Raw genomic sequence first — 107786 nt, forward strand, 5'->3', positions numbered from 1 at the left:
GCGAGTGCGTATGTTCTTGGGGCACCAAGCCGCAAGAAAACCTCCCGAAAAATCCTCCCACAGCATTTCCTCGGCAGCGCCGCGGTGGCGGGGCTGGTGCTGGGCTGCGCCTGGACCGTCTATGCCAACATTTTTGCGGCGAGCGTCTATCCGTCGGTCGGCAATGCGTCGCTTGACGCGCCGGTGGCGAAGCGGCCGGCCGCCGTTGCCGCGCGGCCCGCACCCGCGTTCAACGAGGTGTTCGCGTCCCTGACGCCGACGCCGGCGGCGCCCGCCAAGACCGAGGTTGCAAAGACCGAGGTCGCGACGTCGGAAGCCCCGACACCGTCACTTATGTTTAACGATCGGTTTGCGGCGGCCTCGCCTGGGGGCGTCGCGTCCAGCGTCGTGGCCGACGCCGCACCGCAGATCGACCCGATCAAGCAGGCCGCTGAACCCAAGGTCGCCGTAGCGGCGAGGGCGGTGGCGACGGCAGAGCTCGCCGAGACATCGAAGCCGTTGCCGGCGCCGAAGTCGGTCGAGACCGCCAGGAAGCAAGCCGCCGCCAATCTGAAGGTGGCGCTCAACGATCCTGCTGCGACGGTTGAACCCAAAGCGGCCGAGAAGGCGCCCGAGGCCAAGCAGGCGACGAAATCCGCAGGCGTCCGTGACATGGCCGCGCGCGCCAAGGCCGCGGTGCTGTCGATCGCATCGAGCGAGCGGCAGACCATGGTCGAGAAGCTGTGGGGCAAGCGCGAGTCGAGCGGCGGGCTGCTCTCCTTCGCTTCCGCCGATGCCAGTGTCACCGGCAGCATCCCCTCGACGCTGGACCAGAACCCGATGCTCGGCGGCTCGCCGCCCTATGACCGCCAGACCGCGGTCTACGACATCTCGGCCAAGACCGTGTATTTGCCGGACGGCACGCGCCTCGAGGCGCATTCCGGCCTCGGCTCCCGGCTCGACGATCCCAGGTCCTCGCATATGAAGATGGTCGGCGTGACGCCGCCGCACATTTACGAGCTCAAGCCGCGTGAGGCGCTGTTCCACGGCGTGCCGGCGCTGCGGCTCAATCCGATCGGCGGCGAGGGCAAGATCTTCAACCGCGACGGCCTGCTCGCGCACACCTTCATGCTTGGCCCGAACGGCGACTCCAACGGTTGCGTCTCGTTCAAGGACTATTACGCGTTCCTCGACGCCTACCGTAACAAGGGCATCCGCCGCCTCGCAGTCTTGGCGAGGGTTCAGTAAGCGCCGTCCTGCCGGGGGCGCTGCCCCCACGGCGTGATTGACGCGAGGCAGCCCCCGTACCTGTCCGAAGGTCGCAGTCCCGTCCCTTGAAAGGTCGCTGGCAGCGCTATATCCTGCGAAATATAAGGGTGCCAGGGCCAACAGCGCCGCGCTCCCGTGGGTCGCAGAACCCGGGGAGCAGGGGAGGGAAGCATGAGCCGGTCGCCAGGCGTCGTGCACGCGGACAAGGTTCTCGACGTGCTGGCCGGAGGCGGGGCGCCATCCGACCTGTCGGCGTCGTGGCGTCGGTCCGGCCATTTGCATGCGCTCGATCCGGCGAGCCGCCTGCCTTCGCATCGTCTCGGCCAGGCTGAAATCGCCGCTGCACAGCAGCGCCTCGGTGAATTCTTGAAGGTCGCCCAGAGCACGCTCGACCGGCTGTTCCTTGCGGTGGGTGGGGTCGGCTGTTCAGTGCTGCTCGCGGACCGCGACGGCGTCGTCGTCGACCGGCGCGGTGCGGGCGCCGATGATGCGACGTTCGACGCCTGGGGGCTTTGGACCGGTGCGGTCTGGAGCGAGAAGTACGAGGGGACCAATGGCATCGGCACCTGCATCGTGGAGAAGCGTCCGCTGTCGATCGACCGCGAGCAGCACTTCTTCACGCGCAATTCCGGACTGTTCTGCACCACCGCGCCGATCTTCGACGAGCATGGCGAGCTTGCCGCCGCGCTCGATGTTTCCTCTTGCCGGGCAGACCTGACCGACGGATTTTCCCGGCTGATCGCGACCACGGTGACGGACGCTGCGCGCGCGATCGAAGCCGAGAATTTTCGCCGTGCGTTTCCTGATGCGCGAATTCTGCTGACACCGCGCAGCGAGCGCGCCGTCAATTCGCTGCTCGCGGTCGATCGCGACGATCTCGTGATCGGTGCGACGCGCGCCGCGCGCCGCGCACTCGGCCTCAACGCGGCGTCGCTGGCGCGGCCATTGCCGGCGGCCGATCTGATCGGCGAGACGCGCGATGATGGCGGTCTGGCTGCCGCGGAACGTGCAGCGTTGCAGCGCGCGCTGGCGCGTGCCGGTGGCAACGTGTCGAAGGCCGCCAAGGACCTCGACATGTCCCGCGCCACATTGCACCGCAAGCTCAAGCAGCTCGGCCTGCACCGCTAGAGCATACCCGAGAGGCCTAGAACCAGCGTCCGAAGCGCTGGCGCGCCTGTGCCAATTTGCGGCGCACTCTGTCTCAGATTTGCGACAGTTCCCCTGCGGCCCTTGGGGCGGGCCCCTGTTCTGTCCGCCTGATTTGACCGAGCGTCCCGGCCAACGCCGTGTGCATCGGCGTGCCAACGGAGGAACACATGAACAAGGTTGACATGCAGTCCGTGCTCAAGGCGCCGTTCGCCAAGCGCTACGGCAATTTCATCGGCGGCGAATGGCGCGAGCCCCGTTCCGGAAAGTATTTTGAGAACATTTCGCCGGTGACCGGCCTTCCGGTCTGCGAGATCCCGCGCTCCGACGCGTCGGATATCGAGGCCGCGCTCGATGCCGCGCACGCGGCCAAAGAAGCATGGGGCAAGACCAGCGTCGCCGAGCGCTCGCTGATCCTCAACCGGATCGCCGACCGGATGGAGGCCAATCTCGAAAAGCTCGCGACCGCCGAGACCTGGGACAACGGCAAGCCGATCCGCGAGACGATGGCCGCCGACATGCCGCTGGCGATCGATCACTTCCGTTACTTCGCCAGCGCAATCCGTGGACAGGAAGGCTCGATCTCGGAGATCGACCACGACACGATCGCCTATCACTTCCACGAGCCGCTCGGCGTCGTCGGCCAGATCATTCCCTGGAATTTCCCGATCCTGATGGCGGTCTGGAAGCTTGCACCGGCGCTCGCCGCCGGCAACTGCGTCGTCCTCAAGCCGGCCGAGCAGACGCCGGCCTCGATCATGGTGTTGCTCGAGCTGATCGGCGACCTGCTGCCGAAGGGCGTGCTGAACGTCGTCAACGGTTTCGGCCTCGAGGCCGGCAAGCCGCTGGCCTCGTCGAACCGGATCGCCAAGATCGCCTTCACCGGCGAGACCACGACGGGCCGGCTGATCATGCAGTATGCCTCGCAGAACCTGATCCCGGTGACGCTCGAACTCGGCGGCAAATCGCCCAACATCTTCTTCAAGGACGTTCTGGAGGAAGACGACGATTTCTTCGACAAGGCCGTCGAAGGCTTCGTGATGTTCGCGCTCAACCAGGGCGAGGTCTGCACCTGTCCGAGCCGCGCGCTGATCCAGGAATCGATCTATGACCGCTTCATGGAACGCGCGCTGAAGCGTGTCGAAGCGATCACGCAAGGTAGCCCGCTCGACCCGACCACCATGATCGGCGCGCAGGCGTCCTCCGAGCAGCTCGAGAAGATCCTCTCCTACATCGACATCGGCAAGAAGGAAGGCGCCGAGGTGTTGACCGGCGGCGAGCGCAATAATCTCGGCGGCGGGCTGTCGGGCGGCTACTATGTCAAGCCGACCGTGTTCAAGGGCCACAACAAGATGCGCATCTTCCAGGAGGAGATCTTCGGACCCGTGGTGTCCGTGACTACCTTCAAGAACGACGAGGATGCGCTCTCGATCGCCAACGACACGCTCTACGGCCTCGGTGCCGGCATCTGGAGCCGCGACGTCAATCGCTGCTACCGGTTCGGCCGGGCCATCCAGGCCGGCCGGGTGTGGACCAATTGCTACCACGCCTATCCCGCGCATGCGGCGTTCGGCGGCTACAAGCAGTCCGGTGTCGGCCGCGAGAACCACAAGATGATGCTCGACCACTACCAGCAGACCAAGAACATGCTGGTGAGCTACAGCCCGAAGAAGCTCGGCTTCTTCTGATATCCCGGCTGCCCCCGCGCTCGGGGGACGAAGACGACAGGCTTCGGCGGGGTGTCCCGCCGGAGCCTGCATTATGGAGGACGAGATGGCTGACAAGGTGACCGCGACGCCTGCTGCGCTGGAGCTGATTGCCGAGATCATCGCCGATCATGGGCCGGTGCTGTTTCACCAGTCCGGCGGCTGCTGCGACGGTTCGTCGCCGATGTGCTATCCGCAAGGTGACTTCCTGATCGGCGATCATGACGTCAATCTCGGCGAGATCGGCGGGGCGCCGTTCTATATCAGCGGTTCGCAATACGACGTCTGGAAGCACACTGATCTGATCATCGACGTCGTTCCCGGCCGCGGCGGCATGTTCTCGCTCGACAATGGCCGCGAGCGCCGGTTCCTGACCCGGTCCGAGATCTGCGCGCTGCCGCCGCGCGCGCCGGACTAGGGCGGTCCGGCGTCGATCTGGAACTGGAGGCCATTGTCGCTATACTGCACTGATCCAGGGCGAGTCCCGACTCGGCAGCGGATCCGGTGCAAAGCGAACATGTCTCCGACACCCCCCATCGAAACTCCGCCGCCGATCACGACCGAAGCGTTCGTCGATGCTAGCGCGGCCGTTGCCCGTCTCGAGGAGATCTACGAGCGCAACACCGGATTCCTGCGCAGTCGCTTCGAGGCCTATGTCAACGGGGTGCCGTTCACGACGCGGGTGCGGGCGCATTACCCGTTCGTCCGCATCACGACTTCGTCGCATGCCCGGCTCGATTCCCGTCTTGCCTACGGTTTTGTCGCGGGCCCCGGCGTCCACGAGACCAGCATCACGCGGCCGGATATTTTCCGGACCTACCTCACCGAGCAGATCGGGCTCCTGATCAAGAACCATAACGTGGCGGTCGAGATCGGCGAGTCCAACGAGCCTATACCGATCCATTTCGCTTACCGGCGCGACATCAATATCGAGGCGGCGCTGACCATCGCCGACAGTTCGGCCTTTACAAGGTCGCTGCGCGACGTGTTCGACACGCCGGACCTTGCCGCGATGGACGATGCGATCGCCGACGGCACGTTTGAACTGACGCCGGGCACGCCCGAGCCGCTGGCGCTGTTTCGCGCAGCGCGCGTCGATTACTCGCTGCGCCGGCTCTATCACTACACCGGCACCGATCCGGAGCACTTCCAGAATTTCGTGATCTTCACCAACTACCAGTTCTATGTCGACGCCTTCGCGCAATCGAGCCTGCAGCGTCTCGCCGCGGGTGAGGAGGGCCTCGAAGCGTTCGTCGCGCCCGGCAATGTGATCACCCACAACGCGCTGGCAGGCGGCGGCACTGTCGGGACGGCATCGGAACGCGTGCCGCAGATGCCGGCGTTTCATCTCGTCGAGCCCGGCTATCGCGGCATCACCCTGATCAATATCGGGATCGGTCCGTCGAATGCGCGCAACATCACCGATCACGTCGCGGTGCTGCGGCCGCATGCCTGGCTGATGATCGGGCATTGCGCCGGCTTGCGCAACACGCAGCGGCTCGGCGATTACGTCCTGGCCCACGGCTATGTCCGCGAGGATCACGTGCTCGATCACGAGCTGCCGCTCTGGGTGCCGATCCCCGCGCTCGCCGAGATGCAGGTCGCGCTCGAGGAGGCGGTCGGCGAGGTGACCGGGCTCACCGGCTTCGAGCTCAAGCGCTTGATGCGCACCGGCACGGTCGCGAGCGTCGACAACCGCAATTGGGAGATCAGCGGGCCACAGGTGATCCGGCGGATGTCGCAATCGCGCTCCATCGCGCTCGACATGGAATCGGCGACGATCGCCGCCAACGGCTATCGCTTCCGCGTGCCCTACGGCACGTTGCTCTGCGTCTCCGACAAGCCGCTGCACGGCGAGATCAAGCTGGCGGGCATGGCGAGCGAGTTCTATCGCCAGCGCGTCGGCCAGCACCTTCAGATCGGACTGAAGGCGCTGGAGCGGCTCAAGCAGCAGGAATCCGAGCGCCTGCATTCGCGCAAGCTGCGCAGCTTCGCCGAGGTCGCGTTTCAGTGACGCCGTGCCGGGCGCGCGGCGATTACGCCGCGACACTCTTCCACAACTGCATCTCGGTGCCGATCGCGGCCTTGACCTGCGGCCGCGCCTGAATGCGTCCGAGATAGGCGGCCAGCGGCGGCCATTGCGCCACATCGACGCCGGCGGAGCGAAGCAACAGCAGAGCCCAGGCGAGATGCGCGTCCGCTACCGTGAAGCGGTCACCGACCAGAAACTCGCGGTCGGCGAGATGCGCTGATGGCACCGACAAGGTCTGTCCGATCCTGGCGCGCGGCTTGGCGAGCGATGCATCGTCCTTGTACCAGAAGGTCGGAAACAAAAATCCCTTGTGGATCTCGGTGCCGATGAAGCTGAGCCATTCCTGCAGGCGGTAGCGGTCCGGATGGCTGGGCGGCGGCGCGAGGCCGAGTTCGGGCTTCAGATCCGCGATGTACTGCAAGACCGCCGCGCTCTCCGTCAGCCGCTCGCCATTCTCGAGCACCAGCACCGGCACTGCGCCCTTCGGCGCGACGGCGCGGAAGTCGCCGTCATCCTCCAGCACTTTCTTGGTCCAGAGATGGACCATGTGGTAGCGCGCGTCGATGCCGGCCTCCATCAGCGCGATCCGGCTGGCGAGCGAGCAGGCCATCGGCCAAAAATAGAGCTCGAGCATGGTGGTGGTCTCAGGCGAGGGCGTTGCCGCGCGCGATGATCGCGAAGCGGTCGGACAGTTCGGCGAGCGCGACGTCGTGAATGAGTTTTGCGGCAATCGTGCCACCGATGCCGTCGGGCAGGTCGCGGGTGGCGCAGCTGTCGGCATCGATGGTGGTGCGGAAGCCGAGGTCGAGGGCGGCGCGGGCGGTCGAACTCACGCACATATGGGTCATGAAGCCGGCGAGCACGAGCTCCTTGCGACCGGTCGCGGCAAGCTGCGCGTTCAGCTCGGTGCCGGCGAAGGCGTTCGGCAATTGCTTCTCGATCACGATCTCGCCGGAACGCGGCTTGAGCGGCGCGACGATCGCGCCCCGCTCCGCGCTGCGATCGAACAGGCTTCCCGGCGCTCCCTTGTGCGCGATGTGGATGATCGCAGCGCCGCTTTCCCGCGCGCGGGCGAGCAATGCGGTGGCGCGCGCAATCGCAGGGTTGGCGTCGGGCAGGGCGAGGGGGCCGGCGAGATATTCGTTCTGGATATCGATCAGCACCAGGCAGCTGTCGCCGAGGCGGGGCGGGGTGAGGTCGATACCGGCAAGCTGCATCAAGGTTTTGGCGGCGGTCATGGTCCTGAGAACTCCGGAGGATGCGTCTTGTGAAAATATAGCCGCGGACCCGCCTGCCGTTATGCAGGAATATGCAGCCGGTGGCTGCGTTATTGCAGGCGAGCCTGAGGCGATGTAGCCTGACGCCATGAACTGGGACGACCTTCGCATCATCGCGGCCGTCAGGGACGAGGGCACCTATGCCGGCGCCAGCGCGCGGCTGCGCATTGACGAGACCACCGTCGGGCGCAGGCTGGCGCGGATCGAGCGCGCGCTGGGGCTGCGTTTGTTCGAGGCCGCCGACGGCGTCCGCAAGCCGACCCGGCAGTGCGACGTGGTGCTCGCGCACGTCCAGGCGATGGCCGCGCATGCCGAGGAAATCGGTCGGATCGGCGAGAGCCTGCCCGGGCCCGTCGGGCGGCTGCGCATCGCTTCCACCAACGCGATCGCGGAGGAAGTGCTGGCGCCGCGCACCAGCGAATTGCTGCGTGCCAATCCGGGCCTCACGCTGCAATTCCTGACCTCGAGCGACAACGTCAAGTTCTCGCGCTGGGAGGCCGATCTGGCGATCCGCCTGCGCAAGCCCGACAAGGGCGATTTTGCGATCTCGAAGCTCGCCGAAGTCAGGCTGTATTTCTTCGAGCCGGTCGCGACGTCAGCGGGAGAGGCGGTGGCGTGTGCCTATCCCGATGAGCTCGGCGGGATTCCGGAAATGCAGTTCCTGCGCGCGAAGCGGCTTCGTGCGCGCTGCGTGACCGACAATGTTCGGATCATCCGTAGACTGATCCAGTCGCATCAGGCGGTCGGCGTGCTGCCGGAGCATAGCTGCGTGGACCTGATGACGGATCGCCGTTTGCGCGCCACGCTGCTGCCGAGGCGGCGCGACGTCTGGCTTCTGGTGCAAAGCCATCTCAAGCGCGATGCGGCGACGCGCGTCACCATCGACTGGCTGCGCGCCTGCTTCCAGGATGTCGCGCGCAGCGAGTGAGGTGGCGACGGGGAGACGGATTTACCCTCCGTCATTCCGGGCTCGCGCCAGAGGCGCGCCCCGGAATGACGAGATCAAATCGCCGCTTTCAGATTGGCGAAGGCGTCCTGGACATATTTGGTGAGCTGGCGCTTGCCGCCTTGCTCGAGCCAGGTGTCGACGGCGATGCGCAGTGCGCCGCTCGCGGCCATCGCGACGAGGCGGAGGCGGTCGCGGCGGTCCTTGCCCGGCCACAATTCGCACAGCGTCTCGTAGACGACCTGCTCCCGATGCTGGTCGCTCCGATGCTTGCGGGAGCTCAGCACTTCGCTCTCGCGGATCAGGCGCGAAATCGCAACCGTCCGCGACGTCTGGAAGCGGGCGCACACATCCAGCAAGGCCTCGCGGACGATGTCGATCGGCGCGCCGGCCGCGGCATGGTCACGGATCGATGCCCTGAGCGCGTCATCATAGCCGGCGATGTGGGCGAGCAGGATGTCGTCCTTGCTCCTGAAATAGTAGAAGAAGGTCCTGCGCGAGATGCCGGCCGCCGCCGCGATCTCATCCAGCGTCGTCGCATCAAAGCCGTTGGCCAGAAACAGCTCCATGCCGACATCGGCGATGCGTTGCAGCGTCTCGCGGCGATTTCGCTCGCGCAGGCCTTCGGCTTTTGCAGGCGTCGGGGTTTTCGTCAATGTCTCGGGCATCGGCCGCTCTTCTCATGAATTGGTCGTCACGACAAAATCGCTTTGTGGCTTCAGGTTCGCGTGGCCATCGGCGTCAACGCGCGAAGCGGCGCGGTTGGATGCGCGTCATCCGGTCGCAGCCCGCGGTCGCGGCCATAAAACCGCCCAACACAATAATTACACCAAGTGTAATAATTACACCAAGTGTAAGTCAGTGGGGCCCCAATGACAACCTGCTCGCGCGTAGGCCGGATCAAGCTGATTCCGGCGGCAGATGGATTCGTGCGCAAGCGCGGGGCACTCTTTCGCGGCTGGGCGGCGGCGAACCTGCTCGGTCTTTTGGTCTCGGGCTGCGCGACGGCGACGCTGGATCAGGCCGGTTCACTCCGCTCCTACGACAATATGGAGCAATCGGACGGGATGTTGACCCGTTCGAAGCTGCGGGTGAGCAAGGACGAGGTGCTGGCAGCGAAGACGATCAGGATCGTGCCCACCGTGTTCTCCGACGGAACGTCGGTGCCCTTCACGGCCGTACAGCGCAGGCTCGTCACCAATGCCGCCGACCGCGCATTGTGTGCGGGCCTGAGCGAACGCTTCTACGTGGTTGCGTCGGAGCCGGCCGACCTGACCGTTCACGCCGTCATCACGCATGTGGTGCCGACCGATCCGACCGCGGTCGGCGTCTCCAAGGGGGTGTCGGTGGCGAAGACGATTCTGCTGCCCGGCGTGCCGGTGCCCGTTCCGCGCATTCCAGTGGGGCTCGGCAGCCTGTCGCTTGAAGCCGAGGCGCGCGATCCGGCCGGACAGCAGAAGGCGGCGATGGTTTGGGGCCGTGCGGCGAGTGCCTTCGACAACGGGCGGATGTCGGAGGAGGGGGATGCATACGGCCTTGCGGCATCGTTCGGCGGCGATTTCAGCCAGATGCTGGTCACCGGCGTGACGCCGTTCGGCGGCGTGCCATCGATGCCCTCGATGCAGAGGCTGGGCTTCCTGCTCGGCGGCGCGCCGAAATATCCGGCCTGCGAAGCGTTCGGACGCGCACCGGGTCTCGTCGGCATGGTCGGCGACAGCGCCGGCGTGCCGCCGGACTGGACCGACAAGGGACCGGTTGCGGCGAAGGTGGAGTGAGGCGGCCGGCACGCGTACGAATGTTCGCGTGCACACGGCTGTAACGGGGCACCGCCGTGGCACAATTCGCGTATCCTGCTCTGCGCGGACTTGCCGCAAAACAGAAGGTGCCAGCACAGACAGATTGCGATAACGTCTGTTTGCCGTGGTCCATTCGGCCAGCCGTCAACCCGTCGGTGGCGCCAATGCAGCAGATTGCGGAATGGCTCGAGAAGCTTGGGCTTGGGCAATACGCGCTGCGTTTTGCCGAGAACGGCATCGATGCTGGCGTTCTTCCCGAATTGACGGATGAAGACTTCGACAGGCTCGGAGTCCTGCTCGGCCATCGCCGCAAGATGCTGCGCGCCATCGCCGATTTCAATCAGGCCGAACTGATCGCCGCGCCGGTTTCATCGCACGATGCCGAGCGACGCCATCTCACCGTGATGTTTTGCGACCTGGTCGGTTCGACGGCGTTGTCGGCTCGTCTCGATCCCGAGGACATGTGGGAAGTGATCCGCGCCTATCGTGCGGCCTGTGCGCGGGTAATCGCGACATATGATGGCGTTGTTGCCAGATTTATCGGCGACGGGATCCTCGCATATTTCGGCTACCCGCGTGCGCATGAAGACGATGCGGAGCGCGCAGTGCGCGCCGGGCTCGACGTCATCGCCGCGATCGGCAAGCTCGAGACCCGAGCTGACGAGGGGGTCGCGGTGCGGATCGCAATTGCGAGCGGGCTCGTCGTGGTCGGCGACCTCGTCTCCGGCGGTGCTTCGGAGGAGCAGGCGCTCGTCGGCGATGCGCCGAACGTCGCCGCGCGGCTGCAGAGTCTGGCGGAGCCGGGCGTGGTCGTCGTTGCCTCCTCGACACGCCGGCTGCTCGGCAATCTGTTCACGCTTCGCAACCTCGGTCGTCGCGAGGTCAAGGGTATCTCCGAGCCGATCGCGGTGTGGGCTGTCGAGGGCGAGCCGGCTTCGGAAAGCCGCTTCGAGGCCGTGCGGACCGCGCGCTCGATCGGCTTCGTCGGCCGCAAGGCGGAGATCGAATTCGCGCTGTCACGTCAGCAACTGGCGTGGCAGGGCCAGGGCCAGGCGGTGCTGATATCGGGCGAAGCGGGGATCGGAAAATCGCGCATCGTTGCGATGCTCTCCGACTGCCTCGCGTCCGGGACGCACCGCCGTGTGCGGTATCAATGTTCGCCCTATCATACCAATAGCGCGCTGCATCCCTTCGTCGCCCAGCTCGAGCGTGCCGCCGGCATCCGCGTGGAAGACGTGCCGGAGCAGAAGCTGGACAAGCTCGAGGCCATGCTGGCGCTCGGGACGCAGCATGTGCCCAGCGTGACACCGCTGATCGCGGCGCTGCTGTCGATCCCGACCGGTGACCGCTATCCGCCGCTCGGCCTGAGCCCGGCGCAGCAGCGGCGGCAGACCTTCGCAGCGCTGCTCGACCAGCTCGAGGGCCTTGCCCGGCAGCAGCCGGTGCTTGTCGTCTGCGAAGACATGCATTGGGCCGATGCCACGTCGCTCGAGCTGCTCGACCTCGCGGTCGACCGGATCAGGGGACTGCCGATCCTCATGCTGATGACGTTCAGGCCCGAGTTCGAACCGCCGTGGGCGGGGCTTGCCAATGTCAGTCTGCTGCGGCTGGACCGGCTCGACCGGCAGGACACCCGCGCCCTGATCGAGCAGGTGACTGTCGGCCGGTTGCTGCCCGACGAGATGATGACACAAATCATCGAGCGGACGGACGGTGTCCCGCTGTTCGTCGAGGAGCTGACCAAGATGGTCATGGAGTCGGGGCTGCTCGCCAAGAATGCCGGACGCTACCGCCTCGACAATCCGCTGCCACCGCTGGCGATCCCGGCGACGCTGCAGGACTCGCTAATGGCCCGCCTCGACCGACTGGCGCCGGTCAAGGAGGTGGCGCAGATCGGCGCAGCGATCGGCCGTGAGTTCTCATACGCGCTGCTACGCAGCGTGGCCGGTCGCGATGATCTGACGCTTGCCGCGGCGCTCGCCCAGCTCGAGGAGGCGGAGTTGCTGTTGCGTCGGGGCACGCCGCCGGATGCGAGCTACAGCTTTAGGCACGCATTGGTCCAGGAAGCGGCTTACGAGAGCTTGCTCAAGAGCCGCCGGCAATTGCTCCACAAGCAGATCGGCGATGTGCTGCGCGCCAAATTTGCCGAGATCGCCGAGATCGAGCCGGAAGTCGTTGCGTATCATTTCACCGAGGCAGGGCTCGGCCAGATTGCGCTGGCGTGGTGGCGAAAGGCCGGTCAGCAGGCGTTGAAGCGCTCGGCCTATTGCGAGGCGATCGCACATCTCGGCAAGGCGGTCGCCATCGCCGATGAATTGCCCGACGAGCCGGGTCGGATGATCGGCCGGCTGCATCTGCAAATCGCCTACGGTCGCGCGCTGCGCGGCAGTCTTGGGCACAGCGCGCCCGAGACGGTGGCCGCCTGGACGCGCGCCCGGCGGTTCGCCTCTGACATTGACGATCCAATCGAACTGGCGCCGATCCAGTCGGGCCTCTTCAACGCCTGCCTAACCCACGGTGAGCTCGCGCCGATGCGGGAGTTGGCGGAGGCGATCATGGGCGCGGCGGAACGGCATCCGGAATCGCCGGTGGCGACGATCGTCGCGGGCTGGACCAGCGGGGTGACTTGCTGGTTTGCGGGCGACTATCTGAATGCAGGCATCCATCTCGAGAAGGCGTTCGCTGCCTATGCGAGCGAGCCGAATCCGGCAACGTTCAAGGCATCGACGCTCGATCTGCCGTTCGTCATCATGAGATTCCTGGCGCTCGTGCTTTGGCCTCGCGGCGAGATCGATCGAGCCCGGCAGCTCGCGGGCGCAGCGGTGAGCGTCTCCGGGGAACAGCGTGCGCTCGCGCGCGCCAATGCGCTGGTTCACAAGGCCGTCTTCGACGGGCTGTGCGGCAGCCGGTTGCGGCAGACCGAGACGATCCTTGCCCTCGGACTGGCGCAGGATCACACCATGCCGCTGTATGTCGCCGCCGGCACTTATCTCAATGGTTTGGCGAAGTGGCGTGCCGGCGACCTGGCGGCAGGTCTCGCGGAAATGCAGCGCGGCTGGACATTGCTTCACGAGAACGACTGCTACCTCTGTGATCCCTTCTGGGGACTGCAGATCGCGGTTGCGAATGCGGAGGCGGGGCATGTCGAGGCGGGGCTCGACATTATCAACGAGCTGATCGACGCAACGGAGCAGTCCGGGCAGCACTGGCTCGATGCCGAGCTGTACCGCGTGTTGGGCGAGCTGCGGTCGCGTCGCGACACGCCCGACGTTTCCGGCGCCGAGGATGCTTTCCACCGCGCTATCGAGATCGCGCGAAGGCAGCAGACGAAGACTTTCGAACTGCGCAGCGCGCTTGGAATCGCACGGCTGTATACCGGCAATGGCCGGACGGATGCGGTGCCGGAGGTGCTTGCGCCGGTGCGCGCATGCTTCGATGCCGGGCAGGATCTCGCCGAGATCCGCGATGCCGACGAACTGCTCCGCCAGCTGGATCGGCCGACGCGTCACTCCCGTGCGTCCTGACGGACGACGGTGGAGGCAAACAAAAACCCCGGCATTTCTGCCGGGGTTTTGCATTTCGTAAATTGCCTTGAGTGGCTGGACTTAGAAGTCCATGCCGCCCATGCCGCCGCCCGGAGGCATCGCGGGGCCGCCGGCGTTCTTCTTCGGCAGCTCGGCAACCATCGCTTCCGTGGTGATCAAGAGCGCGGCAACCGAGGCAGCGTTCTGGATCGCGGTACGGACGACCTTGGTCGGGTCGATGATGCCCTTCTTGACGAGGTCGGCATAGTCGCCGGTCTGGGAGTCGAAGCCGTAATTGTAGGCCTTGTTCTCCAGGATCTTGCCGACGATGACCGAACCGTCTTCACCGGCGTTGATCGCGATCTGGCGAGCGGGGGAGGAGAGCGCCTTGCGCACGATCTCGACGCCGGTCTTCTGGTCGTCGTTCTTGGTGCGCAGGCCCTTGAGCTGCTCGGAAGCACGGAGCAGGGCGACGCCGCCGCCCGGGACGATGCCTTCCTCGACAGCCGCGCGGGTCGCATGCATCGCGTCATCAACGCGATCCTTGCGCTCCTTCACCTCGACTTCGGTCGCGCCGCCGACGCGGATCACCGCGACGCCGCCTGCGAGCTTGGCAAGACGCTCCTGCAGCTTCTCACGGTCGTAGTCCGAGGTGGTCTCCTCGATCTGCGCCTTGATCTGGGCAACGCGGGCGTCGATGTCGGCCTTCTTGCCGGCGCCGTTGACGATCGTGGTGTTTTCCTTGTCGATCATCACCTTCTTGGCGCGACCGAGCATCTGCAGCGTGACGTTCTCGAGCTTGATGCCGAGGTCTTCCGAGATGGCCTGGCCGCCGGTCAGGATCGCGATGTCCTGCAGCATGGCCTTGCGGCGATCGCCGAAGCCCGGAGCCTTGACGGCCGCGACCTTCAGGCCGCCACGCAGGCGGTTGACGACGAGGGTGGCAAGCGCTTCGCCTTCGACGTCTTCAGCGACGATCACCAGCGGCTTGCCGGTCTGCACCACGGCCTCGAGCAGCGGCAGCAGCTCGTTCAGCGAGGAGAGCTTCTTCTCGTTGATGAGGATGTAGGCGTCGTCCATCTCAACGCGCATCTTGTCGGCGTTGGTGACGAAGTAGGGCGAGATGTAGCCGCGATCGAACTGCATGCCCTCGACGACGTCGAGTTCGGTCTCGAGCGACTTGGCTTCCTCGACCGTGATCACGCCCTCGTTGCCGACCTTCTTCATGGCGTCGGCGAGGAACTTGCCGATCTCGGCATCGCCGTTAGCCGAAATGGTGCCGACCTGGGCGATCTCCTCGTTCGAGGTGACCTTCTTCGAGTTCTTCTGGAGGTCCGCAACGACGGCTTCGACCGCGAGGTCGATACCGCGCTTCAGGTCCATCGGGTTCATGCCGGCGGCAACCGACTTGGCGCCTTCACGCACGATCGCCTGGGCGAGCACGGTGGCGGTGGTGGTGCCGTCGCCGGCCGCGTCAGCGGACTTGGAGGCGACTTCGCGCACCATCTGGGCGCCCATGTTTTCGAACTTGTCCTCGAGCTCGATCTCCTTGGCGACGGTGACGCCGTCCTTGGTGATGCGGGGAGCGCCGAACGACTTCTCGAGCACGACGTTGCGGCCCTTCGGGCCGAGGGTGACCTTCACCGCATTGGCGAGGATGTCGACGCCGCGCAGCATCTTGTCGCGCGCATCGACGGAGAATTTGACTTCTTTAGCTGCCATCTGAATTTTTCCTTGAGAGGTTTACCTGGGAGGGAAGAGGCGCTTAGGCCGCCTTCTTCTTGGAAGCGGGGACGTCGAGCACGCCCATGATGTCGCTTTCCTTCATGATCAGCAGGTCTTCACCGTCGATCTTGACCTCGGTGCCGGACCACTTGCCGAACAGGACGCGGTCGCCGACCTTGAGGTCGATCGGGATCAGCTTGCCAGCTTCGTCGCGGCCGCCCGGGCCGACGGCGGTCACTTCGCCCTGCGAGGGCTTTTCCTTGGCACTGTCCGGAATGATGATGCCGCCAGCAGACTTCTCTTCGGCGTCGATACGCTTGACCACGACGCGGTCGTGAAGCGGACGGAATTTCATGCAGTCCTCCTAAACGTTTGCGGATTCTGTAGATTTTTGGAGTTTTAGCAGTCCAGTCCGGCGAGTGCCAGACTGGTTGAGCAGGAGATAGGCCAAGCCTTGGCGGCGGGCAAGTGGCTCTAGCAGAAAAATTGGCACTCGCGAATGACGGCTGCCAGCTTCATTTCGGCATCCTTAATGCCGCCAGCGGGCCCTTTCGGCGCTATTAGCAGATGCGGTAAGCTGCTGCTAACGCAAGAAATTTCAACAACCTATTAAACATTTAGGCTTGAGATGGGGCAGTCGCGTGCGTCACATTTGTATCATGTGAGCGCATCCATTGCCGGTGGTCCGGCGGGGGTCGGCCGCCATGTGAATGCGCTCCGTCACAGGAGGTTGGCATGGTCTCGCGAGTTGGTGGGGTTGTTTCCGACGATTTCCGGAAGCAGTTGCTGGGGTATGGACTGACGACGGCGCAAATCCTGTATCGGATGCCGGACCATCCCTCGTTGCTGCAAACCTATGTCTGGCAGAACTACGACCTGTTTCCGAAATTTCCGGCGCTGCGCGATTTCCTCGCCTTCTGGGAGGAAAAGCTCGAGGGCCCGCTGTTCTCGGTGACGGTGGCGCATTCCAAGCTGGTCAAGCCGGCCGAACTGCGCGCCGTCGACGGAGTGTTCCGGCTGCATTGATCCGCAAAGCGGGCAAGGCAAGGGGGCAAGGCGCAGCATGCGCCTTTGCCCACCTCGTGCGGCGCGACTTGTGTTAGCCTTCATCAGTCACAAAAAGACGGAGGCGAACAATGGCCAAGAAGACGGCATCTAGATCCGCAGCCAAGACCGCGGTGAAGAAGAAATGGTCGGGGCTTGGCGCCGGCGCCAAGAAATCATCCGCGAAATCTTCCGCGCGCAAGACCATCAAGTCCAAGGGCCGCGTCACCGCGGCCAAGAAGAGCGCGCCGAAAGCGACAAGCAAGGCGGGGCCGAAGCAGCGCGTCGCCGTCAGCCATCACCGCGAAGAGGATTTCAAGGCCGACGGGCTGCGCACCTACGCCAAGTACCGCGACCTCGGCATATCAGCAGCCTCCCATGGCCTGGCGCAGGCGCATGTCATCCGGCTGCAGGGACCGTGCAATCCGGACGAAGTGTCGAAGCTGCACTTCCACGACGTCGAATTCCAGATGGTCTACGTGCTCAAGGGCTGGGTGAAGACGTACATGGAAGGCGAAGGCGAGACGCTGATGAAAGAGGGCAGCGCCTGGACCCAGCCGCCGCGCATCCGGCACATGATCCTGGACTACTCCGACGACGTCGAACTGCTGGAAGTGATCCTGCCGGCCGAGTTCAAGACGGTGGAGCTGAAGGCGTAGGACACTGTTGTCATTCCGGGGCGCGAAGCGAACCCGGAATCTCGAGATTCCGGGTCTGGTCCTTCGGACCATCCCGGAATGACGGGGGAAACGTTACGTCATCATCCCCACGATCGCGCCCATGAGGCAGGTCGTCAGCGTGCCCGAGACGACCGATTTCAGCCCGAGCGCATTGATCTCGTCGCGCCGCCCGGGCGCCATGATGCCGAGGCCGCCGATCATGATGCCAAGGCTCGCGAAGTTGGCAAAACCGCACATCGCGTAGAGCATGATCAGCCGCGAGCGTGGATCGAGCGCGTCGGGGCCGAGCTTCGACAGGTCGACATAGGCGATCAGCTCGTTCAGCACGGTCTTGGTGCCCATCAGGCTTCCCGCCGTGATCGCCTGCGGCCACGGCAGGCCCATCAGCCAGCACACCGGCGCCATCACGTAGCCGAGCAGCCGTTGCAGCGAAATCTTCGCGCCGCCGATCTCGGGCAGCAGGCCGATGATCGCGTTCGCGAGATACACCAGCGCCACCAGCACCAAGAGCATCGCGATGATGTTCATCAGCAGCTCGAGCCCGGCGGCGGTGCCCTTGACGATCGCGTCCATCGTCGAAGACACCTGAACATCGGGATCGTCGAGCGACCCGCCGGTGCGCTTGTCCGACGTTTCCGGCACCATGATCAGGCTGACCAGAATCGCGGCCGGCGCGCCAAGCACCGAGGCGATGACGAAATGCGCGGCGGAATCGGGGATCAGCGGCGCCAGCAGCGTCGCGTACAGCACCAGCACGGTGCCGGCGATCCCGGCCATGCCGCCGGTCATCACCAGAAACAATTCGCTGCGGGTGAGCTGCGCCAGATAGGGGCGGATGAAGAGCGGCGCCTCGACCATGCCGAGGAAGATGTTGGCCGCGGTCGAGAGCCCGACCGCGCCGCCGACGCCGAGCGTGCGCTCGAGGATCCAGGCCATGCCGCGCACCACCGGCGGCAGCACACGCCAATAGAACAACAGCGTGGTCAGCACGCTCATGACCAGCACGATCGGCAGCGCCTGGAAGGCGAGGATGAAATCCGAGCCCGGCGCCTTGGGATCGAACGGCGCCGGGCCGCCGCCGACATAACCGAACACGAAGGCGGTGCCGGCGCGCGTCGCAGCCGCGATGGTGCCGACGGCATCGTTGATCGCGCCGAAGGCCTGCGTCACCAGCGGCACCTTGATCAGCACCAGCGCGGTGACGACGGTGACGACAAGCCCGATTGCGGCCTGCCGCAGCGACACCTTCAAGCGATTCTCGCTCAACGCCCAGGCGATCACCAGCAACGCCACCACGCCGAACGCCGATTGCAATTGTAACATCACGCCCCCAAGAACCTTCGTGGATTATGGCAGGGGCCTCGCGCAGCGCAATGCTGTTGCGCGTTGATCCCGAATCCATTGACAAGTTGCAGGGGCTCAGCCACGCAATCATGCATGTCCTCCGTCACGCCGGCCGGCGCCCGCGATCTGCTCGGTCACAGACCGTTCCTGTTCTTCTTGTCGTCGCGCAGCCTGTCGCGCTTCTCCAGCCAGATCGGCGCGGTGGCGATCGGCTGGCAGATCTATGATCTGACCGGCAGCGCGTTCGACCTCGGCATGGTCGGTCTGGTCCAGTTCCTGCCGACGGCGCTGCTGGTGTTCGTCGCCGGTCACGCTGCCGACCGCTTCGAGCGCAAGCGCGTGGTGCAGGCCTGCCAGGTGGCGGAAGCGCTGACCGCATTGTTTCTCGCCGGAAGCACATTCGCCGGCACCATCTCCGAGATCCAGATCTTCGCTGCAACCTTCGTGCTCGGCATAGCCGGCGCGTTCGAGAGCCCGGCGACTGCCGCGCTGTTGCCGCTGATCGCGCCGCAAGGCGCGCTGCAGCGGGCGACCGCGATCTCGAGCGGCGCGGCGCAGGTCGCGACCATCACCGGACCTGCGCTGGGCGGCTTCGCCTACGCGCTGATGCCGAGCGCGCCCTACGGCATCATGATGGTGTTCTGGCTGTTCGGCGCGGTGCTGACCGGCGGCATCGGCCGGCTGCAGCGGGCGGCGGCGAAGAACGGCGAGGTGTCGGATGACCTGTATGCCGGCGTCACCTTCGTTCGCAGCAATCCGGCGATCCTCGGCACCATCTCGCTCGATCTGTTCGCGGTGTTGTTCGGCGGCGTCACCGCGCTGCTGCCGATCTACGCGCGCGACATCCTGCAAACCGGCCCGCTCGGCCTCGGCATCCTGCGTGCCGCGCCCGCGGTCGGTGCGCTCTTGATGACCATGGTGCTGGCGCGGCACACCATCAACCGCCGCGTCGGCATGCGGATGTTCCAGTCGGTGATCGTGTTCGGCGTGGCGACGGTGGTGTTCGCGCTGTCGCACTGGATGTGGCTGTCGGCGCTGGCGCTCGCGGTGCTCGGCGCTGCCGATACGATCAGCGTCGTGATCCGCTTCTCGCTGGTGCAGCTCGCTACCCCCGACGAGATGCGCGGTCGCGTCGGCGCGGTGAACTTCCTGTTCATCAACGCGTCGAACCAGCTCGGCCAGTTCGAGAGCGGCGTCACCGCGGCGCTGCTCGGCGCCGTGCCGTCGGCCGTGCTCGGCGGCGTTGCGACGATCGCCGTCGCGCTGCTCTGGATGAAGCTGTTCCCGACGCTACGGGATGTCGAGAAGCTGGAGTAGGTTTTTCCGCCCGTCATTGCGAGCGAAGCGAAGCAATCCATCTTGCCACATGCGGAGGCATGGATTGCTTCGCTTCGCTCGCAATGACGGCGCGCAATTTCGGAATAATGGAAAAATACGACTGAGTTGCCCGACGTGTCAAGTTGCCGTGCCGTACTCCGGCGGCCGCAGGCTACTTTGCATGGGGTTGTTTTCGATATTTTGGCAGTGCCCCTGGGACGGCATGGCCGGGACAAGCCCGGCCAGGCCGCCGAGAGATCAGCCCCGTCCCACGAACGGCATCTTGGTCGCCATGACCGTCATGAACAGCACGTTGGCGTCGAGCGGCAGGCCGGCCATGTAGGCGACGGCGTCGCCGACCGCCTTGGCGTCCATGCGCGGTTCGTGCTTGGTGGTGCCGTCCGGCTGCAGCACGCCGGGGCCGTTGACCATGCGGTCGGTCATCGGGGTCGCGGCGTTGCCGATATCGACCTGGCCGACTGCGATGTCATACATGCGGCCGTCGAGGTTGGAGGCTTTGGTCAGGCCGGTGATGGCGTGCTTGGTCGAGGTGTAGGCCGCCGAGAACGGCCGCGGTGCATGCGCCGAGATCGAGCCGTTGTTGATGATGCGGCCGCCGCGCGGCGTCTGGTCCTTCATGATGCGGAAGGCATGCTGGGTGCACAGGAACGGGGCGGTGAGGTTAGTATTGACCACGGCCTGCCACTGTTCGAGCGGCAGATCCTCGAAGTTCACCGGCGGCGCGCCCATGCCGGCATTGTTGAAGAGAACGTCGAGCCGGCCATAGGTCGCCTTCACCTTGTCGAACAGCGCGGCGATCGCAGCCGGATTGGCCATGTCGGCGGTGACGCACAGGCTCTTGCCGGCGGGGCCGAGCTTGCTGGTCTCTTCCAGCATCTCCAGGCGGCGCCCGACGAGCACCACGGTGTAACCCTTGTCCATCAAAGCGAGCGATGCTGCGCGGCCGACGCCGGTGCCGGCGCCGGTGACGAGCGCGATCTTGCTGGTTGCTTCGGTCATCCGAGTTTCCTCTTACTTGGTTTTTGCTTCGGTTTCGTTCTTGTAGGGTGGACGTGGAATGTTCTGGTGTGCCGCCCGCAGCGCCGCCGACCAGCGCGAGCGCAGATCGTGGAAATAGGGCTCGCCGGCCTCGATGCGGTGATTGAGATCGGCCTCGCAGGCATCAGTGCGCACCACCAGCACGTCGATCGGCAGGCCGACGCCGAGATTGGAGCGCATCGTCGAATCCATCGAGATCAGACCTGTCTTGAGCGCCTCGTAGAGCTCGACGTCGTAATGCATGGCGCGGTCGAGCACCGGCTTGCCGTATTTGTGCTCGCCGATCTGCAAATAGGGCGTGTCCGTGGTGCATTCGATGAAGTTGCCGGCGGTGTAGACCATGAACAGGCGCATCCGCGAGCCCTTGATCTGGCCGCCGAACAGGAACGAGACGTCGAAGGAGATATCTTCGGAACGCAGCGCATCGCCCTCGGTCGCATGCACCGACCGGATGGCGCGGCCGATCCGCTGCGCCGCCTGGAACATGGTCGGCGCATTCATCAGCGTCTCGAGCTCGCCGGTGTGCGGGTCTTCCATGCCCTCGGTCAGGGTCGACAGCACCGACTGGCTGATCGCGAGATTCCCCGCGCTGGCGATCGCCATGATGCGGTCGCCGGGCTTTTCGAAGATGTGCAGCTTGCGGAAGGTCGAGACGTTGTCGAGGCCGGCATTGGTGCGGGTATCGGCGATCATGACGAGGCCGTCGCGCACCAGAATTCCGCAGCAATAGGTCATTTACAGCCCTCAAACGGTCCGAGTTTCTCGGCGCCAAACGTGTAGCCAATTTCGAGGTCGCATCCAACCCCAATTCCCCGTGACGGGACATACGAGGGGGCCGGCGACGGTCCGTGTCAGGACCCGTCCTGAAATCGCGGTTCGTGCCCCGGCCTTGTTCTGCGTGGCACGCAGCCGGCAATGATCGGCGCCTCGTCTCATTGCGAGGCACCTGGCGTTGTGGTCGACTGCCTGCAATCGACAAGAACAACAAGAATTCCGGGAGGCGAGAATGTCGTTCAAGCTGGCCATGTTCATCATGGCATTGGGTACAGCCGTGATGGCTGCGAGCCCTGCATCGGCCCAGAAGAAGGGCGGCACCTTGCGGCTCTATCACAACGACAACCCGCCCTCGACCTCGCTGCTCGAGGAATCCACCATCGCCTCGGTGATGCCGTTCGCGGCGGTCTTCAACAATCTCGTGGTGTTCGACCCGGCCAAGGTGCATGAAAGCATCGACACCGTGATCCCTGACCTTGCCGAGAGCTGGTCGTGGGATTCCACCAACACCAAACTCACCTTCAAGCTGCATCACGGCGTGAAGTGGCATGACGGCCAGCCGTTCACGGCCAAGGACGTGCAGTGCACCTGGCGAATGCTGATCGGCAAGAGCGAGACACAGGACTTCAAGCGCAATCCGCGCAAGGTCTGGTATTCGAAGCTCAAGGACGTCAGCGTCAATGGCGACGATGAAGCGACCTTCGAGCTGACCGAGCCGCAGCCCGGCCTGCTGGCGCTGCTCGCCAGCGCGTTCTCGGTGGTCTATCCCTGCCACGTGCCGCAGCAGGTGATGCGCACCAAGCCGATCGGCACCGGGCCGTTCAAATTCGTCGAATTCCGGCGCGGCGATTCGATCCGCCTCGTCCGCAACCCGGATTACTTCAAGAAGGACCGGCCGTATCTCGACGAGATCACGGTGCGCTCGATCGACAGCCGCGCCACGCGCATGCTGGCGTTTGCGACCGGCGACTATGACATCACCTTTCCATCCGACGTCAGCATTCCCCTGATGAAGGACGTCAAGGCGCGCGCGCCGAACGCGATCTGCGAGATGACCTCGACCAATCTGCAGATCAATCTCTTGGTCAACCGCGTCAATCCGCCATTCGACAATCCGGAGATCCGCAAGGCGATGTCGCTGGCGCTGGATCGCCAGGCCTTCAACAGCATCCTGTTCGAAGGCACCGGACGGCTCGGCGGCGCGATGCAGGCCAAGCCGGAGGGCGAGTGGGGCATGCCGCCGGAGATCCTGTCGACGCTGATGGGCTACGGCGCAGATACCGGGAAGAACCTCGCGGATGCGCAGGCGATCATGCAGAAGCTCGGCTACAGCGACGCCAAGCCGCTGTCGATCAAGATCCAGACCCGCAATCTGCCGACCTATCGCGATCCGGCGGTGATCCTCGCCGACCAGCTCAAGAAGATCTACATCGTCGCCGAGCTCGATATCCTCGACACACCGCGCTGGTACTCGCGGCTGCAACGCAAGGATTACACGATCGGCCTCAATGTCACCGGCGTCAGCGTCGACGATCCCGACGGCAATCTAGTCGAGAACTATTCGTGCAACTCGGAGCGCAACTATACCCAGTATTGCAATGCCGAGGTCGATAGATTGCTGGCTGCGCAGTCGCGCGAGGTCGACAAGGACAAGCGCCGCAATATCGTGTTCGACATCGAGCGCCTGTTGGTCGACGACGCGGCGCGGCCGGTGATCCTGCACTCATCGGCCGGCAATTGCTGGCAGCCTTACGTGAAGAACTTTCGTCCGCACGACAACAGCCAGTACAACAATCTGCGCTTCGAGGATGTCTGGCTGGACAAGTGACCGCGATATAGCGGTCATTCCGGGGCGCGCTTAGCGCGAACCTCAGATGCGCAATTGCGCATCGGGGAATCTCGATCAACAATCTCGGGATTCCGGGTTCGATGCTTTGCATCACCTCGGAATGACAGGATGAGGGTAGGCAAAGCAAAGCGTGTCGAACCTACGTATCCGCCGCCCCGACCAGAAACGCCTCGTCCACCGGCACGCCGAGCGCGGTGACCAGCCGGTTGGTTTCGGCGGCCATGCCGACGATCGCCAGCATCTCTTGATATTCGGCCTCGGTCATGCCCTTGGCGCGGGCGCTCGCGGTGTGCGAATGGATGCAGTAGCTGCAGCCATGCGCCACCGAGACCGCAACGTAGAGCATCTCCTTGACCTTCGGATCGAGCGCGCCCGGCGCCATCACCTCCTTGATGCTCTCCCAGGTCCGCCGCAGCGTCTTCGGATCATGCGCGAGCGCGCGCCAGAAATTGTTGATGAAGTCCGAGTTCCGCGTCTTACGGATGTCGTCGAAGACGGCGCGGGCCTCAGTCGAGAGTTCGTCGTCGGAGAGCAGTTTTACGGTTGCCATGGTTTCTCTCGCTGATCCGGTTTGCAGCAGCGATCATATCACGGCCGAACCGTTGTCGACTTGACCGCTCTCACCATCGTCATTCCGGGGCTCGCGAAGCGAGAGCCCGGAATCCATCGCGCCACCGTTGCGCGGACGAACGGATTCCGGGTTCGCGCCAAAAGGTGCGCCCCGGAATGACGGGGAGAGAGTGGGGTCCTACGACTGCGACTGGCTCTGCCACTGCCCGGGGCGGCCGGCAAGGTCGACCTTGACCGCGACCGACAGGGTCTCATTGCCGCCGCCATAGCGGGTGCCGCGGACCGGGGCAGCGCCGAGATAGTCGAGGCCGATCGCGACGCGGGCATGGGCGTCGGTGGTGCAGATGCCGTTGGCGGCGTCGAAGCCGATCCAGCCGAGATCGGGCACGAAGGCCTCGGCCCAGGCGTGGCCGGCCTGCTGGTTGACCATGCCGTCGGAGCGCAGGAAGTGGCCGGAGACGAACCGCGCTGGAACGCCGCCGGCGCGGGCGCAGGCGATCAGGATGTGCGCGTAGTCCTGGCAGACGCCGCGCTTCAGCGCGAACGCCTCGGAGGCCGAGGTGGCACTGTTGGTCGGGTCCTCGTCGAAGGTCATGTGCTCGTAGATCTGCACCATCAGCGCGTGCAGGAAACCGAGCACGTCGCTAGCTGCTTCCGCGCGCAGCTCGCGCACGAAACTCGTCATCGCCGGGTTGAGGTCAGTCAGCGCCGTGGGGCGCAGGAACAGGCTCGGCGGAAACCGCTCGTCGCTGCCTTTCAGCACGCCGCCGGTGTCCTGGGTTTCGACCAGGCCCTCGCAATGGATCGTCAGGTCGGTGATCGAACCATGCGTCAGCACATGGGTGACGTTGCCGAACGCGTCCTCATGGATGTCGAGCCGGGAATCGGTCGAGACGTCAATCTGCCAGTCGGCCACATACTGGCCGTCATGGCTGCCCGGCGTCATCCGCAGAATCTGGATCACGCCCGAGGCCGCCGGCTCGTAGCGATAAGTGGTCGTGTGGGCTATCCGCAGGCGCATGGCTCAACCGGAGTTCAGTCGGTCTTCTGGGCAGGAACGTCATGCCCGGGCACCCACGTCTTTCTCCCTAATCGGCCGCGAAAGCAAGACATGGGTGACCGGGATCGGCCCGGTCATGACGACATTTTGAGCACTTTATCCGCCGCGGAGGTCAGATCAAATATTGCTTGGTGACGATCTCACCCAGCCGCGAATTGTCCGCGAGGAATTCCTGGATGAATTCGTGCACACCGTGCTGGAAGATATCGTCCATATGGCTGTGCTCGAGCCGGTTCCTGATGCCGCGGGCGTGGCGCTGGGCGGCGCCCTGGCGGCCGTAGGCGACGCCGATCTGGTCTAGATTGCGCACCAGGTTGCTGTAGCAGCTGGCGAGCGACCGCGGCAGCGTGTCGTTGAGGATCAGGAGGTCGGCGATCAGCCAGGGTTTCAGGGTTTCCCGGTACACCCAGTGATAGGCGGTCGTCGCCGACACCGAGCGCAGGATCGAGGTCCACTGGTAGTAATCCAGCGGGCCGCCGACATGCTCCTCCTCGGGCAGCAGCATGTGATACTTCACATCGAGAATGCGGGCGGTGTTGTCGGCGCGCTCGAGATGCACGCCGAGCCGCGAGAACCAGTAGGCGTCGTTGCGCAGCATGGTGCGGTAGGCCGAGCCGTCGAAGCGCAGCGAGGTCTCCTGCACGAAGCGCAGGAATTTTGCCAGCTCCTCGCGGTTGGCGGGACCCTTGTTCCAGACCGCCTGCAATTCGATCCACGACGAATTGATGGTGTCCCACATCTCCGACGTCAGCGCGGTGCGCACCGAACGCGAATTGAGCCGCGCAGATTCGATGCAGTTCTTGATCGAGGAGGGATTTTCCGACGAGAAGGACAGATACTCGACGACGTTTCGCTCGTTGGCTTCTTCGTAATGGTCGTAGAAGGCCGCGCCGACGCCGGCGGTGAGCAGCGCGGAGTCCCACTCATTGGTCTTGCCGATATAGGCCGCGGGCAGCGCGGTGACGCGCAGCGTGGCGTCGATCGTGCGCGCGAGATACTCGGCGCGTTCGACATAACGAGCCAGCCAGAACAGGTTTTCAGCGGTGCGCGACAGCATGCTTTCAACTACTCGCTCAGTATCCAGGTGTCTTTGGTGCCGCCGCCCTGGCTCGAATTGACCACGAGCGAGCCTTCTTTCAGCGCCACCCGCGTCAGCCCGCCGGGCACGATGGTGGTGTGGCTGGAGCCGGTCAGCACGAACGGGCGGAGGTCGACATGGCGCGGCGCCAGGCCCTTGTCCGTGCAGGTCGGGCAGGTCGACAGCGCCAGCGTCGGCTGCGCGATGAAGCCCTCCGGCTCGCGCTTGAGCTTGTCGCGGAACGCCTCGATGGTCGCCTTGGTGGCGGCGGGACCGATCAGCATGCCGTAGCCGCCCGAACCGTGCACCTCCTTGACGACGAGGTCGGCGAGGTTGTCGAGCACGTAGGACAGATCCTGCGCCTCGCGGCAGCGCCAGGTCTGCACGTTCTTCAGGATCGGCTCCTCGCTGAGGTAGAACTTCACGATGTCGGGCATGTAGGAATAGATCGCCTTGTCGTCGGCGATGCCGGTGCCGACCGCATTGGCGAGCGTGATGTTGCCGGCCGCATAGGCCGACATCAGCCCGGGGACGCCGAGCGCGGAATCCGGACGGAAGGTGAGGGGATCGAGGAAGTCGTCATCGACGCGGCGGTAGATCACGTCGACTCGCTTCAGCCCCTCGGTGGTGCGCATGAACACCTCGTCGTTCTTGACGATGAGGTCGCGCCCCTCGACCAGCTCGATGCCGAGCTTGTCGGCGAGGAAGGAGTGCTCGTAGTACGCCGAGTTGTAGACGCCGGGCGTCATCAGCGCGACCGTTGGCTCGGCCGAGGCGCTGTGCGGCGCCACCGAGCGCAGCGCCGACAGCAGCTCGTCCGGATAGCGTTCCACCGGCGCGACGCGGTGACGCGAAAACAGGTCCGGAAACAGCCGCATCATGATCTCGCGGTTTTCCAGCATGTAGGAGACGCCGGACGGCGTCCGCGCATTGTCCTCCAGCACGATGAAGTTGTCCGGATCGGTGCGGATGATGTCGATGCCGGCGATGTGGACGTAGATGTCGTGCGGCACGTCCTGGCCGTTCATCTCCGGCCGGAACACCGGGTTCTGGAAGATCAGGTCTTCGGGGATGATGTTGGCGCGCAGAATGTCGCGGCCGTGGTAGATGTCCTTGAGGAACATGTTGAGCGCGAGCACGCGCTGCTTGAGGCCCTTCTCCAGCAGCGTCCATTCGGTCGCGGACATGATGCGCGGGATGACGTCGAACGGGATCAGCCGTTCCTGGGCCTCGGAATCGCCGTAGACCGCGAAGGTGATGCCGATCCGGCGGAACAGCAGCTCCGCTTCCTGGCGCCGATATTCGAGCGCATCCGGCGGCGTCTCCTTGAGCCAGCGGGACAGCTCCTGGTAGGCCGGGCGAAGATCCTCGCCGAGGCCGTTCATCTCATCGAACGCGACTGCCATATATCCCGACTGCCCTCCCAAGCCATGTGACACAGTGCATGACTTGATGGGATGGTAGCAAGGGGCGGGCCAGCGCGATATGCATTGGCTCGTGGCATTTGCTAGGGGGAGGCGGAAGGCCTGCCCGAAAAACCGGCTGAGGTCTGCTTAATTCGGCGGCAAAACCCCGTGACATCAAGGCATTGGATCGGCAATGTCAGGGGATCAAGTTAAGGGAATGAGACCATGAGCGAGATCGTCACGGCGGGGATATTGGTGATCGGCGACGAGATCCTGTCCGGCCGGACCAAGGACAAGAACATCGGCTTCATCGCCGAATACCTGACCAATATCGGCATCGACCTGAAGGAGGTCCGCGTCGTCGCCGACGACGAGGCTGACATCGTGTCCGCCCTTGATGCGCTGCGGCATAGGTACAATTACGTGTTCACCACCGGCGGCATCGGGCCGACCCATGACGACATCACCGCCGACAGCGTGGCGAAGGCGTTCGGGGTCGAGATCCACCATCATCCTGACGTGGTGGCGCGGTTCAGGGAGCGTTGGACCGAGCAGGACCTCAACGAGGCGCGGCTGCGGATGGCCCGTGTGCCCGATGGCGCCGAGCTGATCCAGAGCGCGACCATCCTGGCGCCGGGCTTCAAGCTCGGCAACGTCATCGTGATGGCCGGCATCCCCACCATCATGCAGGCGATGATGGACATCGTGGCGCCGACCCTGAAATCCGGCGTGCGGATGCTGTCGGACTCGGTCCGCGCCGACGCAAGGGAAGGCGACATCGGCGGCCCGCTGCGGGCGATCGCGGAAGCCAATCCCGACACCATCATCGGCAGCTATCCGTTCCAGGACGAGAACCAGAAGCCGAACACCAATCTGGTGGTCCGCTCGCGCGATCCGGAGAAGCTCGCCGCGGCGATGGCCGCGGTGAAGGAGATGCTGAAGCAGGTGCAGGCCGCGCAGAAGAAGCCGGCGGGTTGAGGCGACATGGTTGAACGAGATTCTGAACCGAGTGCACAGGATCGGGCCGGCAGGCCGTTCCCGGTTTCGTGGGATCAATTCCACCGGGACTGTCGGGCGCTGACGTGGCGGCTCAACGAAGTCGGCCCGTTTCATGCTGTCATCGCGATCACCCGCGGCGGACTGGTGCCGGCGGCGATCGTGGCGCGCGAGCTCGGCTTGCGGGTGATCGATACCGTCTGCGTCGCCAGCTACGACCACGACAAGCAGGGCGACTTGAAGGTGCTCAAGGGCATTTCGGAGCAGACCGCCAAGCTCGGCGGCGGCACCGGCAAGGGGCTCTTGATCGTCGACGACCTCGTCGATACCGGCAAGACCGGCAGGCTGGTGCGCGAACTGCTTCCGGACGCGCATTTCGCAACCGTCTATGCCAAGCCGAAGGGCCGCCCGCTGGTCGACACCTACATTACCGAGGTGTCGCAGGACACCTGGATCTTCTTTCCCTGGGACACCGCGCTGTCGTTCCAGCCGCCGATCAGGGATGGGGCGGCGTGACGTCGCCGTCATTCCGGGTTCGATGCTTTGCATCGCCCCGGAATGACAGCGGTGAGTGATCGGAATCGACATGCCCCTGCAAAACCGCGTCACCCCCACCGGCGACATTGTCGCGACCGACCATCGCGGCACCTTCACCGGCAATCGCGGCATCATCCACGATCCGGCGACGCGGACGCTGTTGAACAAGCGCTGGTCGAGCCCGGCCTGGCTTACCTGCGTCTGCGAGTTCAGGGGACGGCGACGCAAGGTGATGACCCGGCAGAGCTGGACCGAGCTGTTCTTCCTCGATGAAGCGACCGCATTCGCGGCCGGGCACCGGCCCTGCTTCTACTGCCGCCGCGACGACGCCAAGCGGTTTCGCAGCCGCTGGGAGGAAGGTAACGGCACCAGCGATCTCAGCGCCAAGGCGATGGATGCGGTGCTGCATGCCGAGCGGCTCGACCGCGGCAAGAAGCGGCTGCATCCGTTGCCGATGCCGATTGACGAATTGCCAAGCGGGACGATGGTGCGGGCGAACGGGGAAAGCTATCTCGTCGCCGGTGGCAAGACCTTGCGCTGGTCGTTCGCCGGTTACGAGCGGGCCGACGTGGCCGCTCCCGCCATCCTGCTGACGCCGCCGTCGACCGTCCGTGCGTTTCAGGCCGGCTACCGGCCGGTGCTGCATCCGAGCGCGGCGGCTGTTTTGGTCTGAGCCGTCGGCGCTGCCTTACGCCAGCCGCTGCCGCGCCAGCTTGGCGCCGGCGCCGAGCGCGATCAGCTTGGCTTCGGCGATATCCCGGCGCATCGGCGCCATGCCGCAATTGGTGGTCGCGATGATGTTGCCTTTCGGCACGTGTTTCGCCACCGCCTCGATCACCTTGACGACATCCTCCGCAGTCTCGACCTCGTCGTTGGCGACGTCGATGACGCCGGCCTGCACGATCTTGCCGGAAAGCGCCGCGAGCAGTTCGATCGGCACCTTCGAGTTGCGGCACTCGATCGCGACCTGCTGGATCGTGCTCTTGTCGATGACCGGGAAGGTCTCTTCATATTGCCGCCACTCGCCGCCGAGCGTCTGCTTCCAGTCGGTGTTGGCCTTGATGCCGTAGCCGTAACAGATGTGCACAGCGGTGGCGCAGGTCAGGCCCTCGGCGGCGCGCTCCAGCGCCTTGATGCCCCAGTCGCGCACCTCATCCATGTAGACGTTGAAGGCCGGCTCGTCGAACTGGATCATGTCGACGCCGTCGGCCTGCAACGCCTTGGCCTCCTGGTTCAACAGCTCCGCGAAGGCGAAGGCCATCTTCACGCGGTCGCCATAATATTGGTCGGCGATGGTGTCGATGATCGTCATCGGACCGGGCAGGGTGAACTTCAGCCGGTTCCTGGTGTGGGCGCGCGCCGCACGCGCTTCGCCTTCATGGACGCGGCCCTTGAGTTGCAGCGGCGCGACCACCTGCGGCACCATGGCCTTATAGCGGTCCTTGCGGATGCCCATCTCGACCTTGTGGGCGAAATCGATGCCCTCGATCCGCTCCAGGAAACCATGCACGAAGTGCTGGCGCGCCTGCTCACCCTCGGTGACGATGTCGACGCCGGCATCCTCCTGCAGCTTGACCGCAAGCACCGTGGCATCGCGCTTGGCGCGGGCGAGTTCGGCGCCTTCCGATTTCCAGGGCGCCCACAGTATGTTCGGCTCGGCGAGCCATTCCGGCTTCGGCAGGGAGCCTGCGATCGTGGTTGGAAACAGCATGGGTGCCTCCCGCTGGGTTCTGATTGAGCGCCTGTGTGCCATGTCCTAGAGTGGACGTACAGAACAACAAAAGTCTTTGTGACGGGGAATAAGGACGCCGATGATCGACCTGCACTACGCGCCGACGCCGAACGGCTGGAAGATCTCGATCATGCTGGAGGAGCTGGGGCTGCCCTATCAGGTGATCCCGGTGAACATCCGCGCCGGCGAGCAGTTTCGGCCGGAATTCCTGGCGGTCAGCCCGAACAACCGGATTCCCGCGATCGTCGACCGTGCGCCTGCAGACGGCGGTGGACCGTTCTCGGTGTTCGAGACCGGCGCGATCCTGATCTATCTCGCCGACAAGACCGGCCGTTTCCTGTCCAAGGAGTTGCGTGCGCGGTCGAACGTCATCCAATGGGTGATGTGGCAGATGGGCGGCCTTGGGCCGATGCTCGGCCAGCACGGCCATTTCGCGCTCTATGCGGCCGAGAAGATTCCCTATGCGATCGAGCGCTACCGCGACGAGACGGCGCGGCTCTATGGCGTGCTCGACCGTCAGCTCGGCAACACCGGCGCCTATGTCGCCGGCGATGACTATTCGATCGCCGACATCGCCTGCTTCCCCTGGACCATGACCCACAAGGCGCAGGGTTTCACCCTCGACGACTACCCGAACATCAAGCGCTGGTACGCGACCGTGCGCGCCCGCCCGCAGGTGCAGGCGGGCCTTGCGATCGGAAAATTCGTCAAGGAGCCGTTCGACGAGGAATCACGCAAGAACATGTTCGGCCAGCGTGCGAAGGAGCTGGTTGAGAAGAAATAATGGCAGTTATTCCGTGGCGTGACACAGGCGCGGGCCCTGCGCCTTGCGGCGCATGCCGGAATGACGACAATGAATGTGGAAAAGACAAAGGGAAACGCCATGATCGAATTCTTCTTCGACTGTTCCAGCCCGTGGACCTATCTCGCCTGGCACAACATCCAGCCGCTGGCGAAGGAGTTCGACGCGCCGATCAGCTGGCGGCCGATCCTGGTCGGCGGCATCTTCAACACCGTCAATCCGTCGGTCTACGCGCAGCGCGAGACGCCGGTGCCGCTGAAGGCGCACTACATGAAAAAGGATCTCGGCGACTGGGCGCGCTCGGCTGGGCTAGCGATCAAGATGCCGCCGACCGTGTTCCCGGTGAACAGCGTCAAGGCGATGCGCGGCTGCATCCTTCTCGGCAACGAGAAGATGGTACCGTTCGCGCGTGCGGTGTTCGAGGCCTATTGGGGTGACGACAAGGACATCTCGCAGGATGCCGTGCTGACCGAAATCTGCACCAAGCTCGGGATCGATCCGGCGCAATTCCTGGCCGGTATCGGCGACCAGGCGATCAAGGATCAGCTCAAGGCCAACACCGAGGAGGTGATGGCGCGCGGCGGCTTCGGCTCGCCCACGATCTATCTCGACAAGACCGACATGTATTTCGGCAACGACCGCCTGCCGCTGATCCGCGAGGCCTTGGCACGCCTCAAGGCGCGAGCCGCCTGATGCCGAAAGCCGTCGTTTGCCGCGAACTCGGCCCGCCCGAGCGCCTTCACCTCGAGAATTTTGCCTCGGTGCCTTTGCAGCCGGGGCAGGTGCGCGTCGCGATCCGTGCCGCCGGGATCAACTTCCCTGACATCCTGATGGCGGCGGGCGAGTACCAGCTCAAGCCGCCGCTGCCGTTCACGCCGGGCTCGGAGGCCGCCGGTGATGTCGTCGAGGTCAACGAGGCAGCCGGCGTCGCCGTTGGCGACAAGGTGATCGTCAAGATGCGCTTCGGCGCCTATTGCGACGAGACCGTCGCGACGCCGTCGCAGCTCGTGCCGGTGCCGTCGACCTTCGACTATGCCGAAGGCGCGACCTTCCTTGCCGCACACGGCACCGCATATCACGCGCTGATCGATCGCGGGCAGATCAAGCCGGGCGAAGTGCTGCTGGTGCATGGCGCCGGCGGCGGCGTCGGGCTCGCCGCGGTCGAGATCGGCAAGCTGCTCGGCGCCACCGTGATCGCGGCGGCCTCGAGCGAGGAGAAGCTTGCGATTGCCAAAGAACGCGGCGCGGATCATCTCGTGCTCTACGCGCGCGAGCCGTTTCGCGACGCCGTGAAGCGCCTCACCGATGGCCGCGGAGCCGATGTCGTGTTCGATCCCGTCGGCGGCGAGGTGTTCGAGAGCTCGATGCGCTGCATCAACTGGGGCGCGCGGATTCTCGTGGTCGGCTTCACCGGCGGCATCGGTCTTGCCCGCACCAATCTGTTGATGATCAAGGGCGCGAGCGTGCTCGGCGTTCGCGCCGGCGAGGCGGTGCGGAAGGATCCTGCGCTCGGTGAAGTCAGGTTCAAGGCGCTGAGCGAATGGGCCGAGACGGGTAAGGTGCGGCCAAATATCTCACACCGGCTGCCGCTGGAGGATTATGCGAAGGCGATGCGGCTCCTGATCGAACGCAAGGCGATCGGGCGTGTGGCGTTGATGATGCGGTAGTTCGTCATTGCGAGCGAAGCAATCCATACGTGCCGTGCCGTGGTGTGGATTGCTTCGTCGCGTCGCTCCTCGCAATGACGGCTAGTGCGGCGTGAACTTGCCTTGCCGCAAAAACACAATCGTCTGCACGATCGCATCCCGGTTGCGCACCAGCCAGGGATGCGAGGTGCGGATCACGATGTGATCGGCCATGCCGTCGAGCCGGGTGTTGGTGACCGACACCCGGCCGTCATGCGGGCGCGGCAGTCCCATGGACGTGATCGGATAGACCGAGCGGTTGCCGGCGATGATGCCGGCCTCATAATCGATCGCCGGCAGCAATGCGCTGGTCGCGGCATCGCGGCGGGTGACCAGCTGTTGGCCGGCCGGACCGAAGAAGGCGCGATATGCGGCTAGGTGTTTCAGACGGTCGGCGATCTCGCTGCCGCCATTCGGCGTGCCCAACATCACGACGCGACCGAGCCGCGCCGGGCGATGTCGTGCGAGGTAGACGCGGGCCAGCAGGCCGCCCATCGAATGGCAGACGAAATGCACGGAGCCGTCGAGGCTCTGCGCGAAGCGATCGAGCGAAGGGTTGATGTATTCGGCCAGCGCATCGAGCCCTTTGCGCCGGCTGTCATAGTCGAGATTGAGCGTGGCAAAACCGGCATCCCTGAACGCCAGCTCCATCCTGCGAAACGAGCGCGCCGTCCTGCCGATGCCGTGCAGCAGGACGACGCCGTCAGGTGTAGACGACGCTTGACGCCGTTCGGTCACTTATAGTCGCGCTCTTGCCACCACGGGAAATAGTCGGGCATGTCCGACGACACCTTGTTCTTGAACTGCGCGGGGCGCTTTTCCAGGAACGACACCACGCCTTCCTTGACGTCCTCGGAGCGGCCGCGGGCGTAGATGCCGCGGCTGTCGACCTTGTGCGCCTCCATCGGATCGTCGGCGCCCATCATGCGCCACATCATCTGGCGGATCAGCGCCACCGACACCGGCGCGGTCTTGGCCGCGAACTCCTTGGCGAGCGCACGCGCGGTCGGCAGCAAGTCATCGGGCGGCACCACCTTGCTGACGAGCCGGCCGGCGAGCGCTTCCTGCGCCGGGAAGACGCGGCCCGAATAGCACCACTCCAGCGCCTGCGAGATGCCGACGATGCGCGGCAGGAACCAGCTCGAGGCGGCCTCCGGCACGATGCCGCGCTGGGAGAACACGAAACCAAAGCGCGCGGCCTCCGACGCAATGCGGATATCCATCGCAAGCTGCATGGTGACGCCGATACCGACCGCCGGGCCGTTCACCGCGGCGATCACAGGCTTGAGGCACTTGAAGATTCGCAGCGTCACCTGGCCGCCACCGTCGCGCACCTGCGGATCGCTGTAGTCGACGCTGCCGTCGGCATTGCGCTTGACCGGACCGCGCCGCGCATCGCGGTCGAACGTGTTGGCGCCGGAGGACAGATCCGCGCCGGCGCAGAAGCCGCGGCCTTCACCGGTCACGATGATGGCCCTGACGTCGTCGTCCTTGTCGGCTTTGTCGAACGCGTCGATCAGCTCCTGCTGCATCGTGGCGTTGAAGGCGTTGAGCTTGTCGGGCCGGTTCAGCGTGATGGTCAGGATCTGCTCGGCGACCTCGTACTTGATCGTCTCGTACGCCATGGGGATGATTTCCTCTCGGTTTTCTTGAATGAACGGCGCTGGCGCGCGTCTCCATTCAGTTAACCCGGCAATCATCGCTTGTGAAGAAGAGGGATGCGCGGCGTGGTTCCGCGCATCCTGATTTGCGTTGAGGCGCTACTTCTTCGGCGGCGTCGGCCACGGCTTCTGCGGGCCGCGCAGGCCCTCGAATGCCTTGCCCATGCCGAGCACGCCGATGTCGTCGAAGCGGCGGCCGATGATCTGGACGCCGATCGGAAAGCCCTTCTTGTCGTAGCCGCCATTGATCGACAGCGCCGGGTTCTCCGACATATTCCACGGCACGGTAAAGCAGATGTGCTCGAACGGCTTTGCCGGGTCGTTGAGCGGTGCTGCGAACTCCGCCGGGAAGTTCACGACCGGCGACACCGGCGAGATCACGTAATCGACCTCGCAGAACAACTTTGCCGCGGCCGTGCGGATCGCCATCGTCTGGTTGAAGCCGCGCACCACGTCGACGCCGGAGAGCTTTGCGCCGGCCTCGGCCCAGTTGAGGATGTAGGGCAGGGTCTTGCCGCGGTCGGCCTGCGACAATTTCGACAGTTCGTCCCAAGTCCGTGCACGCCAGAAATTGTCGAGCCCCTCGAGCATCTCGGGCGTCAGGATGCCGTCGATCTCGGTGATGACGGCGCCGGCGGATTCGAACGCCTTCGCCGCCTTGACGACGACCTCGCGAACGTCCTTCTCGACCTTCTGGCCGGATCCGGCGTCGAGCATCAGCCCGATGCGCAGTTTGCGCGGCGACTTCTCCAGCGCCCTCCAGTTCACCTCGAGCGCCGGCAGGCTCATGCCGTCGCGGCGATCAGGGCGCGACACTACGCTCATCATCAGCGCGGCGTCGTCGACGGTGCGAGTCATCGGACCCGCGACGCGGCCGACATAGGGCGGGTCGATCGGCACGCGGCCGAGGCTCGGCTTCAGGGCGACGAGGCCGCACCAGGAGGCCGGCAACCGCACCGAGCCGCCGATGTCGGTGCCGAGATGCAGCGGGCCGTAGCCGGCAGCACCGGCCGCGCCTGCGCCTGCGCTCGAGCCGCCGGGGTTCTTGCTGACATCCCAGGGATTGCGGGTGAGGGGATGGAACGACGACAGTCCCGACGACAGCATGCCGTAGTCCGGCATCGTGGTCTTGGAGAAGATCACGCAGCCGGCTTCGCGCAGCCGCGCGGCGGGCGGTGCATCCTTCTCGGCCGGTGCGAGCTTGACGCTCGCCGCACCCAGCGGCACCGGCTGTCCCTTGGTCGCGACGTTGTCCTTGATGGTGACGGGTACGCCGTCGAGCGTGCCGACCGGCTCGCTCTGCTGCCAACGCTCGGTCGCAGCCTTGGCGACCTTTCGCGCGCCGTCGGGGTCGTACAGATACAGCGCCTTGATGTGCGGCTCCCAGGTCGAGACCTGGGAGATGATTTCCTCGAGCACTTCGGAGGGCGAGAACTGCTTGGCACGGTAGCCGGCGAGCAGGTCGACGGCCGAGAGGTCGTGCAGCGACGTGATGGCGTCCGCTTTCGGCTTATGCATGCGCACCTGCCGGCATACGTTTCTCGATGATGCGGGCGAACATGCTGGCGCCGATCGGCAGGATCTTGTCGTCGAGAACGTAACCGGGATTGTGCACGGGCACTGAACCGTCGTGGCCGACCCAGAAATACGCACCGGGAATGGCCTGCATCATGTCGGCGAAGTCTTCGCTGCCCATCTTGGGCGTCGAGCGGGTGATCACCTTGGCCGGATCGACCACGGTGCGCGCGACTTCCTCGACGACGCGGGACTGCTCTTCCTGATTCACCAATACGCTGAAGCCGTCGCGGATCTCGACCGAGATTTCGGCGCCATAGGCCACAGCAAAGCCGGCGGCGATCTCGCGCATGCGCTTGCGGATCAGCTCACGGATCTCGTCGGAGAAGCAGCGCACCGTGCCGCACATCCAGGCCTCGCCGGGAATGACGTTGTAGGCCGACCCGGAATGGATCTGCGTGATCGACAGCACCGCAGCCTGCAGCGGATCGACGTTGCGGCTGACGATCGACTGCAACGCCTGTCCGAGCGTCATTGCGATCACCACCGCGTCCTTGGAGCGCTCCGGCATCGCGCCATGCGCGCCGTAGCCCTGGATCCTGATGTCGAAGAAGTCGGCTGCGGCCATTGCCGGGCCCGGCAGGATCGCGATCTCGCCATGGTTGAGGTCGGGCGCGTTGTGCAGGCCGTAGACCTCGTCGCAGGGGAACTGCTTGAACAGGCCGTCCTTGATCATGGCGCGCGCGCCGCCGAGGCCTTCCTCGGCCGGCTGGAAGATAAAATGCACGGTGCCGTCGAAATTGCGGGTCTCGGCGAGATAGCGCGCCGTGCCGAGCAGCATTGTGGTGTGGCCGTCATGGCCGCAGCCGTGGAAGCGGCCGGGGATGGTCGAGCGCCACTTCAGATTGGTGTTCTCTTCCATCGGCAGCGCGTCCATGTCGGCGCGCAGGCCGATCTTCTTGCTGCTGTTGCCCTTGCCCTTGAGCACGCCGACCACGCCGGTGCCGCCGAGGCCGCGATGCACCTCGATGCCCCAGCTCGTGAGCTTGTCGGCGACGATGCCGGAGGTGCGGACCTCCTCGAATCCGATCTCGGGATGCGCATGCAGATCCCGTCTGATGGCGGTGAGTTCGTCGGCAAAACTGTCGATGCGCTCAATGGTCGGCATGGCTCTCTATCCGTTTGTGCGTGATGGGGAGGAGGGGGTGAAAGTGGGGCCGTTAGGCTTGATACGAATGCCCGGTCGCAAATGTTTCCACGGCAGCGTGGCGGTATCGGCCGGCATGGCGCCGGGCGCGGCGCAGATCAGCAGTTTCTCGGCGATCGGCTCGAAATCGGCGCGGAAATGCACCGAACTCTTGTTGACCAGGATCTTCTGCGCGGTCGGCTCGATGCCGACATAGCGGTACATCGACTGGTCGGCAAGCTGCGCCTTGTAGGAGCCGACGACCACGCGGACGTCGCCGACCCGTAGGCAGGCCGAGGGCCCCATATCCATGTCGCGGCCGCCGAAATAAGGGCCGGGTGCAACGAACTTGCCGTCCGAGAGCTGCTCGACCACGAAAGTCTCCCGGTACGGCGCGTCACCGGGAATGCCGGACTTCCCGCCGAGCTCGAGCGTGACGCGGTCGTGATGCGATCGGAACGGTTCGCGCCACGATCTCGTTGGTTTGAGCGTGTTCTTTCGGGAAGACCGGCGTCTACCTTCCAGGCCATGCCTTAGCGCGCGACGTTAAGCGTGTCGTCGCGCCAAGCGCAAGCCGGGGAGCACCTCCGGATTTGCATGCCCTATGGGCGTATTGAAAGGCCCAAAGGTACGTCGCGAGATTAAGTCTAAAGACCTAGGCCGTTGCCACGAGGCCTTCCGAAACCGGGCGGAAATTCGCAAAATCCCAGCCGCGCCCGGGTGCTGCTTCGAGCAGCGCACGGGTATAGGCCTGTTGTGGATTGGTCAGCACCTCGGCCGCCGGTCCCTGTTCCACGACGCGGCCATGTTGCATCACGGCGACGTCGTCGCAGATCTGTGCGGCGACGCGCAGATCATGCGTGATGAACAACAGTGCGATGCCGAGCCGCCGCTGGATTTCGTCGAGCAGGTTGAGAACCTGCGCCTGCACCGAGACGTCGAGCGCGGACACCGCCTCATCCGCCACCAGCACGTCGGGATCGAGCGCCAGCGCGCGCGCGATCGCGATGCGCTGGCGCTGTCCGCCGGAGAACTGGTGCGGATAGCGCGAGATCGCGTCGGGCGGCAAATGGACGAGCTCGAGCAGCTCGCGGGCCCGCGCCAGCGCATCCTTGCGCGGCATGCCGTAGTTGATCGGGCCTTCCGCGATGCTCTCGCCGACGGTGACGCGCGGATTGAGCGAGCGATAGGGGTCCTGGAAGATGATCTGGATCTTCTGGCGATGCGGCTGCAACAGCCGGCGCGACAGGTCGGAGATCTCGCGGCCGGCGAGCCGCACTCCGCCCGAGGTCGGATCGATCAGGCGGACGATGCAGCGCGCGACCGTCGACTTGCCGGAACCGCTTTCGCCGACGATACCGAGCGTGCGGCCCTTGCGCAAAGTGAGCGTGACGTTGCTGGCGGCCGCGACCTCGCGGGCTTTGCCATACAGCGACCGCTCCCGGTAGATCTTGCTGAGCTCGTTGGCTTCCAGCACCACGGGCTCGGTGGTGTCCGGACGCGGCGCGCGCGGCACGAGGCTCGGCACCGCGGAGAGCAGGTTGCGGGTGTACTCCATCGTCGGCTTGCGCAGCACATCTTGCAGCGCGCCGGTCTCGACCAGCCGGCCATGCCGCATCACCGCGACGCGGTCGGCGATCTCGGCCACCACGCCCATGTCGTGGGTGATGAACAGGACAGCCGTGCCGTGATCGCGTTGCAGGTCGCGGATCAAGGTGAGGATCTGCTTCTGGGTGGTGACGTCGAGCGCGGTGGTCGGCTCGTCCGCGATCAAAAGCTTCGGCTCCAGCACCAGCGCCATTGCGATCATGATGCGCTGGCGCTGTCCACCGGAGAGGCGGTGCGGATAGGAGGAGAAGATGCGCTCGACATCGGGCAGCCGCACATGCTCCATCATCGCCAGGATCTTCTGACGTCGCGCGCGGGAGTCGAGATCGGTATGGGCGCGCAGCACTTCGTCGATCTGGCGGCCGACCGGCACCACCGGATTGAGCGCGGTCATCGGCTCCTGGAAGATCATCGCCATCCGCGTCGCGCGCAATTGCCGCAGCCGGCGATCGCTCGCGGTGAGCAGTTCCTCGCCGACCAGTTTGACGCTGCCGCCTGACGGCACCAGTGTGCCCTTCTGCAGCAGGCCCATCGTGGTCAAAGAGGTCACCGACTTGCCCGAGCCGCTTTCGCCGACAAGGCAAAGCGTCTCGCCTTCGCGCACCTGCAACGAGAGGTCGTCGATGATGCGGTGCGCGTCCGTCTTGCGGCCGAGACCGACGACGAGGTTGTTGATGTCGAGGACGACGTTGGTCATGTCAGGGTCTCGTGTTGCGAGGGGGCACGATGGGTCCGTCACCGTCGTTCCGGGATGGTGCGCAAGCACCAGACCACAGATGCGCATTGCGCATCGGGGAATCTCGAGATCCCGGGTTCGGTGCTTCGCACCGCCCCGGGATGACGGCTTCAATTGGCATCGAAGCCATCACTTGCCCTCACGCTGTTTCATGCGGGGATCGAGCGCGTCGCGCGCGGCGTCGCCGATCAGGTTGACGCTGAGAATGGCGATCGAGAGCAGCAGGCCCGGCCAGAAGATCAGCGACGGCTTGACCTGGAAATAGGCACGGCCCTCGGCCATGATGTTGCCCCAGGTCGGCGTTTCCGGCGAGATGCCGGCGCCGAGGAACGACAGGATCGCCTCGGTCAGGATCGCGGATGCGCAGACGTAAGTGCCTTGCACGATCAGCGGCGCGATCGTGTTCGGCATCAAATGCCGCCACATGATCTTCGGCAGGCTCGAGCCGAGCGAGATCGCGGCCTCGACATAGGGCTCCTCGCGCGCGGTCAGCACCACCGAGCGCACCAGCCGCGCCACGCGCGGGATCTCGGGGATGGTGATCGCGATCATCACGGTCCAGATGCTGGCGCCCGACAGCGACACCACGGCGATTGCGAGCAGGATCGCGGGGATCGCCATCAAGCCGTCCATCACGCGCATCATCACTGCATCGACCCAGCGGAAGAAGCCGGCGACGAGGCCGATCAAGAGCCCGATGGCGATCGAGCAGACGGCGGCGCCGAGCCCGATCAGCAGCGAGATCCGTGCGCCGTAGATGACGCGCGACAACAGGTCGCGTCCGTAGGCGTCGGTGCCGAGCAGGTATTGCGCGCTTGACGGCTTCAGCCGTTGCGACGGCGTCAGCAAGAGTGGATCATGAGGCGCAAGGAGCGGCGCGAAGATCGCCATCAGGATGATCAGGACGAGGCAGATCGTCGCGACCGCGATGATCGGCGTCGACGCCAGGAAGCCGAACTTGACGCGGAACGGCCGGGTGACGGGGATAGAGGATTCGGGAAGGGTTTCGATCGCCATTGCTCAGTACCGGATGCGAGGATCGAGCAGGGTGTAGGCGAGGTCGATCAAGAGATTGACCGCGACATAGATACCCGATGTCAAAAGGATCATGGCCTGGATCACCGGATAGTCGCGCGCCAGCACCGCATCGACGGTGAGGCGGCCGATGCCGGGCAGGTTGAACACGCTCTCGGTGACGACGACGCCCGAGATCAGCAGCGCGAAGCCGGAGCCGATCACGGTGATGACCGGAACCGCGGCGTTGCGCAGCGCATGGCGCATCAGTACGCCGCTCTCGCCGATGCCCTTGGCGCGCGCCGTGCGCACGTAGTCCTCGCCCAACACGTCGAGCATCGAGGCCCGCGTCATGCGCGCGATCAACGCGACATAGATGAAGGAGAGGGTGCAGGTCGGCAGAATGATGCGTTCGAAGAACGGACCGAAGCCGGCCGAGATGCTCTTGAAGCCCTGCACCGGCACCCAGCGCAGATCGATCGCAAACACCTGGATCAGCACATAGCCGATCACGAACACCGGCACCGAGAAGCCGAGCACCGACAGCCCCATCACGAAGCGGTCGATCCAGGTGCCGTGTTTCCACGCCGCGATCACGCCGAGCGGCACCGCCACCAGGATCGAGAGGACGATGGTGGCGAGCGCGACCGAGATCGAGGGCTCGAGGCGCGGACCGATCATTTCGAGGATCGGCTTGTTCGAGATCAGGGAGACGCCGAGGTCGCCGTGCAGCAGCTTGGCGACCCAGGTATAAAACTGGATGTAGATCGGCTCGTTGAGACCAAGCGAGGTGCGGATGCGGTCGAGCTGTTCCGGTGTCGCATTGTCGCCGGCAAGAATTGCGGCCGGGTCACCCGGCGTCAGCCGCAGCAACAGAAACACGAACAGTGCCACCACGCCCATCACGGGAATGGCGGCGAGGATTCGGCGGAGGAGATAGCCGATCATCGCTGCTATCTCCTGCCGTCAGACGGTGCGAGGCGAAGGCTGGGCCGCATCATACTCATGGTGTCCCCGTGATGTGTCTCATGCGCTTCTGCGTCTTGTCTCAAGGCTAGCGCGAACGTGATGAATTTGCAGGCAAATACTGTGCCAATGGCGACGTCATATCAAGGCGCGGTTCAGGCCGTCGGAGCCTCCTTTGGTCTGAAGCTGCTATTTCGAATTGCACATGTCGCCATGTGCCACCGACCTGAAACGGGAAGTCTATTCACGCTTTCGCCACGCCGCACCAATTGGCGACGAACAGTGCAATGCTCTGCGTTGTCTTGCGAAGGCTGTCGAGCTCGACACGTTCGTTGAACGCATGCGGGCCGATACCGTACGGACCATAGCAAAGGGCAGGGATGCCGTAGTCGACGCAATAGTAGCGGGTGTCGTTGACGGCGGTAGACAGGCGCTCCTGCATTGGCGCCTGGAAGATGGAATGATGGGCTGCCGACAAAGCTGCTTCCGCTTCGCTGCCAGGCTCGCACACCGCCGCGTCCGCCTGAAAACCGCTCCACACGAGCTCGGCCGGATTATCGCACAGGAAGTCGTCGGCCTTGTGCGCTTCGGTCAGGCATTCCTCGATGCCACGCATCGCCTGCTGCGGTGTCTCGCCCGGCAAGAGACCAAGCCGGCAATCCAGCTCGCACCAGGCCGCGGTCGAACTCGCCCAATCGCCGCCCTTGATGATCCCGACGTTGAACTTGATCGGATTCTTGACGCTGCGGAACCAGCTGTTGTCGAGCGCCCGGGCATTGAGCGCCTTGGTGTAATCCTGGAACGCGCGCACCAGGTGCATCGCAGCCAGGATGGCGCTCGTGCCGGTCTCGGAATAGGCGACATGCACTGGCGTGCCGCGGACGCGCAGTCGAAACCAGACGGCGCCGACCTGGGCGCGCGTCAGTGTGTGTCCGGTCGGTTCGGGAATCAGGCAGGCGTCGGCGCGATAGCCACGCATCAAGGTCGACAGCGCGCCGTTGCCGGTGCTCTCTTCCTCGGTCACGGTTTGCAGATGGACGCGTCCGCCCGGGGCATAGCCGGCGTCTCTGATAGCATCGAGCGCGAAGATCATTGCCGAGACACCGGCCTTCATGTCTTGCGCGCCGCGCCCGAACATCCAGCCGTCGTGCAAGGCGCCCGAGAACGGCGGTTGTTCCCAAAGATCGGCGGGCCCCTCCGGCACCACGTCGATATGACCTTGCAGGATCAGGCTGCGTCCGCTGCCTTTGCTATCGAGCGTCGCAACGACCTGCTGCGATCCGGCAAGGTCGATGCCGTCCATCGGTGCAGCCTTCGGATGACTCATCAGGTTGACGTCGGCAAGGCTGAACGTATCGACGTCGTAGCGGCGCTTTGCGAATTGCTCCGCCAGCCAAGCCTGTTGCGGCGCTTCCTGTCCGCGCAAGCTGCGGAACTGCACCATGCGCGACAGGAACGCGACCTGATCGTTGAAGTTTCGATCGACGGCCGCGCACAGCTCCGCGGCAATCTGATCCGGCTTGGTCAGCGTCTCACGCGTGTCCGCCACCCCAATGCGCATTGTCCCCTCCCGCGCTGAAGCGCTTTTCCCCATTGTGACGCTAGTCGTTGTCATGCGGTGTTTCTCTGCGAATTCCGACTTGGCCACACACAAATACGCTCATATTCTTCCTCGCCGGCCGGATAATTAGAGGAAAGCTGCGCGGGTGGTCTCGGTCGCATCGACCGGCGACGGCACCATCGAGGGCGTGTCGAGGTCGCGCCAGTCATCGATCGCCCCTGCGACCACCTGCGCCGTCGCAGCCGACAGCGTCCAGCCGAGATGACCGTGGCCAGTGTTGTAGAACACGCCCGGAATCCGTCCGGCGCGAACCACCGGCATCATGTTCGGCATCATCGGGCGCAGGCCGGCCCATGGCACGACTTTCGACGTGTCGACACCGGGGAAATGCTGCCGTACCCAATCCACCAGCGGCTGGATGCGGTCGGCGCGAATGTCGAGGTTGAAGCCGTTGAATTCGGCCGTGCCGGCGACGCGGAAGCGGTCGGCGCCGAGCCGGCTGGTGACGATCTTCGCGGCTTCATCGAGCAGGCTGACGGTAGGCGCGGCGTCCCGGCTTTGCGGCGCATCGAGCTGCACGGTGATCGAATAGCCCTTCACCGGATAGACGTTGACGCGGTCGTTGAGCAGGCCGGCAAAGTGGCGGCTCGCGACACCAGCGCAAATCACGATGCCGTCCGCCTGCAACTCGTGTCGTGTTGCGACGTCAGCATCGTGCGAAGCGGCTTCGTTCCAGCCGATGCGGAAACCGTTATCGCCGTGCGCGATCGCATCGACATCGGCCTCATGGACGAAGCTCGCACCGCGGCGGATGCAGGCGTCGGCGAGGCCGCGGGTGAACTTGTGGATATCGCCGGTGGCGTCCGACGGCGTGAAGAAGCCGCCATAGCAGGTGGTCTGCAGCGCGGGTTCGATGCTGCGGATTTCGTCCGCCGTCACTGGCCGGCGGTCGAGTCCGCCTTGCTGCAGCAGCGTGTTGACGCGCAGGCCTGCCTCGAATCCGGCCTTGTCGTGATAGACGTGCAGGATGCCGCGGCGTTCGAGATCGAAGGCGATGTTCTCGCGCTGGGCGATCGAGAACAGATGCTTGCGCGCTTCGATTGCGAGCCGCGTGGTCTCGATGGTGTTGGTGCGATAGCGGCCGATGTGGCCGACGAACTCGCCGATCCAGGAATATTTGTGCCAGCTCGGCTTCGGATTCATCAAGAGCGGCGCGTCGCTTCGAAGCATCCAGCGCAGCCCCTTGAGAATGGTCGCGGCGCTGTTCCACACCTCCGCGTTGCTGGCGGAAAGCTGTCCGCCGTTGGCGAATGAGGTTTCCATCGCGGCGTAGCGATGCCTGTCGAGGACAGTCACCCGGTAGCCGCGTTCGAGCAGGGCATAGGCCGTCGTCACGCCGGTGATGCCGGCGCCAATGATTGCGATGTGAGGCATGGTGGTCTTCAGGCTCCCGTGGGTTAGAGTCGCCGAACCACCGGTGAAACCGGCTGTTTCGACGCCCCATCTGTCACGGTACCTGAGAGCTTGATCCGCATCGGGCCTCGGCCCAATAGCAGACTATCCCCTTCGGTGGACGTCATGGCCGTTTCCATTTGGCCATGCCGTCTCTCTCCAGATCGTCCTGACGATACAGTCCTTTTGCCTGAGAGTTTCCGGGGCGGTTGCTCCGTCGGCGCCGAAGCACAACACGAATGTTGTCGCCTCGATCTCTCCCGCATCGTCGTGTTGGACGGCCGGACCGTAGGCGAAGCCAAAAAATTGGACAAGGCTAAATTTCGGTCCGGCAGTGCCAACGTGTTGTGCAGTGCAAATCGAGTTAATCGAGCGTCGCCAGCAGTGCCGCCATCAGGCGGCCGCGCTCGGCGAGGCTCTCGACTTCGATATGTTCGTTCAAAGTGTGGGCGTCGGCGCCGCGAACGCCGAGGCCGTCGAGGGTCGGGATGCCCATCGCGCCGGTGAAGTTGCCGTCAGAGCCGCCGCCGGCGCTGCCATGCGGCAAATCAAGACCCATATCGGCGGCGAGACGCTTTGCCTTTTCATAGAGCGCCATGGTGCCGGCATCCGGCTCCCACACCGGGCGCGTGACGCCGCGCGTGACCTTGAATGTCACGTCATTTGCCGTACCCGACAGCGCCAGCATGCGCTCGACGCCGCGGTCGAGATCGGCCTGGCGCTTGGCCATGCTGAGCGCTTCGCCGGTGCAGGTCGTTGCGACGCAATTGACCCATTGGCCGCCATGCACGATGCCGACCGAGAAGGTGCAGTCTTCGGTGGTCATGCCGTCGATGGCGATGATTTGCCGGGCCATTTCGCGGATCGCGGAACGGCCGGAGGACAACGTCGCGCCGGCATGGCTTGGCTTGCCGACAGCTTCCAGGTTGAAGCGCGCGATGGCGTAGCGGCCGGTGACGACGCCGTTGTTCGGCCGGCCGGGCTCCGGGACCAGCACGTATTTGTTGCGTGCGGCTTCCGCCTCGATGATGTCGCGCGTCGACGGCGTGCCGACCTCCTCATCGGGCGTGAACAGCACCGTGATCGGCAGCGGCGTCGTAAAGGACGCGCGCGCCAATTGCCGGATCGCCTCGATCGACAGATAGTTGCCGCCCTTCATGTCGAAGATGCCGGGCCCGAAGCACTTGTTGCCTTCGCGCCGCCACGCCAGCTTCTCGATGGTGCCGACCGGGTGCACGGTGTCCAGATGGCCGGCGATCAGGATGCCGGGCTGACCTTGTTTCGGATGGGGAAAACGGGCGCGGACGCAGCCGGCAAAGCCCTGGCGTCCTGCGATGCGTTCGATCGTCGCACCCATCACCGCCATTTCGCGCGCGGCGAGGTCGAGCATGCGCTCGACCGCGGCCGCGTCCCATGTCGGGCTCTCGCATTCCACCCAGCTGCGCAGGCCGTGCAACATCGCTTCGGAATCAAAAGGAAGATTGGCGGGGTTCATGTCTTTTCTCTCTTGTTGTTTGTTCGCGCCGATACGCGTTCGCGTGCCGTACGAAAAGCTCGGAAGACGCGTTTGTAAAGTCAAATGCGCTGCACCCGCCGCTCATTCGTTCGTATACGTTTGATCCTGCCGGAAACCGATTGACGCGCATTGCGCTTGATGCAAGTCTCGATTTCACAAGCCATACAGCATGTTAGTTCGCCTAAATAACGAACCGCATGCATAACGAATAAGCCGGCTTTGACCAGTTACACGTCAGGAGAAATTGCATGTTGCCTATCTCGCGTTGGAAGCACCGCACGCTAGCGGCTGCGTTGACCGCGCTCGCGTTGTCGTTCGCGCCGCAGGAATTGTCGTTTGCACCGCAGGCCATGGCCGCGGGCAAGACCATCACCGCGGTGATGCATTCGGATCTGCGCGTCATCGATCCGATCCTGACCACGGCGTACATCACGCGAGACCATGGCTACATGGTTTTCGACACGCTGGTGGCGACCGACTCCAACTTCAAGATCCAGCCGCAGATGGCCGACTGGAAGGTATCCGACGACAAGCTCACTTACACGTTCACGCTGCGCGACGGCCTGAAGTGGCACGATGGCACGCCGGTGACTGCCGAAGACTGCGTCGCCTCGCTGAAGCGCTGGGCCAAGGTCGACGGCATGGGCCAGAAGCTGATGGACTTCACGGCGAGCCTGGAGGCCACCGACGCGAAGACGATCACGCTGAAGCTGAAGGAGCCCTACGGCCTGGTGCTGGATTCGATCGGCAAGCCGTCGTCGCGCGTTGCCTTCATGATGCCGAAGCGGCTGGCCGAAACGCCGCCGGACAAGCCGATCCCGGAGCAGATCGGTTCGGGCCCGTTCAAGTTCGTTCAGGCTGAATTCCAGCCTGGCGTGAAGGCGGTCTATGTCAAGAACACGGACTACGTGCCGCGCAAGGAGCCGGCGAGCTGGACCGCGGGCGGCAAGGTCGTGAAGGTTGACCGCGTCGAGTGGGTCACGATGGCCGACGCGCAGACGGCGATGAATGCGCTGCAATCCGGCGACATCGATTTCCTGGAGAACCCGTCGTTCGACACGTTGTCGATCCTGGAAGGCGACAAGGACCTGAAGGTCGAGACGCTGAACAAGTTCGGCTTCCAGACGCTCGGCCGCATGAACTTCCTCTATCCGCCGTTCGACAACATCAAGGTTCGCCAGGCGGCGCTGATGGCGATCAACCAGAAGCAGGTGCTCGACGCGCTGGTCGGCAATCCCAAGTATTACAAGACCTGCGTCTCCTTCTTCATCTGCGATACGCCGTTCGCGTCCGAGGTCGGCGGTGAGACGTTGTTGAAGGGCGGCGACATGGCGGCGGCCAAGAAGGCGCTTGCCGAGTCGGGCTATGATGGCACGCCCGTCGTCATCATGGCGCCCGGCGACGTCACCACGCTCAAGGCGCAGCCGGTTGTTGTGGCCCAGCAACTGCGCGACGCCGGCTTCAAGGTCGACCTGCAGGCCACCGACTGGCAGACCGTGGTGACCCGCCGCGCCAGCCAGAAAGCGCCGAAGGATGGCGGCTGGAACATGTTCTTCACCAACTGGGTCAGTGCCGACGTCTCCAACCCGATCTCCAACCTCTCGATCGGCGGCCAGGGCAAGAATGGCGGATGGTTCGGCTGGGCCGACGATCCGAAGATCGAACAGCTGAAGGACGCCTTCGTTCGCGCGCCGTCGCTCGACGAGCAGAAGAAGATCGCGGCCGATATCCAGAAGGAAGCCTACGAGCAGGTCATCTACATTCCGCTCGGTCAGTATCAGGGTCCGAGCGCCTGGCGGAAGTCGCTGTCCGGTGTGCTCGATGGTCCGGCGACGCCGATCTTCTGGAATGTCGACAAGTCCGAGTAAGCTTGCAGCTTGACGCAATACGAGTGGCCGGGACTTGTCCCGGCCATTTTTCGTTTCGCGCCGTCTGCGCGACGGCGTTCGTTAATTGCCGTGGCCCGATTTCGCGTTGCTCGTGCTCGACAGGCTCGAGAGCTGGGTCTGTCCGACGCCGGCGCCGTTCATCCAGACCATTGCGCCCGCGGCGAACGCCAACAATCCGCACGCCACGATCGCGCTGCGAATCCATCGCCGGTAGATCGCACGATCGTTGGGCGTCGCATCGAGGAATCTCTGTGCGTTGAGCCCGTTGCTGCAGTGAGCCGCGTCGTCGCTGTGCTCGAGGATGGAAGCACCGTGATCGGGCGCGGTATTGCCGACAATCTGATTGCGACCGGCAATCCGATTGCGATCCGCAATCGTCATCGCCTATCTCCAACTCATTGATTTCGAAATGTGACGGCCGCGAAATGTGCGGCCAGAATTTCCAATGAGACGACACTACACCATGTGGCGTTCGCGGCATGTGAACTCGGCCACATCCGCAAAACACGATGAGGTGATGCCAGCATCGTGACGCCTCGGCTGCCTGCTCCGCCCATGGGCGGGCGCCTGGCATACCAATTCGGTTGGCGGCGGCTTTAAGGTTCCTGTCAGTATTGGATCGTAACCTGACCGCCAGTCTGTGTACCTACCGCGACGGGCCCATGGCCGACGACGATAGCAGGCCCGCACCGGCCAGCGCGCAACAGCCAATGCCGACCGAGCAGCGCCGTGCCGGCGCACGCCGCCGCGTCCTCAAGTCGGGAGCGATCGAGTTCGGCAATGAAGTGATCGCCTGCACGGTCCGGAATCTCTCGCCTCAGGGCGCCTGCATCGAAGTGAACTCGCCGCTGTGGTTTCCCGACCGCTTCACTCTCGCCGCCGACGGCCAGCGGTGGCCATGCCGCATCGTATGGAAGAAGCAGAAGCGGCTGGGACTGGCGTTCGAGTAGGGCTCGATGCCCGGCGCGCCGCGCCGCGCCGATTTGCACGAACAGTTGTCGTCTATTTCACAAACTACCCAAGGTTAGCGGAGTATTGTCCGCCGGGCCGATACCCAGCCTCGGGGAAATTGCGATGACAATCAATGTCAAGGCTTACGCGAACGCCGATGATATCCTGATCGCCTGGCAGCCGGACACCTGGTCCAACGACTGGGTCGGTTTCCAGCTCGAGCGGCGCAACAATATCACGCAACAGACGACCGTGCTGTCGAACCGCATTCCGCCGAAGCCCGGCGAGAAGCCGGTGGCGGACGCCGGCATCTCCTCGACGCAATCGCCGTTCCGGCGCTGCATCTGGACCGATCACAGCGTCGTCGACACCGACAATGTCTCGTATCGCGTGACAGCGATGAAGAGCGCCGCGAACGGGACGTTCACGCCCGATGCCGCCTCGGTGTCGGCCTGGACAACGCCGGCGGTCGCTTCCGGCGATGCGGGCGGCGGCCTGTCGGCCTATTTCAACCGCGGCACCCTGATGTCCCAGATCGTCAGCCGCTTCGTGAAGGGTGATGCGTCCGACGACTCGCTGCGCAATTTCGTCAAGGGCCTGTCCGACCCGGCCAACCAGGCGCGGCGCTACCTTTCGGGCGATGCCCTGCACGAGATCCTGGCCTTCCTGCACGATGCCGATCTCCGCGGCAGCCAGATCCACGCCGCGATCTACGAGATGAATGACGAGGAGCTGGTCGGCGCGCTGAAGCCGTTCGGCAGCCGCGGCAACGTCCTGCTCGGCAACGGCAGCGCGACCAAGCCGAACATCGCCGGCGAGCTCAGCGGCGCCGGCCTGACGGTCAAGCATCGTGATCTGTCGAATGCGGGCAGGTCGTCGCCGAGCGTCCACAACAAGTTCGTGGTCGAGAGCGACGCGCACGGCAACGCCATCCGCGTGCTGACCGGCAGCACCAACTGGACCACCACCGGGCTGTGCACGCAGCTCAACAACGTGCTGATCATCGAGAATGCGGTGATCGCCAAGCGCTATCTCGATCAGTGGGGCAAGCTGGTCGCTGCGGGCAACGCCATGCCGCCCGCGCTGAAGACGTCGAATTCCACTCCGACCAGTGACAGCAACATTTCGGTCTATTTCGCCGCGACCAACGGCGAGGCGGAATTCAAGCCGGTGCTGGACCTGATCAAGAACGCCAAGGACGGCGCGCTCTTCCTGATGTTCATGCCGGGGCAATCGCCGCTGCTGGATGCCCTGCTGGACCGCGCACAGCAGAACGACGTCTATGTTCGTGGCGTGGTGTCGACCATGATGCCCAGCAAGAACGGCGACATCGTTTCGGTCGGCGGAGAAGTCGTCAAATCGGGCGCGCCGCAGCAATCCTTTCATGACGACGTCCAGCTGCCGCATGGCGTGAGCGCCACCAACGAACCTTCATGGGCAGACGTCGAATTCAGCGTCCAGCAGATCCGCAACGCGGGGATGATCGCCATCGTTCACTCCAAGACCATCGTGGTCGATCCGTTCTCGGACAATTGCGCCGTCATCACCGGATCGCACAATTTCTCGGTCGCGGCCTCCGAGAAGAATGACGAGAACCTCGTGATCATCCGCGGCAACAAACAGCTTGCCCAAGCCTATGCGCTGCACATCAACGGCGTTTACGACCACTATTCCTGGCGCGGCTATCTCGGCAGCGGCGGCAATCCGGATCAGATCTATTCGCTCGACGGCTGGAAGCCGGGCGGCGGCAAGGAGCAGGAGCTGGATTTCTGGATGGAGGAGCCGGTGCCGCCGCGCCCGACGCGTGGCGCGGGCAGCGTCGGCGCGGCGCAACAGCCCGCCGTGGCTGCTAGGGCTTCGACGAAGACAGCTGCCAGGAAAGCCCCGAAGAAATCGGCCAAGAAAGCTGCCAAGAAGTCAGCCAAGACATCAGCCAAAAAATCAGTCAGGACTTCGGCGAAGAAGGCGAAGGCCAGCAAGCCAGCAAAGGCCGCGAAGGCAAAGAAAACCAAGGCCAGGACGACGAAGAAGGCCAAGGCAAAGAAGGCGAAGGCCAAGAAGTAGGAGCGGTGCGCAACGGGCTGGTGCGGGCGGTGGGACTCGAACCCACATGACGTTGCCGTCGAGGGATTTTAAGTCCCTTGCGTCTACCAATTCCGCCACGTCCGCATTGCGCCAGGCGCGCCGATTACTAGCGCGTTTGCCGGCGGAGTGGAATTGTCATTATCCGCTGCTAACAGGTGCGCATTCAAAGGCTTAGGGCGCGGCCTGCAATTCCATTTGCTTCGGCGGCCGAGCATTGGGATAAGCAGCGCGCCGCCGCGATTGAGCCTCAATCCGGACACCGGCGGCTGCTTTAGGCAATCTCAACACTGTCGGATTAAGAAAGCTGAATGTCTGTTCGTCTTCCCCGCCGCCCAAATCTGTCGCGCGCGGCAGCCATCGTTGCGCTGCTCGCCTCGGCTGCGGGCGTTTCCGGCTGTGCGCAGATCGGCGACAGCGTGCCGGGTGCATTCGCCGATCCCGCCAAATACGATCTGTATGATTGCAAGCAGCTCGAGACCGAGCGCAAGAATCTCGCGTCTCGCGCGACGGATCAGGAAAAGTTGATGGCCAAAGCGGAGACCGGCGTCGGCGGTACCGTGGTCTCCGAGATGGTCTATCGCAACGAGCTGATCTCGATCCACGCCCAGCAGAGGCTCGTGGATCAGGCCTGGCGCGCCAACAAGTGCCATGAGAGCCCGCCGGATACGCCTGCGGCAGCCGCACCCGCGGCGCCTGCGCCGGGGGCGAAGGGCCCGCGCGCGCCGAGGGGCCTCGTTCACTAAGTCAACGCTTGCAGAACAACCGGTTGCTGTGCGCGCGCAGGCGCGCTCGGCTAGAGCTTCGGTTCTGATTGAATCAGAACCGAAGCTCCAGATTCTTGTTTTGACGCGTTTTCTTCACGCGAACCGGTGTCCACTTCGCTCGAAAACGCTCTAGGCGCGCCAGTCGTAGATCCAGTCCTGCCGCGCCAGCATGCGCTGCGGACCGATGGCGCGGATCGCGAGATCGCGCGCGATCGCCAAGGGTCCGCTCAAATGATAGATGCGGCCCTGCTGCCGCGCCATACGCTGCACCTTCAGCACGCGGCCGCGCCGCATCTCGGCGTAGCGCTTCAACGCGGCGGGAATGCCTGCGGTGTTTTCGCCGGTGCAGTCGGCCAGGGCCTTGGCGAGCACGGCCGCATCCTCGATCGCCATGCCGGCGCCTTGCGCGGCAAACGGCAGCATCGCATGCGCGGCGTCGCCGAGCAGTGTCACCGCGCCTTCGCTCCAGCGGCCGATGTCGGGCAGGGTGAACAGCGCCCATTTGCGCCAGCCGTCGACCGCGCCGATCAGCATCCGCGCCGTGGCGGGCCAGCGTGCGGTGGCGAACGCGCCCTTGATCTCGTTGATGTCGCCCGGCGCGCTCCAGCCCGGCCGGTTCCAGGTGCCTGACACGATCGCGACCACGTTGACCTGGCGCCCGGCCGAGATCGGATAGGCCACGAGATGCGCGTCCGGCCCCATCCACAACTGCACGCGCGGTGCGGTGTATTCACGCGGCAGGGCGGTCGCGTCCAGCGTGCCGCGCCAGGCGATCAGGCCGGAGAATTGCGGTTGTACATCCGGAAACAAATGTCCACGGACCGACGACCAGATGCCGTCTGCGCCGATCAGCGCAACCGCCAATTCCTCCTGCCGTGCGTTGCCGCGGCGCTGCACCACCGTCAGGCCCTTGGCATGCTTGGTCACGTCCTCGAACTGGCAGCCGAGCCGCAGGTCGATATCGGGATGCTCATTGACGGCGGCCTGCAACGCGGCCTGCAGATCGGCGCGGTGGATCACCCAATAGGGGGCGCCGGCGCGGAACTCGGCGGCGTGGCCGAGCGGCATCCGTGCGATCTCGCCACCGGCCCGCGCGCTCAGGATGTTGACGGATTCCGGCGTGACTGCGCGGCGCGCAAGCGGTTCCTTGAGCCCAAGCTCGACCAGGATGCGGCTCGCATTGGGAGAGAGCTGGATTCCGGCACCGGCTTCCTCGAGCCGCTCGGCCTTCTCCAGCACGACGACACGAAAGCCTTGTGCCGCCAGGGTCAGCGACGCCGTCAGTCCCCCGATCCCTGCGCCGGCAACGATGACGGTTCGCGTCAGCGCCACGGGGCGGTCAGGCGACCTTGTCTTTCAGCACGCATTCCGGCGGCCGTGCTTCGCCGGCGGCGAGGTCGGATGCGAAGCGATACAGCGTCGAGCAGTACGGGCAGATGATCTCGCTGTCGTTGCCGAGGTCGAGGAACACGTGCGGATGGTCGAACGGAGGGTTGGCGCCCACGCACATGAACTCCTGCGACCCGATCTCGATCACCGAGACACCGGCATCGTTATGGAAGTGCGGGACGACGTGGTCGGACATATTCTCACCTTGGTAGCAACGATGGGCAGACGCAATCAACTGCATGCGGCATCGCGAAATGCCGCGCACCATACTGGCGGGAACAGTTGATTCCTAGAGCCCCGATGGCTCATTTGCTCATGCAAATTCGACACAATCTTGTCGTCCCAGAGAAGCCCTTCTTTGGTCGGAGCCGTTGTGTCGCAAAAACGGCACACTATTTCCAAGGCCAACTGAACAAGACGAATTAAACTTGAGGTTTCCAGCGGAATGAACGGAGTGCGCCTCAGTCTGGCGGTGGCCGGCCTGGCAGCAAGCGCTGCCGTGGGCGCGGCCATTTGGCCGCACGCCCGGGACGCCGGCACAGTGCTGTCAGCGCGGAACGATCCGGCTGCGCTCGCCGACCTCAGGCTCAATTCCGTCCTGCGCAACAACCCGGCGTTGGTATCGGACAATATCGAGGCGGCACTCGCTTCGGGAGATGCCGATCTTGCGACCAGCTTCGTCGCGCTCGCAAGCGAGCAGAACATCGCGCTCAGTGATGAACTCACAAAGCGTGTCGACGACGCGCGCGCCGAGCAGTCCTCCGCCACGCATTTCGCCAAGGGATTTGCCACCGGCCTCGTGACCGGCAATGCCGACGATGTCGCAAGCCTCTCCGGCACGGTCGCAGGCGACCTGTTCGTGTTCGGTGACGTCAGGGACGTCGTGCGCGAGGGCAAGCATCTCGTGATGGGCGAGGATACCGACCAACTGGTGCTCGGCCTTGCGGCCGCCGGGCTCGCCGTGACCGCGGCCACCTATGTGTCGATCGGCGGCGCCGCGCCGCTGCGCGCCGGACTGACGCTGGTCAAGGATACGCGCAAGGCCGGACGGCTGAGCGAGGGGATGATCGAATGGGCCGGGCGCTCGACCCGCGAGGTGGTCGATCAGCCGGCGCTCCGTGAGGCGGTCGCGTCCGGCTCGGTGCTGCGGCCGGCGGAAACTGCAACCGCGATCCGCGCGGCATTCCGCGCCGAGAAGGCCGGCGCGCTGGTGCGCGTCGCCAAGGACGTCGGGCGTATCGGCGAGGCGGCCGGGGTTCGTGCTGCGCGCGACACGCTGAAGGTCGCGGAGAATCCGCAGGAGATCGCGCGCGCGGCCCGCATCGCGGAGACGAAGGGCGGCCAGACCCGCGCAATCATCAAGCTGCTCGGCCGCGGCGCGCTGCTGCTGGCGGCCGGTACATTCAATCTCACGATGTGGCTGTTCGGCGCGCTGCTCGCGCTGTTCGGCTTCCTGTCGTCGATCAAGGCCACCACCGAGCGAGCCACGGCATGGTGGCTCAGACGCAGCAAGGCGCTGCGCCTGAAGCGGCAGATGGCTGCCCAGGCTACCTTGGCGAGTATGCCCGCCCAAGGCTAAGCTTGCGGTCGCCGGTCGATCGCAAATCCCAAGTCTCAAATCCCAAGTCTCAAGAAAAAACGGAATCGAAGATGCCGAGTTTCCACCACGGCGATGTTGAGATTGCCTATATCGACGAAGGCGCGGGCGAACCGATCGTGCTGGTGCACGGCTTTGCCTCGAGCAAGAACGTCAACTGGATCTATCCAACCTGGGTCTCGGAGCTCGTCAAGGCCGGCCGGCGCGTGATCGCGCTCGACAATCGCGGCCACGGCGAATCCGCCAAGCTCTACGACGCCGCGCAGTACGAGATCGCGATCATGGCAAGCGACGTGATCGCGCTGATGGATCATCTCGGAATCGCACGCGCCGACATCATGGGCTATTCGCTGGGCTCGCGGATGACGGCGATCCTGGCGCGCGAGAATTCCAATCGGGTGCGTTCGGCGATCCTCGGTGGCATCGGCATCGGGCTGATCGAGGGCGGCGGTCCCGGCGAGGCGGTCGCGCTGGCGCTGGAGGCGCCGTCGCTCGACGATGTCACCGATCCGGTCGGTCGCACGTTTCGCGCCTTCGCCGATCAGACCCGTTCCGACCGCCGCGCGCTCGCCGCCTGCCTGCGCGGCTCACGCCGCCTGATGACGCGCGAGGAGGCCGCCGGGATCGGCGTGCCGGTTCTGATCGCAGTCGGCAGCAAGGACGAGATCGCGGGCTCGGCGTCAGCGCTCGGCCGGATCATTCCGGGGTCGCAGGTGCTCGACATTCCGAACCGCGACCACATGCGGGCGGTCGGTGACAAGGTCTACAAGACCGGCGTCATCGACTTCCTGTCGCATCGAAAATAGCTCGTCGGAATCGCTCTCGGCATCGTCCTTGGCGAAGGCGCGCGCCGCCGCGATCAGCACCACGAAGGTCGCAACCCACACCATGCGCGCGCCGTAGCGGTCGTGCGGACCCGAGATCACGCCGCAGACGACGGCATTGCCGAGCAGAGCGAACGTCACCGTGCCCGCCAGCAGTGTCAGATCGTCGAGCCGCCGCTGCCACAGTCCGCGGCCGAACAGGATCACGACCAGCAGCATCGAGCCGAACGCGACCGGCATGTGGATGCGGTTGATCGTGGTGAAGTCGAGGGCCCATTGTTGTTGCCGCGCGGCGCGCATCGGCGCGACCTGCTTGGGAATATAGCGCCCGATGATGCCGTAGGTGTGCGGGATCCAGCCCGAGGAGCCTTCGCCGGTCGCGACATCCAACAGCTGGTCGGCGGTCGCTTTCAGCGCCGCCTTGGCCTGCCATGTCGGATATTCGGCCAGCGAGCGCGCCACGATGTGGCCCATCTCGTCGTTCAGTCCCTGAAAGCGGCCGAGGGTGTTGAACATGCTGTGACCCCACAGGAAGTCGTCGGCGGTCGGCGGCAGCTCGTCGCGATAGGGGCAGAGCTTCAGGTTCTCCTTGGCGCAATGATCGCGCAGATATTGCGCGACGATGCCATCCTGCAGCATGCGGCCGAAGGCGACGCCATAGCCGCCGGGTGTCCAGGCAAGCTGTCCCGACAGCGCAAAGTTCGCCGCCAGCAGCATCACGGCGCCGGTGACGATGGTCAGGCTGCCCTGCACGAGCCCCGCGACCGGGACGCGGCGGCCGAGCCATGGACGCAGCATCCAGCCGATGCAGCACAGGCCGAGCAGCACCGCGAGCGTCGCGCTATGCGTGGCAGCGGAAAACGCGACAAATCCAAACAGCACCGCCTTCTCCAGGGTCGAGATCCTGTCGCCGTGCAGGATGAGGACGTAGAGCGCGAGCACCGCAAGGCCGGCGAAGATGTCGGTCAGCAGCATGCTGGCGAGCCAGGGCAGGGCGGTGGTTGCGATCAGCGCAAGGCTGATCGCAATCAGCCGGACCGGCCGGGCGAGCTCGAGCATGCGCAGGGTCAGCTGCAGGATCCACAGCGTCGCCAGGGTCTGGATCCCGAGGTTGAGCCAGAAGCCCGATGTCTCACCGACGTGCAGGTAGATGCCGAACACCGTGGACCGGCTTGGCACCAGATAGCCCTCGTACCAGCGCGCCAGATAGCCGCCGGTATCCCATTGGAGCAGCGGATAGCCGTTCCAGAAGGCAGGCGCGAGCAGCAGGAGGGGAATGGCAATGGTGGCGATCCAGACCGACCGTGCATCGGTCAGGCGCCCTCGTAACGTCTGGGTATTGATGGTATTTCCCCCCCCCCTTTTTATTGGGGCCGACCATGCCCAAAACCACACTCGGTACGAAATCCGCCAATAGTTGCAGAAGCACGGCTTGATTTCGGCAAAATCCCGACCAACTCCCCTAGACGTCGGCCCGGGGCCGTTCGGCTGGGGTTTACCGTACCGAGCCTTCCCGGGACGCGCTGGGGTCACCGTGCTATAACGCACATCAGAACAACCGAATTGCGAGAGCAGCTATGGCAGTTCATCAGGTCAATCCGCAGGGGAGCAAGCTGGCGGCGCTCGATCCGATCTGGGATCGAATCCGCGGCGAGGCGGAAGACATCCTGCGGCGCGAGCCGGAGCTCGCATCCTTCATCTATGCGACCGTGCTGCATCATGAGCGCCTGGAAGATTCCGTGGTCCATCGCATTGCCGAGCGGCTCGATCACGCCGCGCTGTCGGGCGACCTGATCCGCCAGACCTTTGGCGAGGCATTGCGCGATGAGCCCGATATCGGCAACGCCTTCCGCGCCGATCTCGTCGCCGTCTATGACCGCGATCCCGCGACCTCGCGCTTCATCGATCCCTTGCTCTACTTCAAGGGCTTCCACGCGCTGCAGACCCATCGTCTCGCGCACTGGCTCTATCAGAAGGGTCGCAAGGATTTTGCCTTCTACCTGCAGAGCCGCTCGTCGGCGGTGTTCCAGACCGACATCAATCCGGCGGCCAGGATCGGCCGCGGCATCTTCCTCGACCATGCCACCGGTTTCGTCTGCGGCGAGACCGCCGTCATCGACGACGATGTCTCGATCCTGCATGGCGTCACGCTCGGCGGCACCGGCAAGGAGAACGAGGATCGCCATCCGAAGATCCGCCACGGCGTGCTGATCGGCGCCGGCGCCAAGATCCTCGGCAATATCGAGATCGGTCATTGCGCGCGCATCGCGGCGGGCTCCGTCGTGGTCAAGCCCGTGCCGCACAACGTCACGGTTGCGGGCGTGCCGGCGAAAATCGTCGGCGAGGCCGGCTGTGCCGAGCCGTCGCGCACCATGGACCAGATGCTCAACGCGATCGGGCTTTGATTTCATTCGCTTTCTGATCGGTACCGCGCTTTAGCCTGTGCGCAACATCACGTCGCCAAAGCCTGAAAAGGCTCTGGCGATCTTTGCCGTCTCGTCCTAAAACTCCCCCGAAAATCATCGACCCGATTGGAGACGGCTGTGGACGTACAGGAAGTCAGGAAGCTCGACGCGTATCTCAAACGCGTGTTCAGCAATCCCAAGATCCGCGTGGTGCCGCGGCCCAAGAAGGACGACTCGGCCGAGGTCTATATCGGCGAGGAGTTCATCGGCGTGCTGTTCGTCGACGACGAGGACGATGATCGCTCGTTCCAGTTCCAGATGGCCATCCTGGAAGAAGATCTGGGCGACCAGGGCTGAACAGCCTAAGGCCGTCATTGCGAGGAGCCCGCGGAGCGCGCGTCGCTCCGGCGCAATGACGGCGTTACCCCTTCGCGCTATGCATCTGCGCGGAGAGGCGGTTCATCGCGGTGGCGATGTCGCGCCATTGCGCCAGCCAGCTGCGCGGAAAGCGGAAGGTCAGGTCGGCGCCCTCGATGCGCTGCTCACTCAGGCACATGCCGGGCGTCGACGTGTCGCGCGTGCAGCGCGCGATCAGCTGCGGCTCGGTCGCGGTGAACAGGTCCTCGCCGCCGTAGGGCGTGCCGTCGCGGAACGCGCGTGCCGTCAGGCCGTCATCGGAATTCGCCCGCTCGTCGAGATAGCGCGGATAGATCGTGCGCAGCCGCATGTCCGGCGCGAGTGAATCGTGGTGTGCCGCAATCGACACGAAGATCCTGTCGATCGGCTGCACCTTGTCCTCGACGGTCTCGGCGCTGTAGTGCTTCGGCGCGGCAGGCGCCTCCAGCGACGGATAGAGGAAGCTCAGATCGACGCGCTCCTGCGGCCCGGAATGGCGCTGGATCTTCATGCGCACCGCCATGGTCGGCACGTTGAACAGCGTGCCGCCGACGCTCACCGGCAGCCGCGACGGATCGCTGGGCGGCACGGTCGTATAGGTCGGCCACAACAGATAGGCGACGAGGGCAATCGCACCGGCCGCGATGACCGCCGAGGCGATGATCGGAACGAGATGCGCGCGCGGATTGCGGCGGGTGTCGCGGGCGAGATGCTGGGCAGTCGAGAGTAGCGTCATGAGCGAGGCAAACAGCAGACCGGGAGTGGCCGAATCACCTTCCGAATATGCCACGTGACGCGGAATTTCCGTACGAATCCAATGGAATCCCGCAGCGATTGGTCATGCGCAAACGCCGCGCCTGGTGTCCTCGGTTAACCTTTCCTTAAGGATGATGTGGCGGCCCACCGCCAATTCTGCGAAGCAGGTGTGAGTGGCCTGTTGCGTAGCGGAAGTCCCGATGTCGCCCGATACCTTGAATTCCCTGTTCTCGCTCTTCATTGGCTTCGCGCTCGCCGGCGCATTGGCCAGCGGTTATCAGGCGATGGCGGAGCGTCCGGCCGGCTTCGGCCTGCTGCAGGAGGGCGTGGCGCCAAGGACCTTCGCCGCGGTCCCGTTTCTCGTCTTCGCCGCACCGTTCATCATCATGCGCAACACGCTGCGCGGTGCGCGCATCGAGCGCCGCCGCTTCGAGTTCGTGATGATGGCAACCGTCATCTCCGGCTTCTGGAGCCTGATGTCGGGCACCTTCTTTGTGATGACGCTGCGCGCTGCCGGCGTGATCGGGTGATCCGATCTTGATCCGCGCCGGATCCTGATCCGTGTCCGGATCATGAGCGTGCTTGCTTGAAACCACGTCGTCCGCTGTGCCAAGGTCACCTTAATCCAAGGAGACCTTCATGGCGATCTACGAACTCGACGGGCAGGGGCCCGATCTTCCCGCCGACGGCAGCTACTTCATCGCGGACAACGCCGTTGTGATCGGCAAGGTGCGCCTCAAATCCGCGGCGAGCGTCTGGTTCGGCGCCGTGCTGCGCGGCGACAATGAGTGGATCGAGATCGGCGAAGGCTCCAACGTCCAGGACAATTCGACCCTGCATGTCGATCCCGGCTTTCCCCTGACCATCGGCAACAACGTCACGATCGGCCACAACGCGATCGTGCACGGCTGCACGCTGGAAGACGGCGTGCTGATCGGGATGGGATCGATCGTGATGAACGGCGCGCGCATCCGGCGCGGCAGCGTCGTCGGCGCCGGCTCCGTCATCACCGAGGGCAAGGAGTTTCCGGAAAACTCCTTGATCATCGGCGCGCCCGCGCGCGTGGTGCGCACGCTGGACGCCGCGCAAGCGGAGGCATTGTCGCGGCCGGCGAAGTCCTATGCGATCAGGGGCCCGCAGTACAAAGCCGGGCTGAAGAAGATCGGCTAAAGCATGATCCGGAAAAGTGCGAAGCGGTTTTCCCTGCGACAAACGCGAAGCGTTTGCGCGGAGATCATGCTTAGACAAGAACGCTAGTTTTCAGCGCTTCCGGCCCTGCTTGCGTGCGCCCTTCGGTGTTGCGGCGCTTGGCTTGGCTGCTTGCTGCAGTCCTGCTGTCTCCTGAAGTCTTGCGCTCCTGCGCAGCGCATCCTTCAGGTCGATCGGAATACCGTGCTTCTTGAGGAGGTCGGCGAAGGCCTCGTCCGCGAGCTCCTGTAGCGTCGCCATCCGGTCGCGCCCAAGCTGCTTCAGCTTGTCGGCAGTATCGTCGTCAAACTCGATCAGCTTGCGCAAATTGCATTGCTCCCAAACTGTATTGCCCCAACGCCTGTGGGAACCGGCGTTTTGCGGACCCGTTGATGTCCGCAAGGGAGAATTGCCATGCGCAAATTATCCGTCACCGCCGCGTTCGCGACAATCGCCATTCTGCTGGCGCCCACCGTTACCGTCGCCCAAGGTACTGGAAGCGGCACCGGGATCGGCAGCCCCTCGTCAGCCAGCCCGACATCGCCGCAAGTCGCGTCACCGCCGCCCGGCACCAACAGCGCCGGCACGGCGCAATCTGCCGGCCGGCTGAACACCAGTGAGGGCGTCACCACCGGCGCGGCGTCGAGCGAAAGCTTCGACAAGGCGATCGCCGACGAGAACAGGACGGTCGACCGCCGGGTCAACGGCATCTGCCGCGGCTGCTAACATTTGGCGGCCGCGCCTTTGATGAACGCGGGTCGCGCAGATGTGAGCGTGACATGAGCGCGCGGCTGAAGCCGCGGTCCTACATTGAGTTAGCATGCGCGGGACGCGGCGGAGGAGGCTTGCAAAGAAAAGCCTTGGACAGAGGAGTGACGGGTGATGTTGCGTAAAACGATGATTGCCTTGCTGGCGACGGCCACGGTCGGCCTGTTCACGGTCGATGCCGCGTCGGCGGCGGGCGGTTTCCACGGTGGCGGCGGCTTTCACGGCGGTGGTGGCTTCCACGGTGGTGGTGGCTTTGGCGGCTTCCACGGTGGTGGCGGCGCTTTCCGCGCCATGGGCGCGGGCGGTGGCTTCCGGTCGGCTGCGATCGGCGGCGGTTGGCACGGTGGAGGCTGGCACGGCGGAGGCTGGCATCGGCGCGGCTGGGGCTATCCGTTCGCGGCGGCCGCGATCGGCTTCGGCCTGGGCTACGGCGCCTACGATTACTATGACGGCTACTACGGCAACCCGTACTACGCCGGTTACGGCTACGATGACGGGTATGGCTACGGCTATGGATATGGTGACGGCGGCTGCTACGTCGTGCGCCGTCGCATGCTGACGCCCTATGGCTGGCAGGTCCGGCCCGTGCAGGTTTGCAACTAAGACATCTGCTGACGCATGGCCGCTCCATTGGATCGCCATGCCGATGATGTTGGAATGATCGGCGCGGCCTCGGTGTTTTGATGCCGGGGCCGTCGCGCATTGGTATGCGGCTTGCACTGCATCGCAGCAGTCTGTGCGTGAACGCGTCGCGAAAACAAACGGTCCGGCTGCGATTGGAGCCGGGCCTCAGAGGATATCAGAGATGCTGACCATTCCTGATCTGACGTTGCTGTTCATGGTCGTTGTTTCGGGCCTCGCCATCGCATTCGTCTACATGCTCCACGAGCTCGAGCCGAGGCTTGCACGGCTGCGGCAGCGGGGCGAGCGCGTCTTGCGTGACCGCATCAGGTAGACGGCAACGCGGATCGCTGCGGCTTCAGCCGTAGAGACATTGCGCGTGCGGAGCTGTCGCTCAGCACGGCGCGTTTTCGGGGTGCGCAATTCAGAGACGGGGAATTCACGGCCCCAAAAGAACAAGGCCGTCGACGTAGTATACCGTCAACGACCTTGCCAGCCCCGGATATTGAAATCGGCTCACGCCATCCGGTGTTTAAGGATGACTCGGATTCGAAGTCGGATATGTGAACCAGTTCACAAAGTCCGGATTAATTCACGGTAACGGGCACTCTTGCGAGGCTGCTGTCGGCAGGCCTGGAGCTGGAAGTTCCACCTTAGGTCCTGATGTTGCTCGGGATTTGGCGCTTTTTGATGGCCGGGCCGGTGACAGGGCGCTCGGCCGTCATCAATCCTCAACCGCGCGATCTGTGGCGCTTCCGGTTGGCGCTCCGGGTGGCCTTCGACCGCTTGCGCGGCTCGGGCTCGGCGGCCGGCTCGTTGGCCTGCGCGCTCGCCAGCGACTGGCGCAGGCCCTCGACCTGTACGGTCAGTGCGGCGACCTGGTCGGACAGCTTCTTGGCGTCGGCCTGCTGCGCGGCAAACTGCTTGCGCATGCTTAGCAGCTGGTCCTGCACTTCCTGCAACTGGTCGATGGATTCCTGCTGGGTCACCTCCATGCCCTTGGTCTTTTCCACCAGGGCCTCGGAGACCTGCGCGGTCCGCGCCTGCAACTGACGGGCGGCGACCATCCGGTCAGTTTCCGGCACGTTGCCGCTGAAGCTGCGCCACAGCGCGATCGAGCCGATCCCGAACAGCACGAGCACCAGTGCCACGGCGCCGATCGCGATCGGCTGCACGCCGATCAGGCTGCTGGCTTGTGCATTCCGGGGGGCAAGTTCGACCATGCGACCAGAACCGGACATCAATTGAAAGGTTCCGAATAGCACAACCTCGGCGCGGGCAAAACCCCCGGGGATTCAAGCAGGTGGCGAGGGGAGTGCAAAACTCGCCGCAAATTCCGGAGGCTTCTGCCTCAAAACGGGACTGTCCGGCGCGCGTCCGTGGTTCAGCCCGTCGGCGCGATCAGGCCGACCCTCATGTCCTTCGCCAGATAGACGCAAGCGCCGTCGGCCAGCACGCGGCCGTCGGCGATGCCCAGCACCAGCCGGCCGCGCCTGACCTGACGCATGTCGATCTCGTAGCGCACGAGCCTGACGTCCGGCGTGATGTGGCCCCTGAACTTGACCTCGCCGGACCCGAGCGCGCGGCCTTTGCCCGGCGAGCCCGACCAGCCGAGCCAGAAGCCGATGATCTGCCACATCGCGTCGAGCCCGAGGCAGCCGGGCATCACGGGGTCGCCGGCAAAGTGGCAGGCGAAGAACCAATGGTCCGGCGCAACGTCCAGTTCGGCGGCGACCCGGCCCTTGCCGAAGGCGCCGCCGTCGATGCCGATGTCGGTGATGCGATCCATCATCAGCATCGGTGGTGCCGGCAGCTGCGCATTGCCGGGGCCGAAATAGCCGCCCGCGCTCGAGCGAAGCAGATCTCCTCTCGTGTAGGACGATTGCGGTGTGTGAAAATCATGCGGGTTGAACAAGATGGCCACCGACCTTGGGGTTATGGTTGAACGTTAGGAGCGGCTGCGCCGCGTGGCTTTTGGCTTCACCGGCGGGGACTTGGCAGGCAGGCGCAGCGCCGCGGCCATGAACGCCCAGACGTCGCCGGTCAGCCTTGCCGGATCCGGCCGCCGGTCGGCCGTGAGCGCGCCGATCAGTGCCTGGCGGATGCCGCCGATCATCAGCGCGATGGCGAGGTGAGGGTCGAGGTTGCCGGGTACGATCCCGTCGCGCTGAGCGGCCTCGATCATTCGTGCCCCGGCTGCCAGCTGGCGGCTGGTGAAGGCGGTCTCGACATCAAGCACTTCGGGCGCCCGGCTCAGCGGTCCGATCACCAGCGGCGCAAACGGGTGCTCATAGTGAAACGCGACATAGGCGCCGATCCGCGCCTTCTCCCGGTCCGCCCAGTTGCTGGCGGACAGCTTGGCGCCGCCGAATGCGGCCTCATCGAGATGTTCATAGAAGTCTTCGACCACGGCGGCGATCAGGCCGGCCTTCGATCCGAAGTGGTGATAGGCGAGCCCGACCGAGACTTGGGCCCGTCTCGCGACGGCCTGCATCTCGATATGCCCTTGGCCTTCGATCAGCTCCTCTTGGGCTGCCGAGAGCAGTCTCTCCCGTGTCCCCTGGCTCGTTGCGCTCATCGTCGGTTCATTGTTTGAATTGAATTCAATTCAAGCCGGCGGATGCTAGGATGTCAAGCCTGGGCGCCGAATGGCCGAGCGTGCCGGTGCGGGGCTAGCGAATGGCGTTTGCGATCAAGACCGGGATCTCCGAACCGCGGGCGAATGCGTTCATCTTCACTGCGCAGAAGACCATGTACGGCGGCAAGCTGATCGCGGCCGGCGACATCGTGTTCGTGTTCGCGAGCGAGAACGAGGGCGGCAACGGCCTGATCGCCCGCGCGGTGGTGACCTCAGCCGAACCGGTGCCGCGCAAGCCTGACATCGCCAGGCAGACGCCGCGGGTCAGTATCGCGGTCAGGCGCGTTGCGTTGGCGAAGCGGCCGCTGGGACGCGACGAGCTCAAGCGCTTCAAGGATTGGGACGACGGCCGGCCAGAGACCGAGCTCAACTTCAAGTTCTATCGCCAGGCCACCAATAAGATCGTCGGCATCATGGACGAGACGGCGGCGTTCCTCGATCGGTTCTTCTGATCGGCCACAGCCGTGTCCCCGCAAAAAGTTGCGGCCAGCCTTTGGGGGAAGGCTGGCCGCGCGCGAACCGGTCTGGGACGGGGAGGGGTGGGGATGTGACCGGGTCGCGAACTCGATTCCTTGTTGCCGCTCAGCGCGAGCTTGCGGTTGAAACTGCCGGGCGGTTGTCACCGAGCGAGACCCACACATTGGGATCGCTCTGCGATTGCCGCTTGACGAAGCGGTAGCCGGTCTCCGTCCAGGCGACGATGCTCTCGTTCTGGTTATCGAGCACGAACTCGCCCTTGTCGGTCTTCACCGTCAGCACCGCGTGGCCTTCGCCCTTCTTGTCGCGCACCACCGTGATCAGCAGCGCCTCGCGCGGCCAGCCGGCATCCATCAGCATCTTACGCTTCAGGAGCACGTAGTCCTCGCAGTCGCCGTAACCGTCAGTCGGCAACGACCATTTCTCGATCACGCCCCAATGATCCATGTCGGTCATCGGCTTGATGGATTCGTTGACCCACTTGTTGACCCGCACGAGGTCGCGCCAAGCGGTCTGCGACAACACGATGTCGCGTGGTTGCGTCTTGCCGCCGCGGCACTCGGCGGGATTGTCGGTGCAGAATTCGACCCAGCCGATCGGCGAGCGCGCAACGTCACCCAGGCTGGCGTAGACCACGTCGCCGGCCTTGGCCGACACGCACGTCGCAAACAGAATGGCGGCAACCGCCAAACCTTTCCCCTGTCCCCTGAACCCAAACATCGTGGCCCCCGTTCTTCTTGTTGGGACCACGTTTCGCACAAAGCTTTTGCGCCGCCGCTAAGTGCGTGAAGTAGATTTGACGCGAATACTGGTAAAAGCTGCGGCGAATTCGATCTTTACTTGAATCGAATTCTCGTAAAATTTGAAACAACTGCAATTGATTCAAATTTTATCTATTAACGCGGCAAGCGCTGCGCCTGCACGGTTTGTTGCCTCAAACGCTCCGGCCGTTAACCGCCGATTTCACGGCGCCAAACGCCGCGAAGGCGGCCACCGGTGCACCGGAGGCCGCCTTCGCGGGCTGAGAACGGGGTCTTGAGCGGTTTTCCGCTTTACCTGGCGGTAACGCTCTCTTCGAGCGTTTCCGCAGACTGCTCGTGGACGAACTCGAGCGCGAAGCCTTCCTCGAGATTTCGCACCACGCGGGCCTGCACCCGGCCGAGCATCACCAGCGACTTCAGCGGCGGGCGGTTCTCGGCGGCAATGGCGGCACCGGACAAGGAAAGGTCGATGATGCGGCAGGTCATCCGCGTGCCGTCTTCCTGGGTGAGCAGGGCGATCGGGTTGCGCGGCACGATACGGTCGTGGCGGCGATCCTCGGGCAGATTGAGGATGTCGCGGTTGGCGAGCCAGGTGAGCTGGGCGGCGAGCTTGTCGCGCTTGCGCGCGGTCGCGCCGATCGTCATCGCAAAGCCGTTGTCGATGATGCGGGTGATGCGGCCCTCGACCCGGCCGATATGGTCGAGATAGGCGATCACGCGGTCGCCGACATTGCCGATGCCGGGTGCCAGCAAGGCGAGGCCGCCCGGGGACATGTTGATAATCTGACAGGGAAACTCGCGCCGGTCGGGCAGCATGTAGCGGCCGAGCAGGTGCACCTTGACGCGCTGGAAGCGCCGCCGCTCCTCGGCAACGGGGACGACGGTAGTTTTCTTCTGTGCAAACGACATCACAACAAACCCGACCACCGTCCATCCGGAGCCCCGACGACCCTAAGGCTGATAGGGTTAACGGGGCGTTACGGTTGTGAAAGGGAACCCGGACACGGTGCGAGAGCGATGAGCGAAGCTCACGTGCGCCGTACCTGGGGACGATAGGCTCATTCAGATGCCGCGTCAGGTTCTCCGAACCATCGCGCTGCGGCTTGAGCAGCCTCCTCCCGATCCGGTTCGATGTCTGTGGCCCAACCCACAAACCCGTCGGGACGCACCAGCACCGCGCACAAACCCAGCCGATCCCCGGCATCGCTTGCGACATAGTTGAACCGCCCGCGCCAGCGATCGGCCAGCGCGCGCAGGGGAGAGCTCGGCGCGAAGTCGAGCAGCAGGCCGCGCCCGTCTCTGAGCAGTTCGCCGAGCCGCATCCCGCAGGCGAGCTCGAAGTCGGGTGCGCTGCGACCCACCAGCGGATGGCCGCCGCCAAGATCGTAGCGCAGCGAAACGCCCCAGACGCGCTCGGCAAAATACGTCGCGCCGTCCTCCGTCGCGATCAGGTCGCGAATGATGGCTTCGAGCGCGCGTGAGCTTCGGCTCGGCCGCATCAGCGCGACCTGGGCGCGCGACCAGTCCAGGATCTGCGCACCCACCGGATGCCGTTCACTGCAATAGCTGTCGAGCAGATTCGTCGGCGCGTCGCCGCGGATCGTGGCCGCGAGCTTCCAGCCGAGATTCATCGCATCGCCAAGCCCGAGGTTGAGCCCCTGGCCGCCGAGCGGGGAATGGATGTGCGCGGCGTCGCCGGCGAGCAGCACGCGTCCGTTCCGGTAAGCCGTCGCCTGACAGGCGCGATCCGTCCAGGTGGTAGCAAGCTGGAGGGCTGTCAGTGTGACGTCTGTACCGGAGACGCGGCGCAACACCGTCTGCACATGCTCGCGCGTGACCTCTTGGGTGCGGTGGAAGGCGCCGCCGTCGAAGTCGACCATCGCGATGGTGCCGGGACGCGCATACGTGTACATGCCCGTCGGCGTGTAGTGGCGGCCGGGGCGGAGCTCGTTCGGATCAGCGATCTCGACCTCGACCGAATAGCCGGTGAACTCGGGATCGGTGCCGACAAACTCAAAGCCGCCCGCCTTGCGCACAATGCTGCGGCCGCCGTCGCAACCGACCAGCCAGCGTCCATGAACCGTCTCGCCGCCGGCGCGAACGGTGACGCCGTCATTCGACTGATCGAACGCCTCGACGCCCGCGCCGCGCCTGATCTCGACGCCGCTCGCGATCGCGCGCGCGGCGAGTGCGGCTTCGAGCGCCTCCATGTCGACCGCCATGCTGGTGCCGGCCGGACCCGGCAGGCGATACGACCATTTCGACGTGTCGATATCGTCGTGATAAAACTGGATGCCGGCGAAATGGCCGGCCGGGCGGCGCGGCTGCTGCATCCAATGCGTGCCGTTCGACGCGTCATCCTTCGTACGCTGCAGCGCCGCGATGTCGTCCAGCATCCCGCGACGATAGAGGGCCTCGATGGTGGGCGCCGAGAGGCCGCGCATCCCGAACGGCAGCCGTTTCAACGGCGAGCGCGGGTCCGCGGCCTGCTCGAGCACCAGGACTGAGAGCTTTGCGAGCCGCAACTCGCAGGCAAGCAGCAGGCCGACCGGGCCGGCGCCGGCGATCACGACATCATGGGGGAGGGGGTGGTGCATGAACTGCTCCTTTGTCGATGTTCGACCGGAGCGGTTCGTCGGGTTGAGAACCACACGGACGAACAATGGACGCTTCGACAGCGTCCGGTGTTCGTCGTGGGGATCTCGTGCACGAGGCAGTAGACCAGAGCTTTCGCTTCGTTTGCGAAAGGACTTGGGCTTACCAAACCGAGTCTGCCTTTTCCGACACCGGCGATATAGCCGCGTCGCGGCAGATCCGCAATGGCGATCTGTGCGTGCGGGTTATGGGAACAACGCACGGCCGCCGTGTGCGGCCGCATCGGCATTATCGGGACCGTCGACGCGGCGCGAGCCGGGGCGCGGTGCAAGATTGTCCGGCGTCTTGATGTTGCTGGCGAGGCCTGCGGCCTCGAAGGCCTTGATCAGCCACCAGCCGAGATCGATCTGACCCGGCAACAGCCCAAGCTTGGCGGAGCCCGGATAGGCGTGGTGATTGTTGTGCCAGCTCTCGCCCATGCTAATCAGCCCGGCGATGCCGACATTGTAGCCCTGGGCGGCAACGCCTTCGATGACCCAGGTCTGTCCGCCCTTGCGATGCGAGTAATGACCGATCAGCCAGTGGCCGGTGACGCAGACGGCGACCCGGACGCAGATGCCCCAGACCAGCCAGCTCCACGAGCCGATGGCAAAAAACAGGATCGCCCAGGGCAATTGTTGCCACATCCAGGTGCGCTCGACGAAGGCATAGAAGCGGTCATCGGCAAGCCGCGGTTCGAGCCGGAAGACCGGCGGGTGCTTCAGCACGAGTGTGCAGTGCAATTGCCACCAGGCATCGCGCCAGAAGCCGGCGGCGTGGCGGGAGTAGGCGTGGCACGCCGCCTGGCGTTGCGCCCAATCGCGGAAATCGTGCAGCCGCACCATGCCGTAGGGGCCGGCCATCCCGACCAGCGCGCCGAGATAGATGCAGAGTCGTTCGAGCCACAGCGGGCAGTCGAAACTCGCATGGATCAGGCGGCGATGCATGCCGACCGAATGGCCGAAGCACAGCGTGATCGCGCTGGTCACGATGAACAGCGCGAATGCGCTCCACGAGAACAGTAGCGGTCCGAACACGATCGCGACCGCGGTCATGCCGCCGACCCACAACGACTTCGCCGGCGCCCATTGCACGCGCCCGTCCAGCGGGTCGGTGCTGTCGTCCGCGAAGATGCGTTCGGACCCGGGTTGCAGCTTCATTCCGTAACCTGAAATTGTACCACAGGTTTGGATGGAGTGGCCATTGCTGTCAATCCGCCACGCGCCTCCGTCATGTCGCAGTCCGCATTGGCGTCCCCGGCCGCCTCACCTAGCCTGTCGTGGCTTGGATGCTCATTCACGAGGTCGCGGTGATCGATCCCGACCTGTTCAAAGCCTACCCGAATTATCGGGCGATCGAGAACCATCACACCTCGCCCGAAGAGGCCGGCAAGATCTTCGCCCAGGCCAAGCCGAAGCTTGCGGTCTACTCGCACATCGTGTTCGCGAGCCAGCCGCCGACGCAGGATGTGCCGGAGGACGCGCTGCTGAAGCGGACGCGCACGACCTATCAGGGACCGCTGGTGATCGGGCACGACCTGATGTCGTTCGTGATCTCGGACAAGGTCGAGGACTTTGCGCCCGACGGGACCGCGATGAAGTGACGATCCGTGCGAGGCCGCGCGGCGGGTTACTTGGCTTCGGCGTCCATGGCCGGCTCGGCCGGCGCCGCCGGTGGTTCAATAGTCACGGCCTTCAGCACCTTTCGTTTCGCCGCGCGGATCTCGAGTTGCAACGGCGGCTGATAGGACCCGGCCGGCGGCTCGAACGTGAAGGCATGGTGTCCGTCGCCCTTGTTGAGCTTGAGCAGATCGTTGCGAAACTGATCGGCAACGATTTCGCCGACAAGGTTACCGTTGAAGTAGATATCAATCGGTACCCTCTTGTCGGGGTGCTGGTTGTACAGGGCCCAGCCGGCAATCCGCTTTTCGTTGAAGACGTCGACATGGCCGGTGATCTCGCCATACAGGCTCTCGATGCCGGCCTCGATCACCTCGAGGTCGCTCTCGTAGATCGATCGCGTCACATCGAAACTGAAATTCGCCGTATCGACACACTGCTTGAGCAGGTTCTGTCGATGCGCCTTCATTCGTTGCAGCGTGTCCAGCTCGCCCAACTTGACGTACATGCCGACGATACCTTCGATACCAGGATTCATGCTGTCGTTCCCCGCAATGCTACAAGCCTATTGGCCCTCAGTTGCGTTCACAATCAACGGTTCTTTGTTTACGGAAAAATACTCCGGTCAAGACTTGAAGCGCGTCGTCCCGCCAGGGCCTGTCATGAAGGCCTTCATGACAGGCGTTCATGACATCCCGATCGTCGTGGCCTAAAGTCGGTGCGGCCGAACCCGGCCCAATGACAAGGACAGGGAGAGCGAACCGATGGAGCAGATCCGCGTCTGCACGCATGACGGACCTGGAGCCAAGCCCGTAATCCGGACGGTGCCATGGCCGGATGTCGGCAAAAAGGCGGCCTTGATCAAGGTCGGCGCCTGCGGTGTTTGCGGAACCGATCTGCACATCCTGAAGGGACACTGGCCGAAGCCACTGCCATGGCCGTTCACGCTCGGCCACGAGCTCGGCGGCGTGATAGTCGAATGCGGCCCGGAGTTCACCGAAGACTTCATGAGCAAGCCGCTGCGGGTGGGATCGAAGGTGATGATCCCGCCCCTGATGCCGTGCGGCCGCTGCTATTACTGCATCCATTATCCCGCGAGCGCCAACAAGTGCCTGACGCCGGTGTATTACGGCCGCTATCTCGGCTTCGACAAGGCGCCGCACATGTGGGGCGGCTGGGCCGAATATGTCTATGTCGATCTCGACATGCTGCCCGGCACCAAGATCTACAAATTGCCTGACGACATGTCGCTGCGGCTCGGCGCGCTCTCGGAGCCGCTGACCTCCTGCATCCGCGCCTTCAACCGCGCCACCCGTGCCGGCGGCTTCAGCTGGGGTGACACGGTGGTGATCCAGGGCTCCGGGCCGATCGGCATCCTCGCGGTCGCGGCCGCGCAGGAGATGGGAGCAGGGCGCGTGATCTGCGTCGGCGCGCCGGAGACGCCGCGGCTGGCGCTGGCGCGCAAGTTCGGCGCCGAGGCGACCGTCGATATCGAGCAGCTCAAGACGCCGGAGGAGCGCATCAAGGCGGTGCGCGACATCGTGGGCGGCTTCGGCGCCGATCTCGTGATGGACTGCTCGGGCCACCCGACCGCCGGCCCCGAGGGCATCGAGATGCTGCGCGACGGCGGCACCTATGTCGAGATGGGGCAGTTCACCGATGCCGGCTCGATCGATACGTCGTGGCACCGCATCTGCACCAAGGACCTCAACGTGCTCGGCTCCTGGGGCTTTACCGGCAACGACCTGCCGCTCGGCGTCGACATGCTCTACCGCACGCGCAACAAATACCCCTGGCTCGACATGCAGACGATCTATCCGTTCACCGAGGACGGCGTCGCGCAGGCGGTCGCGGACGCGATGGCGATGAAGACGGTGAAGTCGACCATCGTGCCTTGGCCGGAGCTGGTCGGGTGATGCAGGAAATGGAAGCATCGCTATTCCTGTTGCAGTGCCCTCAAGAATGCCTGCCGGGGATGGCCGTGATATCGCTCGCCGGGACGACGGTGCGGCGCTAACATCCGCCCATGCAATCGAACCGTGTGCCGCCGAGTGTAACGTTTGCGTGGGGAAACCTGTCCGAGGACTTCGCGCTGTTCCGTACGCTCAGCGCGGAGCAGCGGCTGATCGCCTTTGGCGCGATGACCCGGCGCGACCTGGTGCGTGGCGAGCTGCTCGTCGAGCAGGGCGGCGCCTCGGATTCATTGTTCCTGGTGCTGCACGGCGCACTCGCGGTGTACCGGACCGATCATCCCGAGCCGATTGCGGAGCTTCGCGCCGGCGAGCTGGTCGGCGAGATCGGCTTCTTCGCCAATATCCCGCGCACGGCCAACGTGATCGCGATCCGCGATACCAGCGTGCTGGTGCTGACGCGGGCGGCGTATGCGCGGCTAGTGCAGGAAACGCCCGGCGTCGTCGAGGCGGTGCTTGCCGCCCTTGCACAGCGCTTTGCCGTCCAGACCGCGCGACTGTTGCCGGCCCGGGCGTCGCCGAAGGCACGGACCGTCGCGCTGATTGCGGGCGGGCGGGAGCCGGTGCCGCCTGCCTTCGAACAGAGTTTGCGCGAAGGCCTTGCCGCCGCACGTGCCGAGATCGTCGATCTCGCGCGCATTCAGGCCATGTTCCCCGGCCGCGCGCTGGATTCTTCCGAGGTCGCCGACTGGCTCAACCGGATCGAGTATGACGCGCCGCTGGTGGCCTATTTCGGTGGTGCTGAAGCATCCGAATGGGCGCGCAAGACTATTCGCCAGGCCGACCTCGTGGTGTTCGCCTGCCGCGGTGATGCTCCGCCACCGGTTCTCAGCGAGATCGAAAGCTTCGCCTGCGGCGTGCATCCGGCGTCGGCGCGGCGCCTGGTTCGCGTTCATGATATCAGGCAACACGAGGTCAGCGGCACCGCGGCCTGGCTCGCGCGGCTGCCTTGCTTCATGCATCACCATGTCGCGCTCGAGGACCAGATCGATATCGAGAGCCTGGTGCGCTTCCTGTGCGGCCGCGCTGTCGGATTTGTCGCCGGCGGCGGCGGCAGCCTCGGCACCGCGCATGTCGGCGTCTACAAGGCGTTTCGCGAGCGCGGCGCGATGTTCGATATTTTTGTCGGCACCAGCGTCGGTTCGGCGATGGCGGCGGGCTTTGCCAAGAATTACGACGCCGAGCATCTCGAGCGCGGCACGCATGAGATCTTCGTCTCTAGCCGCAGCTTCCGCCGCCCGACCTGGCCGCGTTACGCGCTGCTGGACCACAAGGCCTTCGATCGGGCGCTTGCCGATCAGTACGGCCACACCTGCCGGATCGAGGATTGCTGGCGGCCGTTCGCGGCGGTCGCGACCAACCTGTCGACGCACAATCTCGAATTGATCCGGACCGGCCTGCTCTGGCAGGCGGTGCGGGCATCCAGCGCCATCCCCGGCCTGCTGCCGCCGTTCTACACGAAGGACGGCTCGATGCTGGTCGACGGATGTCTCGTCGACAACGTTCCGCTGGCGCAAATGCATCAGATGAAGAGCGGGCCGAACCTGGTGGTCCATTTCGGCGAGCCGGCGACCGAGATGTTCGACGTCGACTATGCCGCGCTGCCGGGAAGGTTCGAGCTGCTCGCGTCGCTGCTGACGCCGTTCCGGCGGAAAGCGCTTCCTGCCGCGCCGAGCGCCGTCAACGTGTTGTGGCGAAGCCTCGTCGCGCATCAGCGCTACGATACGCTGCCGACGACGCCGCTCGACTTCGTGATGCGCCCGCCGACGCCGGATGGCGTCGACGTGACCGATTTCGACCGCCACCAGGCAATCTTCGAATCCTCGTACCGCTGGGCGCAAGAGACCATCGCGGCCTCGGAGGCGGCGCATCATCCAGCCATTGCTGCGATCGTCGCGTCGGCCAAGGTAACGGACACGGGCACCGGCTTGTCCGCGGACAACAGTGCGGATCAGACGACGACTGTGACCGCACCCATTTCCCATCAGGCCCGCGTCGGCTGAACGTCTTGCAGGCGGCGTCGAAGTCGATCATCGTGCCGGCCGAAATCCGGAGATGACGATGCCTTTCGATCTAATTCTGCGTGGCGGACGGGTGATCGACCCGTCGCAAAAGCTCGATGCGGTGACGGATGTCGCCTTTGCCGGCGGCAAGGTCGCCGCGGTCGGCCGGGAGCTGAAGGCCGATCCCGCAACCGAGGTCCGCGACGTTTCCGGGCTGATCGTCTCGCCGGGGATCATCGACCTGCACACCCATGTCTATTGGGGCGGCACCTCGCTCGGCATCGACGCGGAAGAGTTCTGCCGGACGTCCGGCGTCACCACGTCGGTCGATACCGGCAGCGCCGGGCCCGGCAACTTCGCCGGTTTCCGCAAGCACGTGATCGAGCCGAGCCAGGTCCGCATCCTCGCCTATCTGCATGTCTCGCATGCCGGCATCTTCGGCTTCTCCGACCGCGTGATGGTCGGCGAGAGTGAGGAGTTGCGGCTGATGAATCCGGTCGACGCGGCGCGCGTGGCGGACGAGAACCGCGACCTCATCGTCGGCATCAAGGTGCGGGTCGGCCTGTTCGCCTCGGGCACCTCGGGGCTGGTGCCGCTCGAGATCGCGCTCGAGGTTGCCGAACAGGTCGGCATGCCCCTGATGGCGCATATCGATCATCCGCCGCCGAGCTACGAGGAGGTGCTCGCCCGCTTGCGCCCGGGCGATGTGCTGACCCATGCGTTCCGTCCGTTCCCCAACACGCCCGCGACCGCGCAGGGCACGGTGAAGAAGGTGGTGCTGGAGGCGCGCGAGCGCGGCGTGCTGTTCGATATCGGCCATGGCAAGGGCTCGTTTGCCTTCAAGACCGCGCGCGCGATGCTCGCCAACGGCTTCTACCCAGACACCATCTCTTCCGACATCCATCAGCTCTGCATCGACGGCCCGGCTTTCGACCAGGTGACGACGATGTCGAAATTCCTCTGCATGGGGATGTCGCTGCCGGACGTGATCGCGGCGTCCACCGTCAACGCCGCGATGGCGTTGCGTCGCCCGGAGCTCGGCAGCCTCAAGCCCGGCAGCGTCGGCGACGCCACGCTGATCTCGATCCGGGAAGGGCAGTTCGATTATGTCGACGTGGTCGGCGAACACCTGACGGGCGATCGCAAGATCGCGTCCGAAGGCGTCGTGATCGGTGGCCGCTGGTGGCATCCAAGATAGGGCGTGGTCTCGTAAGACCGGCGAGCGCTTTGCATTCATAAAGGCGACATGAAAGCTGGCCTGAATCGATGTCGGCCAAGAGCCCGGAGCGGACAGCCCGCACACTTCCCAATCGCTTGAAAGTGCGGTCATATGGCGTCCGGTGGCACTTGGACCTTTGACATTGGACGTTTGACACTTGGCGCCTTGGGGCGAGGGTGTCCGCTTGCACGGGGGAATGCGCGTGAAGGAACTCGCTGGAAAGACCGCGTTCGTGACCGGCGCAGCGTCAGGCATTGGATTGGGAATCGCGACAGCTCTCGCCCAGGCGGGGGTGAAAGTCATGCTTTGCGATATCGAAGAAGCGGCTTTGTCCACGGCGCTCGAGCAACTGCGGCTCACCAACGTCGATGTCGACGGCGTGAAAGCCGACGTCTCGCTCAAAGCCGAACTCGCCGCCGCCGCCGAAGCCACGACGGCCCGCTACGGCAAGGTGCATATCCTCGTCAACAACGCCGGCGTCGGCGGCGGTGGGCCCTATGGCACCTGGACCGACGCGTCATGGAATTGGACCCTGGGCGTCAACCTGATGGCGACCATTTGGGGGATCGAGATTTTCGGGCCGTTGATCGAGCAGCATGGCGAGGGTGGACACATCGTCTCCACTGCCTCGCTCGCCGGCCTTATTTCAGGGGGGAGCACTGCATACAACGTTTCAAAATATGGCGTGGTCGCGCTGTCCGAGGGACTGCGGCCTGAACTTGCGCCGCGCGGGATTGGCGTATCGGTGCTGTGTCCCGGGTTCATCCGCACTCAAATCGTGAACTCAGGGCGCAACCTGCCCAAGCGCTTCGAGGGGGCGGTCCGTGCCATGCCGACTTCAGGCCCGATTGCCGAGCGGATCAATCTGGTGCGCGAGCGCGTCTCTCAGGGCATCGATCCGATGTATGTCGGTGAACTCGTCCGCGAAGGCGTCGAAAACGACTGGCCATATATCTTCACCGACCTCGAATTCGAGCCGATCGTCGACGCGCGCTTCGCCGCAATCAAGCAGGGCTTTGACCGTATCCGTGGGCGCAACCCGAAACGTTGAGCGCGCAGGGCACGGTGAAGAGGTGGTGTCACTACCCGGCGTGATCGCCGCGTCCACTGTCAATGCCGCGATGGCGCTCCGGTGATCGCAAGATCGCGCCTAGACGGCGCCCTCGTCGGGAATATTCAACACGATGCCGCAGCTTTTGCAGTGGACAGCATCGATATCGTGACGAAGAAGGCCACAGGATGGGCATCTGAACCGCACCTTGCTTGGGCTGAACAACACCTTTGCCAGGTTCAGGAAGAGTGTGACACCGAATATCATGATCACAACTGTAATCATGCGACCCGGCGTTCCGGGTAAGGTGATATCGCCAAAGCCCGTGGTCGTGAGCGCGGTAATCGTGAAGTAAAGTGCGTCTGCGTAATTCTTGATGCCGGGGTTCACACCTCGCTGCGTTTCGTAAACCACGCCCGTCATGATGAAAACAAAGACGGACAGATTGGTGATTGCGACCAGCAGTTCTTCGTTGCGACGAAAGAAGACGCTGTCCTCACGGAGGAATCGTACCACCCGGTACGTTCGCAACAGCCGAAACGTGCGGAGTACGCGCAGGAAGGCCGCGGCTTCGCTCGCTGTTGCCGCCAGCAAGGATACAATCGCAGCGACGTCGGTCCAGGTCGTGATGCTGAGCAGTTCGCGGCTCACCCGACGACTTCCTGCCATGCGCAACATCAACTCGACCAGAAAGGCGACACCAAAGGCAACATCGAGGCCCCGTACCAAAGCACTGCGCGGCAGGAACGACGTGCCGATGATGAACAGGAGTGAGGCCAAATCAAAGACCAGAAGCGCATAGAGAAAGAGACGCGAATTAGCGCTGCGTCCACAGTACAGGTGGCGCATCGAAGTCCGAAATCGAGAAAGCGGCGTTCGGGGAGAGCCCTCAGCCTGCACTCCCAGTGCTGACACGCTTGTCGCCTCCACAGGCTGTGGCCTGCCAGCCTCCGGCACCTGGCCTAACCGTTCCTGCAACCACGCCAAATGACGAAGCTTGATGTAGATCAAGGCGGCAGCAACTGGTCCCGGTCAATTCCGACAGTCTGTTGCCAAAGCTGTGGGGTAAATCCAATGGGCGTTATTTGGACGATTATTATTGGTTTTATTGTCGGAGTGATCGCCAAGTTCATCATGCCTGGCGACAAGTCGGAGCCCAAGGGCTTCATTCTCACGGCCGTCCTTGGAATTGTCGGCGCTTTCGTCGCGACCTACCTTGGCCAGGCCGTTGGATGGTACGCACCCGGGGAGAGCACAGGCTTCATCGGTGCCGTTGTCGGCTCAATCATTCTGCTGTTTCTCTACGGCCTCGTGATGGGCCGCCAAGGGCGCGCTTGATTGATTGACCATCGGCGGTCGTCGCTACAGGCCGGCGATGATTGCCTTGCGGTTGGCCACTACCCTTCGGAAGGATCGCGAAACTCGCCGATCTTGCGTACGGCGACGTCGATCGACATCCCCAGATAGTCTTTCGCATCGCCAAACCATGAACCAGCCAGCGGGATCGCCTGGCCTGGATAGCGCGCAATCGCCACCGGGATCAGATCAAATCCGGCACTGATGCTGTTGGTCGGGTCATAATCCAGCCAACCGGCACCGGGAAGAAACACCTGCAGCCACGCATGCGTTGCGCCGGACCCGGTCATGCCAACGGCGCCACCGTCCACGGTTGCGTCATAAAGGTAGCCGCTGACGAAGCGCGCCGCAAACCCGAGCCGGCGCAAGGTCTCGATCATCAGCCAGGCAAAGTCCCGGCAGGTGCCGGACCTTGTGCGGAGAGTATCGCCTGGCGATTGCGTCCCCTCGGCATCCCTCGCGCAGTAGCGGAAAGAGTCGCGAAACGAGCCGAGCAGGCGCTGCAAAACATCGGTTGTTCGATCCTGGTCACCCGCGACGAAGCTCTTCGTCCATGTTGACACGCTGCCGTCGGGATCGTCCGCGTGAGGCCGCAGATAACCGGCGAGATCGGTCCACTCATCCGGGGTGTACTGTACCGGCACCTCGTCGGCCCGAGACTCGAGCGGAAACGCCTCAATCCCCTTCACCCCGAAATAGACTCCGCGAACCTTGAACGCGATTTTGAGTTCACTGGATCGCTCGCTGAAGTCCATCACCGTTATGGCGTTGGTCCGGGGGTCGGTAACCCAGCGGATCGTTGACGGCACGCTGGTCTTTACCGACCAGCTCAGCAGCCGCGCGGAGGCGCCGCGCCGCGGCAGGAACATGGCTCGATGGGTTCCGAAGGTGACAGGCGCTGCGTATCGGTAGGTGGTGGTATGGCTTATTTCGCCGAGCATCGCCATACGAACGTTCTCCCGGTTGGACTGCCGCATCGAGGAAGAACAAAGATCGGGTTAGCGCGTAGCCGAAGTAGTGAAACGCGCCGCCTACCGAACTTCATGCAGACGAAAGGAAGTTGATCTTGATCTAGGTCAACATCCCTGTGCTGCGAATGATGCGCAGTCGCAGCAAACCAATCGCGCCGATCGATGTCGCGCGACCGGTTCGCCGGTTCATGCTGTCATCAAAAAAAGATCGGCAGTGCGAATAATGTTCACGCCTTGCGCCGCCAAGGCCGCACCACATCTGCGCACCGCAATTCTTGGGTGAGGTTTGGCTCCCAAACCGCCCAGTTGCGAATTGTGGAGATGGACTATGGACTTCCTCGGTTTTCTTAATGGTTCAGGTTTGACTCAGCCTGCCATTTGGATCGCTGCAGCGGTCGCATGTGTGATCCTGCTGCGCATATCGAACGTATTTCGCTACATTCCCAACAACCAGGTCGGCATCGTCGAGAAGATGTGGGCGATGAGGGGCTCGATCGAGAACGGCTTCATCGCGCTGAACGGTGAGGCCGGCTACGAGCCGGAGGTGCTGCGCGGCGGCCTGCATGTGATGTTTCCCTTCATGTACCGGATCCACCGTTCGGACCTCGTGACCGTCGGCCAGGGCAAGATCGCCTATGTGTTCGCGCGCGACGGCGCGGTGCTGGAGCCTTCGCAGGTGCTCGGCGCCAACGACACCGAAGACAAGTCGGACTTCCAGGACGCGCGCCGCTTCCTGATCGGCGGCGGCCAAAAGGGTCCGCAGCGCAAGATCCTGCGCGAAGGCACCTATGCGATCAACACGACGCAGTTCGCCGTCATCACCGACGAGCGCGTTTATGGTCATGCGCTCAGCGAGCGGGAACGCGGCGTGCTCGAGAGCATGCAGCTCACGATCACCGAACGCTGGGGTTTTGCGCCGGTCGTGCTGGCGGCCGATCATGATCTGGTCGGCATCGTCACCGTGCATGACGGCCCGTCGCTGCCCCCGGGCGAGATCATCGCGCCCGAAGTCGGCATCGAGCTGCGCGACGCGGCGACCTTCCACAACAATTTCCAGGAGCCCGAGAAATTCCTGAGCGCCGGCGGCTATCGCGGCCGCCAGCTCCAGGTCATCGTCGAGGGCACCTGGTACATCAACCGCCTGTTCGCGACCGTCGAGGCGGTGCCGAAGACGGTGATCCCGGTCGGCAATGTCGGCGTCGTCATCTTCTATACCGGCCCGCGCACCGACGACGTTTCCGGCGAGCAGTATCGCCACGGCGAGCTGGTGCTGAACGGTAGCCGCGGCGTCTGGAAGGACCCGCTGTTGCCGGGCAAGTACGCGTTCAACACCTATGCCGGCAAGATCGAGGTGATCCCGACCGTCAACTTCATCCTGAAATGGATGCGCGGCGAGGTCGGATCGATGAAGCTCGACGAGAACCTGTCGGAAATCTCGCTGATCACCAAGGACGCGTTCGAGCCGACGCTGCCGCTCTCGGTGGTGATGCATATCGACTACAAGAAGGCACCGATGATCATCCAGCGCTTCGGCGACGTGAAGAAACTGGTCGAGCAGACGCTCGACCCGATGGTCAGCGCGTTCTTCAAGAACATCGCGCAGAAGATGACGCTGATCGAGCTGTTGCAGAACCGCGCCGCGATCCAGGAGGAAGCGGCCCACGACATGAAGGCGAGGTTCGAGAGCTATTCGCTCGATCTTCAGGAGGTGTTGATCGGCACGCCGCGCGCGGCCCCTGGTGACCACACCATCGAGAACATCCTGATCCAGCTCCGCTCGCGCCAGATCGCGCGCGAGCAGATCGAGACCTATCAGGAGCAGGAGAAGGCCGCGGTGCAGGAGCGCGCGCTGAACGAAGCCAAGGCGACGGCGGCGGCGCAGACGGCGCTGACGCAGTCGCTGATCCAGGTCAAGGTCAACGAGAACGAGGGCGCCGCTGCCTTGGCCCGTGCGCAGAAGGACGCCGAGACGAGGAAGGTGACCGCAGCCGCGGTCGGCGAGCAGTCGCGGCTGGAAGGCCAGGGCGAGGCCGACCGGGTGCTCGCGGTCGGTACCGCCAACGCGCAGGCGACCAAGCTGTCGGTCGATGCCTATGGCGGGCCGGAGTATCGCCTGGCCGAGCAGAACTTCGCGAAGTTCGCCGATGCGCTGACACGGATCAACCAGCCGCTGGTGCCGCAATTCCTGATGTCGGGCGGGCAGGGGCAAGAGAGCAGCAATGCGGGCCTGATCCCGACCGCGATGCTGAGCTCGATGTTCGGGCAGATGATGCCCGGCGCATTGGAGAAGTTGAAGGACGAGGCACCGAAGACCGCGCGCCGGACCAACGGTCAGTGAGGCGACGATACTCAGGCGAAGTCGAATAGCAGACAAGCGCGCTCCCTCTCCCGTTTGCGGGGGAGGGGCATTTGCATGAATTCGGAATATTAGAAATATATCGGTGATTTGCCCGACGTGTCAAGTTGCCCGGTGGTACGGCGGCGGCCGTCGGCTACTTTGCATGGGGTTGTTTTCGATATTTTGGCGGCGCGCAGCGGGGCGGCCCCCGGGGTAGGGGCTCGCTCCCCGAGCCACGTTGTGGAGAAAGCCGATCAAGCTGCCTGCGTGCTGCGGCTAACCGACCGATGATCTGCGGCCCAAAGATCGCGCCGCCGATCCTATTCCGTCTTGTCGACGTTCCAGAACACCGGCGGCGCCGGGCCTTCCAGCACGCCGGTCAGCGATTTGCGCCAGGCGCTCGGCAAGCGGAACTGGCCGAGCGGGACATAGATCACCTGGTCATAGGCCTGCTTCTGGATCTCCACCGCGAATTTCTTCTGGTCCTCAGCGGAAGTGGCGCGCGCGTAGGCGTCGCGCATCTGCTCGAGCTTGGCGTCCTCGGGCCAGCCGAACCAGGCCCGCTTGCCATTCGCGGCGATCTGGTTGTTGACGATCGGGTTCATCACCTCGGTCGCGCCCGTGAAGGTGAAGAACAGGTTCCAGCCGCCTTCCTTGGGCGGCTTCTGGCTGGCGCGGCGGCTCACCACGGTCTGCCAGTCGGTCACCTGCGCGTCGACGTTGAAGCCGGCCGCGCGCAACAGCTGCGCCGCGACGGTCGGCGGCCCCTTCAGCGTCTGCACGTCGCCGGGGATCATGATCACGACCGGCGTGCCGTCATAGCCGGAGGCGGCCAGCGCCTTCTTGGCCTCGGCCATGCCGTTGCCCTTGATCAGCGTCTCGGCGCCGGCGTCGCTGGCGAGCGGCGTGTCGCAGGCGAAATAGGAGCCGCAGATCTCGTAATATTTTGCGTTGCCGACGGTGGCGTCGAGCACGTCCTTCTGGTTCATCGCCAGGAATGCCGCGCGGCGGATTTTGGGATTGTCGAATGGCGGGTGCAGGAAGTTCATCCGGCCCTCGATCTGGAAGCCGAACTTGTTCAGCACGGCCACGGTGAGATCGGAATTGGCCTCGAGCACCGGCACCAGGTCGATCGACGGCTGTTCCAGGAAATCGATGTCGCCGGATTGCAGCGCGTTGATCGCGGTCTGCGCATCCGGCATCGTGATCCATTCGACGCGATCGACCTTTGCGACCTTGCCCCCCGACAGCCAATCCGGCTTTTCCTTGCGCGGCAGGTAGTCGGCGTTGCGCTCGTAGACCGCCTTCACGCCCGGCTGGAATTCCGCGGCGACGAACTTGAACGGCCCGCTGCCGATCTGCTCGGCGATCTGCTTGCCGGCTGGCGTTTCCGCGAGCCGCTTCGGCATCATGAAGGCGACATAGGACGAGGGCTTTGCCAGCGACTCCAGCACCAGGCCGTAGGGCTCCTTGAGCTTGAGCACGATCGTCTTCGGCCCGCCGGCTTCGAGGGAGGCGGTGAATTCGGCGAGCTTCTGCGCCATACCGTCAACGACGGTCCAGCGCTTCAGCGAGGCGATGCAGTCCTCCGCCGTGACCGGCGCGCCGTCATGCCATTTCAGGCCGTCGCGCAGCGTGAAGGTGTAGGTGAGCTTGTCGTCCGAGATCGTCCAGTCCGCCATCTGCGGCCGGACCTTGAAGCTTGAATCGATGCCGAGCAGCGTGTCGTAGACCATGTAGCCGTGGTCGCGGGTGATGTAGGCGGTGGTGAAACCGGGATCGATGATGCGCAGGTCCGAATGCATCACCGCCGAAATGGTCTTGCCCTTGCCGGCGGCGATGGCTCTCGATGAGAGGATAGCCGGGGCCGCGATCGCCGGCGGCACGCTGGCCGCAAGCTTGAGGAGCGTTCTGCGCGAAACATCGACCATTCGCTGTCCCCCAATTTTGTCGTTGCGCCGGCGCGTAGGCCGCAGCGGCCCGCATGCTTCACCAATCCGTGACGCAAAGCAAGCAAGGGCCATGCCGTCAATCTCAGGGTTTCGGCGGCGGGTTCGCGTGGACCGTGACGTGAACGTTCGATGACCATGGCAGGCGCCGCGCAAGCGCGCATCCTGCATAGGAGCCTGCGCTTCCTGCCGCACCTCACAGGCTGTTCGGACCCCGATCCGCCGTGTAGGCTTGTGGTCTGCCGGCCAGCAATAAGGCCATATCCCGCACATCCTAAGGGAACAAGCAGCCGAGGGAGACCAGAAGAACAGCCATGACCGATATCCGATACGTAGCACCGCGCACGCTTGATGAAGCGATTGGCGCATTTGCTGCCGCCGGGAGTGCCGCCCGCATTATGGCAGGGGGTACCGACTTATTGGTGCAAATGCGCTCCGGCCTGGTGCGGCCGGGATTGATCGTCGACATCAAGAAGATCGGCGAGATGACTGAGATCACCGAGGCCGCCGATGGCGGCTTCCGCGTCGGCGCTGCCGTCTCCGGCATGGAGCTCGCCGATCACGCGCGCTTCGGCAAGGTATGGCCCGGCGTGCTCGAGGCCGTGAACCTGATCGGCTCCAAGCAGGTGCAGGGCCGCGCCTCCGCCGGCGGCAATCTCTGCAACGGCTCGCCGGCCGGCGACAGCGTGCCGGCGATGATCGCGGCAGGCGCGGTCGTCACCGTGCAGGGCCCGAACGGCCGCCGCGAGCTCAAGGTCGAGGACGTGCCGGCCGGACCGGGCCGCACCAACCTCAAGCCCGGCGAGATCCTCGTCGGCTTCACCTTGCCGCCGCGGCCCGCGGGCTCGAGCGATGCGTACCTGCGGATGATCCCGCGCACCGAGATGGACATCGCGGTGGTCGGCATCGGCGTCAGCCTGACTCTGAAGGATGGCGTCTGCACCTCGGCTCGCGTCGGCCTCGGTGCGGTGGCGCCGACCGTGCTGCTGGTCGCGCCGGCTGCGCAAGCGTTGATCGGCTCGAAGCTTGACGACGCCGCGCTAGAGGCCGCTGCTGCGGCATGCCGCGCCGCCTGCCGTCCGATCGACGACAAGCGCGGCACCATTGCCTACAGGATAAAAACCGCCGGCGTGCTGCTCAAGCGCACCGCCGCGATCGCCGCCCAGCGTGCGGGAGGACACTAGCACCATGCCGAAACTGCACGTCACCACCTCCGTCAACGGCGAGCCGGTCGAATTCCTGTGTGAGCCGTATGAGACCATGCTCGACGCCTTGCGCGGGCAATTGGGGCTCACCGGCTCCAAGGAAGGCTGCGCCTCCGGCGATTGCGGCGCCTGTTCGATCACGCTCGATGGCCGGCTGGTCTGCTCCTGCCTGATGCTCGCGGCCGAGGCCGAAGGCCATGAGATCCGGACCATCGAGGGCATGGCCAAGGGCGGCGAGCTGCATCCCTTGCAGCAGAAATTCCTCGAGCACGCCGCGCTCCAGTGCGGCATCTGCACCTCGGGCATGCTGGTGGCCTCCGAGGCGCTGCTCGCGAAGAACTCAAATCCCACCGAAGAGGAAGTCCGCTTCTGGCTCGCCGGCAATCTCTGCCGGTGCACCGGTTACGACAAGATCGTCCGCGCGGTGATGGAGACCGCGGTTGAAATGCGGGAGATGCGGCCATGAACGTCGTCAACAACAAATGGATCGGCCAGCGCACCATCAGGCCCGATGGCGTCGACAAGGTGACCGGCCGTGCGGCGTTTGCCGCCGACACCACCATGCCAGGCATGATCTGGGGCAAGGTGCTGCGCAGCCCGCACCCGCACGCCCGCATCAAGTCAATCAGCACCGCGAAGGCCGAGGCGCTGCCCGGCGTGAAAGCCGTGGTCACCTCGCGCGACATCGTCGACTTCACGATCGCGAAGGGCGCAGTGATGCTCGGCATCCAGGATATGCGCTGGATGTGCCGCAACGTGATGGCGCGCGACAAGGCGCTGTTTCCTGGCCACCCCGTGGCCGCCGTCGCCGCGACCACGGAAGCGATCGCGGCGGAAGCCTGCAAGCTGATCGAGGTCGACTACGAGGTGCTGCCCTGGGCGATCGAGATCGACGACGCGCTCAAGCCTGACGCGCCGATCCTGCACGAGTTCAACAGATTCGACGGCAAGCCCTCGAACATCATGGGCCGCATCGAGTCCAAGAAGGGCGATATCGCGCAAGGCTTCAAGGACGCCGATGTCGTCATCGAGCGCTCCTTCACCACGCGCCCGGTGCACCAGGGCTATATCGAGCCGCATGCCTGCCTGATCTCGGTCGCGGCCGACGGCAAGACCACGATCTGGTCGTCGAGCCAGGGCCAGTTCATGGTGCGCGCGATGACCTCGATGCTCACAGGCATCCCGCAGAGCGACATCCGCGCCATTCCCGCCGAGATCGGCGGCGGTTTTGGTGGCAAGACCATCGTCTATCTCGAGCCGCTTGCGACCTTGCTTGCCAAGAAATCCGGCCGCCCGGTCAAGATGGTGATGACCCGGGAGGAGGTGATGCGCGCCACCGGGCCGACCTCGGGCTCGAAGAGCACGGTGAAGATCGGCGCCAAGAAGGACGGCACCATCGTTGCTGCCCATGGCAGCTTCTATCTGCAGGCCGGCGCCTTCCCGGGTTCGCCGATCCGTGGCGCGGTCGGGTGCAGCTTTGCACCGTACGAAATTCCGCATGTGCTGTCGGAAGGCTTCGACGTCTGCTCCAACCGCTCCAAGGTCGCGGCCTATCGCGCGCCCGGCGCGCCGATCGGCGCCTATGCGGTGGAATGCGTGCTCGACGAATTAGCCGAGGCGCTCAAGATCGATCCGCTGGCGCTGCGGCTGAAGAACGCAGCCAAGGAAGGCACCAAGGCGGCGCACGGCCCGGTGTTTCCGCGCATCGGCTATATCGAGACGCTGGAGGCCGCCAAGGACCATCCACATTATGCCGCGCCGCTCGGCAAATATCAGGGCAGGGGCGTCGCCTCCGGCTTCTGGTTCAACGCCGGCGGTGAATCCTCCGCGCAGGTCAACATCACCGAGGACGGCAACGTCGTCGTCACCACGGGGCACCCTGATATCGGTGGCTCGCGCGCCGGCATCGCCAATATCTGCGCCGAGCTGCTCGGCATCGACTACAAGCGCATCTCGGTGATCATCGGCGACACCCAGACGGTCGGCTTCTCCAACCTCACCGGCGGCAGCCGCGTGCTGTTCGCCTCCTCGATGGTGGTGACACAGGCGGCCGACAAGGTGATCGCGACCTTGCGCGAGCGCGCGGCGAAGATCTGGGAGATCGACCCTGAGGCCGTGAAGTGGGAGAACGGCGCCGCGCATCCCGTCAGTCCAAACGCCGGCCAGTTCGAGCCGCTGACGCTCGCCGACCTTGCCGAGAAAGCGCCGTCGCAGGGCGGCCCGATCGGCGCCAGCGTGCAGCTCAACACCCAGGGCGCCGAGGGCGGCTTCGGCACGCACATTTGCGATGTCGAGGTCGATGTCGATCTCGGGATCGTGCGCGTGATCCGCTACACCGCCGTGCAGGATGTCGGCCGCGCCGTGCATCCGAGCTATGTCGAGGGCCAGCTGCAAGGCGGCGTCGCGCAGGGCATCGGCTGGGCGCTGAACGAGGAGTACATCTACAACAAGGACGGCAAGGTCGATAATCCGGGCTTCCTCGATTACCGGATGCCGGTCTGTTCCGACCTGCCGATGCTCGACTGCGCGCTGGTCGAGGTGCCGAACCCGAAGCATCCGCAGGGCGTCAAGGGCGTCGGCGAAGTGCCGCTGGTCCCCGTCATGGCCGCAGTCGCCAACGCCGTCCACAACGCGCTCGGCAAACGCTTCTACAGCCTGCCGATGTCGCCGCCGAAGGTCTCGGCGGCGCTGGATGCGCCGGCGCAGCAAGCGGCGGAGTAGGGAGCGTAGGGCGGGTTAGGCGAAGCCGTAACCCGCCATCCTTCCGGGCATCGAGTAATGGCGGGTTACGCTAACGCTAACCCGCACTACGGTTCTGCGCCGAGACCTGCCCATTGACGTCGCTGGCTTGACCTCGGCAAGATCGATGGGATGCATCAGGCTCACCGTGAACGGATGAGAATGACCCAGCCCGACGAGCTCTCCGCCTACATGATGTTCGGCCGCGGCGACTGGGCGGCATTGCGCTCCAGCACGTCGCTGACACTGTCGGATGCCGATCTCACGGCGCTACGCGGCTTGAATGGGCCGATCACGTCGGCCGAAGTCAGCGACGTGTATCTGCCGCTGACGCGCCTGTTGAACCTGCATTTCTCGGCGGCGCGCGGTCTGATGCAGGTCAAGGCGGAGTTTCTCGGCCGGCCGGCCCGCCATTCGCCCTACATCGTCGCGCTAGCCGGGAGTGTCGGCGTCGGCAAGAGCACCTTTGCCCGTGTGCTGTGCGCGCTGCTGGCCGGCTGGGCCGATCACCCGCGGGTCGCGCTGGTGACGACCGACGGCTTCCTGCATTCCAACGCCGTTCTGGAAGAGCGCGGCCTGATGCGGCGCAAGGGCTTTCCCGAAAGTTACGATCTGCCACGGATGCTGCGGTTTCTCGCGGCTGCAAAGGCAGGTGAGCGTGAGCTCGAGCTGCCGGTCTACTCGCATCTGATCGGCGATATCGTGCCATCGGAACGGCAGGTCATCCAGCAACCGGACATCCTGGTGTTCGAGGGCCTCAACGTGCTGCTGGCGCGCGGCGCGGCACCGGTGGTGGTGTCGGATTTCTTCGACTTCTCGATCTATCTCGATGCCGATGAGGCCGACATCCAATCCTGGTATGTCGAGCGCTTCCTCAGGCTGCAGCCGACCGCGTTCCGGAACCCTGCCTCGTATTTCCACCACTACAGGGACCTGCCGCCCGGCGACGCGCGCGAGGTCGCGGAGCGGCTGTGGCGCGAGCATCATCGCGCCAACCTCAGGGAGAACATCCTGCCGACGCGGACGCGGGCTGACGTCGTGCTGCGCAAGCGCTCCGACCATTCGATCGGCGAGGTCTGGTTGCGGGAGACGTAAAGTAGAGAATGATGGCGTAGGGCGGGTTAGGCGAAGCCGTAACCCGCCGTCCTTTCCGCGTATCGAGTTACGTCGGCGGGTTACGCTTCGCTAACCCGCCCTACGATCCTCACCCCAGCTCCTTCCCCAGCTGCGCAAGCACCGTCTCGCAGGTCATCAGATCCAGATGTCCGCCGCCGGCGTTCTTGAAGAAGGTGATGTCGTCGGCCGACTGCCGGCCGGCGACCTTGCCGGTCGCGAGGTCGTAGTGATCGCCGAGCACGTCGCTCTCCTTGATCGCGCCGCTGGCGATCGGCTGCAGGATGTCGCCGACGCCGTCGAAGGCGGATTCCCTTCGGTCGACGAAGATGCGCGCGCGCCGCGCCGCCTCGTCGTCGGACTCGCGGGTGTCGGGGGTGAAGCCGCCGACTAGGTCGAGATGGGTGCCGGGCTTCAGGTTCGCGCCCTTCACCAGCGGCTCGCGCGAGCGGGTGCAGGTGGTGATGATGTCGGCCTCGCGTGTCGCGGCATCGAGATCGGTGACGATATCGGTGGCGATGCCGTCGCCCTCCAGCAGCGTCGCGAGCTCCTGCGCGCGCTCGACCGTCCGGTTCCAGATCCGTACCCGCTTCAGAGACGGCCGCACCGTGCGGTGGCCGCGCACCAGCCAGCGCGCCATCTCGCCGGCACCGACCACCAGCAGCGTCTCGGCATCCGGCCGCGCCAGGTGCTTGGCGCCGAGCGCGGAGTCCGCGGCGGTCTTCCAATGAGTGATTTCGGCGGCGTCCATCACCGCCAGCGGCCGTCCGTCGTTGCCGTCGAACAGCACGCAGACTGCCTGCACCGCCGGCAGCTTGCCGTGCGCGAGGTTGCCCGGGAAGCTGGTGTACAGCTTGGTCATCATGAAGCGGCCGGCGTCGACCGCGCTGCGGGTCACCAGCTGCTGGCCCTTGTCGTCGCCGAGATAGCTGTCGTGCACCGCAATCTTCGGCCGCCGGTGCGCGGCCTCGATCGCCTCGATCAGGATCGGAAAGGTCAGGATGCGGTTGACCTCGTGGTCGTCGACAATATGCACGTGTTGCTCTCCCCGGGGCGCCCTTGCGCGCCTGCCGGCGCGCCAAAGCCGCTCCGGACTGGATAGCGCGTAGGGAAGGCCAGTCAACCGGGCATGCGCCGCCGCGCGGCACTTGCTATCCTGCGCACCTGATTCTCTCGCAGGTCCTTGCAAGCCGTGGTTGCAGTCGTCGTCGCCATCCTGATCTTCATGCTGCTCGGCGGCGCCGCGCTTGCGACCATGGCGATCCATGGCCGGCTCGGCGAGCATCACCGCAGCGACGAGACCAATACCTCGGTACGCCTAGTCGCGACCCTGTTCGTCACCATGCCGTCGCTGCTGCTCGGCCTGATGATGAACAATTCGGCCAACACCTATGCGGCGGTAGACCGCAACCTGCATGTCTTCGCCACCGACCTCATTCTGCTCGACCGCAGCCTGCGGCCGCTCGGCCCCAGCGCCGACGAGCCACGCAAGCGGCTGGTCGCCTATGTCGAGCAGGCGCTCAAGGACGTCCCGATCTCGCGCGCGAACGAGGTGTCCGAACATCTGCTCGACGAGGTCGGCACCAGTCTCCGCGAGCTGAAGTTCAACGACGAGCAGAAGATCGCGTTGTGGAACGAGGCCCGGTCGGTCTATCGCCAGGCGGTGCAGCAGCGCTGGACCTTTGTCGAGCAGTCCGACAGTTCGTTTCCATCGCCGCTGATCTGCATCCTGGTCGGATGGCTGACGCTGATGTTCGCGACGCTGGGCTTTCGCGCGCCGCGCAATGCGGTGGTGGTCTCGACCTACATCGGCGCGGCGGCGCTGATCGCTGCCGCGATCTATCTGATCCTCGAAATGAGCACGCCGTTCTCCGGTCCGATCCAGCTCTCCGACCGCCCGCTGGTACGCGCGGCCGAGGAGATCAGGCGGTAGCTGCCGGTATCGGCACGCGCTCTCGGCTTTATTCCCTTTACGCCCGTCGCTCGGCCCGAAATTGTTTCCGCGCCGCTGGCGGAATAGCGCGCGCCTTCCGGCGTCCTACGCATGCAAGCCATTTGCATTCGAAAGGGAGATCTCATGAAGACAACGCTCGCACTCGCCATCGCCGCTTCATTCGCACTCGCGTCCGCAGCTCTTGCCGCGCCGCCGACCAAGACCGGCACCACGGCGAAGGGCTCGGTTCTGACCGATGCCAAGGGCATGACGCTCTACACCTTCGACAAGGACACCGAAGGCAAGTCGGCCTGCAATGGTCCCTGTGCGACCAACTGGCCGGTGCTGAAGGCGGAAGCCAGCGACAAGGCCGAAGGCGGCTACACCATTATCGCCCGTGACGACGGCTCGAAGCAGTGGGCCTACAAGGGCAAGCCGCTCTATACCTTCGCCAAGGACCAGAAGGCCGGCGACACTACCGGCGACGGCTTTCTCAACGGCGCCTGGCACCTCGCGCAGCCCTGAGCCGTTGCGGGGAGAACGGGAGGGCGGGTTAGCGCAAGCGTAACCCGCCGTCTCTGCGCGCTGCGGCGCGTTACGCTACGCTAACCCGCGCCACGATTGTGCTAGCGGCCGCCGCCACCGCCGCCACCGCCGCCACCACCTCGGCCGCCGTTCATCAGGGCCTAATTGTAGCGAGGATCGGACTGTTTCATGTAGTCCGGCGAGATGTCGCGGCTGCGCGCACGAACCGGATCGGCAACTGGAGTTGGCTGCCCGCATCCCATGTAGAGGAAGAAGCCGCAGGGCGGAACGACGCGCGGCTGGCCCGCTCGTCAAATTGGACGGGACCTGATGGAACTGGGTTCGAGCGAGAAGCTGCGATTTGGCGATGTGGACACGACAACGTGAAGGCGCGAACGCTCGCGCCTTATGCCGGGCCGGCCGGTTCGCCTGGGCCTTGCGAATTCACGCTCGCTGCTTCAGCGCCATGCCCATGCTGATCCAGCTGACGCCGGCGCAGATCAGGTCGACGCTGAGGAAGATGCCGAGCACATACAGGCTCGACACCGGCCAGCGCGCCAGGATCATGGCCCCGAGCACCAGCGTGATCAGCCCGGAGATCGCGACCATTCCCCACGGCGCGGCCGAGTTCATGCCGAACGCCAGGAAGATGCGGACGATGCCGGAGACCACCAGTGCGACGCCGAGGAACAGCGTCAGCGTCGCTGCGGCGAGCAAGGGGTTCTCGAAGGTGATGAAGCCGGCAACGACATAGAGCGCGCCGAGCAGCAGCCAGAACAGGAACTTGCCCCACGTCTTGAACTGGAAGGCGTTGATGATCTCGGCAACGCCGGCGACGATCATCATCGCGCCGACGAACAGCACGCTGACGACGGTGGCAAAGAACACGCTGCCGAAGGCGAACACGCCTGCGATCAGGTAGATCACGCCAAGGGCGACGATCCAGCCCCATTTCGCGCGAAGGTTGGCAAGCCCGGATCCGAGGCTGTGAGGAGGTGTGGCGGGTGAGCTGGACGCTGTCGACATCGTATCGCTCCCGAATACTTGGTCAAACCATGCTACCATAGGTCATGGCGCGGACAAGGGCAGGCGCCCGGCTGGCACCAAATGCATGCTGGCACCAAAGGCGCTGCAACACGTTGATTCAAGTCAACCGGTGTGTTGCCGCGCAGCATTCGTGGTTTGACGACAGCCCGTACCGGACGACGGACTGTCCGGATCGGAGTGCAAATTGTCCGGATCGCGCATCCACAGAGGAGGTCGACATGCCCACCACGCACGACAAGGACCACGTCTACAAGATCCTCGAACTGGTCGGATCATCGGACAAGAGCATCGAGGCGGCGATCGAGAACGCCGTCACCCGTGCCTCGAAGACGATCCGGGAAATGAAATGGTTCGAGGTGGTGCAGACCCGGGGCCATATCGAAGACGGCAAGGTCCGGCACTATCAGGTGGCACTGCGGGTCGGGTTTACGCTGGAGTAGGCACCTCCTCGTCATTCCGGGTTCGGCGCTTCGCGCCGCCCTCAGGTGCGCAATTGCGCGCTGGGGAATGACGGGCTGCGACAAAACGGCCCGACGGGCAACTCAGCAAATTCTGGCTCGCAGATGGTGCGACAAATTCAGTGTCGTCCCGGCGTAGGCCGGGACCCATCACCACCGAAGGTGATTGTTGCACGACGCTGGGGCACAGCTTTCCTCACCAACCCAATCCTGTGGTTATGGGTCCCGGCCTTCGCCGGGACGACGAATGGAAAGAGCGGTGCCCCCATCCCCGATCACCGCCGCGACAGCGGCGCGGGTGGGGGTGGGGCGGTGGCGCCGGCGGCGAGCGAGCGTTGCACCATCACGGTGTCGGACCAGCGGCCGTAGCGATAGGCGACGCCGGGCAGATGGCCGACGCGCGCGAAGCCGAAGCGCTCGTGCAGCGCCAGCGACGCGGCGTTGTCGCTGTCGATATAGCCGATCATCTGGCGGAAGCCGGAAGCGGCGCAAGTGTCGACCAATTCCTGCAACAGCCGGCCGCCGACGCCCTTGCCGGTGAAGCCGTGGTGAATATAGATCGAATGCTTCACCGTGTAGCGATAGGCCGGGCGCTTGCGGAACTGGACCACATAGGCATAGCCGACCACTTCGCCGTCGCACAGAGCGACCAGATGCGGCAGGCGGGTGTTGCGCAAATTCTTGCGGCGGTCGCGCAGGTCGTCGGGCTCCGGCGTGCCGGAATCGTCGACGCTTTCCTCGATGCCGTGGCGGATGTGATAGCGGTAGATCGACAGCATCGCATCGACGTCGCTATCGCGCGAGGGGCGGACGGTGATCTTGCGATCATTCTCCATTGTGTTGCGTCCGCTGGCCTATTCGGACACGACATAGGTGTAGAAGCGGACGCGGCCCGCGTCGTCGATCTCCTTGTAGATGCCCTGGACCTCGACCTCGAAGCCCGGGAACGCATTGAAGCTCGCCTCGAACATCTTGAGGTAATCGATCATCGGCTTGCTGCGTTCCGACAGCCGCTCGCCGGGCACGATGGTGGCGATGCCGGGTGGATAGACCACGAACGGCGTCGCGGCGATGCGGCCGAAGATCTGGTCGATCGGCAGATAGTCGACGTCATTGCGGATCAGATATTGCGCCGCCTGGCGCGGCGACATCGCGATCTCGGGGAGGTGCTCGGGCAGGAATTGCTTGGCCTGCAGCGTGCTGACGCCGCCGTCGCGGAAGAAGCGGTGCATGTCGCCGCAAAGGTCGCGCAGCCGCACGCCGGTGTAGCGTTGCGGGCGGCGGCGGAAGAATTCGGGGATGACGTCCTCGACCAACGCGTTGTCGTCGTGCAGCTTCTTAAAGGCGACGAGCCCGGACACCAGCGTGCCCGCCTTGCTGGCCTCGACGCCGGGCGTCAGCAGGAACAGCAGAGAGTTGAGGTCGTTCTTCTCGGCGACGATCTGGTTCTCGCGCAGATATTGCGCCACGACCGGCGCGGGGATGCCGTGATCGGCATAGGCGCCGGTGGCGTGATCGAAGCCCGGCGTCAGCAAGGTGAGCTTGTTCGGGTCGGTCATCGCAAAGCCTTCCGTCAGCTCGGGGAAGCCGTGCCAGGTTTGGCCGGGACTGAGCTGCCAGTAGGACGGATTGGTCGCGAGCTGATCGGTCGAGATCGTTTCCCAGGCGACATTGTGCACACCGCGTTCGCGCGCAACGTCGGGGATCATCACGCGGTCCGGCACGAACGGCTCGAAGAACCAGCGCCGCTCCGCACGCGTCTCCTTCTCCTCGAACTCGCGCTTCACGGCACGGATCTTCTTGCGCAGCTCGATGCCGAGCCGGATCGTATCGTCCCACAACACTTCGCCGGAGCGGCCCTTCATCATCTGCGCGCCGACGTCGAGCGAGGCGAAGATCGGATAGAACGGCGAGGTCGAGGCGTGCTGCATGAAGCTTTCGTTGAAGCGGCGATGCTCGACCCGGCGCTTCTGGCCCTTGATGTGGCGGTCGCGGATGTGAATCTGGGACGCCTGCGAGAAGCTCGCGAGCTGCTTGTGGGTCGATTGGGTGGCGATGATGCCGGGCGCCTCGGGGCCGAGATTCGAAAGTCCCATCGCGAAGCGGCCGGAATAGATCGGGTGGAATTTCATGAAGCCGGCCCAGGCCTCGTCGAACAGGATGTAGTCGCAGAGATGGCCGATCCGCTTCAGGATCATCTCGGCGGAGTGGATGGTGCCGTCATAGGTGCATTGCTCGACCACGGCGACGCGGAACGGACGCTCCTTCTTCCAGGCGTTCTCGTCCTTGACCAGCGGGTGCTTGCGGATCTGGTCGCGCAGCGTGCCCTCGTCGAGCAGGTCCCAGCGCATCGGGCCGATCAGGCCCCAGGCGTTGCGCACGGTCGGCACATAGACCGGGATGCCGCCGCCGATCAGAAGTGCGCCGTGATGGGCGGCCTTGTGGTTGTTGCGGTCGAACAGCACGAGGTCGCCGTCGGTGACCAGCGAGCCGAGCGCGACCTTGTTGGAGGTCGAGGTGCCGTTGAGCACGAAATAGGTCTTTTCGGCGCCGAAGATCTTGGCGGCTTCCTTTTGCGCCCGCAGCGCCGGCCCCTCATGGGTGAGGAGGTCGCCGAGATCGAGCACGGAATTGTCGAGGTCGTCGCGGAACACCGCCTCGCCGAGATGCTCGACGAACACCCGGCCGATCGGGCTGCGGCTGTAGAACACGCCGCCATTGTGGCCCGGGCAGGTCCAGAGCTGGTTGCCTTCCTCGGCATAGTCGACCAGCGCGCCGAAGAACGGCGTCTTCAGGTTCTCGGCATACTGCTTCAGCCTGGAGATCAGGTTCTTGGCGATGAAGGAGGGGGTTTCCTCGGACAGGAACACATAGCCGTCGATGAAATCGAGCACCTCGACCGGCAGGTCCTCGAACCGCTTGCGGCGGATCAGCAGGAGGATCGGGAAGTCGAGGCCGCGCCGGCGCATCAGATTGATCAGCGCCGCGGTCTTGCCCTCGAGTCCCTTCTTGCCCCAGTCGACCACCATGCAGCCGATCGCCGCATCGGTCTGCACCGCGATTTCGGCATCTTCCAGCTTGCGGGCGCGGACCACTTCGAAGCCGGAGCGCTCGATTTCGGCGATGATCTGGTTGAAGCGGATGCCTTCGAGGTCGTCGGCATCGAAAACCGGCGCCGCGAACAGGAAGTTGAAGCGTTTGAAATAGTCCATGCATGTCCCCGAAACTGGTCCGCTGAACCTGTCTGCACAATTCATGACAAAGAGATGACAATCCCGCTGCGACGCCAGGCGCCATGGCCAAATCCGCGTCTCCGCGGTGAACTCCCGATATTGCCAGTTTCGGAAAGGACGGCGCCATGCCCAAGCCTGCCCAAGACCCTGCCTTGCCCATTGTTGCCGGCCATTTGGCCGCGCTCGAGCGGCTGGCCCCGCTGATTGCCGAGCAACGGGCGGATTTCGACCGCGAGCGCCGGCTTCCCGACGCCGTGGTCCGCGCCCTGGCCGAGGCCGGAATGTTTCGGCTGTATTTGCCGAAGGCGCTGGGCGGGCCGGAATTCTCGCCGCTCGAGTTCATGACGATCGTGGAGGCGGCGGCCGCGCTCGACGGTTCGGTCGGCTGGCTGGTCGGCAATGGCGGCGGCATGAGCCGGACCGGCGGCTACCTGCCGGAAGACGTGGTGCGGGGCTGGTTCGCCGATCCACTAGCGTTCATCGCGAGCGCCACCGGGGCGATCGGGACGGCAGTGGAAGTCGAGGGCGGCTATCGGATCAGCGGCCGTTGGCCGTTCGGCAGCGGTGCGCCGCACGCCACCAGGTTCATGGGGCTCGCGAGCGTAAAGGGTCCCGACGGCAAGGATGGCCCGCCGATCTGCTGCTACGTCGATCGCGCCGACGTCCGCCTCCACGACACCTGGTTCGTGTCCGGATTGCGCGCCACCGGAAGCTGCGACTTCGAGATGCAGGATTGCTTCGTGCCTGCCAGCCACACCCATCCGCTGGTCGACTTCAAGCCGACCCAGCCGGGCATCCCGTACCGCCTGCCGGGTCTGGCGGCGTTCTCCTGGACGGTCTCGGTGGTGCCGCTCGGGATCGCCCGCGGCGCGCTCGACGCCTTCATCGCGCTCGCGGGCAAGAAGCCGAGGCTCGGTGGCGGCGGCCAACTCCGCGACGGCGAACTGGTGCAGGCGATGGTCGGCCGCGCCGAAGTGGCGCTGCGCTCGGCGCGGGCGCTGCTGGTCGAGGACATGACGGAGCTGATGGCGGCGAGCGAGGCCGGAGGCGACCGCCTGATCGAAGCGCGGCTGCTGCACCGGATCGCCTGCGCCAATGCCGGCGAAACCGCCGCGCGCGTCGTCGAGATGATCGCGGCGGCCGCCGGCACGGCCGCGATCCTCGAGACCGGTACGCTCGAACGATCGATCCGCGACGTCCAGGCCGCGGTCAAGCATGTCGCGATGACCCCGATCAGCTACGGGCTGGTGGGCCGCGTAAAACTCGGCCTGCCGCTCGGTACGACGCGTTTTTGAGCAGGGCCGTCGGCGGTGCAAACCTCTCGCCGAGCGGTCAGGAGGCGACCGGCACCAGGCCGTAACGCAGCATCGTCTCTTTCATCCTGGCCGGATCGGGGGCACCGCCTGCCATCAGCGCCGCCATGTCCTTGAAATATTGCGGTCCGAGCGCGCCGGGGCTCAGCAGGCAGAGGCAGGTCGCCGGACCGTTCGAGCGATTGGTGAAGCCGTGCACGACACCACGCTTGATGAACACCGATTCGCCGGGCCCGATGTCGATCTCCTTGCCGTCGACCCGCCAGGTCGAGACCCCCGAAAGCCCGTAAATCGTCTCGTCCCAGCTCTCATGATAGTGCGGGATCGGCATCCGGGCGTTCGGTTGCAGCGTCATCTCGAACAGATCGACGCTGCCGCCGGTGGTCTCCTTGCTCTGCAGGAATTTGAGCTGCAACGTGCCGAAATCGATCAGGTCGGGCATGACGGACTCGCAAATGGTTTGCGAGCCCACGATAGCGGACGGGGCCGCAGGAAGCCAACGGCCCGTACCGTTCGGACGCGCGAAGCGCGCTCAGTAGACGAGGTTCGTACCCGGCGGCTTCTCCAGCGCCGCCGCCAGCGTCCGATACTCCTCGCAGTCGGTGCCGCAGATCTCGGCGATCCGCTGCAGATGATACTGCGCCTGATCGCGGTTGCCCTGTTCGATCTGCCAGAGGCCGTAGTAGTTCCACGTCAGCACGTGGTTCGGATCGGCCTTCAGCGCGCGCTCGTACCAGACCTGCGACTGCTTGTAGTCACCGAGCTTGCGATAGGAATAGCCGATCAGGTTGGCGACGTTCGGGTGATCGTCGCGGTCGAGCGCGTGCAGCTGATCGATCGCGGCGGCGTAGTCGTTGCGTTCGTAGATCGTCGCATAGGCCGCGCGATAGCCGTCGCGGAATGCCGGATCGTCGAAGCCGGATTGCTTGATCGGCTTCTTGATCTTGTGCGTGGTCTTTCTGCCCTTGTCCTGAGGATAGGCCGGCGTGGGAGTGCTGTAGCTCGACCCGTAGAGCTCTCCGCCGCCTGCGCCTCCACCGCCGCCACCACCTCCGCCGGCGGCGATGGCGGTGTGCGGTGGGAACAGGACGATAGGCGCTGTCAGAATTGCCGCAAGCGTTGCGAGCTTCATCGGTGACTTGATCATGCGCACCTCCCGAATAGACGTGGACAGTCATTGCTCTGAAGCACTAACTCCCGATCGAGGGGAGCATTCCGCGCGCTTTGAAAAATTGTTTGCCGAAGCGGCAATCGCACTGTCGCTTCCGAACGTCGCGCTTGCACACACGTGCTGTTTGTTCGCGCCGTCGAACGACGGAGTGGAAACTAACATCGGTGTTAGAATTGGGCCGGTCGCACAAGGGCAGTGTGAAGGGCAGGCCGACGTCAATGCGTGTGGCCCGGATGAGCAAAGCGATATCCAGGATTTTTCTTTCCGCATATCGCGGAGCCCGTCATCGGGGCGCGCATTCGCGCGACCCATTGGCTCATCCGGGCTACAAGTGTCGCTACTTCTGCTCCAGGTGCCAGGCGCCGTCCCAATCCGCCGCCGGCGGATTTTGCCTGAACGCTGCGGCGCGTGCCTTCATCGTGATCGACGGTCCGTCGCCTGGCGCTACAGTCAACGCCGCAGTGAAAGCTTGCTCGGCGTCGTCCCAGCGGCGGTCGCGATAGGCGGCGAGACCATCCGCGTAGTGCTGCCGCAACTCGGTCTGCGCCGGCGTCAGCTCGTCCTTCTTGCCGAGGATCTCGAACACGGCGACCGGCTGGGTCTGGCCGACGGCGACGAGGCGGTCGATCTCGCGCAGTTCGATGGCGTCGGCGCAGGCGCTTGCGGTGGCTTCCGAGATCAGGCTGCGGCTACCGTAGAACTTGTTGGCGCCTTCCAGCCGCGAGGCAAGGTTCACGGTGTCGCCGAGCACGGTGTAGCTCATCATGAATTCGGAGCCGATGCTGCCGACCAGCGCTTCGCCGGTGGCGATCCCGATCCGGATGTCGCAATCGGCCGGGATCGCGCGCACGCCGAGCAACTCGGGCAGATCCTTGCGCAGCTGGTTGACCTGGCCGATCATGTCGATGGCGGCAAGCGCGGCCAGATGGGTCTGCTCGGCTTCCTCGACGAAGGGGGCGCCCCAATAGGCCATGATGGCGTCGCCGATATATTTGTCGATGATGCCGCGGTGCGCATGGACCGGCGCGGACATCGTCGACAGATACAGGTTCATGATCTTGACGAGGCCGCGCGGCGTCACGCCTTCGCTCAGGCTGGTGAAGCCCTTCATGTCGCAGAACATCACCGTCATGATGCGGCGCTGGCCTTCGGTGGCGGCGATCGCCGGCTGATCGAGCAGGCCCTCGGCGATCCGCGGGTTGATGTAGCGGCCGAAGGTCTCGCGAATGCGCTGGTTGTGACGCAGCGTCTCGATCATGCGGTTGAAGGCGGCGGAGAGCTGGCCGATCTCGTCCTGGGTCGTGATCGCGATGGTGCCGTCGAGGCGGCCGGCCTCGACCTCGCGGGTCCCCTCCAACAGCCGCATCACCGGGCGCGTGATGCCGCTGCCGACCAGCATCGCGAACACGAAGCCGAGGATCGCGGCAATCGCAGTCACGACGCCGGAGATGATGATCGCCCGTTGCTGGGCACTCATCACCTTCGCGGCGGCCGAAGCGACCTGCGCCAGCATGTCGGTACGAATGCCTTCGATCTTGTTGCTGAAGTCGTCGCGCAGGACGTCGGCGCGGAGCGTGGTCGCTTTCGCGGCCGCAAAGTCCTGGGCGTCGAGCTGGTCGAGCAGCGTCTTGTTCTCGGCGTTCAGGCGCATCAAGAGGTCGTTGACGGCATTGTCGATGCGGTCATCGAGGCGCCCGAGGGCGGCATTGTCGGACGGGGTCGAGGGATCGGCGATGATCGAATCGATCAGCATGCGCGCCGCGTCGGCCTCGCGCTTGATCGTCGGCTCGATCTCGTCGAACGTCTTGCGCGCCGCGTCATAGCCGCTGGCTTCCCCCGGCGCCTGCATCTTCGCCATCATCATCCGGCGCATCGCCAGCGACCGCTCCAGCGAGCGGATGTTGACGCGGGCGAGATGACCATAGGCGGGGATGTAGCGGTTGGTGAGCTCATCCAGGAGATGGCCGACCTGGCCCGCCATCACCATCGACAGCAGCGAGGTGATCACCGCGAGGACGATGAGTCCCGCGGCAATGCCGACGATCTTCTGCCTGATCGAATTGCGAAACATGCCCAGCCCGGCCGCAGCTGCAATGAGCGGATCACCTCCGCCATGGCGGCGAAACAGCTAATAGAGTTCCGCGGCCCGCGGCGCAAGCGACCGGCGTGATCGGTCTCGCCGCCGGTCGGGGGCAGGCGCCAGGGGCTAGCGCAGCCCTTCGTAGACCATCAGGCCGCGCGCGATGGCGAGCTTGCGCAGGGTCCGCGGCACCAGCCGCTCCTGGGGATGCAGGTAGCGCCACGAGGTCAGGACGAGGTCGTGCAGCCGGGTGACGTCATCCTCGAACGGGGCGAGCAGGCCGGTCAGGCTCGCCGGCATATGGACGCGGGCGGTGAAGGGCAGCAGCAGCAATTCAAGGTGCGCCTTGGAGCCGGTTTCGGTCGTGGCGGTGACGCCGGCGATGGCCGGCAGGGTCTCTTCGACGACACAGGTGACGATGTCTTCGATCTCACCGCGGCTCTCGTCGGTGAAAAGGGCGGAAAAACTGCGGTTCTTGAGGTCGCAGCCGAGCAGGGCGGAGGTGCGGGTGCCGGCGACGCGGAACGGAAAGCGGGTCTCGCCGTCATAGGACAGCACGAAGATGTCGGACAGCAGCTCGCGCACCGCGGACGGTTCGAATTCACTCCGGTCAGGTGCACGCGCAGTGCCGCGCTTCGCATTCCAATAGGCGAAGAAATCGCGGCTCGAGCTGTGTTTCATCTAAAGAACCTTGCCCGGCACCTGGCTCGGCGGGACACATCTGTCCCGGTTTTGCTCAGGCGCCTTCCCTTCTCTGTTGTGCAGGGAAGGCTGTGCAGCGTCCATGCCGTGGCCGCGGTTTGGGCGGCTTATCGGCAGCTTTGTGTTGTTAACGTAAATTTAACTATGTCCTTGGCGGCTATGGAACCTGCGCGTAGGGTCCGCGCGTTCCCGTTCGCCGGCTGCCCCAAGCGCCGGCGTGGTTGGTACACAGGTGGCGTCAAACAGTTTGGTCACCGTGCGGGGAGGGGTGGGGATGTTCTCCCGATCCCTCTGGGGCACGAGAAGACCAGCCGAGCAGGGAGGGCGTTCTCAGCGCCCTCCCTATTCTTTTGTCCCGATCGCTTTGGTCTCGATCCCGTGCCGCGACACCCGGTGTCCGATTTCGGGATTGTGCACTTGCACAGCGGTGTGAAAGCCGCCTATCTCTGCTTCACAGCCGCATTCGAGGTCGTCGACCCCTTGGACTCCCATTCCGAATCCCCGCTCGAGCCGCCGCCGGAGGCGCCGCGCGAGCCGATCCTGACCTTGCCGGCGGCGCTCACCGCCTACATCATCCTGATCGCGGTGATCCATCTGCGGGTGCTGTTGCCGCCGGAGATGGAAAACTGGACCATCGACGTCTTCGGCTTCATCCCGAAGCGCTACGATTCGACGCTGCTCGACATCACCTTCCCGGGCGGGGACGGCGCCAAGGTCTGGACCTTCGTCACCTATTCGCTGCTGCACGCCAACCTCACCCATATCGGCTTCAACGTGCTGTGGCTGCTGCCGTTCGGCAGCGCGCTGGCACGGCGCTTCGGCGCGGTGCGCTTCTTTGTCTTCATGGCGGTGACGGCGGCCGCCGGCGCGCTCGCGCATCTGCTGACCCATGAGCACGCCATCGCGCCGATGATCGGCGCGTCGGCCTCGGTGTCGGGGACGATGGCTGCGGCGATCCGCTTCGCCTTCGTGAGGGGCAGCTTCCTGTCGTTCAGCCGGGGCGATGCCGATGCGGCCGCCAAGGTGCCCGCGCTGTCGCTGTGGCGGGCGCTGCGCAATGGACGGGTGCTTGCGTTCCTGGCGATCTGGTTCGGCGTCAATATCCTGTTCGGCGCCACCTCGCTGACGCTTGGTGCTGAGGACGCGAGCGTCGCCTGGCAGGCGCATATCGGCGGCTTCCTCGCCGGGCTGTTGCTGTTCTCGCTGTTCGATCCTATCCCGCGCGCGCGAGACGATGCTGCGGATGCGTCGTCGGTGGACCAGTCCGGCCGCGTCTGATCGCCGCTTGCGGCTCGGTTCGAATTCCTCCATCATCTTTGCGACACAGAACAAAGCGGGCCGACACATCGAGCCCAGCTACCGACCGCGCCCCGGAACCGAAATCGGCGCGGAACTGTTGATTGAAGACTCTGGCGAACAGGCTCGACTCCGCTGAAGCGGGCGCGAGCGGATTCAGGGAGGCGGCAATGACGGTACGTTCCATTCTCGATGCAAAAGGCCATCAGGTCATGAGCGTCGCGCCCGGCGCGAAGCTCTCGGCCGCGGTCAAACTGCTCGGCGAGCGCAAGATCGGCGCCGTGCTGGTGATGGAGCAGGGCCGGATGGAAGGCATCCTGTCGGAGCGCGACATCGTGCGCGTGCTCTCAGAGCGCGGCGCGGGCGCGCTGGACGAGCCGGTGAGCGCGGTGATGACCAGGAAGGTGGTGAGTTGCCGCGAGTCCGATACCGTCAGCGGCCTCATGGAGATGATGACCACCGGCAAGTTCCGCCATCTCCCTGTCGTCGAGGACGGCAAGGTGGTCGGACTGATCTCGATCGGCGACGTCGTCAAGCGCCGCGTGCAGGAATATGAGCACGAGCAGGAAGCGCTGCGCGATTACATCAAGACCGCCTGAGCAGGACCGCCTAAGCGCTACTTCCCGGTGGTGCCCGCGCCGTTGGACGGCGGCGCCAGGATCTCGATCGCTTCCTCGATCGCGCCGATGGCGCGTTCGGCCGCGCGGATGCCGTGTGCGATCAGGTCGTCGGCGCGGTGGAAGTCGAACCAGCCGATCTGACCGACGCGCGGCGAGATCAGCATATCAGGCGGATCGCCGGCGAGGCGCGCGCGGGTGATGCGGTCCTGCATGATGTTGAAGGCGTCGACCATGACGCTCGAGATCCCGGGCCGGCTGGCGCTGCCGAAAAACTCCCGCTTCACGGTCCGTTCGGCGGAGAAGAAGCGGCCGAACCGCCGCTTCGGAGCTTCCGGCTCAATCTCTGCCTCGGCGGTCACCGCGACCGTCACCTCGGGCGCGGCCGACGGCCCGTGATTGTAGATCGTGGTCGAATGCGCGAACACGTCGCTGGACAGGTTCGCCGCAATGACGATCTCGGCGCCGAGGGCGCGGGCGGCCGAAACCGGCACCGGATTGACCAGCGCGCCGTCGACCAGCCAGCGGTCGCCGATCAGCACCGGCGCGAAGATGCCGGGCAGGGCGTAGGAGGCGCGCATGGCGTCGACCACGCGGCCCTGGGTCAGCCAGATTTCGTGGCCGGTGCGCACTTCGGTTGCGACGCTGGCGAATTTGACCGCGAGGTCCTCGATCATGACTTGCCCCAGCGCCGCCTCGATCTCGGCGGCGAGCTTGGTGCCGCCGATCAGGCCGGAGCCGTTGAGGCGGATGTCGAGGTAGCCGAGCACGCTGCGCGGCTGCAGGCTGCGGGCCCACTGCTCCAGCTTATCGATGTGGCCGGCCGCATAGGCGCCGCCGACCACGGAGCCGATCGAGGTGCCGACCACCACATTGGGGACGATGCCATGGGCGAGCAGGGTCTTGATGATGCCGATATGGGCAAAGCCGCGCGCGGCGCCGCCGCCAAGCGCAAGTCCGATCACCGGACGGCGAACCGGTCCCAGTCCTACCTTGTCGGGGCCGTCGGAGCTCTTTTGGCCTCGGCCCATCCAGCTATCCAACACGACAAATCTCCTGCCAGCACGAGACTAGGCCGCGCGGCACGGCTACGCCAGCGTCGTCCGGTTTCATGGTTATTCCCCTCAAGGCATGATTCATGCCCCGGGTGGACCGCGGTAGGCAGGGAATGTGACTGGACCGCGACGACAGGGCTAACGCAGGGCTAACATCGGCTTGATCGAGCGGTTCCAAACCGGGATGACGCCTCCAGGACTGTGACAAAGCCTTGGAAGAAGGCTTGAATTTGCCGCGTTTTCGTTGAAAAGCATGATGATGACTTCGAGGGGCAACGGCATCGGCGGATGCGGACGGGGCATGCGGCTCCTTCCGCTATTGACGCTTGCGGCATTTTTGCTCGCCCTGGTCCCCACTTCCGTTTCTGCGCAGTTCTTCAGCGACCGGCCACCGCCAATCCCGCCTGCCTCGGTGCCGGACGTACCGTCCGGCCCGGCGCTCAATTTGGCGCCGCCATCCGGGCCCGGTTCGGGGCCCGTTCTGCCCGGTCCGCTGACCCAGCCGACCATCGTCCAGCCGTCGATCGCGACCGTGCCTCCGGTGACGCCACCGGCCGGCTCGCCGACCGCCGGGCAAGCGGTGCTGTCGCTGACGGCGCGATACGGCAAGGACCTGCCGGTGATCAATGCCGGGCTGGTCTGGCGGGTGTTCGCCGACAAACCGGATGACAACGGCACTTACAAACTGATCCGCGAGGAGCGCGGGGCGACGCCCAACGTCGTGCTGCCGCCTGGCAACTATGTCGTCCATGTCGCGCTCGGCCTCGTCAGCGCGGTTCGCGCCGTCAGCCTGAAGTCGGAGACCGATCGCGAGTCCTTCGTGCTGCCGGCCGGGGGCCTGCGGATCGAAGGCCGGGTCGGCACCAGCAAGATCCCGGCCAACCAGATTTCGTTCGCGATCTACAAGGGCAGCCAGTTCGACGGCTCCGACCGTGGCCCGCTGGTGCCCAACGTATCTGCCGGCGACGTCGCGCTGCTGCCGGAGGGCACCTATTACATCGTCTCCAACTATGGTGACGCCAACTCGGTGGTGCGCTCCGACATTCGCGTCGGGGCGGGCAAGCTGACCGACGTCACCGTCACGCATCGCGCGGCCGTCATCACCCTCAAGCTGGTCAGCGAGAAGGGCGGCGAGGCACTCGCCAACACCGCATGGTCGGTGATCACGCCGGGCGGCGACGTCATCAAGGAATCGATCGGCGCGTTCCCGCGCGTCGTGCTCTCCGAAGGCGAGTATCGTGCGATCGCCAAGAACGAGGGCAAGGTCTTCGAGCGTCCCTTCAACGTCGTCAACGGCGTCGATGGCGAAGTCGAGGTCGTGGCGCGCTGACGTCGGACCGCGCTGCATTTCACGCAGCCGTCATAGTCTCTAACATGAACTAACCATCGCGCGAATTTGAGCTGTCATAATCGCTGGCGGCGACGCACGGCATCGCTATTTTTACATGGCGTTAAGCCGCGGCATGACTTGGATGCCACGGGGACTAAAGCGCGCTGAGTTCACGTCGTGTCGTCATCGCGCCTTGGCTTTTTGCCTGAGCATGATCTTTCGGAAAGCGGCTTCGCACTTTTCCGGATCGTGCTCTGGCGTTTGCGTGAACGGGGCGTGCCATGATCATGGCCAACAACAAATCAGCAAAGACATCGGCCAAGTTCAATTCCGAGATGTTCGCCGGCGTTCCGGTTCTGCAACGCAAGTGGCAGGCGGCAGTCCGTCCCGGTGAAAAGCTGCCGCATTATGAAGACGTGATGCTCGGCAGCCTTGGCCGGCTCGCCGATCACATCGTGCTGCTGCGCAACGTCGACGGCGTGCTCAGCGTCTCGCACACCGGCCGCTACGTCCAGACCTGGCTGAACGACGAGCGCTGGGACATTCCGCTCAGTGCGCTGCCGCCGGACTGCGCGACGGCATTGACCGAAGCTGCCGCGAATGCGCGCGAGAACTGCCGGCCCTATCTCGCGTCGGCGCATTGCGTGCGCGACGGTCTGGTGCGGACCTTTGACGTGCTGGCGCTGCCGACGCGATCGCGCTGGGGCGGCATCCTGGTCGGCGTCTATGTCAACGAGCGCAATGCGCAGTACAATCTTCTCGATACGATCTTCTCGGCCACCGACGAGGGCGTGCTGTCGCTCGCCGCGATCCGCGACGCACGGGGCGAGGCGGCCGATTTCCAGATCGTGCATCTCAACCAGGGCGCCGCAAGGCTCCTGATGCAGCCCGCGACCGAATTGCTTTGGCGCCGACTCAGCGCCGGCGGCAATCCGCTCGCGGCGCCGGCGGTAATGAACCGCCTGCGCGAATTCGTTGGAAGCGGTCCTGTCGGCCAATTCGAGATCGACAGCGGCGATCGCTGCCTGCGGCTCGGCGTCACGGCGTTCGGCGACATGCTGTCGCTGACCGTCTCCGACGTCACCGCGCTGAAGCAGCGCGAGCAGTCGTTCCGTCTGCTGTTCGAGAACAACCCGATGCCGATGTGGGTATTCGACGCCGGCACGATGGAATTCCTCAGCGTCAACGACGCTGCCGTTCAGCACTATGGGTACAGCCGGGAGCGATTTCTCGGCATGACGCTGCGCGAGATCTGGCCACAGGATGAGTGGGCGATGCACAGCGCCGCCTTGCGCGAGGTCGGCGACGTCTATCAATCGAGCCGCGACTGGCGGCACATCAAGGCGGACGGCACCGAAATTCATGTGCTGACCTTCGGACGCAGGGTGGCGTTCGAGGGCCGCGACGGCTATCTGGTCGCGGTGGTCGACATTACCGAACGCCGTGCCGCCGAAGCGCGGATCGCGCACATGGCGCATCATGACGGTCTCACCAATCTGCCGAACCGCGACTTCTACCAGGAGCGTTTGCGCGAGGCGCTGGAGCGCAGCCGCTCCGGCAACAAGCGCGTCGCGGTGATGTGCATCGATCTCGATCTGTTCAAGAACGTCAACGACTCCTTCGGGCATCCGATGGGTGACCGGCTGCTCAAGCTGGTGGCGGAGCGGCTGCGCGAGGTGGTCCGCGACGACAATGTCGCGGCCCGTCTCGGTGGCGACGAGTTCGCGATCGTGCTTGCCGCGGATGTGTCGCCGAACGAGGCGAGCGCTTTCGCGGAACGGCTGATCGACGCCCTGAGCGCGCCCTACAAGATCGACGGGCTCGAAGTCGTGGTCGGCGCCAGCGTCGGGATCGCGCTGTCGCCGGGCGACGGCACGACGTCGGAAGAATTGATGCGCAACGCCGACATGGCGTTGTATCGCGCCAAGTCAGACGGCGGCGGCGTGCATCATTTCTTCGAGCCTGAGATGGATCAGCAGGCGCAGAAGCGCCGCGACATGGAGCGCGATCTGCGCGCGGCCTTCAGCAACGGCGAATTCGAGCTGCACTATCAGCCGCTGGTCGATATTTCCGCCGACCGCATCAGTGGCTTCGAGTCGCTGCTGCGGTGGCAGCACCCGCAGAAGGGCATGATCTCGCCCGCGGAGTTCATCCCGGTTGCGGAAGACATCGGTCTGATCGTCGCGCTCGGCGAATGGGTGCTGCGCGAAGCCTGCGCCGAGGCGATGAAGTGGCCTGCCGACGTGAAGGTCGCGGTCAATCTGTCACCGGTGCAGTTCCGCAGCCGCAACCTAGTCCAGGCCGTGATCTCGGCGCTGGCGCATTCCGGCCTGTCGGCGCGCCGGCTCGAGCTCGAGATCACGGAATCGGTGTTTCTGGCGGAGACCGAAGCCAATCTCGCGATCCTGCATCAGCTGCGCGAACTCGGCGTCAGCATCTCGATGGACGATTTCGGCACCGGCTATTCCAGCCTGAGCTATCTGCGCAGCTTCCCGTTCGACAAGATCAAGATCGACCGCTCCTTCGTGAAGGACCTCGCGCGGCGCTCCGACTGCCTGGCGATCGTGCGCGCGATCTCGGGCCTTGGCCGCAGCCTCAAGATCACCACGACCGCGGAAGGGGTCGAGACGACGGACCAGCTCGACTGGCTGCGCGCCGAAGGCTGCAACGAGGTGCAGGGCTTCCTGTTCAGCGCGGCACGACCCGGGCACGAGATCGCGGCGTTGCTGACTGGTTTTGCGGCACGCGCGTCGAAGGCGGCGTGAGCTTTGCCTGCTCGTCATGGCCGGGGGGGGGCCCGCC

General features: G+C 64.7%; 99 protein-coding genes, 1 tRNA gene, 2 pseudogenes and 2 riboswitches (1 of these 104 only partly in view). Of the genes and pseudogenes, 51 read left to right on the top strand and 51 right to left on the bottom strand.

Annotation, left to right across the window (positions count from 1 at the left end; translation table 11 throughout):
- The 5 genes from BraRD5C2_RS35180 to BraRD5C2_RS35200 form a co-directional block, all read left to right on the top strand.
- Positions 1-1227, top strand: the 3' portion of a protein-coding gene (locus BraRD5C2_RS35180) for a DUF2778 domain-containing protein (protein ID WP_374708084.1). The gene continues 12 nt to the left of window position 1, outside the view; the window shows 1227 of its 1239 coding nt (coding positions 13-1239); its start codon lies off the left edge, out of view; it ends in the stop codon at positions 1225-1227.
- 192 nt (positions 1228-1419) lie between these two features.
- On the top strand, positions 1420-2376 hold the full coding sequence (locus tag BraRD5C2_RS35185) for a GAF domain-containing protein (RefSeq protein ID WP_223976281.1): 957 nt from the start codon (positions 1420-1422) through the stop codon (positions 2374-2376).
- A 188-nt stretch (positions 2377-2564) separates the two neighbouring features.
- The gene (adh, locus tag BraRD5C2_RS35190) at positions 2565-4082 is read left to right on the top strand and encodes an aldehyde dehydrogenase (RefSeq protein ID WP_223976285.1); all 1518 of its coding nucleotides are present in this window, start codon (positions 2565-2567) and stop codon (positions 4080-4082) included.
- A gap of 85 nt (positions 4083-4167) precedes the next feature.
- Positions 4168-4518 carry a DUF779 domain-containing protein gene (locus BraRD5C2_RS35195; protein WP_223976288.1) on the top strand — a complete coding sequence of 117 codons (351 nt, stop codon included), beginning with the start codon at positions 4168-4170 and terminating at the stop codon, positions 4516-4518.
- A gap of 99 nt (positions 4519-4617) precedes the next feature.
- Positions 4618-6114 carry an AMP nucleosidase gene (locus tag BraRD5C2_RS35200; RefSeq protein WP_223976291.1) on the top strand — a complete coding sequence of 499 codons (1497 nt, stop codon included), beginning with the start codon at positions 4618-4620 and terminating at the stop codon, positions 6112-6114.
- Between the two features lie 22 nt (positions 6115-6136).
- Here the strand turns inward: BraRD5C2_RS35200 and BraRD5C2_RS35205 are convergent, their stop codons facing one another.
- The gene (locus BraRD5C2_RS35205; protein ID WP_223976294.1) at positions 6137-6766 is read right to left on the bottom strand and encodes a glutathione binding-like protein; all 630 of its coding nucleotides are present in this window, start codon (positions 6764-6766) and stop codon (positions 6137-6139) included.
- A gap of 10 nt (positions 6767-6776) precedes the next feature.
- Positions 6777-7370: a cysteine hydrolase family protein gene (locus BraRD5C2_RS35210; RefSeq protein WP_223976297.1), complete on the bottom strand. Its 594-nt coding sequence runs from the start codon at positions 7368-7370 to the stop codon at positions 6777-6779.
- Between the two features lie 127 nt (positions 7371-7497).
- Between BraRD5C2_RS35210 and BraRD5C2_RS35215 the strand changes: the two genes are divergently transcribed.
- Positions 7498-8337: a LysR family transcriptional regulator gene (locus BraRD5C2_RS35215; RefSeq protein WP_223976299.1), complete on the top strand. Its 840-nt coding sequence runs from the start codon at positions 7498-7500 to the stop codon at positions 8335-8337.
- A gap of 74 nt (positions 8338-8411) precedes the next feature.
- Here the strand turns inward: BraRD5C2_RS35215 and BraRD5C2_RS35220 are convergent, their stop codons facing one another.
- Entirely contained in the window at positions 8412-9023 is a 612-nt protein-coding gene (locus tag BraRD5C2_RS35220; RefSeq protein WP_223976302.1) for a TetR family transcriptional regulator, read from the bottom strand.
- A 204-nt stretch (positions 9024-9227) separates the two neighbouring features.
- Between BraRD5C2_RS35220 and BraRD5C2_RS35225 the strand changes: the two genes are divergently transcribed.
- Together BraRD5C2_RS35225 and BraRD5C2_RS35230 are read left to right on the top strand one after the other, a co-directional pair.
- Positions 9228-10130 (top strand): DUF3313 domain-containing protein, encoded by a 903-nt coding sequence (locus BraRD5C2_RS35225; protein WP_223976305.1) that lies wholly within the window; start codon positions 9228-9230, stop codon positions 10128-10130.
- 185 nt (positions 10131-10315) lie between these two features.
- A complete protein-coding gene (locus BraRD5C2_RS35230) occupies positions 10316-13675 on the top strand; it encodes an adenylate/guanylate cyclase domain-containing protein (protein ID WP_223976308.1) in 3360 nt (1119 codons plus the stop codon).
- 81 nt (positions 13676-13756) lie between these two features.
- On the opposite strand, the gene groL is transcribed toward BraRD5C2_RS35230, so the two are convergent.
- Both groL and BraRD5C2_RS35240 read right to left on the bottom strand, forming a co-directional pair.
- Positions 13757-15397: a chaperonin GroEL gene (gene groL / locus BraRD5C2_RS35235; RefSeq protein ID WP_223976311.1), complete on the bottom strand. Its 1641-nt coding sequence runs from the start codon at positions 15395-15397 to the stop codon at positions 13757-13759.
- A gap of 43 nt (positions 15398-15440) precedes the next feature.
- On the bottom strand, positions 15441-15755 hold the full coding sequence (locus BraRD5C2_RS35240; protein WP_223976313.1) for a co-chaperone GroES: 315 nt from the start codon (positions 15753-15755) through the stop codon (positions 15441-15443).
- Positions 15756-16135: 380 nt separating this feature from the next.
- On the opposite strand from BraRD5C2_RS35240, the gene BraRD5C2_RS35245 reads away from it, so the two are divergent.
- A complete protein-coding gene (locus BraRD5C2_RS35245) occupies positions 16136-16426 on the top strand; it encodes an usg protein (RefSeq protein WP_212309910.1) in 291 nt (96 codons plus the stop codon).
- A gap of 110 nt (positions 16427-16536) precedes the next feature.
- Positions 16537-17103: a cupin domain-containing protein gene (locus BraRD5C2_RS35250; RefSeq protein WP_223976316.1), complete on the top strand. Its 567-nt coding sequence runs from the start codon at positions 16537-16539 to the stop codon at positions 17101-17103.
- 93 nt (positions 17104-17196) lie between these two features.
- Here the strand turns inward: BraRD5C2_RS35250 and BraRD5C2_RS35255 are convergent, their stop codons facing one another.
- On the bottom strand, positions 17197-18447 hold the full coding sequence (locus BraRD5C2_RS35255) for a NupC/NupG family nucleoside CNT transporter (RefSeq protein ID WP_223976319.1): 1251 nt from the start codon (positions 18445-18447) through the stop codon (positions 17197-17199).
- 114 nt (positions 18448-18561) lie between these two features.
- On the opposite strand from BraRD5C2_RS35255, the gene BraRD5C2_RS35260 reads away from it, so the two are divergent.
- Complete coding sequence (locus tag BraRD5C2_RS35260) at positions 18562-19785, top strand: MFS transporter (RefSeq protein ID WP_223976322.1); 1224 nt, start codon at positions 18562-18564, stop codon at positions 19783-19785.
- 258 nt (positions 19786-20043) lie between these two features.
- On the opposite strand, the gene BraRD5C2_RS35265 is transcribed toward BraRD5C2_RS35260, so the two are convergent.
- Entirely contained in the window at positions 20044-20805 is a 762-nt protein-coding gene (locus BraRD5C2_RS35265) for an SDR family oxidoreductase (protein ID WP_223976325.1), read from the bottom strand.
- Between the two features lie 12 nt (positions 20806-20817).
- Positions 20818-21579: a proteasome-type protease gene (locus BraRD5C2_RS35270; RefSeq protein ID WP_050406373.1), complete on the bottom strand. Its 762-nt coding sequence runs from the start codon at positions 21577-21579 to the stop codon at positions 20818-20820.
- A gap of 271 nt (positions 21580-21850) precedes the next feature.
- Between BraRD5C2_RS35270 and BraRD5C2_RS35275 the strand changes: the two genes are divergently transcribed.
- Positions 21851-23446, top strand: a complete 1596-nt coding sequence (locus BraRD5C2_RS35275) for an ABC transporter substrate-binding protein (protein ID WP_223976328.1) — start codon at positions 21851-21853, stop codon at positions 23444-23446.
- 160 nt (positions 23447-23606) lie between these two features.
- On the opposite strand, the gene BraRD5C2_RS35280 is transcribed toward BraRD5C2_RS35275, so the two are convergent.
- The 4 genes from BraRD5C2_RS35280 to BraRD5C2_RS35295 form a co-directional block, all read right to left on the bottom strand.
- Complete coding sequence (locus BraRD5C2_RS35280; RefSeq protein ID WP_223976330.1) at positions 23607-24017, bottom strand: carboxymuconolactone decarboxylase family protein; 411 nt, start codon at positions 24015-24017, stop codon at positions 23607-23609.
- A 198-nt stretch (positions 24018-24215) separates the two neighbouring features.
- Positions 24216-25058, bottom strand: a complete 843-nt coding sequence (locus BraRD5C2_RS35285; RefSeq protein WP_223976331.1) for a transglutaminase family protein — start codon at positions 25056-25058, stop codon at positions 24216-24218.
- A gap of 151 nt (positions 25059-25209) precedes the next feature.
- Positions 25210-26154 carry an alpha-E domain-containing protein gene (locus BraRD5C2_RS35290; RefSeq protein ID WP_223976334.1) on the bottom strand — a complete coding sequence of 315 codons (945 nt, stop codon included), beginning with the start codon at positions 26152-26154 and terminating at the stop codon, positions 25210-25212.
- Positions 26155-26162: 8 nt separating this feature from the next.
- Complete coding sequence (locus tag BraRD5C2_RS35295; protein WP_223976336.1) at positions 26163-27581, bottom strand: circularly permuted type 2 ATP-grasp protein; 1419 nt, start codon at positions 27579-27581, stop codon at positions 26163-26165.
- Positions 27582-27806: 225 nt separating this feature from the next.
- On the opposite strand from BraRD5C2_RS35295, the gene BraRD5C2_RS35300 reads away from it, so the two are divergent.
- The 3 genes from BraRD5C2_RS35300 to BraRD5C2_RS35310 all read left to right on the top strand — a co-directional run bounded on the left by BraRD5C2_RS35300 (position 27807) and on the right by BraRD5C2_RS35310 (position 29787).
- Positions 27807-28559 (top strand): competence/damage-inducible protein A, encoded by a 753-nt coding sequence (locus BraRD5C2_RS35300; protein WP_223976339.1) that lies wholly within the window; start codon positions 27807-27809, stop codon positions 28557-28559.
- 6 nt (positions 28560-28565) lie between these two features.
- The gene (gene gpt / locus BraRD5C2_RS35305; protein WP_223976341.1) at positions 28566-29093 is read left to right on the top strand and encodes a xanthine phosphoribosyltransferase; all 528 of its coding nucleotides are present in this window, start codon (positions 28566-28568) and stop codon (positions 29091-29093) included.
- 70 nt (positions 29094-29163) lie between these two features.
- Positions 29164-29787, top strand: a complete 624-nt coding sequence (locus tag BraRD5C2_RS35310; protein WP_223976344.1) for a hypothetical protein — start codon at positions 29164-29166, stop codon at positions 29785-29787.
- Positions 29788-29802: 15 nt separating this feature from the next.
- Here the strand turns inward: BraRD5C2_RS35310 and BraRD5C2_RS35315 are convergent, their stop codons facing one another.
- Complete coding sequence (locus tag BraRD5C2_RS35315) at positions 29803-30825, bottom strand: methionine synthase (RefSeq protein WP_223976346.1); 1023 nt, start codon at positions 30823-30825, stop codon at positions 29803-29805.
- A gap of 100 nt (positions 30826-30925) precedes the next feature.
- Between BraRD5C2_RS35315 and BraRD5C2_RS35320 the strand changes: the two genes are divergently transcribed.
- The 3 genes from BraRD5C2_RS35320 to BraRD5C2_RS35330 all read left to right on the top strand — a co-directional run bounded on the left by BraRD5C2_RS35320 (position 30926) and on the right by BraRD5C2_RS35330 (position 33315).
- Positions 30926-31630, top strand: a complete 705-nt coding sequence (locus tag BraRD5C2_RS35320) for a glutathione binding-like protein (protein WP_223976348.1) — start codon at positions 30926-30928, stop codon at positions 31628-31630.
- A gap of 99 nt (positions 31631-31729) precedes the next feature.
- On the top strand, positions 31730-32341 hold the full coding sequence (locus tag BraRD5C2_RS35325) for a 2-hydroxychromene-2-carboxylate isomerase (RefSeq protein ID WP_223976351.1): 612 nt from the start codon (positions 31730-31732) through the stop codon (positions 32339-32341).
- Complete coding sequence (locus BraRD5C2_RS35330) at positions 32341-33315, top strand: NADPH:quinone oxidoreductase family protein (protein ID WP_223976354.1); 975 nt, start codon at positions 32341-32343, stop codon at positions 33313-33315. The genes BraRD5C2_RS35325 and BraRD5C2_RS35330 overlap by 1 nt, the downstream gene beginning before the upstream one ends.
- A gap of 81 nt (positions 33316-33396) precedes the next feature.
- On the opposite strand, the gene BraRD5C2_RS35335 is transcribed toward BraRD5C2_RS35330, so the two are convergent.
- From BraRD5C2_RS35335 to BraRD5C2_RS35385, 11 genes and pseudogenes are all read right to left on the bottom strand, one after another.
- Positions 33397-34071 (bottom strand): alpha/beta hydrolase, encoded by a 675-nt coding sequence (locus BraRD5C2_RS35335; protein WP_223976358.1) that lies wholly within the window; start codon positions 34069-34071, stop codon positions 33397-33399.
- A complete protein-coding gene (locus tag BraRD5C2_RS35340; RefSeq protein ID WP_074130099.1) occupies positions 34068-34958 on the bottom strand; it encodes a crotonase/enoyl-CoA hydratase family protein in 891 nt (296 codons plus the stop codon). The genes BraRD5C2_RS35335 and BraRD5C2_RS35340 overlap by 4 nt, the downstream gene beginning before the upstream one ends.
- Before the next feature lie 135 nt (positions 34959-35093).
- On the bottom strand, positions 35094-36512 hold the full coding sequence (locus BraRD5C2_RS35345; RefSeq protein WP_223976361.1) for an amidase: 1419 nt from the start codon (positions 36510-36512) through the stop codon (positions 35094-35096).
- Positions 36505-37677 carry a M20 aminoacylase family protein gene (locus BraRD5C2_RS35350; protein WP_223976362.1) on the bottom strand — a complete coding sequence of 391 codons (1173 nt, stop codon included), beginning with the start codon at positions 37675-37677 and terminating at the stop codon, positions 36505-36507. Before BraRD5C2_RS35350 ends, BraRD5C2_RS35345 begins: the two co-directional genes overlap by 8 nt.
- Positions 37678-37683: 6 nt before the next feature.
- Positions 37684-38133 (bottom strand): annotated as a pseudogene (locus BraRD5C2_RS35355) (MlrC C-terminal domain-containing protein); the annotation flags it as partial.
- A gap of 217 nt (positions 38134-38350) precedes the next feature.
- On the bottom strand, positions 38351-40000 hold the full coding sequence (locus BraRD5C2_RS35360) for an ABC transporter ATP-binding protein (protein ID WP_223976364.1): 1650 nt from the start codon (positions 39998-40000) through the stop codon (positions 38351-38353).
- A 168-nt stretch (positions 40001-40168) separates the two neighbouring features.
- Positions 40169-41056: an ABC transporter permease gene (locus BraRD5C2_RS35365; protein ID WP_223976365.1), complete on the bottom strand. Its 888-nt coding sequence runs from the start codon at positions 41054-41056 to the stop codon at positions 40169-40171.
- Between the two features lie 3 nt (positions 41057-41059).
- Entirely contained in the window at positions 41060-42001 is a 942-nt protein-coding gene (locus tag BraRD5C2_RS35370) for an ABC transporter permease (RefSeq protein ID WP_223976367.1), read from the bottom strand.
- A 262-nt stretch (positions 42002-42263) separates the two neighbouring features.
- Entirely contained in the window at positions 42264-43580 is a 1317-nt protein-coding gene (locus tag BraRD5C2_RS35375) for an ArgE/DapE family deacylase (RefSeq protein WP_223976369.1), read from the bottom strand.
- 126 nt (positions 43581-43706) lie between these two features.
- A complete protein-coding gene (locus BraRD5C2_RS35380) occupies positions 43707-45014 on the bottom strand; it encodes a D-amino acid dehydrogenase (protein WP_223976371.1) in 1308 nt (435 codons plus the stop codon).
- A 68-nt stretch (positions 45015-45082) separates the two neighbouring features.
- Positions 45083-45197, bottom strand: a riboswitch (glycine riboswitch).
- Positions 45198-45200: 3 nt separating this feature from the next.
- Positions 45201-45305: riboswitch (glycine riboswitch) on the bottom strand.
- A 91-nt stretch (positions 45306-45396) separates the two neighbouring features.
- On the bottom strand, positions 45397-46527 hold the full coding sequence (locus BraRD5C2_RS35385; RefSeq protein ID WP_223976373.1) for a M20/M25/M40 family metallo-hydrolase: 1131 nt from the start codon (positions 46525-46527) through the stop codon (positions 45397-45399).
- 269 nt (positions 46528-46796) lie between these two features.
- Here BraRD5C2_RS35385 and BraRD5C2_RS35390 point away from each other — a divergent pair, with 269 nt between their 5' ends.
- Positions 46797-48416, top strand: coding sequence for an ABC transporter substrate-binding protein (locus BraRD5C2_RS35390; protein ID WP_374708085.1), 1620 nt, complete (start codon positions 46797-46799; stop codon positions 48414-48416).
- A gap of 81 nt (positions 48417-48497) precedes the next feature.
- Here the strand turns inward: BraRD5C2_RS35390 and BraRD5C2_RS35395 are convergent, their stop codons facing one another.
- Positions 48498-48818, bottom strand: coding sequence for a hypothetical protein (locus BraRD5C2_RS35395; RefSeq protein WP_223976375.1), 321 nt, complete (start codon positions 48816-48818; stop codon positions 48498-48500).
- A gap of 281 nt (positions 48819-49099) precedes the next feature.
- Here BraRD5C2_RS35395 and BraRD5C2_RS35400 point away from each other — a divergent pair, with 281 nt between their 5' ends.
- Complete coding sequence (locus BraRD5C2_RS35400; RefSeq protein ID WP_223976377.1) at positions 49100-49387, top strand: PilZ domain-containing protein; 288 nt, start codon at positions 49100-49102, stop codon at positions 49385-49387.
- Positions 49388-49511: 124 nt separating this feature from the next.
- Positions 49512-51452 carry a phospholipase D-like domain-containing protein gene (locus tag BraRD5C2_RS35405; RefSeq protein ID WP_223976380.1) on the top strand — a complete coding sequence of 647 codons (1941 nt, stop codon included), beginning with the start codon at positions 49512-49514 and terminating at the stop codon, positions 51450-51452.
- An 18-nt stretch (positions 51453-51470) separates the two neighbouring features.
- Here the strand turns inward: BraRD5C2_RS35405 and BraRD5C2_RS35410 are convergent.
- Positions 51471-51557: transfer RNA gene (locus tag BraRD5C2_RS35410), tRNA-Leu, on the bottom strand.
- A gap of 224 nt (positions 51558-51781) precedes the next feature.
- Between BraRD5C2_RS35410 and BraRD5C2_RS35415 the strand changes: the two genes are divergently transcribed.
- Complete coding sequence (locus BraRD5C2_RS35415; RefSeq protein ID WP_223976383.1) at positions 51782-52216, top strand: twin-arginine translocation pathway signal; 435 nt, start codon at positions 51782-51784, stop codon at positions 52214-52216.
- 150 nt (positions 52217-52366) lie between these two features.
- Here the strand turns inward: BraRD5C2_RS35415 and BraRD5C2_RS35420 are convergent, their stop codons facing one another.
- Positions 52367-53569 (bottom strand): FAD-dependent monooxygenase, encoded by a 1203-nt coding sequence (locus tag BraRD5C2_RS35420; protein WP_223976386.1) that lies wholly within the window; start codon positions 53567-53569, stop codon positions 52367-52369.
- Between the two features lie 7 nt (positions 53570-53576).
- The gene (locus tag BraRD5C2_RS35425; RefSeq protein ID WP_092115185.1) at positions 53577-53822 is read right to left on the bottom strand and encodes a zinc-finger domain-containing protein; all 246 of its coding nucleotides are present in this window, start codon (positions 53820-53822) and stop codon (positions 53577-53579) included.
- A 249-nt stretch (positions 53823-54071) separates the two neighbouring features.
- Here BraRD5C2_RS35425 and BraRD5C2_RS35430 point away from each other — a divergent pair, with 249 nt between their 5' ends.
- Together BraRD5C2_RS35430 and BraRD5C2_RS35435 are read left to right on the top strand one after the other, a co-directional pair.
- A complete protein-coding gene (locus tag BraRD5C2_RS35430) occupies positions 54072-55205 on the top strand; it encodes a hypothetical protein (protein ID WP_223976389.1) in 1134 nt (377 codons plus the stop codon).
- A gap of 71 nt (positions 55206-55276) precedes the next feature.
- Entirely contained in the window at positions 55277-56029 is a 753-nt protein-coding gene (locus tag BraRD5C2_RS35435) for an alpha/beta fold hydrolase (protein ID WP_223976393.1), read from the top strand.
- 15 nt (positions 56030-56044) lie between these two features.
- Here the strand turns inward: BraRD5C2_RS35435 and BraRD5C2_RS35440 are convergent.
- Positions 56045-57442 (bottom strand): annotated as a pseudogene (locus tag BraRD5C2_RS35440) (hypothetical protein); the annotation flags it as partial.
- A 182-nt stretch (positions 57443-57624) separates the two neighbouring features.
- Between BraRD5C2_RS35440 and cysE the strand changes: the two are divergent.
- Positions 57625-58452, top strand: a complete 828-nt coding sequence (gene cysE, locus BraRD5C2_RS35445) for a serine O-acetyltransferase (RefSeq protein ID WP_097674153.1) — start codon at positions 57625-57627, stop codon at positions 58450-58452.
- Between the two features lie 138 nt (positions 58453-58590).
- On the top strand, positions 58591-58809 hold the full coding sequence (locus BraRD5C2_RS35450) for a DUF3126 family protein (RefSeq protein WP_223976396.1): 219 nt from the start codon (positions 58591-58593) through the stop codon (positions 58807-58809).
- Between the two features lie 64 nt (positions 58810-58873).
- Here BraRD5C2_RS35450 and BraRD5C2_RS35455 read toward each other — a convergent pair whose 3' ends face one another.
- Entirely contained in the window at positions 58874-59584 is a 711-nt protein-coding gene (locus tag BraRD5C2_RS35455; protein WP_223976399.1) for a hypothetical protein, read from the bottom strand.
- Positions 59585-59804: 220 nt separating this feature from the next.
- Between BraRD5C2_RS35455 and BraRD5C2_RS35460 the strand changes: the two genes are divergently transcribed.
- Complete coding sequence (locus BraRD5C2_RS35460) at positions 59805-60134, top strand: DUF6949 family protein (RefSeq protein ID WP_092115175.1); 330 nt, start codon at positions 59805-59807, stop codon at positions 60132-60134.
- 109 nt (positions 60135-60243) lie between these two features.
- Entirely contained in the window at positions 60244-60774 is a 531-nt protein-coding gene (locus BraRD5C2_RS35465) for a gamma carbonic anhydrase family protein (RefSeq protein WP_092115174.1), read from the top strand.
- 90 nt (positions 60775-60864) lie between these two features.
- Here BraRD5C2_RS35465 and BraRD5C2_RS35470 read toward each other — a convergent pair whose 3' ends face one another.
- On the bottom strand, positions 60865-61119 hold the full coding sequence (locus BraRD5C2_RS35470) for a hypothetical protein (protein ID WP_223976402.1): 255 nt from the start codon (positions 61117-61119) through the stop codon (positions 60865-60867).
- Between the two features lie 87 nt (positions 61120-61206).
- Between BraRD5C2_RS35470 and BraRD5C2_RS35475 the strand changes: the two genes are divergently transcribed.
- The 3 genes from BraRD5C2_RS35475 (at position 61207) to BraRD5C2_RS35485 (ending at position 62515) form a co-directional block, all read left to right on the top strand.
- Positions 61207-61518, top strand: coding sequence for a hypothetical protein (locus tag BraRD5C2_RS35475; RefSeq protein WP_223976405.1), 312 nt, complete (start codon positions 61207-61209; stop codon positions 61516-61518).
- Between the two features lie 156 nt (positions 61519-61674).
- Positions 61675-62163, top strand: coding sequence for a hypothetical protein (locus tag BraRD5C2_RS35480; RefSeq protein WP_143046630.1), 489 nt, complete (start codon positions 61675-61677; stop codon positions 62161-62163).
- 202 nt (positions 62164-62365) lie between these two features.
- Positions 62366-62515 (top strand): hypothetical protein, encoded by a 150-nt coding sequence (locus BraRD5C2_RS35485; protein WP_223976407.1) that lies wholly within the window; start codon positions 62366-62368, stop codon positions 62513-62515.
- A 397-nt stretch (positions 62516-62912) separates the two neighbouring features.
- Here BraRD5C2_RS35485 and BraRD5C2_RS35490 read toward each other — a convergent pair whose 3' ends face one another.
- The 3 genes from BraRD5C2_RS35490 to BraRD5C2_RS35500 all read right to left on the bottom strand — a co-directional run bounded on the left by BraRD5C2_RS35490 (position 62913) and on the right by BraRD5C2_RS35500 (position 64759).
- Complete coding sequence (locus BraRD5C2_RS35490; RefSeq protein ID WP_223976410.1) at positions 62913-63404, bottom strand: hypothetical protein; 492 nt, start codon at positions 63402-63404, stop codon at positions 62913-62915.
- Between the two features lie 161 nt (positions 63405-63565).
- A complete protein-coding gene (gene fabA, locus BraRD5C2_RS35495) occupies positions 63566-64096 on the bottom strand; it encodes a bifunctional 3-hydroxydecanoyl-ACP dehydratase/trans-2-decenoyl-ACP isomerase (protein WP_223976412.1) in 531 nt (176 codons plus the stop codon).
- Positions 64097-64129: 33 nt separating this feature from the next.
- Entirely contained in the window at positions 64130-64759 is a 630-nt protein-coding gene (locus BraRD5C2_RS35500) for a TetR/AcrR family transcriptional regulator (protein ID WP_223976414.1), read from the bottom strand.
- A gap of 101 nt (positions 64760-64860) precedes the next feature.
- Between BraRD5C2_RS35500 and BraRD5C2_RS35505 the strand changes: the two genes are divergently transcribed.
- Positions 64861-65271 carry a hypothetical protein gene (locus BraRD5C2_RS35505; protein WP_223976416.1) on the top strand — a complete coding sequence of 137 codons (411 nt, stop codon included), beginning with the start codon at positions 64861-64863 and terminating at the stop codon, positions 65269-65271.
- Between the two features lie 130 nt (positions 65272-65401).
- Here the strand turns inward: BraRD5C2_RS35505 and BraRD5C2_RS35510 are convergent, their stop codons facing one another.
- From BraRD5C2_RS35510 to BraRD5C2_RS35525, 4 genes are all read right to left on the bottom strand, one after another.
- Complete coding sequence (locus BraRD5C2_RS35510) at positions 65402-66016, bottom strand: transglutaminase-like cysteine peptidase (RefSeq protein WP_223976418.1); 615 nt, start codon at positions 66014-66016, stop codon at positions 65402-65404.
- Positions 66017-66348: 332 nt separating this feature from the next.
- Positions 66349-66966 carry a PilZ domain-containing protein gene (locus BraRD5C2_RS35515; RefSeq protein ID WP_028336124.1) on the bottom strand — a complete coding sequence of 206 codons (618 nt, stop codon included), beginning with the start codon at positions 66964-66966 and terminating at the stop codon, positions 66349-66351.
- Between the two features lie 149 nt (positions 66967-67115).
- The gene (locus BraRD5C2_RS35520; RefSeq protein ID WP_223976668.1) at positions 67116-68654 is read right to left on the bottom strand and encodes an FAD-dependent monooxygenase; all 1539 of its coding nucleotides are present in this window, start codon (positions 68652-68654) and stop codon (positions 67116-67118) included.
- 243 nt (positions 68655-68897) lie between these two features.
- Positions 68898-69851 carry an acyl-CoA desaturase gene (locus BraRD5C2_RS35525; protein ID WP_223976420.1) on the bottom strand — a complete coding sequence of 318 codons (954 nt, stop codon included), beginning with the start codon at positions 69849-69851 and terminating at the stop codon, positions 68898-68900.
- 128 nt (positions 69852-69979) lie between these two features.
- On the opposite strand from BraRD5C2_RS35525, the gene BraRD5C2_RS35530 reads away from it, so the two are divergent.
- Positions 69980-70294 (top strand): MBL fold metallo-hydrolase, encoded by a 315-nt coding sequence (locus BraRD5C2_RS35530; protein ID WP_223976422.1) that lies wholly within the window; start codon positions 69980-69982, stop codon positions 70292-70294.
- 26 nt (positions 70295-70320) lie between these two features.
- Here the strand turns inward: BraRD5C2_RS35530 and BraRD5C2_RS35535 are convergent, their stop codons facing one another.
- Positions 70321-70848, bottom strand: coding sequence for a hypothetical protein (locus BraRD5C2_RS35535; protein ID WP_223976424.1), 528 nt, complete (start codon positions 70846-70848; stop codon positions 70321-70323).
- 226 nt (positions 70849-71074) lie between these two features.
- Between BraRD5C2_RS35535 and BraRD5C2_RS35540 the strand changes: the two genes are divergently transcribed.
- The 4 genes from BraRD5C2_RS35540 to BraRD5C2_RS35555 all read left to right on the top strand — a co-directional run bounded on the left by BraRD5C2_RS35540 (position 71075) and on the right by BraRD5C2_RS35555 (position 76553).
- A complete protein-coding gene (locus BraRD5C2_RS35540; protein WP_223976426.1) occupies positions 71075-72226 on the top strand; it encodes a zinc-binding dehydrogenase in 1152 nt (383 codons plus the stop codon).
- Between the two features lie 110 nt (positions 72227-72336).
- On the top strand, positions 72337-74283 hold the full coding sequence (locus tag BraRD5C2_RS35545) for a cyclic nucleotide-binding and patatin-like phospholipase domain-containing protein (RefSeq protein WP_223976428.1): 1947 nt from the start codon (positions 72337-72339) through the stop codon (positions 74281-74283).
- A 58-nt stretch (positions 74284-74341) separates the two neighbouring features.
- Entirely contained in the window at positions 74342-75481 is a 1140-nt protein-coding gene (locus BraRD5C2_RS35550) for an amidohydrolase/deacetylase family metallohydrolase (protein WP_223976430.1), read from the top strand.
- Between the two features lie 217 nt (positions 75482-75698).
- Positions 75699-76553 carry an SDR family NAD(P)-dependent oxidoreductase gene (locus BraRD5C2_RS35555; protein ID WP_223976432.1) on the top strand — a complete coding sequence of 285 codons (855 nt, stop codon included), beginning with the start codon at positions 75699-75701 and terminating at the stop codon, positions 76551-76553.
- A gap of 99 nt (positions 76554-76652) precedes the next feature.
- On the opposite strand, the gene BraRD5C2_RS35560 is transcribed toward BraRD5C2_RS35555, so the two are convergent.
- Positions 76653-77402 (bottom strand): potassium channel family protein, encoded by a 750-nt coding sequence (locus BraRD5C2_RS35560; protein ID WP_223976670.1) that lies wholly within the window; start codon positions 77400-77402, stop codon positions 76653-76655.
- A gap of 225 nt (positions 77403-77627) precedes the next feature.
- On the opposite strand from BraRD5C2_RS35560, the gene BraRD5C2_RS35565 reads away from it, so the two are divergent.
- The gene (locus tag BraRD5C2_RS35565) at positions 77628-77891 is read left to right on the top strand and encodes a GlsB/YeaQ/YmgE family stress response membrane protein (RefSeq protein WP_223976434.1); all 264 of its coding nucleotides are present in this window, start codon (positions 77628-77630) and stop codon (positions 77889-77891) included.
- A 59-nt stretch (positions 77892-77950) separates the two neighbouring features.
- Here BraRD5C2_RS35565 and BraRD5C2_RS35570 read toward each other — a convergent pair whose 3' ends face one another.
- The gene (locus BraRD5C2_RS35570) at positions 77951-78856 is read right to left on the bottom strand and encodes a transglutaminase family protein (RefSeq protein ID WP_223976435.1); all 906 of its coding nucleotides are present in this window, start codon (positions 78854-78856) and stop codon (positions 77951-77953) included.
- Between the two features lie 352 nt (positions 78857-79208).
- Between BraRD5C2_RS35570 and BraRD5C2_RS35575 the strand changes: the two genes are divergently transcribed.
- Positions 79209-81218, top strand: coding sequence for an SPFH domain-containing protein (locus BraRD5C2_RS35575; RefSeq protein WP_223976437.1), 2010 nt, complete (start codon positions 79209-79211; stop codon positions 81216-81218).
- A 320-nt stretch (positions 81219-81538) separates the two neighbouring features.
- Here the strand turns inward: BraRD5C2_RS35575 and BraRD5C2_RS35580 are convergent, their stop codons facing one another.
- Positions 81539-83149, bottom strand: a complete 1611-nt coding sequence (locus tag BraRD5C2_RS35580; RefSeq protein ID WP_374708086.1) for an ABC transporter substrate-binding protein — start codon at positions 83147-83149, stop codon at positions 81539-81541.
- A gap of 341 nt (positions 83150-83490) precedes the next feature.
- Between BraRD5C2_RS35580 and BraRD5C2_RS35585 the strand changes: the two genes are divergently transcribed.
- From BraRD5C2_RS35585 to coaA, 4 genes are all read left to right on the top strand, one after another.
- The gene (locus BraRD5C2_RS35585) at positions 83491-84351 is read left to right on the top strand and encodes an FAD binding domain-containing protein (protein ID WP_223976673.1); all 861 of its coding nucleotides are present in this window, start codon (positions 83491-83493) and stop codon (positions 84349-84351) included.
- Between the two features lie 4 nt (positions 84352-84355).
- Positions 84356-84838: a (2Fe-2S)-binding protein gene (locus BraRD5C2_RS35590; RefSeq protein WP_223976439.1), complete on the top strand. Its 483-nt coding sequence runs from the start codon at positions 84356-84358 to the stop codon at positions 84836-84838.
- Positions 84835-87093 (top strand): xanthine dehydrogenase family protein molybdopterin-binding subunit, encoded by a 2259-nt coding sequence (locus tag BraRD5C2_RS35595; RefSeq protein WP_223976441.1) that lies wholly within the window; start codon positions 84835-84837, stop codon positions 87091-87093. The genes BraRD5C2_RS35590 and BraRD5C2_RS35595 overlap by 4 nt, the downstream gene beginning before the upstream one ends.
- 180 nt (positions 87094-87273) lie before the next feature.
- Positions 87274-88206, top strand: coding sequence for a type I pantothenate kinase (gene coaA / locus BraRD5C2_RS35600; protein WP_223976443.1), 933 nt, complete (start codon positions 87274-87276; stop codon positions 88204-88206).
- 109 nt (positions 88207-88315) lie between these two features.
- Here the strand turns inward: coaA and BraRD5C2_RS35605 are convergent, their stop codons facing one another.
- Positions 88316-89260 carry an ornithine cyclodeaminase family protein gene (locus BraRD5C2_RS35605; protein WP_223976446.1) on the bottom strand — a complete coding sequence of 315 codons (945 nt, stop codon included), beginning with the start codon at positions 89258-89260 and terminating at the stop codon, positions 88316-88318.
- A 156-nt stretch (positions 89261-89416) separates the two neighbouring features.
- Between BraRD5C2_RS35605 and BraRD5C2_RS35610 the strand changes: the two genes are divergently transcribed.
- Positions 89417-90157 (top strand): bestrophin-like domain, encoded by a 741-nt coding sequence (locus BraRD5C2_RS35610; protein ID WP_223976448.1) that lies wholly within the window; start codon positions 89417-89419, stop codon positions 90155-90157.
- Between the two features lie 144 nt (positions 90158-90301).
- Complete coding sequence (locus tag BraRD5C2_RS35615) at positions 90302-90682, top strand: COG4315 family predicted lipoprotein (protein ID WP_223976450.1); 381 nt, start codon at positions 90302-90304, stop codon at positions 90680-90682.
- A 444-nt stretch (positions 90683-91126) separates the two neighbouring features.
- Here the strand turns inward: BraRD5C2_RS35615 and BraRD5C2_RS35620 are convergent, their stop codons facing one another.
- The gene (locus BraRD5C2_RS35620) at positions 91127-91708 is read right to left on the bottom strand and encodes an HdeD family acid-resistance protein (protein ID WP_223976452.1); all 582 of its coding nucleotides are present in this window, start codon (positions 91706-91708) and stop codon (positions 91127-91129) included.
- Positions 91709-91947: 239 nt separating this feature from the next.
- Between BraRD5C2_RS35620 and BraRD5C2_RS35625 the strand changes: the two genes are divergently transcribed.
- Positions 91948-92169, top strand: coding sequence for a dodecin (locus BraRD5C2_RS35625; protein ID WP_223976455.1), 222 nt, complete (start codon positions 91948-91950; stop codon positions 92167-92169).
- Between the two features lie 293 nt (positions 92170-92462).
- On the opposite strand, the gene BraRD5C2_RS35630 is transcribed toward BraRD5C2_RS35625, so the two are convergent.
- Together BraRD5C2_RS35630 and BraRD5C2_RS35635 are read right to left on the bottom strand one after the other, a co-directional pair.
- A complete protein-coding gene (locus tag BraRD5C2_RS35630; RefSeq protein WP_223976458.1) occupies positions 92463-93023 on the bottom strand; it encodes a GNAT family N-acetyltransferase in 561 nt (186 codons plus the stop codon).
- 18 nt (positions 93024-93041) lie between these two features.
- Positions 93042-95399: an Orn/Lys/Arg family decarboxylase gene (locus tag BraRD5C2_RS35635; protein WP_223976461.1), complete on the bottom strand. Its 2358-nt coding sequence runs from the start codon at positions 95397-95399 to the stop codon at positions 93042-93044.
- Positions 95400-95545: 146 nt separating this feature from the next.
- Here BraRD5C2_RS35635 and BraRD5C2_RS35640 point away from each other — a divergent pair, with 146 nt between their 5' ends.
- Positions 95546-96715 (top strand): acyl-CoA dehydrogenase family protein, encoded by a 1170-nt coding sequence (locus BraRD5C2_RS35640; RefSeq protein ID WP_223976464.1) that lies wholly within the window; start codon positions 95546-95548, stop codon positions 96713-96715.
- Positions 96716-96752: 37 nt separating this feature from the next.
- Here the strand turns inward: BraRD5C2_RS35640 and BraRD5C2_RS35645 are convergent, their stop codons facing one another.
- The 4 genes from BraRD5C2_RS35645 to BraRD5C2_RS35660 all read right to left on the bottom strand — a co-directional run bounded on the left by BraRD5C2_RS35645 (position 96753) and on the right by BraRD5C2_RS35660 (position 100665).
- On the bottom strand, positions 96753-97175 hold the full coding sequence (locus BraRD5C2_RS35645; RefSeq protein WP_223976466.1) for a cupin domain-containing protein: 423 nt from the start codon (positions 97173-97175) through the stop codon (positions 96753-96755).
- Between the two features lie 90 nt (positions 97176-97265).
- The gene (locus BraRD5C2_RS35650; protein ID WP_223976468.1) at positions 97266-97880 is read right to left on the bottom strand and encodes a tetratricopeptide repeat protein; all 615 of its coding nucleotides are present in this window, start codon (positions 97878-97880) and stop codon (positions 97266-97268) included.
- 361 nt (positions 97881-98241) lie between these two features.
- A complete protein-coding gene (locus BraRD5C2_RS35655) occupies positions 98242-99975 on the bottom strand; it encodes an adenylate/guanylate cyclase domain-containing protein (protein ID WP_223976470.1) in 1734 nt (577 codons plus the stop codon).
- 135 nt (positions 99976-100110) lie between these two features.
- On the bottom strand, positions 100111-100665 hold the full coding sequence (locus BraRD5C2_RS35660) for a PAS domain-containing protein (protein WP_223976472.1): 555 nt from the start codon (positions 100663-100665) through the stop codon (positions 100111-100113).
- Positions 100666-101166: 501 nt separating this feature from the next.
- On the opposite strand from BraRD5C2_RS35660, the gene BraRD5C2_RS35665 reads away from it, so the two are divergent.
- Both BraRD5C2_RS35665 and BraRD5C2_RS35670 read left to right on the top strand, forming a co-directional pair.
- A complete protein-coding gene (locus BraRD5C2_RS35665) occupies positions 101167-101964 on the top strand; it encodes a rhomboid family intramembrane serine protease (RefSeq protein WP_223976675.1) in 798 nt (265 codons plus the stop codon).
- Between the two features lie 188 nt (positions 101965-102152).
- Entirely contained in the window at positions 102153-102581 is a 429-nt protein-coding gene (locus BraRD5C2_RS35670) for a CBS domain-containing protein (RefSeq protein WP_223976474.1), read from the top strand.
- Positions 102582-102598: 17 nt separating this feature from the next.
- Here BraRD5C2_RS35670 and BraRD5C2_RS35675 read toward each other — a convergent pair whose 3' ends face one another.
- Positions 102599-103630, bottom strand: coding sequence for a patatin-like phospholipase family protein (locus BraRD5C2_RS35675; protein WP_374708087.1), 1032 nt, complete (start codon positions 103628-103630; stop codon positions 102599-102601).
- A 283-nt stretch (positions 103631-103913) separates the two neighbouring features.
- On the opposite strand from BraRD5C2_RS35675, the gene BraRD5C2_RS35680 reads away from it, so the two are divergent.
- The gene (locus BraRD5C2_RS35680; protein ID WP_223976677.1) at positions 103914-104984 is read left to right on the top strand and encodes a hypothetical protein; all 1071 of its coding nucleotides are present in this window, start codon (positions 103914-103916) and stop codon (positions 104982-104984) included.
- Between the two features lie 281 nt (positions 104985-105265).
- Positions 105266-107749, top strand: a complete 2484-nt coding sequence (locus tag BraRD5C2_RS35685) for a putative bifunctional diguanylate cyclase/phosphodiesterase (protein WP_223976478.1) — start codon at positions 105266-105268, stop codon at positions 107747-107749.
- The last annotated feature ends 37 nt before the right edge of the window (positions 107750-107786 follow it).

Origin of the sequence: Bradyrhizobium sp. RD5-C2, from assembly GCF_019972155.1 — a bacterium.
Lineage (GTDB): Bacteria > Pseudomonadota > Alphaproteobacteria > Rhizobiales > Xanthobacteraceae > Bradyrhizobium.

What these genes read in the sequence shown, in the direction of transcription:
- BraRD5C2_RS35185 (WP_223976281.1), top strand. Translation starts at nt 1,420, where the DNA reads ATGAGCCGGTCGCCAGGCGTCGTGCACGCGGACAAGGTTCTCGACGTG.
- adh (WP_223976285.1), top strand. Translation starts at nt 2,565, where the DNA reads ATGAACAAGGTTGACATGCAGTCCGTGCTCAAGGCGCCGTTCGCCAAG.
- BraRD5C2_RS35195 (WP_223976288.1), top strand. Translation starts at nt 4,168, where the DNA reads ATGGCTGACAAGGTGACCGCGACGCCTGCTGCGCTGGAGCTGATTGCC.
- BraRD5C2_RS35200 (WP_223976291.1), top strand. Translation starts at nt 4,618, where the DNA reads ATGTCTCCGACACCCCCCATCGAAACTCCGCCGCCGATCACGACCGAA.
- BraRD5C2_RS35205 (WP_223976294.1), bottom strand. Translation starts at nt 6,766, where the DNA reads ATGCTCGAGCTCTATTTTTGGCCGATGGCCTGCTCGCTCGCCAGCCGG.
- BraRD5C2_RS35210 (WP_223976297.1), bottom strand. Translation starts at nt 7,370, where the DNA reads ATGACCGCCGCCAAAACCTTGATGCAGCTTGCCGGTATCGACCTCACC.
- BraRD5C2_RS35215 (WP_223976299.1), top strand. Translation starts at nt 7,498, where the DNA reads ATGAACTGGGACGACCTTCGCATCATCGCGGCCGTCAGGGACGAGGGC.
- BraRD5C2_RS35220 (WP_223976302.1), bottom strand. Translation starts at nt 9,023, where the DNA reads ATGCCCGAGACATTGACGAAAACCCCGACGCCTGCAAAAGCCGAAGGC.
- BraRD5C2_RS35225 (WP_223976305.1), top strand. Translation starts at nt 9,228, where the DNA reads ATGACAACCTGCTCGCGCGTAGGCCGGATCAAGCTGATTCCGGCGGCA.
- BraRD5C2_RS35230 (WP_223976308.1), top strand. Translation starts at nt 10,316, where the DNA reads ATGCAGCAGATTGCGGAATGGCTCGAGAAGCTTGGGCTTGGGCAATAC.
- groL (WP_223976311.1), bottom strand. Translation starts at nt 15,397, where the DNA reads ATGGCAGCTAAAGAAGTCAAATTCTCCGTCGATGCGCGCGACAAGATG.
- BraRD5C2_RS35240 (WP_223976313.1), bottom strand. Translation starts at nt 15,755, where the DNA reads ATGAAATTCCGTCCGCTTCACGACCGCGTCGTGGTCAAGCGTATCGAC.
- BraRD5C2_RS35245 (WP_212309910.1), top strand. Translation starts at nt 16,136, where the DNA reads ATGGTCTCGCGAGTTGGTGGGGTTGTTTCCGACGATTTCCGGAAGCAG.
- BraRD5C2_RS35250 (WP_223976316.1), top strand. Translation starts at nt 16,537, where the DNA reads ATGGCCAAGAAGACGGCATCTAGATCCGCAGCCAAGACCGCGGTGAAG.
- BraRD5C2_RS35255 (WP_223976319.1), bottom strand. Translation starts at nt 18,447, where the DNA reads ATGTTACAATTGCAATCGGCGTTCGGCGTGGTGGCGTTGCTGGTGATC.
- BraRD5C2_RS35260 (WP_223976322.1), top strand. Translation starts at nt 18,562, where the DNA reads ATGTCCTCCGTCACGCCGGCCGGCGCCCGCGATCTGCTCGGTCACAGA.
- BraRD5C2_RS35265 (WP_223976325.1), bottom strand. Translation starts at nt 20,805, where the DNA reads ATGACCGAAGCAACCAGCAAGATCGCGCTCGTCACCGGCGCCGGCACC.
- BraRD5C2_RS35270 (WP_050406373.1), bottom strand. Translation starts at nt 21,579, where the DNA reads ATGACCTATTGCTGCGGAATTCTGGTGCGCGACGGCCTCGTCATGATC.
- BraRD5C2_RS35275 (WP_223976328.1), top strand. Translation starts at nt 21,851, where the DNA reads ATGTCGTTCAAGCTGGCCATGTTCATCATGGCATTGGGTACAGCCGTG.
- BraRD5C2_RS35280 (WP_223976330.1), bottom strand. Translation starts at nt 24,017, where the DNA reads ATGGCAACCGTAAAACTGCTCTCCGACGACGAACTCTCGACTGAGGCC.
- BraRD5C2_RS35285 (WP_223976331.1), bottom strand. Translation starts at nt 25,058, where the DNA reads ATGCGCCTGCGGATAGCCCACACGACCACTTATCGCTACGAGCCGGCG.
- BraRD5C2_RS35290 (WP_223976334.1), bottom strand. Translation starts at nt 26,154, where the DNA reads ATGCTGTCGCGCACCGCTGAAAACCTGTTCTGGCTGGCTCGTTATGTC.
- BraRD5C2_RS35295 (WP_223976336.1), bottom strand. Translation starts at nt 27,581, where the DNA reads ATGGCAGTCGCGTTCGATGAGATGAACGGCCTCGGCGAGGATCTTCGC.
- BraRD5C2_RS35300 (WP_223976339.1), top strand. Translation starts at nt 27,807, where the DNA reads ATGAGCGAGATCGTCACGGCGGGGATATTGGTGATCGGCGACGAGATC.
- gpt (WP_223976341.1), top strand. Translation starts at nt 28,566, where the DNA reads ATGGTTGAACGAGATTCTGAACCGAGTGCACAGGATCGGGCCGGCAGG.
- BraRD5C2_RS35310 (WP_223976344.1), top strand. Translation starts at nt 29,164, where the DNA reads ATGCCCCTGCAAAACCGCGTCACCCCCACCGGCGACATTGTCGCGACC.
- BraRD5C2_RS35315 (WP_223976346.1), bottom strand. Translation starts at nt 30,825, where the DNA reads ATGCTGTTTCCAACCACGATCGCAGGCTCCCTGCCGAAGCCGGAATGG.
- BraRD5C2_RS35320 (WP_223976348.1), top strand. Translation starts at nt 30,926, where the DNA reads ATGATCGACCTGCACTACGCGCCGACGCCGAACGGCTGGAAGATCTCG.
- BraRD5C2_RS35325 (WP_223976351.1), top strand. Translation starts at nt 31,730, where the DNA reads ATGATCGAATTCTTCTTCGACTGTTCCAGCCCGTGGACCTATCTCGCC.
- BraRD5C2_RS35330 (WP_223976354.1), top strand. Translation starts at nt 32,341, where the DNA reads ATGCCGAAAGCCGTCGTTTGCCGCGAACTCGGCCCGCCCGAGCGCCTT.
- BraRD5C2_RS35340 (WP_074130099.1), bottom strand. Translation starts at nt 34,958, where the DNA reads ATGGCGTACGAGACGATCAAGTACGAGGTCGCCGAGCAGATCCTGACC.
- BraRD5C2_RS35345 (WP_223976361.1), bottom strand. Translation starts at nt 36,512, where the DNA reads ATGCATAAGCCGAAAGCGGACGCCATCACGTCGCTGCACGACCTCTCG.
- BraRD5C2_RS35350 (WP_223976362.1), bottom strand. Translation starts at nt 37,677, where the DNA reads ATGCCGACCATTGAGCGCATCGACAGTTTTGCCGACGAACTCACCGCC.
- BraRD5C2_RS35360 (WP_223976364.1), bottom strand. Translation starts at nt 40,000, where the DNA reads ATGACCAACGTCGTCCTCGACATCAACAACCTCGTCGTCGGTCTCGGC.
- BraRD5C2_RS35365 (WP_223976365.1), bottom strand. Translation starts at nt 41,056, where the DNA reads ATGGCGATCGAAACCCTTCCCGAATCCTCTATCCCCGTCACCCGGCCG.
- BraRD5C2_RS35370 (WP_223976367.1), bottom strand. Translation starts at nt 42,001, where the DNA reads ATGATCGGCTATCTCCTCCGCCGAATCCTCGCCGCCATTCCCGTGATG.
- BraRD5C2_RS35375 (WP_223976369.1), bottom strand. Translation starts at nt 43,580, where the DNA reads ATGCGCATTGGGGTGGCGGACACGCGTGAGACGCTGACCAAGCCGGAT.
- BraRD5C2_RS35380 (WP_223976371.1), bottom strand. Translation starts at nt 45,014, where the DNA reads ATGCCTCACATCGCAATCATTGGCGCCGGCATCACCGGCGTGACGACG.
- BraRD5C2_RS35385 (WP_223976373.1), bottom strand. Translation starts at nt 46,527, where the DNA reads ATGAACCCCGCCAATCTTCCTTTTGATTCCGAAGCGATGTTGCACGGC.
- BraRD5C2_RS35390 (WP_374708085.1), top strand. Translation starts at nt 46,797, where the DNA reads ATGTTGCCTATCTCGCGTTGGAAGCACCGCACGCTAGCGGCTGCGTTG.
- BraRD5C2_RS35395 (WP_223976375.1), bottom strand. Translation starts at nt 48,818, where the DNA reads ATGACGATTGCGGATCGCAATCGGATTGCCGGTCGCAATCAGATTGTC.
- BraRD5C2_RS35400 (WP_223976377.1), top strand. Translation starts at nt 49,100, where the DNA reads ATGGCCGACGACGATAGCAGGCCCGCACCGGCCAGCGCGCAACAGCCA.
- BraRD5C2_RS35405 (WP_223976380.1), top strand. Translation starts at nt 49,512, where the DNA reads ATGACAATCAATGTCAAGGCTTACGCGAACGCCGATGATATCCTGATC.
- BraRD5C2_RS35415 (WP_223976383.1), top strand. Translation starts at nt 51,782, where the DNA reads ATGTCTGTTCGTCTTCCCCGCCGCCCAAATCTGTCGCGCGCGGCAGCC.
- BraRD5C2_RS35425 (WP_092115185.1), bottom strand. Translation starts at nt 53,822, where the DNA reads ATGTCCGACCACGTCGTCCCGCACTTCCATAACGATGCCGGTGTCTCG.
- BraRD5C2_RS35430 (WP_223976389.1), top strand. Translation starts at nt 54,072, where the DNA reads ATGAACGGAGTGCGCCTCAGTCTGGCGGTGGCCGGCCTGGCAGCAAGC.
- BraRD5C2_RS35435 (WP_223976393.1), top strand. Translation starts at nt 55,277, where the DNA reads ATGCCGAGTTTCCACCACGGCGATGTTGAGATTGCCTATATCGACGAA.
- cysE (WP_097674153.1), top strand. Translation starts at nt 57,625, where the DNA reads ATGGCAGTTCATCAGGTCAATCCGCAGGGGAGCAAGCTGGCGGCGCTC.
- BraRD5C2_RS35455 (WP_223976399.1), bottom strand. Translation starts at nt 59,584, where the DNA reads ATGACGCTACTCTCGACTGCCCAGCATCTCGCCCGCGACACCCGCCGC.
- BraRD5C2_RS35460 (WP_092115175.1), top strand. Translation starts at nt 59,805, where the DNA reads ATGTCGCCCGATACCTTGAATTCCCTGTTCTCGCTCTTCATTGGCTTC.
- BraRD5C2_RS35465 (WP_092115174.1), top strand. Translation starts at nt 60,244, where the DNA reads ATGGCGATCTACGAACTCGACGGGCAGGGGCCCGATCTTCCCGCCGAC.
- BraRD5C2_RS35475 (WP_223976405.1), top strand. Translation starts at nt 61,207, where the DNA reads ATGCGCAAATTATCCGTCACCGCCGCGTTCGCGACAATCGCCATTCTG.
- BraRD5C2_RS35480 (WP_143046630.1), top strand. Translation starts at nt 61,675, where the DNA reads ATGTTGCGTAAAACGATGATTGCCTTGCTGGCGACGGCCACGGTCGGC.
- BraRD5C2_RS35485 (WP_223976407.1), top strand. Translation starts at nt 62,366, where the DNA reads ATGCTGACCATTCCTGATCTGACGTTGCTGTTCATGGTCGTTGTTTCG.
- BraRD5C2_RS35490 (WP_223976410.1), bottom strand. Translation starts at nt 63,404, where the DNA reads ATGGTCGAACTTGCCCCCCGGAATGCACAAGCCAGCAGCCTGATCGGC.
- BraRD5C2_RS35500 (WP_223976414.1), bottom strand. Translation starts at nt 64,759, where the DNA reads ATGAGCGCAACGAGCCAGGGGACACGGGAGAGACTGCTCTCGGCAGCC.
- BraRD5C2_RS35505 (WP_223976416.1), top strand. Translation starts at nt 64,861, where the DNA reads ATGGCGTTTGCGATCAAGACCGGGATCTCCGAACCGCGGGCGAATGCG.
- BraRD5C2_RS35510 (WP_223976418.1), bottom strand. Translation starts at nt 66,016, where the DNA reads ATGTTTGGGTTCAGGGGACAGGGGAAAGGTTTGGCGGTTGCCGCCATT.
- BraRD5C2_RS35515 (WP_028336124.1), bottom strand. Translation starts at nt 66,966, where the DNA reads ATGTCGTTTGCACAGAAGAAAACTACCGTCGTCCCCGTTGCCGAGGAG.
- BraRD5C2_RS35520 (WP_223976668.1), bottom strand. Translation starts at nt 68,654, where the DNA reads ATGCACCACCCCCTCCCCCATGATGTCGTGATCGCCGGCGCCGGCCCG.
- BraRD5C2_RS35525 (WP_223976420.1), bottom strand. Translation starts at nt 69,851, where the DNA reads ATGAAGCTGCAACCCGGGTCCGAACGCATCTTCGCGGACGACAGCACC.
- BraRD5C2_RS35530 (WP_223976422.1), top strand. Translation starts at nt 69,980, where the DNA reads ATGCTCATTCACGAGGTCGCGGTGATCGATCCCGACCTGTTCAAAGCC.
- BraRD5C2_RS35535 (WP_223976424.1), bottom strand. Translation starts at nt 70,848, where the DNA reads ATGAATCCTGGTATCGAAGGTATCGTCGGCATGTACGTCAAGTTGGGC.
- BraRD5C2_RS35540 (WP_223976426.1), top strand. Translation starts at nt 71,075, where the DNA reads ATGGAGCAGATCCGCGTCTGCACGCATGACGGACCTGGAGCCAAGCCC.
- BraRD5C2_RS35545 (WP_223976428.1), top strand. Translation starts at nt 72,337, where the DNA reads ATGCAATCGAACCGTGTGCCGCCGAGTGTAACGTTTGCGTGGGGAAAC.
- BraRD5C2_RS35550 (WP_223976430.1), top strand. Translation starts at nt 74,342, where the DNA reads ATGCCTTTCGATCTAATTCTGCGTGGCGGACGGGTGATCGACCCGTCG.
- BraRD5C2_RS35555 (WP_223976432.1), top strand. Translation starts at nt 75,699, where the DNA reads ATGCGCGTGAAGGAACTCGCTGGAAAGACCGCGTTCGTGACCGGCGCA.
- BraRD5C2_RS35560 (WP_223976670.1), bottom strand. Translation starts at nt 77,402, where the DNA reads ATGCGCCACCTGTACTGTGGACGCAGCGCTAATTCGCGTCTCTTTCTC.
- BraRD5C2_RS35565 (WP_223976434.1), top strand. Translation starts at nt 77,628, where the DNA reads ATGGGCGTTATTTGGACGATTATTATTGGTTTTATTGTCGGAGTGATC.
- BraRD5C2_RS35570 (WP_223976435.1), bottom strand. Translation starts at nt 78,856, where the DNA reads ATGGCGATGCTCGGCGAAATAAGCCATACCACCACCTACCGATACGCA.
- BraRD5C2_RS35575 (WP_223976437.1), top strand. Translation starts at nt 79,209, where the DNA reads ATGGACTTCCTCGGTTTTCTTAATGGTTCAGGTTTGACTCAGCCTGCC.
- BraRD5C2_RS35580 (WP_374708086.1), bottom strand. Translation starts at nt 83,149, where the DNA reads ATGGTCGATGTTTCGCGCAGAACGCTCCTCAAGCTTGCGGCCAGCGTG.
- BraRD5C2_RS35590 (WP_223976439.1), top strand. Translation starts at nt 84,356, where the DNA reads ATGCCGAAACTGCACGTCACCACCTCCGTCAACGGCGAGCCGGTCGAA.
- BraRD5C2_RS35595 (WP_223976441.1), top strand. Translation starts at nt 84,835, where the DNA reads ATGAACGTCGTCAACAACAAATGGATCGGCCAGCGCACCATCAGGCCC.
- coaA (WP_223976443.1), top strand. Translation starts at nt 87,274, where the DNA reads ATGACCCAGCCCGACGAGCTCTCCGCCTACATGATGTTCGGCCGCGGC.
- BraRD5C2_RS35615 (WP_223976450.1), top strand. Translation starts at nt 90,302, where the DNA reads ATGAAGACAACGCTCGCACTCGCCATCGCCGCTTCATTCGCACTCGCG.
- BraRD5C2_RS35620 (WP_223976452.1), bottom strand. Translation starts at nt 91,708, where the DNA reads ATGTCGACAGCGTCCAGCTCACCCGCCACACCTCCTCACAGCCTCGGA.
- BraRD5C2_RS35625 (WP_223976455.1), top strand. Translation starts at nt 91,948, where the DNA reads ATGCCCACCACGCACGACAAGGACCACGTCTACAAGATCCTCGAACTG.
- BraRD5C2_RS35630 (WP_223976458.1), bottom strand. Translation starts at nt 93,023, where the DNA reads ATGGAGAATGATCGCAAGATCACCGTCCGCCCCTCGCGCGATAGCGAC.
- BraRD5C2_RS35635 (WP_223976461.1), bottom strand. Translation starts at nt 95,399, where the DNA reads ATGGACTATTTCAAACGCTTCAACTTCCTGTTCGCGGCGCCGGTTTTC.
- BraRD5C2_RS35640 (WP_223976464.1), top strand. Translation starts at nt 95,546, where the DNA reads ATGCCCAAGCCTGCCCAAGACCCTGCCTTGCCCATTGTTGCCGGCCAT.
- BraRD5C2_RS35645 (WP_223976466.1), bottom strand. Translation starts at nt 97,175, where the DNA reads ATGCCCGACCTGATCGATTTCGGCACGTTGCAGCTCAAATTCCTGCAG.
- BraRD5C2_RS35650 (WP_223976468.1), bottom strand. Translation starts at nt 97,880, where the DNA reads ATGATCAAGTCACCGATGAAGCTCGCAACGCTTGCGGCAATTCTGACA.
- BraRD5C2_RS35655 (WP_223976470.1), bottom strand. Translation starts at nt 99,975, where the DNA reads ATGTTTCGCAATTCGATCAGGCAGAAGATCGTCGGCATTGCCGCGGGA.
- BraRD5C2_RS35660 (WP_223976472.1), bottom strand. Translation starts at nt 100,665, where the DNA reads ATGAAACACAGCTCGAGCCGCGATTTCTTCGCCTATTGGAATGCGAAG.
- BraRD5C2_RS35670 (WP_223976474.1), top strand. Translation starts at nt 102,153, where the DNA reads ATGACGGTACGTTCCATTCTCGATGCAAAAGGCCATCAGGTCATGAGC.
- BraRD5C2_RS35675 (WP_374708087.1), bottom strand. Translation starts at nt 103,630, where the DNA reads ATGGGCCGAGGCCAAAAGAGCTCCGACGGCCCCGACAAGGTAGGACTG.
- BraRD5C2_RS35680 (WP_223976677.1), top strand. Translation starts at nt 103,914, where the DNA reads ATGACTTCGAGGGGCAACGGCATCGGCGGATGCGGACGGGGCATGCGG.
- BraRD5C2_RS35685 (WP_223976478.1), top strand. Translation starts at nt 105,266, where the DNA reads ATGATCATGGCCAACAACAAATCAGCAAAGACATCGGCCAAGTTCAAT.